Below are 110,364 nucleotides of genomic sequence, written 5' to 3'. Positions count from 1 at the left end.
GGTCCGGCAGCTCGTGCAGCTCGCCGCCACCGACCCCGATGGCGGTGGAGGCGATCTGGCCGATCAGCGCCAGCACCGGCGCGCGCACCGCATAGGCGGTGGCAAGCGCGGCGGCGGTGTTGAGGAAGCCGGGGCCGGGCACGCAGACATAGACGCCGGGCTCCCCGGTCGACTGCGCATGGCCGAGCGCCATATAGGCGACGCCCTGCTCGTGGCGGGCATTGACGATGGTCAGCCAGTTCTGCGCGCCGTACAGCGCGTTGAACAAATGGTCGAGCTGGATGCCGGGAATGGCGTAGAGCGTCTCGACGCCGTTCGCCTTCAGCGCGTCGACGACCGCCTCGCCGCCGGTCATGTGCCTCATCGCCCCGCCTCCGGTGCTCACGAACGATAGTCCGGCTGCTCGCGGTCGAGCTTCCGGCGGAAGGCCTGCCAGGGCAGCCAGCCCTTGTTGGCCTCGCCGCCGAACTGCTTGGCGGTGCGCGCCACCACCTGCGAGGGCGGGATCGACAGCGGTACGCCGGTCGACTGCGCCGCCACTTGGATGCGGCAGGACTGCTCCAGATAGTACATCCAGTAGAACGCCTCGGCGACGGTGGCGCCGACGGTCAGCAGGCCGTGATTGCGCAGGATCAGCGCGTGCCCCGTGCCGAGGTCGCGCACCAGCCGCTCGCGCTCGGTGAGGTTGTCGTCGGCGGCGATGCCCTCATAGTCGTGGATGCCGACCTCGTCATAGAACTCGATGCTCATCTGGTTGAGCGGCAGCAGCCCGCCTTCCTGCGCCGCCACCGTCATGCCGGCCAGCGTGTGGGTGTGCATCACGCAGGCGGCGTCGTGCCGCTCGCGATGCACCGCCGAATGGATGACGAAGCCGGCCGGGTTCACCGGCCAGGAGGTCTCCTGCGCCGGCTCGCCCTCGGCGTCGACCACCACCAGCGACGAGGCGGTGATCTCCTCGAACAGCAGGCCGTAGGGATTGACCAGGAAGCGATGCCCCTCGCCCGGCAGCCGCACCGAGAGATGGGTGAACACCGTGTCGGACATGCCGAAATGGGCGATCAGCCGGTAGGCGGCGGCGAGGTCCTCGCGCAGTTCCTGCTCGGTGGGCTGGTAGCCCGGGGCGGGCGGGGCGGGCGGCACGGCGGGGATCGGCATGGGCGGCTCCGGGGCAGGCGACGGGGGCGGTCAGCGAAGGGTGAAGGCGGCGAGCGGGTCGTCGCGCTCGGTACGGATGAAATTCTCCGGGCGGGCCGGATCGGCATGGCCGATGGCGATGCCGCAGATGAGCATGAGGTCGGGCGGCGCGTCCAGGAAGGTCGCCACCGTCGGCGCGTACATCGCCCAGTCGGCCTGCGGGCAGGCATCGAGCCCGGCCTCGCGCAGGAGCAGCAGCACGGTCTGCAGGTAGATGCCGAGGTCGAGCCACTGATAGGGCGTGGCCTCCCGGCCGATGAAGAGGAGCACGCCGGCCGGGGCGCCGAAGAACTGGAAGTTCTCGTCGATCCACGCCTTGCGGGCCACCGCATCGTGGCGGTCGATGCCAAGAGCGCCGTAGAGGATCTCGCCGTTGCGCCGGCGGCGGGCGAGCGCGGCCGGGGTCAGCACCGGCGGGTAGAAGGGATGCGCCATCGGCTCGCCGTCCGGCAGCTCGGCAATGCGGACACACATCAGCGCCTTCAGCGCGGCGATCTCCTCGCCGTCGACGAGCCGCGCCGTCCAGGGCTGGAGGTTGCCGCCGGAAGGCGCCCGCGCCGCCCGGCGCAGCACGTCTTCGAGGAGGGCGCGCGGCACTGGGCGGTCGAGAAAGGCGCGCGTCGAGACGCGGCCGTCCACCGCCTGCGACACGCTCATCCCGCCCGGCGCCGCGCCGATCACGGCACGCTCCATTCCCGCCCGCGCGGGGTGTCGACATATTCCGGCCAGCGATAACCGATCGGGGCCGCAAAATCCTTAGGCAGCAGCGGCGCCACCCATTTGCTGCCGCCGACTCCGCCGCCGGTGCGTTCCTCGAACTCGGCGCGGATCGCCGCCAGCGCCGCCGGATCGGTCATCAGCTCGATCACCGTGGTGGCGATCACCGAAGCCGCCTTGCTCCACATCGGGTCGATGCAGGCCGGCACCCCACCCATGGCGTTGCGGGTCCATTCCGGGTAGCGGTAGCCGGGCTGGGGTGGCTGCAAGGTCGGGCGGGCCACATAGAGTCGCACCGTCGGCGCGTGCCAGGTGTAGTCGACATAATCGTCGGCGGCGTAGTTCAGCTGCCAGGCCGGCAACTGCGCCCGGAACGCCGCCTCCGCCTCCCAGGGCGGGGTCAGCTTTTCCATGCCGGCGAGGAACGGCTCGTCCATCGGCTCCAGCCCGAGTCCGTTCTGGAGTTGGCGGGCGAAGTCCTTCGCCTCCTCGCTCCACACCGGCGCGCCGAGTTTTTCGAAGTTGCCGAAGGTCAGCTTCGACATCGCGGTGTTGGGCAGGCCGGCGCGGGTCTTGGTGATCCACGCCTTGGTGACGGTGCAATGCGTCATCGCCGCGATGTGGTCGGCGTTGCGGTCGAGCACCGCGAAGGCCGCCTCGCACATGGCGAGGTTGGGCGCGCGCATGGAATACTGGATCTGTCCGATGCCGGGGGCGATGTTGTCGGCGGTGGCCTGCCCGGCGATCGGGATGAACTCGTTGAGCGTCCACGAGCCGGAATGCGGCAGCATGGATTCCTTCATCATCTTCGAGTTGGTGTACATCAGGCACACCGCGTCGATGGCGCCGGGCGCCCGCGCCATGGCGTGCACATGGCTCACCGTGCCGCCGGCGGCCTCGTTCTGCCACGTCTCCGGATTCTCGCACTCGAAGGTGTAGATGCGGCTCCAATAGGGAGCGCTGGTGGTCTCCCAGAAGCAGCCATTGGTCAGCGCCGGGAAGGAGTGCGGGTGGAAGCTGAAGGCGGCGTCCAACCCGTCATAAAAGCCATGCGCCGCATGCACCGGCTTGGCGCCGCACATCTTCTCGGCCGGCTCGCCGAAATAGACCAGCGTGCCGCCGATGCCGTGTTCCTCCATCGCCCGCTTGGCGGCAAGGAAGCCGGCAAAGGATCCCATGCCGAGCGCCGAATGCGGATCGGTATGGCCGGCCGCGCGCGGGCTCTCGCCGGGGCGCGGGGCGCGATAGGGCACCGGCGCCTGCGTCTGGCCGGGCACCGCGTCATATTCGGCGTAGCCGGCGATCACCGGGCCGGGACCGTTCGACCAGCGGGCGCGGAAGGCGGTCGGCATGCCCGCCGTGCCGCGCTCCACCGTGAAGCCTTCCGTCTCCAGCCGGTCCATGTACCAGGCGGAGGATTTGTACTCCCGCCAGGACGGCTCGTGCAGGTTCCAGATGGTCATGTGGTCGGCGGAGAAATCCGCCTGCCGGTCGCCGAGATAGGCGAGCGCGCTCGCCTGCGCCGGGCTCCAATCCCCTGTGGAGGTGTCAGGATCGACCATGCTCACACCTCGTCGCGGATCAGCGGCGCGGTGGAGCAGTGCAGGCCGCCGCCGCCGGAGATCACCTTGTCATAGGGCACGGTGATCACCTCGACCCCGTGCAAGGCGAGCCGATCCATCGTGTAGCCGGAGACGCCCTCCGGCATCAGCATGCGGTAGGGGGCGATGGCGAGCGAGTTGATGATGGCGCCGTCATCCTCGTGATGCAGCTCGATCAGCCGGATCCCGAGCGCGTTCAGCCGCTCGATGAACCAGTAGGGCAGCAAGGTGAAGTTGGCGATGGCGAGGTCGGGGCCGATCATCACGAACAGCCCGTCAATGTGCAGCCGGTAGCCGGTGAGCGGCACCTTGATCAGCTCGACGCCCTGCGAGCGCATCACCTCCTCGATCTGCCGCGCGCCCTCGTCATTGGTGCGCGAGGAGACGCCGGTGGCGGCGACCTTGGAGTTGAGCCAGCAGAAGCTGCCGCCCTCGGCGACGCCGGTGCCGGAGATGGTGCGCAGGATCGGGCAGCCGATCTTCGCCAGGGTGCGGGTCGCCGGCAGTTCCTCGCCGCGGCGGATGCGCGGGCCGAGCCGCATCACCATGGCGCCGCCGCCAATGCCGACCACCGCGTCGCGGGTGTAGCAGGTCTTCATGCGGCCGGGCGCGGGCGCGTCGATGAACACCACCTCGACGCCTTCCGCGCGGAGCGCCGCGACATAGGCGTCGTGCTGCGCCTGCATGGCGGTGAGGTCCGGCGGCTCGTCGCCGCGCCAGTACCAGCCGGCCTGGGTGTCGCCGAAGGCATTGTTGTCGAGCCGCTTGGCGGTGTCGACGACGTTCACCTCGTCGCCGGGCCGGTGCATCAGCACCACGCGCAGCCGGCCGACATCATTGGTGCAGCCCCATTTGCGCCCCCACCAGCGGGTCAGCTGCTCCTCATCCTCGAAGGCCGGCTCCGGCTCGGAGGGGAACTGCTTGATCAGCTGGTTGTAGCGCCATTCGTTCTCGGTGATCGCGCCCAATTCAGGCTCCCGGCAAGGACATCATCACGTGCACCAGAGCGGTGCGTCGCAAGAAAGCCTAGGAGCGGCCCGAGGGCGTTGCAACATAAATTTGGAGTGAACTCCAAATTTATAGATGCCTCACGCAGCCCCGGCGCCCGCCGGTTCGCGCAGGATCTGGCTGAGGATGAAGCGGATATTGCGCGCGCCCTGTCCCAGCATCTCCTCCACCGTGCCGTCGGTGCGGGCGACGAAATTGCCGAACTGGAAGGTGGTGATGCCGACGATCAGCTCCGACAGCACGATGGGATCCACCGTGGCGTCGAGCCGCCCGCGCTGCTGGTAGGTGCGGATCAGGCGGATGTAGTGGCGCTTGATCAGCGTGTTGAGCCGGGCACCGGTGCGGCTGGCCCGCCCGTCCGGCTCCAGATACTGGGCGGACATGATCACCCGCCAGCACTCGCGCGACAAATGCCGCATCGCCTGCTCGGCCAGCAGCCGCTCGAAGGAGAGGATGCCCTCCACCGGGTCGTCCGGCAGGTTGCGGATGAAGCTGCGGCGCTCGGGCAGCGCGGCGTGCACGTGGCGCAGCGCCAGCTCCATCAAGAGGTTCGGCTTGGTGGCGAAGTAGTTGTAGACGGTCGCCGGCGCCACCGAGGCCTTCTCGGCGATGGTCTCGATCCGCGTCGCCTCATAGCCCTTCTGGCTGAACAGATGCTCGGCGGCGTCCAAAACTTGTTCAGCCCTGAGCCGCTTGTGCTTTTCCCTTAGGCTGCCGCCGGCCATTCCCCAAACCCTTTCCGCGCCCGGATCCGTTTCCCGAAGCGTCGCTGTTCTAGCCGAGCCGCGCCGGCAAGGCGATCTATATTCTGCTCTAAAAATAGAGTTGACGATAAAAATTCCAACCCGAATTATATCCCGTACCTGCCGGGCGGCCATGGCCTCTTCCACGATGGCTCATTCCGCCGCGTCCGGCACCCTTGCGGACGCGGCCGGCCGCTGGCGGGCGACAGCTCGATCCTCCCTGCCGGGCGCAGCCGCGCCGGATCTCGATGGTGGTGCATGCTTCAGTTGATCGACAATCCTCCCCCCTGGCCGAACGGCGCGCGCTGCGCGGTGTGCTTCTCGTTCGACTTCGACGCCGAGAGCCTGCTGCACCTCTATTATCCGCAGGATTCCACCCGCCGGATCAACCTGTCCTCGTCGCTGCGCTACGGCGCCCGGGTGGCGGTGCCGCGCATCGCCCGCATCTGGAAGCATTTCGGCCTCCGCCAGACGGTGTTCGTGCCCGGCTGGTGCGTCGAGACCTATCCCGCCGCCATCGAGGCGTTGCTGGAAGACGGCCACGAGCTCGGCCATCACGGCTGGCTGCACGAGCGGCCGAACCAGCTCGCCCCCGGCGACGAGCGCCGGGTGCTGGAGCTCGGCATCGCCGCCATCGAGAAGGCCACCGGCAAGCCGCCGGTCGGCTACCGCGCCCCCTCCGGCGCCTTCTCCGAGCACACGCTCGACCTCTTGATCGAGCACGGCTTCACCTATGACGCCTCGTTGGCCGGCGACGACGTGCCCTATCTGCTCGAAGGCACGCGCGGGCGCCTCGTCGAATTACCCTCCGACCATCCGCTCGACGACTGGCCGCAATATGTGAACCTCAAGGAATTCAACATGGGGATGACCATCCAGTCGCCGGCGCGGGCGATGGAGGTCTTCCGCGCCGAGTTCGACGCCGCCTGGAACCATGGCGGCGTGTGGGCGGCGATCTGGCACCCCTTCGTGTCCGGCCGGCTCGCCCGCGCCGAGGCGATGGTCGAGCTCATCGAGCACATGCAGGGCAAGGGCGGGGTGTGGTTCGCCACCCTCGCCGAGATGGCCGAGCATATCAACGGCGTGATCGCCCGCGGCGAGTGGACGCCGTCCGTCGAGCGCCTGCCCTTCTGGCCCGAGCCGGTGCCGCAGCCGGTGCGGCCGAGCCGTTAGGCGCCAAGTTACTGAAAGCCTTGCTACCGAGAGCCCGGCCACCAAGAGCCAGGCCGTCAAGTGCCGAACCCTTCCTTCCAGACAAGGCCAAAGGCCACTTCCAGATCACAGGGAACTTCGATGCTTCACAGGACGATCCTGACTGCCGTCGCGACGCTCGGCCTCGTCGGCCAGTTCGCGATGACCCATCCCGTCTCGGCGCAGGCGCTGCCGCCGGAAGTCGCCAAGAGCAAGGTGGTGCGCGTCGCCATCGAGGCGGCCTACCCGCCGCTCGAAGTGCGCAACACCGCTGGCGAGCTTGAAGGCTTCGACATCGACCTCATCCGCGCGATGGGCAAGGTGCTCGGCGTCACCATCGAGCACCAGGACGGTGCCTTCGAGCAGATGACGCCGTCGCTGCAGTCGGGCCGCGTCGACATGATCATGAGCGGCTTCTACGACACGCCCAAGCGCCGCGCGATGTTCGACTTCATCGACTATCTCAAGGCCGGCGCGCAGTTCTATTCGCTCGCCGCCAACAAGGAGGTGCAGAAGCTGGAGGATCTGTGCGGCAAGACCGTCTCCAGCGTTCGCGGCACTTCCTATCCCGACACCATCAAGGCGTTCTCGGACAAGATCTGCGCCGGCAAGGAGCCGATCACGGTGATCCTGGACACCAATCTCGGCCAGCAGATCACCAATCTGAAGACCGGGCGCATCGTCGCCGGCGTGCAGGGGCTGGAAGCGGTGCCGACCATCGTGCAGACCGATCCGGGCACCTTCACCATCCTCGGCGAGCCGATCTCCATGGCGCTGATGGGCATGGCCTTCAACAAGGACGCCGACAGCACCACGCTGCGCGACGCCTACGCCTATGCGCTGAAGCAGGTGATCGCCGACGGCACCTATGACCAGCTGATCAAGAAGTGGAAGCTGGACATCTCCGCCTATAAGGACGTCAGCATCAACGCCGGGCCGCAGCCGTGAGCGCCGCCCCCCACGCCGATCTCGCGCGCGGGGGGCCGTCCATGGCGGAGGAGCTTGACATAGCGCGCCTCCGCCATGTCAGGCGCCCGCATTTCGGACGGATCGCGGCCATCGTCGCGATCCTCATCGTCGCCTTCCTGCTGGTGCGGGCCTTCGCCCATGGCAAGATCGACTGGGCGACGACCTGGGAATTCCTGTTCTGGCCCACCATCCTGTGGGGGCTGTTCAACACGGTGTGGATGTCCTTCGTCTGCATGGCGGTCGGCATCGCCATCGGGCTGGCCTGCGCGGTGGCGCACGCCTCCACGAACCCGGTGCTGAAGGGCGCGGCGATCTTCTATGCCTGGTTCTTCCGCGGCGCGCCGGTGATCCTGCAATTGCTCATCTGGTTCAACCTGGCGCTGGTGTTTCCCACCCTCGGCATTCCCGGCCTGTTCGAGTTCAAGACCGTGGTCGTCATCACCCCGGCGGTGGCGACCATATTGAGCCTCGGCCTCAACGAGGGCGCCTATGTGTCGGAGATCATCCGCTCCGGCATGCTCGGCGTCGATCGTGGGCAGTATGAGGCGGCCAAGGCGATGGGCATGACCAATGGCACGGCGCTCCGGCGCATCATCCTGCCGCAGGCGATGCGCATCGTGGTGCCGCCGCTCGGCAACGAGTTCATCGGCCTCGTCAAGATGACCGCGCTCGCCTCGATCATCGGCTTCGGCGACGTCGTGCGCAGCGCCCAGGACATCTACTATTCCAATGCCAAGGTCATCGAATTGCTGATGGTGCCAACTTTCTGGTTCCTGGTGGTCGTCACCGTGCTCACCCTCGGCCAGCGCGTGCTGGAGCGCCGCTTCGGGCGTGGCTTCGGCACCGGGGGCGCCCGATGACGCGAGCGGACGGTAATTCGAGCGTTACGCCGGTCGTCTCGGCGGTGAAGGTCGGCAAGAAGTTCGGCGGCCATCAGGCGCTGGCCGACGTCACCATGGACGTCATGCCCGGCGAGGTGGTGTGCATCATCGGCCCCTCCGGCTCGGGCAAGACCACCTTCCTGCGCTGCATCAACCAGCTGGAGAGCTTCGACAGCGGCGGGCTGTGGCTCGATGGCGAATTGCTCGGCTATCGCCGGGTCGGCGAGGCGTTGCATCCGTTGAGCGACAAGGAGATCGCCGGCCAGCGCCGCAAGACCGGCATGGTGTTCCAGCGCTTCAACCTGTTCCCGCACATGACGGCGCTGGAGAACGTCACCGAGGCGCCGGTGCAGGTGCTCAGGCGCCGGCGGGACGAGGTGCACGACGCCGCCATGCTGCTGCTCGACCGGGTCGGCCTCGCCCACAAGGCGGGCGCCTATCCCTCCGAGCTGTCGGGCGGCCAGCAGCAGCGCATCGCCATAGCCCGCGCGCTCGCCATGCAGCCGAAGCTGATGCTGTTCGACGAGCCGACCTCGGCGCTCGACCCCGAACTGGTCGGCGAGGTGCTGGCGGTGATGCGCGACCTCGCGTCGAGCGGCATGACCATGATCGTCGTCACCCATGAGCTCGGCTTCGCCCGCGAGGTCGGCGACCGGGTGGTGTTCATGGACCAGGGGCGGGTGGTCGAGACCGGCACCGCCGCCGAACTGATGAGCGACCCGAAGGAAGTGCGCACCCGCAACTTCCTCAAGACCGCTTTCACGCGCGGCTGACGCCGTCCGCCGCTATGCTGGCGGGATTCGCCGCCCGCCGCCCGCGTTTTCCAGGGAGCCTTGCCGTGTCGAACCTGACGATCGATTCCGACCGCCTGTGGTCGAGTCTGATGGAAACCGCCCGCTTCGGCGGCACGCCGGACGGCGGTATCCGCCGCCTCACCCTCACGGCGGAGGACCGGCAGGTGCGCGACTGGCTGCGCGCCGAGTGCGAGGCGCTCGGCTGCACCGTCGCCATCGACGCGCTCGGCAACATGTTCGCCACCCGGCCGGGGACAGATCCCGACGCGCTGCCCATCGCCATGGGCAGCCATCTCGACACCCAGCCCACCGGCGGCAAGTTCGACGGCGTGCTGGGCGTGCTCGCCGGCCTCGAAGTGCTGCGCGCCCTCGATGCCGCCGGCTACGTCACCCGCCGGCCGCTGATGCTGGTGAACTGGACCAATGAGGAGGGCTCCCGCTTCTCCCCGGCGATGATCTCGTCCGGAGCCTATGCCGGCGTCTTCACCGTCGACGACGTGCTGGCGCGCACCGATGCGCAGGGCGTCACCTTCGGCGACGCGCTGGAGGGCATCGGCTATGCCGGCGAGGCGCCGGTCGGCTCGGTGGCGTTCGGCGAGATGTTCGAGCTGCACATCGAGCAGGGGCCGGTGCTGGAGCACGAGGGCAAGACCATCGGCATCGTCACCGGCGTGCAGGGTATTCGTTGGTATGATCTTACTGTAGAGGGCTGCGCCGCACATGCCGGCACCACGCCGATGCCGCTGCGCCGCGACGCACTGGTCGGAGCGGCCGAAATCGTCCTCATCGTCCACCGCATCGCACTCGAACATGACGGCGTCGCCACCATCGGCGAGATCGGCGTGGTGAACGCCTCGCGCAACGTGGTGCCGGGCGAGGTGCGCCTCACCCTCGACCTCCGCCACCCCGAGACGGCCGCCCTGGAGGCGATGGAGAAGGCGGTCGAGGCCGCGCTGGCCGGCCCGGCCTTCGCCAAGACCCCGGCCCGGCTGGTCCGGATGTGGGACAGCCCGCCGGTGGCGTTCGACGCGAACTGCATCGCCGCCGTGCGGGAGGGTGCCGCCGCCGCGGGCTATCCGGCGCGGGAGATCGTCTCCGGTGCCGGGCACGATTCCGTCTACACCGCCCGGGTGGTGCCGACCTCGATGATCTTCGTGCCCTGCAAGGACGGGCTCAGCCACAATCCGGCCGAGAGCGCCACGCAGGCCGACTGCGCCGCCGGCGCCCAGACCTTGCTCAACGCCATGCTCGCCCGCGCCGACGGCACGAATTAGCAGGTCGGCCGCGCTGGATCAGCCTCTCGTCGAACAGGAGCGAGGGGAGGCGGATCGCGGTCGGGTGTGCCCCGGACTATGAACGGCGGCGCCTCCGGCGTCGGTGTCAATTGACATAGTCCGGCTCGTGCCGGTCGAGGACCCGCCGCACCTCGGCGAGGTGGGTGAAGGACGAGTCCGTGAAGCTCTCCCAGTCGCGGGCCGTCTGCTCGGCCACCGCGTCGGAGAGCACCGCGAGTTCGCGCCCGCTGGCATAGGCCAGCATCAGCGTGCGGCAGGCGCGCTCCAGATGGTAGAGCGTGTCATAAGCCTCGGCGATGCTCTTGCCGGTGACCAGCACGCCGTGATTGCCCATCATCATCACCTCGTTGCCGCCCAGCACATGGGCGAGGCGCATGCCCTCGTCCACCTCGTCGGCCATGCCGGTATAGCCGGTGTCGATGCTCACGCGGTTGAAGAAGCGGGCCGTCGTCTGGTCGATGGGAAGGATGCGCGGGTCGCTCAGGCAGGACAGTGCGGTGGCGTAGGGCGAGTGGACATGCAGGATGCAGCGGGCGTTGGGCAGCTCGCGATGCATGGTGCCGTGAATCGCCCACGCGGTCGGGTCCGGCGCTTCCGAGCCTGACATCACGCTCGCATCGTCGGCATCGAGCAGCAGCAGGTCGGAGGCGCTCATCAGCGAGAAGTGGCGCCATTTGCGGTTCATCAGGAAGCGGCGCCCGGGGCCGGGCAGCGCGACGCTGAAGTGATTGGCGATGCCTTCATGCCAATCCAGGCGGGCCACCATGCGGAAGACCGCCGCGAGGTCGGTCCGCAGCTTCTGTTCGCTGGAATCCATGTTGCGGAGCAGGGTGAGGGTGTTCATGCGGGCCTCTCAGGACGAAATCTTGGCTTTGCTCGGCTTGCTGGTGAAGCCGGGCGGGATCGGTGCGGCGACATAGCCTTCGGGGGGCGCGATATGCGCGGGGATCTCGATGTGGCTCTGGCAATGGTGCAGGAAGGCGCGGGTCAGGCGGGTCAGCGCGGTGGAACCGTGCCAGGCCATGACGGTACGCGAGGGGATCATGCGGTCGGTGAGCGGTATCGTGACCACCTCCTGTCCGTCGAAGGTCATGGCGTGCGGCGGCTCGGTGACCAGTACGGAAAATCCGAGGCCTTGGCCGACGAGGCCGCGGACGAGTTCGATCGAAGGCACCCGGTAGGCCACGCGCGGAGTCACGCCCGCCGCGTCGAACAGGGTGAGGAAATATTCGCTGCTCGGCCAGATATCGAGCAGGATCAGGTCGTCGTCGGCCAGCATGGAGAGCGAAAGGCTGGCGCGCGAGGCAAGACGGTGGCGCTTGGGCAGCACCGCGCGCGGGTAGAGATCCGGCAGCAGCGCGACGTGTTCGATGCTGGCGCTCAGCCCCTGGACGTAGCAGATGGCAAGGTCGTAGGCGCCGGAGCGCAGGCCTTCAATGATCTTTTCCTGCGCGCCGATATGCAGGCGGATGGTCACGTCGGGAAAACGCTCCTTGAACGAGGCGATCAGTCCCGGTGCGTAGAGCGGCGCCAGCGTCTCGAAGCAGGCCAGCGAGATCTCGCCGGCGACGATGTCGTTCTCCCCGAGGGCGCGCTGCTCGAACTCCCGGGCATGTTTCAGAAGTTGCAGCGCGTGCAGGTAGACCCGCTGGCCCACCGGCGTCAGCGTCATGCCCGAGGAGCGCTGCCGCACGAACATCTGCATGCCGAAGCTCATCTCCAGTTCCTTCACGGCAACGGATACCGAGGGCTGCGAGATGTTGAGGTGCCGGGAGGCCTGGGCGATGCCGCCGCTCTCGACCACGGCGACGAAGTAGCGGAGCTGTCGCAACGAATAGTTGGTGGCCAAGATACGCCTCAGGGCTTATGCGCAGAAATAGGGCAGGTCTAAAAACCGATCATCGACGATGGAATGTCATGGGGCAAACAATAAAAAATCTATGCCGCGCTGCGGAAAATCCGTTGAGCCGAAAGCGTCGCGTCGTCTGGTCAACCCCCTTTGGTTCTGTAAGGATTTTTACGCAATCGATGGCCTCGCAGCGCTCGCTTCTCGTCGCTGAGCTGTAGCGGCACATCCAAAAATCCAGAAGGGACACACCATGACTCAGTCCGTTTTGCGGAAGTCCGTTTCCGTTCTCGCCGTGGCCGCGCTTGGCCTCGTGTCCGCGCTGGCCGGACCGGCCACCGCGGCCGACAAGGAAATCACTGTCCAGGCCTGGGGCACCACCTGGGAGCAGGGCCTGCAGGAAGTGGCTGACGGCTTCGAGAAGGAAACCGGCATCCACGTCGTGCCGGTGACGCAGTCCGGCTCGAGCGATGGCCTCGCCCGGCTGCAGTCGATGGCCGATGCCCCGAAGATCGATGTGTGGTTTTCCACCTCCTCGCTCGCCGCGCGCGCCACTGCCGACCGCAAGCTGTTCGCGCCGATCCCGGCCGCCAAGCTGTCGAATGCCAAGGACCTGATCGACGGCGCCGAGATGGAGGCCTATGTCGCGGCCTATTACTACCCGCTGTCGATCATCTACCGCCCCAGCCTGGTGAAGAAGCCGATCACTGGCTGGAAGGACCTCTGGGACCCGACGTTCAAGGACTCGCTGGCGACCCCCGATGTCGAGACCTATGCCGGCCGCATGCTGCTGGTCGCCGCGCTGCTGAACGGCGGCGGCATCGACAATGTCGAGCCCGGCTTCAAGGCGTGGCAGGACCTGCGCCCCAATATCGCGATGTTCTACGGCTCGGATTCGGACTCGCGCCGCGCGCTCGCCCAGGGCGAGGTGACGGTTCTCGTCGGCCCGCCGTCGCAGGCCGCGCCGCTGCGCGCCGACGGCGTCGATGTCGCGGTGCTCAGCCCCAAGCCGTCGCCGGTGATGTTCGACGTGATGACGCTGGTGAACACGCCCAAGCAGGACATGGCACTGAAGTTCATCGACTACGTGCTGTCACCCAAGGCGCAGGAGATCATCTCCACCAAGATCGACATGGGCCCGGTGAACAAGTCGGTGAAGCCCTCCCCGGCGCTTGCCGCCGTGCTGCCCGCCGTCGCGGATCAGGTCAGCTTCGACGAAGCCAAGGTCAACGCCGCGATCGGTGGCTGGAACGAGCGCTTCAAGGCCGAGATCGCCCGCTGATGCCTGCTGACGTCGCCGCTCTCGAACTCGCCGGCCTGCGCAAGAACTATGGCGGCCAGACTGCCGTGCGGGAGGTCGACCTGCGGCTCCCGCGCGGGGCGCTGCTGACCCTGCTCGGCCCCTCCGGCTGCGGCAAGAGCACGCTCCTGCGCATGATCGCCGGCTTCGTCGAGCCGAGTGCGGGCGACATCCGGATCAACGGCCGCAGCGTGCTGTCGCTGCGGCCGGAGCGCCGGCCTACCGCCATGGTGTTCCAGAGCTACGCCCTGTTTCCCCATATGACGGTGTTCGACAACGTGGCCTTCGGGCTGCACCTGCGTGCGACGCCGCGCGCGGAGATCGCCGACAAGGTGCGGCGCGCCCTTGCGCTCGTGCGCATGGATGCCTTCGAGGCGCGCTTTCCCTCCGAATTGTCCGGCGGCCAGCAGCAGCGCGTGGCGCTGGCGCGCTGTCTGGTGGTCGAGCCGGAGATCCTGCTGCTCGACGAGCCGTTCGGCGCCCTGGATCGCCACCTGCGCGAGGAAATGCAGGTGGAGATGCGCAAGCTTCAGCGCCAGCTCGGCGTCACCATGGTGGTCGTCACCCACGACCAGGAAGAGGCGCTGGTCCTCTCCGACTACATCGCGGTGATGCGGGCGGGCGCCATCGAGCAGTTCGCCGAGCCGATCGAGCTGTACGACCGGCCGGCGAACCGTTTCGTCGCCAGCTTCATGGGGGTCTCCAATCTCGTCGACGGCATGATCGAACGCACGGGCCGGACCTCCTTCCGCTTTCCGGGCGGCGCGGCGCTGCCGGTCGACAGCGACCTGCCGACCGGTCCGGCCACGCTGGCATTGCGGCCGGAATCCCTGCGGTTCTGCCTGCCGGACGACGACGGCTGCCATCTCGCGGGCACCGTGGCTTTCACGTCGCTGGTTGGCAGCCGGCTGAGCTGCGAGATCGATGTCGGCGGTGCCGTTCTCACCGCGTTGGTGCCGCGTCATGGCAGCGGCCCGGCCATCGGCGAGCGGGTCGGGCTGGCGATCGCCGCCGAACAGCTGCAGCTGTTCGCGCGATGAGGGCGGGCGCGATGAAGGGAGGCGCGTTGCTGCTGGTGCCGATGGCGGTGCTGATGGCGCTGTTCTTCGGCGCCTTCGCGGTGTTCGGCTTCGTCAGCTTCCTGCAGCCGGCCTCGGGCACGCCGGGATATCAGGGGCCGCCCGGCCTGGCGAACTATGTGCGCTTCGTCACCGATCCGGCGGCGCTGGCGATTCTCGGGGAGACCATCGTCTTCGCCGTCGTCGTGACCCTGGCCTCGATCCTGCTCGGCTATCCGCTCGCCTACATCATGGCCCGCTCGCCCTATCGGGTGGTGCGCAGCCTGCTGCTCGGCGCACTGGTGCTCACCTTTCTGTCCGGCAGCATCAACCGCGCCTATGGCTGGCTGATCCTGCTCGGGCGGCGCGGGGTGGTGAACGACGCGCTGCTGGCGCTCGGCCTCGTCGATCGCCCGGTGGCGCTGGTCTATAACTGGACCGGCGTGTTCATCGCACTGCTGCACTTCACGCTGCCCTATTTCGCATTGACGGTATTCGGCAGCATCCGCTCGGTGCCGATGCAGGTGGAGGAGGCAGCCCGCGACCTCGGTGCCGGGGCGTTCACCACCTTTTTCCGCATCACCGTGCCGATCACCGTGCCGGCGATCATCAGCGGCGGCGCGCTGGTGTTCTCGCTCGCCATCAGCGCTTTCGCCTTTCCGCTGCTGCTCGGCGGCGGACGGGTACGGCTGATTTCCAATTACATCTACGACCAGCTCTTCGTGGCCTTCAATCTGCCCTTCGCGGCGGCGAGCTCGGTCATCTTCCTCGTCGTCGCCATCGCCACGCTGTGCCTCTTCTTCTGGCTGGAAAGGTTCGCCACGCGGCGGCGCATCCCGAGGGGAGGCGCGGCATGAACCGTCTTGTCTCCCGTCTGCTGTGGACCGTGTTCGGTGCGGCGATGCTGCTCTTCCTGCTGGCGCCGACGCTGTTCACCTTGCTCTATTCCTTCAGCGAGGCCCGCTATTTCAGTTTCCCGGTGCAGTCCTATTCGCTGCGCTGGTACGTCACCTTCTTCAACGCCACCAAGTTTCAGAAGGCGGCGATGGAGACTGGGCTGCTCGCCCTCATCGTCGTGCCCTGCTGCCTCGCGGCGGCACTGTGCACCGCGCATGCGGTGGCGCGGTGGGAATTCCCTGGCCGGCGCTTGGTCGATTCGCTGATCCTGTCGCCGCTGATCGTGCCGGGCGTGGTCACCGGCGTTGCCTTTCTCAGCCTGTTCCGCATTCTCAACCAGGACATCGGCCTGGTCCGCATGTCCATCGCCATGATGGTGGTGTGCCTGCCCTATGCCGTGCGGGCGCTGTCGGCCAATTACGGCGGCGTCGATCGGGCGACGGAAGAGGCGGCCCGCGACCTCGGCGCCGGCCCACTGCTCGCCTATCTGAAGGTGACGCTGCCGCAGCTGAAGCCCGGGCTGCTGGCCGGCGGCGTCTTCGTGCTGGTGGAGGTCATCGACAATTTCGCGGTGAACGTCTTCCTCGTCGATCTCGACAGCAACACGCTCCCCATCGTCGCCTACCAGCACATACGTGATTTCGACGACCCGGTCGTGGCGGTGATGTCGACGCTGCTGTCCGCGCTCGCGCTGACCCTGGTCGTCGTCTTCAACCGCGTGGTCGGCCTCGAGAAGCTGTCGCAGACCCGCTGACGAGGAGCATCGGAAATTCCTAAGCCGGGCTTCATCAAGAACGAATTGCCGAGATGAAGCTGGCGCCGCAGATTTCCCGTCCAGCCCGACGGAACCGCTGGTGACGTCAGCGATGCGGGCCATGCCCCCGTCATCCCCATGAACCCCGCGGCGCCTTCCTCTGCCCCGCTCTGGCCCGTGGCTGGACTTTCCCGGCTGCTGCCTGTCGCACGTAAAGATTGGATATCGGATATGCTTCGTACCGGCGCACAATATCGCGACTCCATCCGCGACGGACGTCGCGTGTGGATCAATGGCGAGCGCGTGAGCGACGTCACCGCGCATCCCGCCTTCCGCCCGCTCGTCGATATCCGCGCGCGCATCTACGACATGCAGCACGACCCCGCGACCCGCGACGTCATGGTGACGCGCGATGCACGCGGGCGCGACGTCGCCACCGGCCTCGCGCTGCCCTATGCCAAGGCTGACTGGCACGCCAAGCGGCGGGCGGTCGACACCATGATGGACGAATTCGGCGGCGTGGTGTCGCGGCTCGGTGACGAGACCATCGGCGAGATGTGGTCGCTGCACGACGGCGCCAAGGTGCTCACCTCCATCGACACCCACTTCGCCGGCAACATCCAGCCGCATATCGACCGAATCCTCGATCAGGACCTGTTCCACGTCTCCGCCAACACCGATCCCAAGGGCGATCGCTCCAAGCGCCCGCAGGAGCAGGACCCCGACATGCTGCTGCATGTGGTCAGGGAGACCGACGCCGGCATCATCGTGCGCGGCGCCAAATATGAGACCGCCGCCGCCTATGCCAACCAGGCCTTCGTCAAGCCGACCATCGCCAATTGGGGCGATGCCAAGCTGTCGGAATACGCCGTGGGGTTCATCTCGAACTTCTCGGCACCGAACATGAAGTTCATCTGCCGTGGCGGCTTCGCCGGCAAGGGATCGCCGGAGGACTACCCGCTGTCGAACCGCTTCGACGAGATCGACACGCTGGTGATCTACGACGATGTGCTGGTGCCGTGGGAGAACGTGCTGTTCAATCGCCACACCGCGGCAGCGGCGTTCATCCGCTCGACGCTGCACCGCTACGCGGCCTTCCCCTTCCTGCAGCGCATCCTGCGCTTCGCCGATCTCCTGATTGGCACGGCACTGCTCAATGTGCGCCAGACTGGCCTCGACAAGCAGCCGGCGGTGCAGGAGAAGCTGGTCCAGCTCGCCCGCTACCGCGAGGGGATCGAGGCGCATCTCATCGCCTCGGTCGAAGCGGCGCAGGAGAGCCCCGGCGGCCTGTGCATGCCGAACCAGTCGCTGCTCTATACCGGACGTCTGCTCGGCTGCGGCGAGATGCACAACGCCGTTCACATCGCCCGCGAGCTGTGCGGCGGGCAGATCTGCGTCACCCCAGGCGCCGCCGACTTCGCCAACCCGGAAACCGCGGACTGGCTCAACAAGTTCTACTCGGTCAACGAGAACTGGCAGGCCGAGGACCGGCGCAAGCTGCTCGCCTATGCCCGTGACCTGATGAACTCGGACTATGCCGGCCACCGGCTGACCTTCCATTTGTTCGCGCAGAGCCCGCCCTATGCGCAGGCCGGCGCGGTGTACCGTAACTTCGACTGGGACCGTTCGGCCGGCATCGTCGCCAGGGCAGCCGGCCTCTCGGAGGCGACCGGCGAGCGCAAGGAGGTGGCGGCGTGACCTTCACCCTCGTCGCCCGCTGTCGCGACACCGGCATGCTCGGGCTCGCGGTCTCCTCCTCCTCGCCGGCGGTCTCCTCGCGCTGCATCCATGCGCGGGCCGGCATCGGCGCCTTCGCGACGCAGAACTTCACCGACCCGGCGCTCGGCCGGCGCGGCCTCGACCTGATGGAGAAGGGCGCCAGTGCGGCGCAGGCGGTCGACATCGTGTCGGCCACCGCCTCCGACGCGCCGTTCCGCCAGTTGGCCGCCATCGGGCCGCAGGGGGTGCCGGCCGGCTTCACCGGCGCGAGCTGCCTCGACAAGACCGCTGAATGCATCGGTGCCGACTGCGTGGCGGTCGGCAACCTGCTCGCCTCCGAAGGCGTGCCGGCCGCCATGGTCGCCACCTTCGAGGCGTCGAGGGGCCATCTCGCCGGCCGGCTGATCGCCGGTCTCGCCGCCGGCCTCGCGGCGGGCGGCGAGGTGGAGATGGTGCGCTCGGCCGGCGTGGTCGTGGTCGCCGACCTGCCGTGGCCGGTAGCGGACCTGCGGGTCGACTGGCACGAGGACGACCCTATCGCCGAGCTCGGCCGCCACTGGGCGGTGTGGGAGCCGCGCATGCCGCTCTATCTCGCCCGCGCCCTGCGTCCCGCCGAGGCTCCGGCCTCCGACGACGTGTGAGGGAGCGCCGCCGATGGACGCCATTCCCGACAGCATTGAGCTTCTCGCCGATCTCGTCGCCTTCCCGACGATCAGCGCCGACAGCAACCTGCCGCTGATCGACTATGTGGAGGCGTTCCTCGCCGGCCACGGCATCGCGGCCACGCGCATCCCCACCGAGGACGGGCAGAAGGCCAATCTCTTCGCCATGGTCGGCCCGGCCGACCGCCCAGGCGTGATCCTGTCCGGCCATACCGACGTGGTGCCGGTCGCCGGCCAGCCTTGGCTCGACGATCCGTTCCGCCTGCGCGTGACGGAAGACCGCGCCATCGGTCGCGGCGCGGCGGATATGAAGGGCTTCGTCGCCTGCGCGCTGCGCATCATGGCGCGGGCGGCGCGGCGTCCGCTCAAGCGTCCGCTCATCCTCGCTCTGTCGCATGACGAGGAGATCGGCTGCGTCGGGGTGCGCCGCATGTTGCCAGCGCTTGCCGAGCTGGAGCCGAGGCCGGAGCTGTGCATCGTCGGCGAGAACACCGGCATGCGGGTGCTCATCGCCCATAAAGGCAAGGTGATGGGCACGATCGAGATCACGGGCGTTGCCGGCCATTCCAGCGAACCGGACAAGGGCGTCAACGCCATCCTGCTCGCCAGCGACATGATTCAGGTCGCCCGCGGCATCCAGGAACGACTGAAGGTGGCGGCGGTGCCGGACCCGGAACTGTCGGTGCCCTATACGACGCTGCATGTCGGGGTGATCGCCGGCGGCACCAAGGTCAACATCATCCCGCAGCACTGCTCGGTCGGCTTCGAGATCCGCAACCGGCCCGAGGATGATCCCGACCTCATCCTCACTGAGCTCGCCGAGGCGGGCCGGACGCTGGCCGCCCGCCATCCCGGCAGCGCCGTCGAGGTGAACGTGACCAACCGCTATCCCGGCCTGTCCACGCCCGCCGACGAGCCGGGCGTCGCCTTCGTGCAGCGGCTTGCCGGCGCGAATGGCACCGGCAAGGCCGCCTACGGCACCGAAGCCGGTCTGTTCCGCGAGACGCTCGGCATCGCCACCGTGGTGTGCGGGCCGGGCGACGTCGCGCAATGCCATACGCCGGAAGAATATCTCCTTCTCTCCCAGATCGCTGCCTGCGACGGGTTTCTCGACCGTCTGGTCGACAGCCTGTCGGCATAGGACGGCAAGGAACGCATGCCGATGACCGTCACCGACACCCAAGCCGTCGCCCTCGCTCTCGTCACTCGCGACGATCTCGTCCGCCTTACCGGCGAACTCGTCGCCATTCCCAGCTTCAAGGGCGAGGAAACCCCGCTGGCCCACCATGTCGCCGAATGGTGCGGCAACCGCGGCTACGAGGTGGAACTCGACGAGGTGGAGCCGGGCCGCCTGCAGGTGGTCGCGACGCTGAAGGGCAGCGGCGGCGGAAAGAGCCTGATGTTCAACGGCCATCTCGACACCAACTCGCTCACGCGCGGCTGGCAGCGCGATCCCTTCGCCAGCTGGGTGGACGGCGACAAAGTCTACGGCCACGGCGCGCAGAACATGAAGGGCGGCCTCGCCACCTTCATGGTCGCCGCCGAGGCGGTGCGGCGCTCGGGCGCCACGCTCGCCGGCGACCTCGTGCTCGCCTTCGTGGTCGGCGAGACGCAGGGCGGGGAGGGGATGAACCACCTGATGAATCGCGGCTTCCGCACCGACATGGCAGTGATCACCGAGCCGTTCGGCGCCGACAACATCGCCACCATCCACAGCGGCATCATGCACTTCGCGATCCATGTGATCGGGCGCTCGGGACACCTCAGCCAGCTGGAGGGCACGGTGCACGCCGTCAACAAGATGGCCAAGGTGCTCGCCGCGCTCGACGCCATGACGTTCGACTGCGAACCCTATCCGCCGCTGCCGGCCCTGCCGCGGCTGAACGTCGGCAGTATCATCGGCGGGCGCGGCGAGACCTACCGCTCCGAGCCGCCCTACATCCCGGACATGTGCACCATCGTCGTCGACGTGCATTTCGTGCCGACCCAGACGGTGGACGACGTGCTGCGCGACGTCCGCGCTGTGCTCGACGGGCTGAAGGCTGACGACCCGGATCTCGAGTACCGCATCGAGATGCCGGTTCCCGACTCTATCGAGGGTCGCCGCCGTCTGGTGATGGAGCCGGTCGATCTTCCTGTCGATGCCCCCATCGTGCAGGCGCTGGCGCGCTCTTACGAGGCGCTGGAAGGGCACCCTCCGAAGCAGATCGGCGCCATCCTGCCGACCGCCTATTCCGCCTGCGACACCTCATGGCTGTGCAAGGCCGGCATTCCCGCGGTGAACTACGGGCCGATCGCCGCCTTCGCGGCAGGCGGGCCGGAGGGCGCCTATGTTCTGCTCAGCGAAATGGAAAAGGTCGCGAAGGTTCTGACCCTCACGGCATTGGATGTCTGCCGCTGACATCGAGCGCCGGCTGAAACCGGGAACGGCGGTGCCGCCGTTGGCGATCGGGCCACCGGTTCATGAGGCCGGGTACAGCAGCGGGCGCAGCGCCGCCTGGACCCGGCGCAGGGCGGGGAGATAGAGCGAGGGCATGTCGGCGGCGGCCGTCTGTGCTGCCGAGGCGCCGATATTGAGTGCGGCGACGACGCGGTCGCGCGCATCGACAAGCGGTACGGCGATCGAACACAATCCGAGCTCGAGCTCCTGGTCGACGACGGCATAGCCCTGCTCGCGCACGCGCCTGCATTCGGCCATCACCGCGTCCGGGGTGCTGTGGGTGAAGGGCGTGAAGGCGCGCAGATTCGAGCGCTCCAGTATCGCGCGCGCCTCGGCCTCCGGCAGTGCCGCCAGCAGCACCCGTCCCATGGAGGCACACCAGGCGGGAAGCCGCGAGCCGGGTACCAGGTTGATCGACATCACCCGCTTCTGCGCAGCACGGGCGATGTAGACGATCTCCGTTCCTTCCAGCACGCTTGTGGATGCACTCTGGCCCACCTCTTCCGAGAGGGCGTCGAGATGTGGCTGGATCAACCGTGGCAGTGGGGTGGCGGCGAGATAAGCGTGACCGAGCCGCAGCACCTTCGGCGTCAGCTCGAAGTGCTTGCCGTCATGGCGTGCATAACCCAGCTCTACCAGCGTGAGCAGGCAGCGTCGCGCCGTCGCCCGGTCGAGCCCCGTCGTCTCGGAGATATTGGTGATGGTCAATCTGGGGCTGGTGGCGTCAAAGGCCTCGATGACCTTCAACCCTTTCGCAAAGCCGCCGATGAAGTCCGTTTGTTTCACCATAGTTCCTAGTATATGTTCAATATGTGAACAAGTGTCAATTAAAGAACAAAATTCTTGCCGCCGATGGGGAGCGACCCTTATTCCTTGATGCAAGCGTTCGGGAGCAATGAGGCATAGCCGATCGGGGATGACGTCGTGGACAGGCGAGGCGGGTGTCTCCTACGGGCGGTCGCCGGGCAGCATGGCCTCGAACCGTTCGCCCGTATCCTCGGCCGAGTGATCATGTGCGCCCATCCGCCTGGCATGTCCTGCACCGGCATCACCGGCGCGGCGGCATTGGAACCGGTCCTCACTGGGGAGGCGCCTCGCCACCATGTGTTTCGGGGTCGGACAGGATATCGCCGTCGCGATGTAACGCGCGTGGATCACCACGTATAGGCAGGGGAAACGGGTATGGGACGGCGCATCCATGTGTTGAACGGGCCGAATCTCAACCTGCTCGGCCAGCGCGAACCGGCGATCTACGGCTCCACGACGCTGGCGGAGATCGCGGAACGCTGCGCCGCGAAGGCCGGGGCGCTGGGTTTCGGGGTCGAGTTCCGGCAGACCAATTTCGAGGGCGAACTGGTCGAGAGCGTGCAGCAGGCGCGCGGCGAGGCCTGCGGCATCGTCATCAATCCCGCCGGCTACACCTTCACCTCGGTGGCGCTGATGGACGCGCTGAAGATGTTCGACGGGCCGAAGATCGAGCTGCACATCTCCAACGTCCATGCGCGCGAGAGCATCTATCATAAATCGCTGATCTCGCCGGTCGTCACCGGTGTGATGATCGGTTTCGGCGCCGCCGGCTACGAACTGGCGATCGAGGCGATGGCGGCCCTGGCGGGTAAGGCCTGAGCCTCCTATCCGCCGGTAAGCGACACGGTCAGGCCCGTAGCATCCGCATTACCGTGTCGATTGCCGTCTGCCGGCGTTGCGGCAGGATGTCCGGCGCACCCATGTCGTGGCCGAACACCTGCCGGATGCTGGCGCGGTTCGACACGTTGTAGAAGCTGAGCGCGCTGATGGTCAGGTGGATGTCCAGCGCCTCGATGCCCGGCCGGAACAGGCCCTCGGCGACGCCCCGTTTATAGATCTCCCGGATCACGTCGATGATCGACAGGTTGAGCGTGGCGATCTTGGTCGAGGTGGCGAGATGGCGGGCATGGTGGATGTTCTCGATCATCACCATGCGCACGAAATCGGGATTGTCGGCGTGGTAGTCGAAGGTGAAGCCAGCCAGCTTCGCCATTGCCTCATCCGGCGGCAAGGCGCCGAGATCGAGGCCGCGCTCGAAGCGGCGGATACGGTCGTACATCTCCTCGATGACGGCGCGGTAGAGCCCCTCCTTGTCGCCGAAGTAATAGTAGATCATCCGCTTGCTGGTTGCGGTCTTGGCGGCGATTTCGTCGACGCGCGCGCCGCTCAGCCCATGCTCGACGAACTCGATGCGTGCGGCGTCGAGGATGCTGCGCCGGACGCCTTCGGGGTCCTGGGTCCACGACTGGGTCTTTCTGTCGGTGCGGGGTGGCGTGACTGTCTTTTCCATCGAGGCACCGAAGAGGGCGCGCGCGAGCGCGGGAGCGGCATGATGCGGAATGTACCATCCGGTCCATTCCGCTTGACCAAATGAACCATCTGGTACAATTTATCATTCGCCAAAAGCATCGCGCAAGCCGCGCGTCCGTGCCTGCCGAGCCGCCCGCAGAGGCGCCGGGACGATGAAGCGGACCGACCCGCAGAAGGTCGGCTGTCGAGGAAACGCCATGAACTATGCGCTGGATTTCACGCCCGTCCTCGACGGGTTGCCGGACCTGCTTGCCGGCTGCCTCGGCACCCTGCTGCTCGCGCTGGGCGGGATGGCGATCGCCATCGTCATCGGCATTGGCGGGGTGGTGCTGCGCGATTCCCGCTACAAGGCGATCCGCTGGGCGGTGAAGAGCTTCGTCGAGCTGATCCGCAACACGCCCTTCCTGGTGCAGATCTACTTCATCTATTTCGCGCTGCCGCTGGCCGGCCTGCGCCTCGACCCGACGCCGACCGCCATCCTCGCCCTCGGCATCAATGGCGGCGCCTACGCCATCGAAATCATCCGCGGCGGCGTGCAATCGATCAGTCGTGGCCAGGTCGAGGCCGGGCTGGCGCTGGGGCTGCACAAGGGGCTGGTGTTCCGGCTCATCGTGCTGAAGCCGGCGCTGCGGGCGGTTTTCCCCTCGCTGACCAGCCAGTTCATCCTGCTCACCCTGACCACCAGCGTGGCCTCGGCGATCTCCGCCTATGAGCTGACCTCGGTGGCGCAGCGCATCGAATCCGAGAGCTTCCGCAGCTTCGAGGTCTTCGGCGTCATCACACTGCTCTATCTCGGCCTGTCCTGGCTGATGATGACGTTCTTCTCGACCATCTCGACCCGCTATTTCAGCTATCCGGTGAAGTGAGGGCATCATGGGTCTCGGCGAGTTCCTGTTCCTCCTCACCGGCCTGAAATGGACGGTCGCGCTATCGGCGATCGGCTTCGTGTGCGGCGCGATCGGCGGGCTCGCCATCGCGCTGATGCGCACCTCCGGCATGCGACCGCTGGAGCGGCTGGCGGCGGGCTACATCGCGCTGTTCCAGGGCACGCCGCTGCTGATGCAACTGTTCGTCGTCTATTACGGGCTGGCGCTGGTCGGCCTGCGGCTCAGCGCGTGGGTGGCGGTGTCGATCGGCTTCACCCTGCACGCCAGCGCCTATCTCGGCGAGATCTGGCGCGGCTCCATCGAGGCGGTACCGCGCGGCCAGACCGAGGCCGCCAGCGCGCTGAACCTGAAATACGTCTCGCGGATGAAGGACGTGGTGCTGCCGCAGGCGATCCGCATCTCGCTACCGGCGACCGTCGGCTTCCTCGTGCAGCTGATCAAGGGCACCTCGCTCGCCTCCATCGTCGGCTTCACCGAGCTGGCGCGGGCCGGGAACATCGTCTCGAACCAGATCTTCCAGCCGCTCCTCGTCTTCGGGATCGTCGGCATCCTCTACTTCCTGATGTGCTGGCCGCTGTCGCTCTACGGCTCGCATCTGGAGCGCCGCTTCGCCGTCGCCTCGCGGTGACGGTGTCGTCCAAGCAAGAAACGAAAAACGCCAATGCAAAGGGAGAGAAACATGACCCGCTTTACGCCGACCCGCCGCCTGGTGCTGGCCGCCGCCGTCGCGGCGCTGGCCCTGCCGGCGCTCGCCACCCGTCCCGCCTCCGCCGTCACCCCCGAGGAGATCAAGGCGCGGGGCAAGATCATCGTCGGCATCCAGGGCGACAACCCGCCCTGGGGCTTCGTCACCAGCGACGGCAAGCAGGACGGCATCGATGCCGACATGTCCCGGCTCTACGCCAAGGAGCTCGGCGTCGAGGTGGAGTTCGTGCCGCTCGAGGTCAGCAACCGCATCCCGGCGCTGACCTCGGGCCGCGTCGACGTGCTGTTCGCCACCATGGCGATGCTGCCCGAGCGCGCCAAGGCGGTGCAGTTCAGCAAGCCCTATGTCGCCAACGCCATCGTGCTGATCGCCCCCAAATCGGTGGAGATCAAGACCAATGCCGACATGGCCAAGGTCTCGATCGGCGTCGCCAAGGGCGCCGCGCAGGATACCCAGGTGACCAAGAACGCCCCGGCCGGCACTACCATCCGACGCTATGACGGCGACGCACCGAGCATCCAGGCGCTGGCCTCCGGCCAGGTGCAGGCGGTCGGCGGCAACATCTTCTACCTGCAGCGCGTCGAGCAGGCCCGCCCCGGCGAGTTCGAGAACAAGCTCGAATTCCAGAAGCTCTACAACGGCGCCTGCACCCGCCTGGGCGAGAAGGAAATCAACGCCTCGCTCAACGCCTTCATCGACAAGATCAAGGCCAATGGCGAGCTGAAGAAGATCTACGACAAGTGGATGAAGGTGCCGGTGCACCAGTTCCCCGACAGCCTCGAAGGCATCCCCTTCTCGGCCAGCTGAGCGCGGCATAGCGGGAGACCCGGCCATGACGAGACATGTTCCCATCCGTGACACTGCTACGGCGGATCCCATGATCGTCATGGCCGATGTCGAGAAGTGGTATGGCGGCTTCAAGGCGCTGTCCGCCATCAACCTGTCGGTCCGCCGGGGCGAGAGGATTGTCCTGTGCGGGCCGTCGGGCTCCGGCAAGTCGACGCTGATCCGCTGCATCAACCGGCTGGAGGTCTGCCAGAAGGGCGAGATCCGCGTCGGCGGCACCCGGCTCGACGACGACGGCCACAGCATCGACGCCGTGCGCCGCGAGGTCGGCATGGTGTTCCAGCACTTCAACCTGTTCCCGCACATGACCGTGCTGCAGAACTGCATGCTCGCGCCGATGCGGGCATTGAAGGTGAGCCGCCGCGAGGCGGAGGAGACCGCGCGGCGGCTGCTCGACCGCGTCCGCATATCGGAACAGGCCGACAAATATCCGGCGCAGCTCTCCGGCGGTCAGCAGCAGCGCGTCGCCATCGCCCGCGCGCTGTGCATGCGGCCGAGCGTCATGCTGTTCGACGAGCCGACCTCCGCCCTCGACCCGGAAATGGTCAAGGAGGTGCTCGACACCATGATCGGCCTCGCCGAGGAGGGGATGACGATGATCTGCGTCACCCACGAGATGGGCTTCGCGCGGCAGGTCGCCGACCGGGTGATCTTCATGGCCGAGGGCAGCATCGTCGAGGAGGCCCCGCCCGACACCTTCTTCACCCAACCGCGCCACGAGCGCACCCGCAAATTCCTCGGTGAGATCCTGCGCCCGTACTGAAGCGGCGGAAGGGAGAGAGCCATGCAGCCGTTGCGCATCGCCGTGATGGGGGCCGGACTGATCGGGCAGCGCCACATCGCGCATGTCCGTGCCGAGCCTCACGTGCAGCTGTCGGCCGTCATCGATCCGGCGCCGGCGGCCCGCGAGGTCGCGGCGCGGGCCGGCGTGCCCCTGTATCCGCGCTTCGCGGCGGTGCCGGCGGCGGAGCGGCCGGACGGGGTGGTCGTCGCCACGCCGAACCAGCTGCATGTCGAGCACGCACTGGAACTGGTCGCCGCCGGCATTCCGGTGCTGGTCGAGAAGCCGATCGCCGACAGCCTCGCCGGGGCGCAGCTGCTGGTCGAGGCGGCGGAGGCCGCACGCGTGCCGCTGCTGGTCGGGCATCACCGGCGCCACAACCCGCTGATCCGCAAGGCGCGGGAGGTGATCGACGCCGGTCGTCTCGGCCGGCTGGTGCTGCTGTCCGGCCATGCCTGGATGATGAAGCCGGACGACTATTTCGACGTGGCGTGGCGGCGCCAGCCGGGTGCCGGCCCGGTGCTGATCAACCTCATCCACGATGTCGACCTGTTCCGTCATCTCGGCGGCGAGATCGTCGACGTGCAGGCGCAGACCTCCAGCGCGGTGCGCGGCCATGCGGTGGAGGACACCGCGACGGTGCTGCTGCGCTTCGCCAGCGGTGCTCTGGGCACGCTGAGCGTCTCCGACACGACGGTCGCGCCGTGGAGCTGGGAGACCACCAGCGGCGAGAACCCGGCCTATCCGCGCGAGGACGAGGCCTGCTGCCAGATCGCTGGCACGCAGGGCGCTCTCAGCGTGCCGCAGCTGGATGTCTGGCGCTATCCGGGGCCGCGCAGTTGGTGGGAGCCGCTCGCGCGCGAGCGCCTCGCCGTCGCGCCCGAGGACCCGCTGCGGCGGCAGATCCGGCATTTCGCCGCCGTCATACGCGGCAGCGAGGCGCCATTGGTTTCCGGCCGCGAGGGGCTGGCGACGCTCAGGGTGGTGGACGCCATCGGGCGGGCGGCACGGCAGGGCGGCGCGATCGCGCTGGCCGCCTGACAGCAATCGGGACGAGAGATGATCACCGGAACCACACAGCTGATCGGCCATCTCGGCTTTCCCACCGAGAGCTTCAAGTCGCCGATGATCTACAACCCCTATTTCGAGCGCGAGGGCATCGATGCGCTCGTCGTGCCGATGGGGTGCCGCAGCGCCGACTACCCGGCCTTTCTCAAGCTGTTCTTCCGGCTCTCCAACGCGCTCGGCACGCTGATCACCATGCCGCACAAGGTCGCGACCCTCGCCATCGTCGACGAGGTGCGCCCGACGGCCGCCATCGCCGGCGCCTGCAACGCGGTGCGGCGGGAGGCGGACGGCCGGCTGGTCGGCGAGATGTTCGACGGCGAGGGCTTCGTGCGCGGCCTGTTGCGCAAGGGGCGCGAGGTGGCCGGCCGGCGCGGGCTGGTCGTCGGCGCCGGCGGCGTCGGCTCGGCCATCGCCGCCTCGCTCGCCCGCGCCGGCATCGCCGAGCTCGCCTTGTTCGACAGCCACGCGGCGGCGGCCGACGAGCTCGGTAGGCGGCTGATGCGTCACTATCCCGACCTGCGGGTCGCGACCGGCTCGAACGACCCGTCCGGCTTCGACATCGTGGTCAACGCCACCCCGCTCGGCATGCGGCCCGGTGATCCTCTGCCGGTCGACGTCGACAGGCTTTCTCCCTCCGCCTTCGTCGGCGAGGTGGTGCTGACGCACGAGATCACGCCGTTCCTCGCGGCGGCGCGGACACGCGGCTGCGCGTTTCAGATCGGCACCGACATGCTGTTCGAGCAGATCCCCGCCTATCTCGAATTCTTCGGACTGCCCTCCACCACGCCGGACGACCTGCGCGCCATTGCGCGGCTTCGCTGAAAGGAGCACGCCATGATCCCGTCCATTGCCACCGTCTGCGTCTCGGGTACGCTGGTGGAGAAGCTGGAGGCCATCGCGGCGGCGGGCTTCCCGGCGGTCGAGATCTTCGAGAACGACCTGATCGCCTTCCCCGGCTCGCCGGCCGAGGTGCGCCGGATCTGCGGCGACCTCGGCCTGTCCATTGTCACCTGCCAGCCCTTCCGCGACTTCGAGGGCATGCCGGAGGCACGCCGGCAGCGCACCTTCGACCGTGCCGAGCGCAAGTTCGATCTGTTGCAGGAGCTCGGCAGCGGACTGCTGTTCGTCTGCTCCAACGTCTCGCCGGAGGCGCAGAGCGGCATCGACCGGCTGGCGGCCGACTTCGTCGAGCTCGGCGAGCGGGCCGGTCGGCGCGGCCTGCGCGTCGGCTATGAGGCGCTGGCCTGGGGCCGCCACATCTACGATTATCGCGATGCCTGGGAGATCGTGCGGCGGGCCGGACGGCCGGAAGTCGGCGTCGTGCTCGACAGCTTCCACATCCTCGCCCGCAAGCTCGACCTTTCCGCTATCGCCACCATCCCGCGCGACAAGATCGCCATGGTGCAGATGGCCGATGCGCCGCTGCTGCAGCTCGACCCGCTGTCCTGGAGCCGGCACTGGCGCTGCCTGCCGGGCCAGGGCGACCTCGACCTCGCCGGCTTCATGGATGCACTGGTCGCGACCGGCTATGACGGCGTGCTGTCGCTGGAGATCTTCAACGACCGCTTCCGGGCCGGCTCGGCGCGCTCGGTGGCGCTGGACGGCCACCGGTCGCTGATCTGGGTGCTGGACGAGACCGCCCGCCGGCTCGGGCGGTCGGTGCCCGGCGCGGTGCCGATGCCGGTGCCGCGTCCGGTCGAGGCGGTGGAGTTCATCGAGTTCGCCGTCGCCGAGGCGGAGCGGCCCGGCCTCGAAAAGCTGCTGCGCGCCTTCGGCTTCGGCCGCACCGGCCGGCACCGCTCGAAGGATGTCGACCTTTGGAGCCAGGGCGACATCCGCCTCGTGCTGAACAGCGACGCGGAAGGCTTCGCGCACAGCTACCAGATCACCCATGGCACCTCGGTCTGCGCGCTGGCACTACGGGTGCCGGACGCCCGGGAGGCGATCGAACGCGCACGGGCGCTGCTCGACGTGCCGCATGCCGGCGCGGTCGGTCCCGGCGAGCTCGACATTCCCGCGGTGCGCGGCGTCGGCGGTAGCCTCGTCTATTTCCTCGACCGCGCCTCGGCGCTCGGCCGCTGGGCCGAGGTGGATTTCGAGCCGACCGGGGAGGTGGTTCCGGGCGCCGGGCTGCTCGGCGTCGACCATGTCTCGCAGAGCATGCAGTACGAGGAGATGCTGACCTGGCTGTTGTTCTACTCCTCGCTGTTCGAGACGCGGAAGTCGCCGACCCAGGCGGTGATCGATCCCGGCGGGGTGGTGCAGAGCCAGGTCGTCGAGAGCGGACCGGTCGACGGCGCCGGCCACGGGCTGCGGCTGATCCTCAACGGCTCGCAGAGCCACCGCACCCTGTCCGCCCGCTTCGTCAACGAGCTGTTCGGCTCCGGCGTGCAGCACATCGCCTTCGTCACCCACGACATCGCCGCCACCGTCGGCCGGCTGGTGACTGATGGCGTCGCCATGCTGCCGATCCCGGAGAACTACTATGACGACCTCGAGGCGCGCTCCGACCTCTCCGCCGCCGACATCGACGCGCTTAAGGCGCTGAACATCCTCTACGACCGCGATGCCGGCGGCGAGTTTCGCCACGCCTACACCGCGACGCTGAATGGCGGCTTCTTCTTCGAGATCGTGCAGCGCGACAACTATGCCGGCTACGGCGCGGCCAATGCCGCCATCCGCCTGACCGCGCAGGCCAATCTGCAGATGCCCGCCGCGTCGGCCTTCGCCGGCCAGTGAGCCTGCAACGCCTGTCCCTTCCCGTGGCCGCTTGATGGAGGTGGTGCCATGAGCCAAGTGAGCAGCCGACCGATCAGCCGAATGATCCTTCCCTATCGCCGCGAGGATGCGGGCGCGCCGCCCTCGCTGCATGCCGACTACCGTTCCACCGTGCTGCGCGCGCCCCGCCTCGCGCCGCTCGCCATTCCGGCGACGCTCACGGAAGTCACCGGCCCCGACCATGCCTGGGCGCGGCTGATGGGCCCCACCATGGCGGACCTCACGGTGCAGCATCGCGGCGAACCGCAGGGCCAGCGCATCGTCGTCGCCGGCCTGGTACTCGACGAGCAGGCGCGCCCGGTGCCGGATACGGTGATCGAGATCTGGCAGGCCAACGCCGCCGGGCGCTACATCCATTCCCGCGACGACTGGCCGGCGCCGCTCGACCCGAATTTCACCGGCGTCGGCCGCGTGATCACCGATGCCGAGGGGCGCTACCGCTTCGTCAGCATCCGGCCCGGCGCCTATCCGTGGGGCAACCACAAGAATGCGTGGCGCCCGGCGCATATCCATCTCTCGCTGCTCGGCCCCGCCTTCGCCACCCGGCTGGTCACGCAGATGTATTTCCCGGACGATCCGCTGATCGAGATCGACCCGATCGCCAATGCCGTGCCGATGCCCTATCGCCAGCGCCTCGTCGCCCGCTTCGACATCGGCACCACCGTGCCGAATTGGGCGCTCGGCTATCGCTTCGACATCGTGCTCAAAGGCCGCGACCAGACCCCGTTCGAGGAGGAGCATGATGACCACTGACCTCGACGCCCTGAATACCGCGCCGCGCCTCGATAATCAGGACCCGACGCTGTTTGGGCAGACGCCGTCGCAGACGGTGGGGCCGTTCTTTCACTACGGCCTGCCGTGGAAGGGCGGCGCCGACCTCGTCGGCCGCTCCGATCTCGGCGCGCGGCCCGACCTGATGCCGCCGGAGCATTTCCTGCTCGCCACTTCCGGCGTCTCCGGGGCGCCGCAGGGTGAGGTGATCGAGATCGCCGGCGGCGTCTATGATGGCCAGGGTACGCCGTTGAACGATGTCATGGTCGAGATCTGGCACGCCAATGCCGCCGGCCGCTATGCCAGCGACGAGGACGGGCGCGAGGAGGTGCCGCTCGATCCGCATTTCGTCGGCTTCGGCCGTGGGGCGACCGACGCGAACGGCATATGGCGCTTCCGCACCATTCGCCCCGGCCGGGTGCCTGGGCCGGGCAATACCCTGCAGGCGCCGCACATCGCGCTGTCCGTGCTCGGGCGCGGCCTGCTCAAGCGGCTGGCCACCCGGCTCTATTTCGCCGATGGCGAGGGCAATGGCGACGACCCGATCCTCGCGCTAGTGCCGGCGGAGCGGCGGGATACGCTGATCGCCCGGCGCCGGCCCGATGGCGTCTGGTGGCTCGACATCGTGCTGCAGGGGGAGAACGAAACGGTGTTCTTCGACCTATGAGCCAGTTGCTCCGCACCCGGCCCTCGACCACCGACGCCATGCTGGCGGTCTTCGACGACGCCACGACGCTGCGCCATGCGCTCGCCTTCGAGGCGGCGCTCGCCAGCGCGGAGGCCGCCGAGGGGCTGGTGGCGCCGGAGGCGGCGCTCGCCATCGCCGAGCTTTGCCGTACCCTCGTCGTCGATCCGGCGGAACTCGCCGCCGAGGCCGCCCATGCTGGCACGCTGGCGATCCCGCTGGTCATCCGATTGCGTGCGGCGCTGCCGCCCGCCATCGCCCCGGCCCTGCACAAGGGCACCACCAGCCAGGACCTCGCCGATACCGTGCTGGCCCTCCAGATCCGCGAGGCCACGACCCTGCTCGCGCAGGACATCGATCCGCTGACGGCGGCGCTCGCCCTGGAGGCGCAGCGGCACGCGACGCGGCCGGCGCTTGGCCGCACGCTGTTGCAGGATGCGCGGCCGATCGGCTTCGGCCTGCGCCTCGCGCAGTGGCGCGCCGGCATCTGCGAGGCATCCCGCCGGCTGGAGGCCGAAGTCGCCGATCACGCGGTGCTGCAGTTCGGCGGCGCGGCGGGTACGCGGGAGGGACTGGACGGCAAGGGCGCGGCGGTCGCCGCCCGGCTGGGTCCGGCGCTCGGCCTGCCCGCCGCGCCGCCCTGGCACGTCCGTCGCGGTGGGCTCGCCGGCATCGCGGCCGCCCTCGCCATTCTCATCGGCGCGCTTGGCAAGATGGCGCGCGACCTCTCGCTGCTGGCGCAGAACGCCATCGGCGAGGCGCGCGAACCGGCGGTTGCCGGCCGCGGCGGTTCCTCGGCCATGGCGCATAAGCGCAATCCGACCGGATGCCAGGTCGCGCTGGCCGCCGCTCATCGCGCCCCCGGCCTCGCCGCCGGCGTGCTGTTTGGCCTGCCGGCAGAGGGCGAGCGCGGCCTCGGCGGCTGGCAGGCGGAAGGGCCGGTGCTGGCCGAGCTGTTCCTGCTCGCGGCCGGCAGCGCGGCGGCGATGGCGGAGGTGGCGCAGGGGCTGGAGATCGACACGGCCGCGATCGCCCGCAACCTCGCGGCGGCCGAACTCGGCGGCGATATCGGCGAGAGCGCGGCGCTGGTCGCGCAGCTGCTTTCCGACCCGCACGAGGGATAGGGCCATGCCGTTCGTCACCAGCGCCGGGGCGCGCATCTTCTGGAGGCTGGACGGAGCCGAGGCCAACCCGCCGCTTGTCCTGCTCAATTCGATCGGCACCGACCTGACGCTGTGGGACGCGGCGATGCCGCATCTGCTGCCGGCCTTCCGCCTGCTGCGGATCGATATGCGCGGCCACGGCGCCTCCGATGCCCCGGCTGGCGCCTACACGCTGGCGATGCTGGCCGACGATGTCTCCGCCGCGATGGACGCCGCCGGAATTGGCGCGGCGGCGGTGGCCGGCGTGTCGCTCGGCGGCATGGTGGCGATGCAGCTCGCTCTCGACCGGCCCGAGCGAGTGACGGCGCTGGCGCTGATCTGCACCTCGCCGGCCATGGACAGGGGCGCGTGGGAGGACCGCATCGCCCGCGTGGCGGCGGAGGGCATGGCTGGTATCGCCGATCTCGCCATGGGACGATTCCTGTCGCCGGCCTTTGCCGCGCAGCGCCCCTTCGTCGCCGAGAGCCTGCGTCGTGGCCTGCTGTCGACGCCGGCGCAGGGCTATGCCGGTGCCGGCGCGGCGATCCGCGACATGGAACTGATCGGCCACCTGCGGGAAATCGCCGTGCCGACGCTGGTCGTCACCGGCACGCGCGATGTCTCGACGCCCTATGCCGGCCATGGCGAGCGGCTCGTCGCCGGCATTCCCGGCGCCGCTCACCTCGTTCTCGACTGCGCCCATCTCGCCCCCGTCGAGGTGCCGGCCGCACTGGCGAGCGCACTCCGGAGCTTCCTCGCGCCGGCGCAGGAGGTCGAGCAGGCGGCGCAGACACTGTACGAGGCGGGTCTCGCCCATCGGCGCCGGGTGCTCGGCGACGACTGGGTCGACCGCTCGCTGGCGGCGCGCACCCCCTTCAACGCTGAGTTCCAGGCGATGATCACTCGCATCGCCTGGCAGGAGATCTGGAGCCGGCCGGGGCTCGACGAGCGCACCCGCCGGCTGCTGGTGGTGGCGATCACCGCCGGCCTCGGTCGCTGGGAGGAGTTTCGCCTGCATGTCCGCGCCGGGCTCGCGCGCGACGGCTTCACCCGCGACGAGCTGAAGGAGGTGCTCATGCAGACCGCGATCTATGCCGGCGTCCCGGCCGCCAATACCGCCTTTGCCGAGGCCGGCCGGATCATCGCCGAGATCGATGCCGGGCCGTGAGTGGCGACACGTCCAGCATGAACGCCTTCGCGCTGTTTGCCCGGATATCCAATCTTTCCGTGCGTCTCGGCGCCATTGCTACTTTTTTGTGACAGTCTCAGCCCCTATCGCTGTGTGCAGGCACTATCGATGGCTTCCCCTCTGGCGACGACCGACGACCGACGGCCGGGGGAGGCAGGCGTGAAGAAGGACGACGACATGCCGGAAGGCAGCACCACGATGCAGCGGGAAGCGGGCGACGACGCGAAGGCGTCGGGCGCTCACGAGATCGAACTCAAGCTGTTGACGGATCCGGCCACTCTTGCGCGGCTCGTCGATGCCCCGATCGTATTGCGCAATGCCACATCCAGGGGCGTCGTCCGGCGGCTGGAGGCCACCTATTACGATACGCCCGATGCGGTCATCGCCCGGCACGGCGGCTCGCTTCGCGTTCGGCGCAGCGGCAAGCAGCATGTGCAGACCCTGAAACTGGCGGCGCAGGCGAACCCCTTGCAGCGGCCGGAGCTGGAGACACAGGTGCCGGATATGGCGCTGCAGCTCGACGCCCTGCCGCTGGGTGACCTCGGCGCGCCGTTCGAGACGTTGCAGGCGGCCGATCTCGGGACGGTCTTCACCACCCGCATCCGCCGCCACACCAAGACGGTGCCCTTCGGCGGCTCGGTCGTCGAGCTGGCGTTCGACGAGGGCGAACTGATCGCCGGCGAGCGGACGGAGCCGGTCTGCGAAATCGAGCTGGAGCTGAAGTCGGGCGAGGTCGGCGCCCTCTACGAGCTCGCCTTGTCGCTGCTGGAGCAGGGCTCCCTTCGCATCGGCACCCAGAGCAAGGCGGAGCGCGGCTACGCGCTCGCTTTCGGCGGTCATCCGCGTGCCGGAAAGGCGCCCGCCTCCGGCATCGAGCCCGACGACATCGCCGACGAGGTGATCGCCAAGACCCTGACCACCTGTCAGCGGCACGTCATGGCCAATCTGATGGCGGCGCAGCACGGAAGGGACCTGGAAGGCGTACATCAGCTGCGGGTCGCCCTCCGGCGCCTGCGGACGGCGATCTCGGTATTCGGGCGGGAAATCCCCGCCTCGACGCTTCAGGCTCTGGTGGTCGATGCCCGCAGGCTGGCCTCCGCGTTGGGGCCGGCCCGCAACTGGGACGTCTTCCAGTCCACCACGATCGCCGAGATCGAGGCCACCAACCTGCCCGGCATCGATTTTACCGACCTCAAGGCCGCGACCGCACCGCTGCGGGAGCGCGGCTACGAGGCGGCGCGCGCGGTTCTGCTCGGTCCCGATTGCACGGGCTTCCTGCTGTCTCTCGGCAGGGTGATCGAGCGCCGCAGCTGGCGCAACGACATCGGGATCGAGGCGCTGGCGGTGCTGACCCAGCCCGGTCGAGACGTCGCCGACCGGGCGCTGACCCGCCTCAGCCGGAAGGCGCTGAAGCAGGGCCAGCATTTGCGCCGGCTCGCGCCGGAGGCCCGGCATGAACTGCGCCTCACCCTGAAGAAGCTCCGCTACGCCGCGGAATTCTTCCAGCCGCTTTTCGGCGAGACCGAGGTCGCCCAGAAATATCTGAAGCGGATGTCGCGGCTGCAGAACGTCCTCGGGGCGGACAACGATGCCACCACGACGCAATCGCTTCTGCGCGAGGTCGAGGCGAGCACGTCGAGCCCGCAGGTCCATCGGGCGATCGGGGCGATCACCGGCTGGCAGGGACGGGATTGCGTCGAAACCGCCAAGGAGCTGAAGCAGACCTGGGAACTGTTTACCGAGGCCAGGCCCTTCTGGTCCTGACCCTCGCGGTCTCCGCGGCTGGCTTGCCGGATTTTGCGTGCCGCGGGGGCCGGCGGCCCGTCACGATCTTGTCACGGGGTGAGTGGGACATCTCGCGCTAATGTCGGATCGGAGCCGGGAGCCCGCATGGACTATTTCAAGCGCTTCAACTTCCTGTTCGCGACGCCCGCCTTCGACGCGGACGATATCGAGGGCGCCCGCTACAACCAGATCGTCGCCGAGATCGAGCGCTCCGGCTTCGAGGTGGTGCGGGCACGCAATCTGGAAGAGGCCGAGGTCGCGGTGCAGACCGATGCCGCCATCGGCTGCATGATGGTGGACTGGGGCAAGAAGGGCCTGGAGGGCAAGACCGCCGCCCTCATCAACCTGATGCGTCGGCGCGGGCTGGATTTCCCGATCATCCTGCTGATTCGCCGCAAGCGCTTCGAGGACGTGCCGGTCGAGGTGCTGGACTTCATCGACGGCTACGTCTTCCTCGCCGAGGAAACCCCCGCCTTCATCGCCAAGAACCTGATCAGCCGGCTCAAGCAATATGCCGAGACGCTGAAGACGCCGTTCTTCGGCGCGCTGGTCGACTATGCCGAGGAAGGCAACCAGCTCTGGACCTGTCCCGGCCACAATGGCGGCGTGTTCTATTCGCGCAGCCCCATCGGCCGGGTATTCATGGAGCATCTGGGCGAGGCGGTGTTCCGCGACGACCTCGACAATTCGGTGCTCGACCTCGGCGATCTCCTGACCCATGAGGGCCCGGCGCTGGCGGCGCAGAAGGAGGCGGCGAAGATCTTCGGCGCCGAGAAGACCTATTTCGTGCTCAACGGCACCTCCACCTCGAACAAGGTGGCGCTTGCCGCGCTCGTCACCGATGGCGACCTGGTGCTGTTCGACCGCAACAACCACAAGGCCGCCCATCACGGCGCGCTGATGATCTCCGGCGGCATTCCGGTCTACGTGCCCACCGCCCGCAACGCCTACGGCCTGATCGGCCCGATGGACTATGCCGTGCTGGAGGAGGCGGCGCTGCGCGAGCAGATCCGCAGCCACCCGCTGGTGAAGGATCCCGAGCTCTGGCGCAAGCCGCGCCCGTTCCGCGTCGCCGTGGTGGAGCAGTGCACCTATGACGGCACCATCCACAATGCGGAGATGATCCTCGCGCGGATCGGCCATCTCTGCGACTATATCCTGTTCGACGAGGCCTGGGCGGGCTTCATGAAGTTCCACCCGCTCTATGCCGGGCGCTTCGCCATGGGGCTCTCCGGGCTCGGGCCGGAGGCGCCGGGCATCATCGCCACCCAGTCCACCCACAAGCAGCTGGCCAGCTTCTCGCAGGCCTCGCAGATCCACATGAAGGACCGCCATATCAGCGGCCAGAAGCGGCGGGTGGAGCACCGGCGCTTCAACGAAAGCTTCATGCAGCACGCCTCCACCTCGCCCTTCTACCCGTTGTTCGCCTCGCTCGACGTCGGCGCGCAGATGATGAAGGGCCGCTCCGGCGAAGTGCTGTGGGACGACACGATCCGGTTGGGCATCGAGCTGCGCAAGAAGATCCGCGCCGTGCGGCGCGAATTCGAGGAAAAGGAGCAGCGCCCCGAGCGGCGGTGGTTCTTCGAGCCCTTCGTGCCCAACCGCGTCGCCATCCCGGATGCATCCAGCCCCGGTGCCGCGCATGAGGTGCCGTGGGAGAGCGTCGCCACCGACCTGCTCGCCACCGACCCGGCCTTCTGGCAGCTGGCCCCCGGCGCGGCCTGGCATGGCTTTCCCGGCATGGAACCGGGCTTCGCCATGACCGATCCCAACAAGCTGACCCTGCTCACTCCCGGCTTCGACCGCGCCACCGGCACCTATGCCGAGCATGGCATCCCGGCCCCGGTGGTGGCGCAATATCTGCGGGAGAACCGCATCGTCGCCGAGAAGAACGACCTGAACTCGCTGCTGTTCCTGCTGACCCCCGGCGTCGAGGCCAGCAAGGCCAGCACGCTGATCAGCGGGCTGGTCGCCTTCAAAAAGCTGCACGACGATAATGTGCTGCTGGAAGAGGCGATCCCGGAATTCTTCCGCCGCCGGCCGGCCCGCTATACCGGGGTGCGGCTGCGCGACCTCTGCGGCGAGATGCACCGCTTCTTCCGCGCCGCCAATGCCAGCGCCTTGCAGGCGAAGCAGTTCTCGGCGGAGCACCTGCCGCAGATCGCGCTCTCTCCGCATGAGGCCATGCGCCGTCTCGTGCGCAACGATGTGGACTATCTGCCTATCGACACCCTCTTCGGCCGCATCGCCACGACGCCCTTCGTGGTCTACCCGCCCGGCATCGCCACCATCGTGCCGGGCGAGCGCCTGACCGAGCGCGCCCAGCCGATGATCGACTATCTCCGGATGTTCGAGGCCTGCTTCAACACGTTTCCCGGCTTCGAGGTGGAGATCCAGGGCGTGTATCGCGAGACGGATGCATCCGGCCGCGTCCGCCTCCATACTTATGTGGTCGCCGAATAGGCTCAGAGGATTCGGAATCGTTCATGGAGCAGGAGACCGCCGTCCTCGTCCGCCCGACCCGGGACGCGGATGTCGACGCCATGTTGGCCATCTATCGCCGCCACATCCGACGCGGTGTCGAGGAAGGGGTGGACGAGGGCGACACGCCGCAGCCGGACGATCTGCGCGAGCGGCGCAAGAACCTGAAGAACCGCCGCTTTCCTCACCTCGCCGCGGTGCGGGGGGATGAGGTGGTGGGCTATGCCTATGTGGTGCTGTTCCGCAAGCGGCCGGCCTATCGCTATACGGTCAAGCACTCGATCTACGTGCATCACCAACATGTCGGCAAGGGCGTGGGCAGCCAGTTGTTGCGGGCACTGATCGATGCCTGCGCGGCGGCGGGCTTCCGGCAGATGATCGGCTATATCGATGCCGACAACGCCGCCTCGCTGAAGCTGCATGACCGGTTCGGTTTCGTGCGCGTCGGCCTGCTGCCCGGTGTCGCCTATCGCTATGACCGCTGGGCCGACAGCGTGATGGTGCAGCGTTCGCTCGGCGCGGGCGCGACCGTTCCGCCTCCGCCACTGCCGCTGTCCACCCGCTGAGCCCGCCGGGACACGACGGCCGTTTGGGCCGGGTGGCCGCAATCGAGGGGCGCGCAGCGAAGGACTTGTGCAATGAAAAAGGCCCCGGACGGTGCCGGGGCCTCGATCGACGACCTGAGTACGCGGTCAGTTGTTGCGGTTGCCGAACAGCTGCAGCAGCATCACGAACAGGTTGATGAAGTCGAGATACAGGGTCAGCGCGCCCATGATCGCCTTGCGGCCGGCCACCACGTCGTCGTCGCCGGCGAAGTACATCTCCTTGATGCGCTGGGTGTCGTAGGCGGTGAGGCCGGCGAACACCAGCACGCCCACCACCGAGATGATGAACTGCAGCATCGACGAGCCGAGGAAGATGTTCACCAGGCTCGCGATGATGATGCCGAACAGGCCCATGATCAGGAACGAGCCCATCGCCGACAGGCTGCGCGGCGTGGTGTAGCCGTAGAGGCTCAGCGCGCCGAAGGTGGCGGCGGTGATGAAGAACACCCGCACGATGCTGTCATGGGTGTAGACGAGGAAGATCGTCGACAGCGAGACGCCGACGAGGCCCGCATAGACCCAGAACACCGTCTGCGCCGCCGCCACGCTCATGCGGTCGACGCGGAAGGAGAGGAAGAACACCGCGGCCAGCGGGGCGAACACCACCACCCACTTCAGCGGGCTGACGAACAGCGCGTAGCCGAACTGGGTGAGGTAGACATTGGCGCCGAGCGCATACTGGGTCGGCTCGGCCGAGACGGCGAGCATGTAGATGCCCAGCGCCGCCGCGCCGGTGATGGCGAGGCCAAGCGTCATGTAGTTGTAGACGCGCAGCATGTAGGAGCGCAGGCCCTGATCGATCGCGGCCTGCGTCCGCGTCGCCGTCGAGCCGTAGCGCGGGGCGGTAATGTTGCGATCGTAGTCGGACATGATGAAGGGTCCCTTTCAGACGCCTGCTGCCGCGATCCCTGAACGGACCATGGCTAAGCTCATGCGAAATATGAGCAAGGCTGCCCTCTCCCGCAAGTGAAGTTTCGGCAAGAAATGCCGCAGCGGTACATATCGTTAAGGCCCTTTCTCACAGGCTGCGCAGGATCCGCGCCGGTTTCTGGCCGAGCGCCCACCAGGTGCCGATCAGCCCGAAGGCGACGGTAAGGACCAGCGCCACCGCTACCGCGCCGAGCGCCGAGGCGAGCGAGAAGGCGAAGCCGATCTTCATCACCCCGACCACCACGGCATAGGCGGCGACCGAGCCGGCCAGCACCGCCACCAGCGCGGTGGCGAGGCCCAGCGCGGCGTATTCCAGCGCATAGGCGGCGAGCAGCCGCCCCCGGGTGGCGCCGAGCGTCTTCAGGATGACCGCATCGTACACCCGATGATGCTGACCGGCGGCCAGCGCGCCGGCCAGCACCAGCACGCTCGCCACCAGCGTCACCAGGCTGGCGCCGCGTATGGCGAGCAGCAGATTGCCGACGAGGGCGCCGATTTCCGCCAGCGCCTCCTTCACCCGCACCGCGGTGATACCGGGATAAGAGCTTGCTACCGCTCGCGAAATACTGCGCTCGGTCGCCTCGTCGGCCTTGTCCGGGAAGGCGAGGGTGGCGAGCGAGGTATGCGGCGCGCCACGGAAGCTGTTGGGCGAGAACACCATGACGAAGTTGATCGCCAGCCGCTCCCATTCCACCTTGCGCAGATTGGCGATCTCGGCGGTGATCGGCCGCCCCAGCACATTCACCGTGACGCTGTCGCCGACCTTGAGGCCGAAGGCGTCGGCGATCTCTTTTTCTAGCGATACCAATGGCTTGCCGGAATAGTCCGCCGGCCACCAGGAACCCTCGACCAGCGTGGAGCCCTCCGGCACCTCGGCGGAATAGGTGACTCCGCGATCGGAGGACAGCACCCAGGCGAATTCCGGCGGCGGAGTGATCTGCTCCACCGGCCGGTCGCCGAGGCGGATCAGCCGGCCGCGCAGCATCGGCACCACCTCGACCTTGCCGCCCGGCGCCTCCTTGGCGAGGAAGTCGGAAAACTTTTGTGTCTCAGTGCTTTGGATGTCGAGGAAGAAGAAGCTCGGCGCCTGGTCCGGCAGGCGGGCGGTGAGCTCGCGGGTGAGGGAGCGGTCGATCAGCGACAGCGTCACCAAGAGGGTGAGCCCCAGCCCGAGCGACAGCACCACCGTCGGGGTGAGCGCCGCCGGACGGTGGATGTTGGCGAGCGCCAGCCGGGCGCCGGTGGAGCGCGGGCGCGGCAGGCGGCGGGCGATCGCCATGATGCCGGTCGCCACCAGCCGCAGCGTGACCAGCACGGCGGCGGAGGCGAGCAGGTAATAAAGCGCGATGCGCCGCTCCTCGCTGGCGGCGACGGCGAGAGCGCACAGCGACAGAATCGCGAGCGCGGTCAACAGGATATAGGTCCTGCGCGGGCGGGTCGGCGCACCCTCATCCCATTCGCGGAACAGAGCGGAGACCGGCACGTCATGCGCGAGGCCGAGCGGCCACAGCGCGAAGGCCAGCGCGATCAGGATGCCGTAGCCGAAGGCGAGGGCGAGCGCCGCCGGCTGCACGCTCGGCTCGATGGCGATCGGCAGCAGATGGCCGAAGGCGGCGTCGAGCGCGAAGGGCAGGGCGGTGCCGGCGATCAGGCCGATGAGGAGACCGATGAGAGCGATCAGCACGACTTCCAGCACATAGATCGCGAAGATCATCCGGCCGGGCGCGCCGAGCGCCTTGAAGGTGGCGATCACCCCGCGCTTGGCGTCGAGATGGCTCTTCACCGCATTGGCGACCCCGACCCCGCCGACCAGCAGGGCGGTCAGCCCGACCAGAGTGAGGTACTGGGTGAAGCGGCGGACATTGTCCTCGAGGCGCGGGGCAGCGGCCTCGCGGGTGCGCACCTCGAAGCCGGCCTGCGGCGCCTTGGCCTTCACCTCGTCGGTGAAGGCGGCGAGGTGGCCGGGATCGTTCAACTGCACCCGGTAGTGCCAGCGGGCGAGGCTACCGGGCTGGATCAGCCCGGAGGCGTTCAGGGCGTCCAGCGAGACCAGGAGGCGCGGCCCGAAGCCGAGCCCGGTCGCCAGCAGGTCGGGCTCGTTGGCGATCAGGCCGGCGACCCGCAGGCGGGCGGCGCCGAGCTGGAGATCGTCGCCGAGCTTCAGCCCCAGCCGCTCGGCCAGCACCGGGTCGAGCACCGCGCCGAAGCGGCCATCCGTCTCGGCGAGCGCCTGCGCCGGCGGCAGCGGCGGGTCGAGGGCCAGCGTGCCGGTGAGCGGGTAGGCGCCGTCGACCGCCTTCACCTCGGCGAGGGTGGAATTGAGGCCGGCTCCCTCGCCGGCACGGGCCATGGCGCGCAGCGTCGCGATGGTGGAGACCCGCCCGGCGCCGGTGAAGAGCTGCATTTCTTCCGGTGTCGCCTGGCGCTGCACCAGCGTGAAGGCGGCGTCGCCGCCGAGCAGCGTGGTGCCCTGCTGCTCCAGCCCGTCGGTGAGCGCGCGCGAGAACGAGCCGACGCCGGCGATGGCGGCGACGCCGAGGGCGAGGCAGGCGAGGAACACGCCGAAGCCGCGCAGGCCGCCGCGCAATTCCCGCAGCGCGAAGCGCAGGGCGAGGGCGAGCGAGAAGCCGCCCTGGCCGGCATGGGTGGGCCGGGCGGCGACGGGGACGTCGTCGCTGGTCGTCACGCTCATGCTGCGTCTCCGCCGATCAGCGCGCTTTCCTCGATCTGGCCGGAGCGCAGCCGCACCGTGCGGTCGCAACGGCGGGCGAGGTTGAGATCATGGGTGACGATGACCAGTGTCGCGCCGCGCCGCGCCTGGGCGGCGAAGATCAGCTCCATGATCTGGTGACCGGTGGTCTCGTCGAGATTGCCGGTCGGCTCGTCGGCGACGAGGATCGCCGGCTCCGGCGCCAAAGCGCGGGCGACGGCGACGCGCTGCTGCTCGCCGCCAGACAATTGCGAGGGGTAGTGGCCCTGCCGATGGCCGAGGCCGACCAGCTCCAACTCGGCGCGGGCGCGCTCGAAAGCATCGGCGCGGCCGGCGAGCTCCAGCGGCACGGCGACGTTTTCCAGCGCCGTCATGGTGGGGATGAGGTGGAAGGCCTGGAAGACGATGCCGACATGCCGGCCGCGGAAACGGGCGAGCGAATCCTCGTCGAGCCCGGTCAATTGCTGGTCGGCGACGACGACGCTGCCGGAATCCGCCCGCTCCAGCCCGGCCAGCACCATGAGCAGGCTCGACTTGCCCGAGCCCGAGGGGCCGACGAGGCCGACCGCCTCGCCTTGCCCTATATTCAGCGAAATGCCCTTGAGGATATGGACACGCGCCGCGCCCGACCCCAGAGACAGCTCGACCTTGTCGAGCGCGATGGCGGGAGTGGCGGCACTGAAACGGGAGTCCGGCTGCATGTTTTCCTGTCGTTTTCGCGGTGCTGTTCGAAAGTCGGCTCAGCTTTCGCCAGCATATGGGCCGGTGTGCACCGCGGAAAAGAGCCGGATGGAACACCTTGTCGTCAAATGGCTGGCGCCGGTGCTGCTGGCGGTCGCGGTGCTGGCGGCGCTGCCGCCCGCCGTCGCGCGGGCCGAGCCTGTGCGCCTCGTCGCGCTCGGCGACAGCCTGACCGCCGGATACGGCCTACCGGCCGCCGACGCCTTTCCGGTCAAGTTGCAGGCGGCGCTGAAGGCGCGAGGTCACGATGTCGTGATCGACAATGCCGGGGTTTCCGGCGACACGGCGAGCGCCGGGGCCGCCCGGCTCGACTGGTCGGTGCCGGACGGCACGCAGGGGGTGATCCTCGAACTCGGCGCCAATGACGCGCTGCGCGGTATCGACCCGGCAGTGACCGAGAAGGCGCTCGACGCCGCGCTGGCGGGGCTGAAGCAGCGCGGCATCCCGGTGCTGGTCGCCGGCATGCTGGCGCCGCCGAACATGGGCGCCGACTACAAGGCGCGCTTCGACGCCCTCTATCCGACGCTGGCCGCCAAATATGGCGCGCCGCTCTACCCGTTCTTCCTCGACGGTGTGGCCGGGCAGGGGGCGACGCTCAACCAGGCCGACGGCATGCACCCCACCGCCGCGGGGGTGGACGTGATGGTCGCGAAGATCCTGCCGACGATGGAGGCCTGGCTCGGCAGCCTCGCCAAGGCTCCCTAGCGCGGCACGGCTCCCTAGCTCGCGAATGCATCCTCGGCGGTTTCGCCGCGCGAACGCGGGTCCGCTCGCGCAGATGGCGAGTAACGCGGCATTTTCCCGCGCAGCGTGGCCGCGCGTCACTAGTCGCTGGTGGTATTTTCCCGTCAGAAACGGGGATGAAGTACCGACCCGAAATCGATGGGCTGCGCGCGCTCGCCGTCACCCCGGTGATCCTGTTTCACGCCGGGATCGGGGCGTTTTCCGGCGGCTTCGTCGGCGTCGACATCTTCTTCGTCATCAGCGGCTACCTCATCACCAGCATCCTGCTCACGGAGGTCCGGCGCGGCGAGTTCTCGCTGCTCGGCTTCTACGAGCGGCGGGCGCGGCGGATCCTGCCGGCGCTGTTCTTCGTGCTCCTCTGCTGCCTGCCCTTCGCCTGGGCGTGGATGGTGCCCGACCAGCTGCGCCATTTCGGTCGCAGCGTCGTCGCGGTGGTGTTCTCGGTCTCCAACTTCCTGTTCTGGCGCGAGGATGGCGGCTATTTCGCCGCCGCCTCCGAGCTAAAGCCGTTGCTGCACACCTGGAGCCTCGCCGTCGAGGAGCAATATTACCTCGTCGCGCCGCTGGCCTTCGTGCTGCTCTGGCGGCAGGGGCGCCGCGTCGCGTTCTGGGCGACCGCCGCCCTGGCGCTCGCCAGCCTGATGCTGGCGGAATGGGGATCGCGTTTCGCGCCGGTGGCGAATTTCTACCTGACGCCGTTCCGCGCCTGGGAGCTGCTCGCCGGCGCGCTCTGCGCCTTCCTCATGCTGGACGGGCCGATGCGGCGCAGCGAGCCGCTCGGCCTCGCCGGCCTCGGGCTCATTCTCGGCGCGGTGTTCCTGTTCGATGGCGGCACGCCGTTCCCCGGCCTCTACGCGCTGGTGCCGGTCGGCGGGGCGGTGCTGGTCATCCTGTTCGCCCAGCCGGGCACCGCCGCCGCCCGGCTGCTGTCGCTGCCGCCGCTGGTCGGGCTCGGGGTGATCAGCTACAGCACCTATCTCTGGCACCAGCCGCTGTTCGCCTTCGCGCGCATCCGCAGCCTTTCGGCGCCGTCGGAAGGCCTGCTGCTGCTGCTCGCTGTAGCGGCGGTGGGGCTGGGCGCGCTGAGCTGGCGCTTCGTCGAGCGGCCGTTCCGCCGCCGCGCCGCGCCGGGGGTGGCGCGCCGACGCTTCGCCGCCGCCTGTGCCGCCTGCGGCGTGCTGTTCGTCGCCGGCGGCCTCTATGCCAGCGTCTCGAAGGGCATTCCCGGCCGCGTGCCGGTGCCGGCGCCCGGCAGCCGCGAGGCCGGGCTGCTGGCCAGCCTCGCCGACGCGCCGCTGGCCAAGCCGTGCTGGCTGGGCACCGGGGCGACGGAGATCGGCGATTTCAACCTGCTGTGCCCGATCTTCACCCCGCCGGAGCCGGCGCACCGTATCCTGGTGATCGGCGATAGCCATTCCGCCGCCATCCTGCCGGCGTTCCATCTTCTCGGCGCGCGCAACGCCGTCTCCTGGCTGGGAGCGGGGGATTGCCCGCCGGTGCTCGATGCCGAAGTGAGGGGCAGCACGCTGGCGCGCGGCCTGTGCGAGGAGGTCAACCGCCGCGAATATGAGGCGGTGCGCGACGGCGGCTTCGACGTCGTGGTGCTGGCGGCGCGCTGGTCGCACTATTTCAACGGCGAACGGCCGGGCGCCCGGGGCCGGTTTTCCTTCATTCCGGCGGCGGCGGCCGCACCGTCCATCCATCCCTCCGCCGGCCCGGACGGCGTGTTCGCCGACCTGCTGGCGCATACGGTGCAGCGCTATGCCGGGCTCGGCGTCGCCGTGGTGCTGCTGGACCAGGTGCCCGAGCAGCCGGCCTCGCCCGACAAGCTGATGGAGCAGGTGGTGTTCCTCGGGGCCGGCGAGGGCGTGGGTGGCGCCGAGCTGCTGGAGACCATCGCCGGGAGTTCGCAATCCCTCGCCGCCGACGCCGTCCTGCAGGGCCCGGCCGAGCGGGCGATGGCGCGGCTCGCCGGTGGCGAGGTGTGGTACGTCTCGGTCGATCGCGGCTTCCGCCAGGGCGAGCTCTATCTCTGGGGCGACGCCAATGGCAGTTTCTATTTCGACAGGAACCATCTGTCGGTCTATGGTACCGCCTTCATCGCCGAGGAACTCACGCGCGCCTTCCAGCCGGTTCTCGACAGCCGGTAGGACGGCCCGCGCGGCCGGAGTTGCTCCGTCGGTTTCCTCGCCCCGACCTTCCCCACCAGCAAGTCGTTGATCCCATCATGCAGTATCGTCCGCTCGGCCGCACCGGCCTCGAGGTGAGCGCGCTTTGCCTCGGCACCATGACCTATGGGCAGCAGAACACCGAAGCCGAAGGCCATGCCCAGCTCGACTACGCCCTCGCCGAGGGCATCAACTTCATCGACACCGCCGAGCTCTATTCGATCCCGCCCAAGCCGGAGACCACCGGCTCCACCGAGCGCATCATCGGCACCTGGCTCAAGGCGCGCGGCAACCGCGACAAGGTGATCCTCGCCACCAAGGTGGTCGGCCTCTCCGAGATGACCTGGTTCCGCGATGACGGCTCGCCCGGCAAGCCCAACCGCGTGCAGATCCGCGAGGCGGTGGAGAAGAGCCTGAACCGGCTGCAGACCGACTATATCGACCTCTACCAGCTGCATTGGCCGGGCCGCGAGATGGCCTGGGGCTCCAACCCGACCCGCTGGCCCGAGGGCGCCGACGGCCGGCCGACGCCGGACGAGACGCCGATCCTCGAGACGTTGCAGGCGTTCGGTGAGCTGGTGAGCGAAGGCAAGGTGCGCCATATCGGTCTCTCCAACGAGAGCGCCTGGGGCACGATGCGCTTCCTCGCGGAAGCCGATAAGCACGGCCTGCCGCGCGTCGCCTCGGTGCAGAACGCCTACAACCTCATCAACCGCACCTACGAGACCGCGCTCGCCGAGGTGAGCCTGCGCGAGGACGTGGCGCTGCTCGCCTATTCGGCGCTGGGGCAGGGCTTCCTGACCGGCAAGTACCAGAAGGGCGCCCGGCCGGCCGGGGCGCGCACCACGCTGTTCGATCGTGGCCAGCGCTACCAGAAGCCGGGTACGGAAGCGGCGATCGACGCCTATCTCGCCATCGCCGCCGAGCATGGGCTCGACCCGGCGCAGATGGCGCTCTCCTTTGCGCTGTCGCGCGGCTTCATGACCTCGGTGATCCTCGGCGCCACCACCTTGGAGCAGCTGAAGACCGACATCGCGGCGCAGGACGTGGTGCTGGCGCCGGAGGTGATCGAGAAGATCGATGCCGTGCACCAGCTGACCGGCAACCCGGCGCCGTAACGGGCCTTCTTCTCCCGCACCGGGCCCGGCTGGTGCCGCACTCGGTCTCCACGAAGGTCAAACGCGGCACCGGCCGGGTTTGACGGAGAGGGATGGGGCGAGGGGGCTCCACGCCTCCCAATGGCGTCGCCGCTCACCGCTGACGCGGGCCATCTCCGTCGAAACCGGATAAATCCGGTTTCGACCTTCCCGGAACCGAACTCGGTAACAGCCGAGTTCGGTGCGGGGAGAGGGCAAGAAGGGGACAGGATCGGAAGGTGCGGCCGCGAGGCGGCTCCTCAAGGCCCCGGTGCTTCGGTAGTGGCCGCTACTCGCCGGCCTCGGGCGCGCCGGTCTTGGGAATGCCGGTCTTGGCGGTGCTGCCGGCCGGGGCGCCGTGGCGGGTCATCAGCGGCACCTGCGCCATGGCGAAGACCAAAGTGAGCGGCAGGTAGCCGAAGGTCTTGAAGGCGACCCATGAGTCGGTCGACACCGAGCGCCAGACGATCTCGTTCAGCACCGCCATGACGATGAAGAACACGCCCCAGCGGATGGTGAGCACCCGCCAGCCTTCCGGCGTCAGCTCGAACACGTCGCCGAGCACATAGGGCAGCAGCGGCTTCCTGAACGCCAGCCCGCCGAGCAGCGCCACGCCGAACAGCGCGTTGACCAGAGTCGGCTTCATCTTGATGAAGTGGTCGTCCTGCAGGACGATGGTGAGCGTGCCGAACACCAGCACCACGGCGGCGGAGATCAGCGGCATCACCGCGATCTTGCGGGCGATCAGCCACATCAGCGCCAGCGCCACGAAGGTGGCGATCATGAAGGCGCCGGTGGCGGCATAGATGCCGGCGCGGCCATTGGCGATGAAGAAGATCACCAGCGGCCCGAGTTCCAGCGCGATCTTGACGAGCGGGCTCATGCTGCGGGATGCGTCCGGGGGACGGTTATCGTTCATCGCGGTGGAAATCCTCACTTTCCAGCGTTGTCGCCCGGCAATGCGGCGCGATCAAGGGCCGCGCGATCACGGTCCGGTTTTCCCGCCTGCGTTTTCGCGACGCAGACGCACCCGCGTGACGCGAGGAGTCCCTCAGTCGTCGAGGCCGACCACGGCGCGGGCGAAATCGCGCGCGGCGAAAGGCTGCAGATCGTCAATGCCCTCGCCGACGCCGATCAGATGCACCGGCAGGCCGTATTTGGCGGCCAGCGCCACCAGGATGCCACCGCGCGCGGTGCCGTCGAGCTTGGTCATCACGAGGCCGGTGACGCCGGCGACGCGCTGGAACGCGTCCACCTGCGACAGCGCGTTCTGGCCGACCGTGGCGTCGAGGGTGAGCACCACCGCATGCGGCGCGGCGGGGTCCTGCTTCTTGATGACGCGGACGATCTTCTCCAGCTCCGCCATCAGCTCGGCGCGGTTCTGCAGCCGGCCGGCAGTGTCGATGATCAGCACGTCGGCGCCCTCGGCCTTGGCCTGGGCCAGCGCGTCGAAGGCGACGCCGGCGGCGTCGGCGCCCGGCGGGCGGGAGACCAGGGCGGCGCCGGTGCGGTCGGCCCACACCTTCAGCTGCTCGGTGGCGGCGGCGCGGAACGTGTCGCCGGCGGCGAGCACCACGCGTTTGCCCTCGCTCCGCAGCACCGAGGCGAGCTTGCCGATGGTGGTGGTCTTGCCCGACCCGTTGACCCCGACCATCAAGAGCACGAAGGGCTTGCCGTCGGCGCCGAAGGTGAGCGGCCTGGCGACGGGGGCCAGCACCTTCTCGATCTCGGCGGCGACGAGGCCGCGCACCTCCTCCGGCTCGATCTGCTTGTCGTAGCGGCCCTTGCCGACCACCTCGGCGATGCGGGCGGAGGTCTCCACCCCGAGATCGGCGCGGATCAGCACGTCCTCGAGGTCCTCCAGCGTGTCGGCGTCGAGCTTGCGCTTGGTGAACAGGTCGGTGATGCCGGTCGACAGGTTCGACGCGGTGCGCGTCAGGCCCTGTGTCAGGCGCTTCCAGAAGCCGGGGCGGGGAGTGTCGTCGCTCATGTCGCTTCCGAAAGGTTCAGGCGGCGATCAGCCGGGTGCCGAGGAGATGCGTGCCGTCATGCCCGGCGATACGCACCTCGCCGATGCTGCCGCGCGGCATGGGGGTGCCGAGCCGCACCGGGGTGAAGGCGCGGGTGCGGGCGAGGCCGCCGGCCTCGGCGAGCACCTCGGCCCGGGTGCCGATCGCGGAGGCGAGGTGGCGCAGCAGCGCGCTGGCGCCCTTCTCGCGCAGGCGGCGCGCGCGCTCCTTGACCGCGTCGCCCGGCAGCTGCGGCATGCGCGCTGCCGGCGTGCCGCGCCGCGCCGAGAACGGGAAGACGTGCAGATGCGTCAGCCCGCAGTCGTCGACGAGGGCCAGCGAGTTGCGGAAATGCGCCTCGGTCTCGGTCGGGAAGCCGGCGATGATGTCGGCGCCGAATACCATGTCCGGCCGGGCGCGGCGGATGCTGGCGCAGAAACGAATAGCGTCGCTCCGCGAATGCCGGCGCTTCATCCGCTTGAGGATGAGATCGTCGCCGGCCTGCAGCGAGAGATGCAGATGCGGCATCAGCCGCTCTTCCTCGGCGATGGCGCGGATGAGTTCGTCATCGGCTTCGACGGAATCGATGGAGGAGAGCCTGAGGCGCCGCAGCTCCGGCACGTGACGCAGGATCGCGCGCACCAGCGTGCCGAGCTTCGGCGCACCCGGCAGGCCGGCGCCCCAGGAGGTGAGGTCGACGCCGGTGAGCACCACTTCCGCGTAGCCGTTCTCGACCAGCCGGCGCACCTGCGCCACCACCTCGCCGGCCGGCACCGAGCGGGAATTGCCGCGTCCATAGGGAATGATGCAGAAGGTGCAGCGATGGTCGCAGCCGTTCTGCACCTGCACGAAGGCGCGGGTATGGCCCTCGATACCGTCGACCTGTAGCCCGTCGATCAGGTGCAGCGCGGTCTCGCGCACGCTCATGATGTCGCCGACGACGGCCTTTTCCTCGTTGCCGACGCCGAAATCGAGCGCCTGGCGGGTGGCGGCCCAGGTCTCCGGCTTCGCCTTCTCGGCATTGCCGATCACGCGCTCGACCTCTTCCATGCCGGCGAAGGTCGCCGGCTCGGTCTGGGCGGCGCAGCCGGTGACGACGATCCGCTTGTCCGGCTGCTCGCGCTTCAGCCGGCGGATCGCCTGCCGGGCCTGCCGCACCGCCTCCGCCGTGACGGCGCAAGTGTTGACCACCACGAGGTCGTCAAGCCCCGCCGCGCCGGCGGCGTGCTTCACCGCCTCGGATTCGAGCGTGTTGAGGCGGCAGCCGAAGGTGACGACGTCGATGGACATGAGGCGGTCCTTCAGGCCGTCACGCCGAGCATGTCGGGGGTGAGGCGACCGGAAAATTCCAGTTCCGCCGGGCCGGTCATCAGGATGTGGTCGTCGGCCTCGCGCCACTCGATGGTGAGGTCGCCGCCGGGCAGGGTGACGGTGACGCGGCGCCCGGTGAGGCCGAGGCGGACGGCGCAGACAGCGGTGGCGCAGGCGGCGGAGCCGCAGGCGCGGGTGAGCCCGGCGCCGCGCTCCCATACCTTCAGGAGGATGCGGTCGGGCGCCAGCACCTGCGCCACCGAGATGTTGGCGCGATCCGGGAAGGCGGGATGGCGCTCAAGCTCCGGCCCGTAGCGGCCGAGGTCGATGGCGGCGGCGTCCGGCACGAAGAAGACCGCGTGCGGGTTGCCGACATTGGCCACCGCCGGGCCGACGAGCACCGGGGCTTCCGCCGGGCCGGCCTGGATGTCGATGGCGCGGGTATCGGCCACCGGGCCGGCGAGCGGGATATCGGCCCAGCCGAAGCGTGGCGGCCCCATGTCGACGGTGATGCCGCCGGAGGCGACATTGCAATCGAGCAGGCCGGCGACGGATTCGAAGCGGATATGGCTGCGGCCGGTGCGGCCATGTTCGTAGAGCGCGATGCAGCGCGTGCCGTTGCCGCAGGCGCCGGCCTCCGAGCCATCGGCGTTGATGATGCGCACATAGGCGTCGATGCCCGGCACGGCGGCGGGATAGAGCGCCATGATCTGGTCGAAGGGCAGCACCTCCGGCCGGGCGAGGGCGCGCGCCTCCGCCGGCGGCACCGGCACCGGCTCGTCGCGCAGATCGAGCACGACGATCTCGTTGCCGAGGCCGTTCATCTTCACGAAGGGGCGGTCTGCCAGCGAAGCCATGGTGTTCCGAGAAATGCGCAGCCGGGCGCTCAAGCGGCGGAATTCCGCCCTTATATGGCGAAGCCGGGCGCGAAGGCCAGTGCGTTTGCCGCAGGACGCCCGTTCCGGCGGCGCAGGCGTGCCCAAGGGATCGGGGATGGAGGCGTGGCGCCGCTGCCGCGCGGGCGGGGAAAGGTGGTGGCGGCTGCTTTGCGCCATCGTCGCGCCACCGGCGGGATGCTAAGGATGGGACGGCGTCATGCCGTGCCCGGGTGAACCATGCAGCTTGTCCTTCGGCTCCTGAATCCTCTCATGAAATCCGTGCTCGCGCTGGCGCTGCTGGCGATGGTGGCGCTGCCGGTCCGGGCGCAGTCGCCCGCGCCGGCCGCCGAGGCGCCGGCCGCAGGAACTCCGTCCCCCGCCGCGCCGGCGACGCCGGATCCGAAGACGCCGGAAGCTCCTGCCGTCGGGGAGGGTGACATGGTGGCGCCGCCGGTGGTCGATCCCAAGGGCGTCGGCACCACGGCGGTGGCGCCGGGCGGCGACCCGCTGCAGCGTCCGGACGGCTTCGGCGATCCCGCCGAGATGGTGCCGGTGCCGGTGCTGCAGAAGAGCGCCAAGAGCAACTGGGACGACGGCTTCTCCACGCTGGTGGCGACGCTCAAGGAGGTCTATGCCGAGCTCGACCGGCTGAAGCTGAAGCGGGTCGGCGCGCCGTTCATCGTGTACACCATGACCGACGACGCCGGCTTCGAGTTCGAGGCGGCGGTGCCGTTCTCCGGCGCCACCACCGAGAAGCCGGGAGCGGGCTTCGAATTCTCCGCCTCGCCGGCCGGCAAGGCGCTGCGCTTCACCCATCGCGGCCCCTATGACGCGATGGACCCGACCTATGAGCAGATCGCCAACCTACTCGACGCCAAGGACTTGGAGGCGCAGGACCTCTATGTCGAGGAATACCGCGCCGATCCGGTGACGACGCCGGAGGACGACCTCGTCATCGACATCTGGGTGCCGCTGAAGTAGCGGCCGACGCCGAAGCGGATCCGGCGCCGGCGGGAACCGCGCGGGGCCGCCGGCGGTTGAAAAGGGTTGGGCATTACCGGGAGGCCGTCATGGCATCCGCGCTGCGCTCGCCGGCCCTCATCGCGCTCTCGCTGCTGGCGACGCTCGCCTATCTCGGCCTCGCCGTGCTCGGCTGGGGCGGCATCGACGCCTTCTTCGCCGATCCGGCGCGCATCGCCGCCGCGCTGGTGCTGTTCGCGCTGGCGGTAGCGGCGCTGTTCACGCAGGGCAATCTCAGCGCCGGCGAGCGCGAGGATCGCGGCAATCGCTGGGTGCTCGCGGTGTTCGGCGTTCTCGGCCTGCTCTCGGCCTGGCTGCCGGCCTATACCGACCGGCTCGATGTGTGGACCTTCGGCGGCGCGGGCGTGCGCTGGCTCGGCGTGCTCCTGTTCGCCGGCGGTGGCGCGCTGCGGCTGTGGCCGGTCTTCGTGCTCGGCAACCGGTTCAGCGGGCTGGTGGCGATCCAGCCCGGCCACACGCTGGTGACCGACGGCATCTATGGCGTCATCCGCCATCCCAGCTATGCCGGCCTGCTGATCTGCTCGCTCGGCTGGGCGCTGGTGTTCCGCTCGATGGCCGGGGTGCTGCTGGCGCTGCTGCTCATCCCGCCGCTCGTCGCCCGCATCCGGGCCGAGGAGGCGCTGCTGAGCGCGGCGTTCGGCGAAGAATATGACGCCTATCGCGCCCGCACCTCGCGGCTGGTTCCCGGCCTCTGATGACCGCACGGCTGCGTTATTCGCGCCGGCGCCACTTCTGTGCTATGAGGCGCGAAAGCAGTCATTTGCGCACCCGTTGCGGGGCTTATCCGACCGACATGAACACACTGATCGAAACCGCGCCGCGTCCGGCGGCCGGTACTTTTCCTCCCGTCGCTGCCGCGCCGGCCAAGCGCTCGCTCGCCGGCCTCGACCGCGAGGGCCTTTCCGCCGCGCTCGCCGAAATCGGCCTGCCCGAGCGCGAGCGGCGCATGCGCGTCGCCCAGCTCTGGCACTGGATCTATCTGCGCGGCGTCACCTCCTTCGACGGCATGACCAATGTCGGCAAGGGGCTGCGCGAGAAGCTCGCCGCCGCCTTCACCCTCGACCGACCCGAGGTGGTGGTCGAGCAGGTCTCCGCCGACGGCACCCGCAAATGGCTGCTGCGCCTGCCGCCGGACATCGCCGGCGACAAGCCGCACGACGTCGAGATGGTCTATATCCCCGAGAGCGACCGCGGCACGCTTTGCGTCTCCTCGCAGGTGGGCTGCACGCTGAACTGCTCGTTCTGCCACACCGGCACCCAGCGGCTGGTGCGCAACCTGACCGCCGCCGAGATCGTCGCGCAGGTGATGGTCGCGCGCGACCGGCTGGGCGATTACCCCGGGCAGGAGCGCGCCGTCGGGCCGGGCCTGCCGACCGAGGGCGACCGCCTCGTCACCAATATCGTGTTCATGGGCATGGGCGAGCCGCTCTATGCCTATGACTCGGTGGCGAAATCCATCGAGGTGCTGTCGGATGGCGAGGGGCTGGGTATCGGCAAGCGCCGCATCACCGTCTCCACCTCCGGCGTGGTGCCGGAGATCGAGAAGCTCGGCACCGAGGTGGGGCCGATGCTTGCCATCTCGCTGCACGCGGTGCGCGACGAACTGCGCGACGTGCTGGTGCCGATCAACAAGAAGTACCCGTTGAAGCAGCTGCTCGACGCCTGCCGCAACTATCCGCCGGCCTCGAATGCCAAGCGCATCACCTTCGAATACGTCATGCTCAAGGGCGTGAACGACAGTCCGTCCGACGCCAAGGCGCTGGTGAAGCTGCTGGCCGGCATCCCGGCCAAGATCAATCTGATCCCGTTCAACCCATGGCCGGGCACCAAATATGAGTGCTCGGACTGGGAGACCATCGAGCAGTTCTCCGACATCGTGTTCCGCGCCGGCTATTCGAGCCCGGTGCGCACGCCGCGCGGGCGCGACATCCTCGCCGCCTGCGGCCAGCTGAAGAGCGAGACCGAAAAGCTCTCCGCCCGCGAGCGGCTGGCGCTGCGGGCGATGGCGGCCTCGGCGGAATAGCGGCGTGGACAGCCTGCTGCGCCTGTTGCTGCGCTTCGTGCTGGTGCCGTTCGGGCTGGTCTGCGCCCTGATCGTCTCGGTGCTGGTGATGATCGCCGGCTCCTGGCGGGTCGGCGACATCCTCGCCGGTACCGGCGACATCGACGCGATCCGGCTGTTCGACGCGGCGATGATCTCCGGGCTCGCTCTCTCCGGCGCGGCGCTGATGATGTGGGCGGTGGCGCTGATCGGCGTTTTGTTCGCCGAGATGTTCGGCGTGCGCTCCTGGCTGTTCCACGTGGCGAACGGGGCGATTTCCGCCTGGCTCGGGGCGCAGCTGTTCCCGCCCTTCCCGGAAGGCGCGGCGCTGGCCAGCTTCGACGTCGACCTCTACATCCTCGGCGCCGGGCTTGCCGGCGGGCTCGCCTACTGGCTGGTGGCGGGGTGGAGCGCCGGCTTCTGGAAGCCGGTCTTCGCCGAGCGCACCCCGGCGCCGCCGGCGGCGCCTCTCCCTCCGGCGCAGCCTGTTCCCCCGCCGCAGCCCTTGCCGCAGCCCTTGCCCGTGCCGGAGGCGACCAAATCGCCGCCTCCCGCGCCGCCCACTCCCTGAGCGTCGCATTTGCGCGTCGCACTTGCGCCTGCGCGCGCCATGCCTATAGTCCGCGCGCTTTCAAATCCCTTGCCTCTCTTCCTGATCTTCTCGCGGAATCCTTCGACATGGCTGACGTCAAGCGCGTGGTCCTCGCCTATTCGGGCGGTCTCGACACCTCGGTGATCCTCAAATGGCTGCAGACCACCTATGGCTGCGAGGTGGTGACCTTCACCGCCGATCTCGGCCAGGGCGAGGAGCTGGAGCCGGCGCGCAAGAAGGCCGAGCTGCTCGGCATCAAGCCGGAGCACATCTTCATCGAGGACGTGCGCGAGGAATTCGTGCGCGACTACGTGTTCCCGATGTTCCGCGCCAACGCGCTCTATGAGGGCCAGTACCTGCTCGGTACCTCGATCGCCCGGCCGCTGATCGCCAAGAAGCAGATCGAGATCGCCCGCAAGGTCGGCGGCGATGCCGTCTCGCACGGCGCCACCGGCAAGGGCAACGACCAGGTGCGCTTCGAGCTGAGCTATTACGCGCTGGAGCCGGAGATCAAGATCATCGCGCCGTGGCGCGAATGGGACCTGCGCTCGCGCGAGCAGCTGATCGCCTTCGCCGAAAGCCACCAGATTCCGATCGCCAAGGACAAGCGCGGCGAGGCGCCGTTCTCCGTCGACGCCAACCTGCTGCACTCCTCCTCCGAGGGCAAGGTGCTGGAGGACCCGTCGGTCGAGGCGCCGGAGATGGTGTATATGCGCACTATCGCCCCCGAGGACGCGCCGGACAAGGCGACCTACATCACCGTCGATTTCGAGCAGGGCGACGCGGTCGCCATCGACGGCGAGACGCTGTCGCCGGCCGCGCTGCTGACGCGCCTCAACGCGCTCGGCAAGGAGAACGGCATCGGCCGGCTCGACCTCGTCGAGAACCGTTTCGTCGGCATGAAGTCGCGCGGCGTCTACGAGACCCCCGGCGGCACCATCCTGATCGCGGCGCATCGCGGCATCGAGAGCATCACGCTCGACCGCGGCGCGGCGCATCTCAAGGACGAACTGATGCCGCGCTATGCCGAGCTGATCTATAACGGCTTCTGGTTCTCTCCCGAGCGCGAGATGCTGCAGGTGCTGATCGACAAGAGCCAGGAATTCGTCACCGGCCAGGTGCGGCTGAAGCTCTACAAGGGCAACGTCACCGTGGTCGGCCGCTCCTCGCCCTATTCGCTGTACAATCAGGACCTCGTCACCTTCGAGGAAGGCGCGGTCGCCTATGACCACCGCGACGCCGCCGGCTTCATCAAGCTGAACGCGCTGCGCCTGCGCACGCTCGCCAATCGCGACCGCAAGGTCGGCGGCTGAGCGGCGCTTTCGGCGAGATGAGGACGAAGGCCCGGCCTCGCGCCGGGCCTTTTCTTTTCTGGGGGCTCGTTCAGCCCAGCGGCACCTTGCGGTTCTCGCCGAGATCGGGCCTTTCGCCGGCCAGGCGGGCGGTGGCCAGCTTGAGCGCGATCACCACCGAACTCGACGGGCCGTCCCAATATTCCGCATCCTCGGGCAGGAAGCGCAGCACGCAGATATCAGGATCGTCCTTGCCGGCCGGCCAGAAGGCGCGGGCGGCATCGTTCCACAATTCGTCGATGCGCAGCCGGTCATGGCTGATCTCGGTCTCGCCGGAGACCGACAGATAGTCGTTGCGGCCGGGATGGGCGAAGATCAGCGCGCCCTGCGGATCGCGCTCCAACTCCTCGTCCATGTGGCCGCGCCGGTCGGACAGGAACCAGACGCAGCCTTCCCCGCGCGAGGGCATGGCATGCATCGGCCGGCCGCGCAGGGCGATGCCCTGCTTGGTCACCAGCATGCAGGTGCGGATGTCCTCCATCATCTTCCACACATGGTCGATGGCTTCGGTCGTGGTGCGGACGGTGCGTTCCATGGCGAAGGCTCCCTTGCTGGCCGGGTGAGGGGCGACTGTCCTGCCAACCCGCAAATGCCGGTGCCGGTTCCGTCACATGCTGTCGCGGCCGGGCATGGCGAGGCCGGCCGTCGGCGGGCTTTCGTGAAGCGGGTGCTGGAGCCTGTTCCACGAAGGCGTTCGCGACGAGAACAGGCTCCTGCTTGTTGAATCGAGCGCATTTTCTTGTCGATCAGGTGATTCCGCCTGATCGGAAAAGGCTCTAGCGTTGAAGCGCGCGGTGCGGCATGGCTGTACCGGGCCGGGCGAGAAACCGCCCTTCCGGGGACCGCCGCCGCGGAGAACTCGCATGGGAGACCTCGCATGCCCTGGTCGCTGACCGTCGGTCACATCTACGGCACCGCCGTGCGCATCCACGTCACCTTCCTGTTGTTCCTGGTGTGGATCTGGGTGGCCTACTACCAGCGCGGCGGCAGCGGCGCCGCTTGGGAAGGCGTCGCCTTCGTGGCGCTGCTGTTCCTGTGCGTGCTGCTGCACGAGTTCGGCCACATCTTCGCGGCACGCCGCTACGGGGTGAAGACGCCGGAGGTGACGCTGTGGCCGTTCGGCGGCATCGCCCGGCTGGAGCGCATCCCCGAGAAGCCCTCCGAGGAGCTGGTGGTGGCGCTGGCCGGCCCGGCGGTGAACGTGGTGATCGCGCTGGTGCTGATCCTGGTGCTGGGCGGCACCACCGGCGTCGAGCATCTGGAGAGCATCGACAACCCGCAGATCGGCCTGCTCGCCAAGCTGGCGGGAGCGAACGTCTTCCTCGTGGTGTTCAACCTCATCCCGGCCTTTCCGATGGATGGCGGGCGGGTGCTGCGGGCGCTGCTCGCCATGCGGATGGGCCATGCGCAGGCGACGCAGACCGCCGCCTCGATCGGGCAGGCGCTGGCCATCGTCCTCGGCTTTCTCGGCATTTTCGGCAATCCGATGCTGATCATCATCGCCGTCTTCGTGTTCCTCGCCGCCTCCGGCGAGGCCGGCACGGTGCAGATGCGGCAGGCCGCGCGGGGCGTGCTGGTGCAGGACGCGATGATCACCCATTTCGAGACGCTGGGGACGCAGGCGAGCGTCGGCGACGCCGCCGAGGCGCTGATCCGCACCACCCAGAAGGAATTCCCCGTCGTCGACGGCGGCGGCCACCTGCGCGGCGTGCTCACCCGCGACGCCATGATCCGGGCGCTGCAGGCCGGCGGCCCGCAGGCGCCGGTGATCGAGGCCATGCAGGCCGATATCCCGACGCTGCCGGTGCGCGCGCCGCTCGACCAGGGGCTGAAGCTGCTCACCGAGAGCCGGGCGCCGGTGCTGGGCGCGCTCGACGCCGAGGGGCGGCTCGTCGGCCTGCTGTCGCCGGAGAATGTCGGCGAGATGATGATGCTGCGCGCCGCCCAGCCGGAAGCCCGCTTCGGGCCCTGGGCGCGGCGTGGCGCCGGGCCGAACGGTCCCACCGGGCCGGGCATCGGCGCGGGATGAGGGACGCCCGGCGGTCGGGGAAGAGTCCGCCCGCGCCGCTTTCGCCGCGTGCCACCTTGGACGGTGTCCGCCGATTGACGATCCACCCGGCCCCGCTTTCCCGCCCGCCGCCCGCACAGGACGAGACATGACCTATCAAGGCCCGCCGTCGCCCTTGCCCATGACCCTTCAGGACAGGCTGGAAGGGCCGGCGGTGCTGTCGGTCTGCCTGATCGTGTCGGTGCTGCTGGGATTTTTCGGGGGCGGAAGACTGTATCCGGCCCCGCTGGCCGTCATTGCCGCCGTGTTCTGGCACGCCCGGGTCAAGCAGCGCAACCGAGCCCGCGGTGAGGGCAGCCCGATGCTGCCCGGCTATCTCATCCTGTTCGTGCTGCTGGCTTATTTCGCCTACGGCCTGGGAAGCTTCGCCGCCGACCAGATGTATTAGCGCGACGGACTGCCTTGCTTGACGCCGGTGATGCCGGTGAAGGCCGGCGGATCACTGGCGGGGAAGCTCTCATCGAGCGCCTCGTCGATGTCTTCCTCGCTCGGCGGCGTCGGCGGGGTCTCGGGAATCGGCACGGCGCCGGTGATGCCGGTAAAGGCGGGCGGGTCGCTGGCCGGAAAGCTTTCCTTCAGCGCCTCGTCGACCTCGGCCTCGACCGGCCGGTCGGCATCGGGACGTCCATTCATCGCAGATCCCTCCATCTTGCCCGCATCTCGTCCTGCAATGACAACTGGGACGATCGCGTCGCGGTTCAAGGGGCGGAGGAGCCGGCTGGGCCGGACCGCGCGATTTTGTCGGGGAACCGTGCGCCGCATCGGGCGTTTTGCATATTCGTCGTGGCCGACCAACCCACGGCGTCGCCGGCGTGCCGGCTTGCGCGGCGCGCCACCTGACGACAAGGAGGATCGCCTCATGGAGAAACGACCCGACCCGACTTCCATCGATCATGCCGTCGCCGGCCGTTCCGGCGCCGACCCTGCCGGCTCCGGCTCCGCAGGTACGAATCATGGTCCGGCCCGGCTGCAATACTGGCCGGCCTCGCATGACGTGCACGCGCCGGACCACTGGCCGGACAGCTATGAGTTCGAAACGGTGGAGGACGCCGTCGCCTTCGCCATGACCCAGTCGCCCGCCGGACGCGACGTCGCCTGGCTGCGTACCCCGGAGGGCGAGATCCTCAAGGCCGGGCAGATTCGGCGGCTCTGGGAACTGCGTCAGGCCCACTGATCGCGCATCGAAGCGGCCGGCTGGCGCTCTTGCCGAGCCGGAAGGGCGCTTTTACGCCGTGGCGGCGTTGCCTTTGCGGGCTTTGTGAGTATAGTGCGCCGCAAAATTTCCCATGCGGGTCCGAACTGCCTTCGGGCCCGCTTTTTGGTGTTTGACCTTATGAAGCTGCGCAACATCGCCATCATCGCCCACGTCGACCACGGCAAGACCACGCTGGTGGACGAACTGCTCAAGCAGTCCGGTTCCTACCGCGAGAACCAGCGCGTCGCCGAGCGTGTGATGGATTCGAACGATCTCGAAAAGGAGCGCGGCATCACCATCCTCGCCAAGGCCACCTCGGTGGTCTGGAAGGATACCCGCATCAACATCGTCGACACCCCCGGCCACGCCGATTTCGGCGGCGAGGTGGAGCGCATCCTCAACATGGTGGACGGCGCCATCGTGCTGGTCGACGCCGCCGAGGGCCCGATGCCGCAGACCAAGTTCGTGGTCGGCAAGGCGTTGAAGGTCGGGCTGCGTCCCATCGTCGCCATCAACAAGGTCGACCGCTCCGACGCCCGCTCGCAGGAAGTCATCAACGAGGTGTTCGACCTGTTCGCGGCGCTCGACGCCAATGACGACCAGCTCGACTTCCCGATCCTCTACGGGTCCGGCCGCAATGGCTGGATGGCGCATTCGCCGGAAGGCCCGAGCGACGAGGGCATGGCCCCGCTGTTCGACCTAGTGCTCAAGCACGTGCCGGAGCCCACCGTCGATGACGGCCCGTTCCGCATGATCGGCACGCTGCTGGAAGCCAACCCCTTCCTCGGCCGCATGATCACCGGGCGCATCACCTCCGGCTCGATCAAGCCGAACCAGTCGGTGAAGGTGCTGGCGCAGGACGGCTCGGTGGTCGAGCAGGGTCGCGTGTCCAAGATCCTCGCCTTCCGCGGCATCGAGCGCCAGCCGATCGAAGAGGGCGTGCAGGGCGACATCATCGCCATCGCCGGCCTCTCCAAGGGCACCGTCGCCGACACGTTCTGCGACCTTTCGGTCGATGCCCCGCTGAAGGCGCAGCCGATCGACCCGCCGACCGTCACCATGTCCTTCATCGTCAACGATTCGCCGCTGGCCGGCACCGAGGGCGACAAGGTCACCAGCCGCGTCATCCGCGACCGCCTGCTGCGCGAGGCGGAAGGCAATGTGGCGCTGAAGATCGAGGAATCCAGCGACAAGGACTCGTTCTTCGTGTCCGGCCGCGGTGAACTCCAGCTCGCCGTGCTGATCGAGACCATGCGCCGCGAGGGCTTCGAGATCGCCGTCTCGCGTCCGCGCGTGGTGTTCACCAAGGACGCCGACAGCGGCGAGATCCTCGAGCCGATCGAGGAAGTGCTGATCGACGTGGACGAGGAATATTCCGGCGTGGTCGTTCAGAAGATGAGCGAGCGCCGGGCCGAGATGGTGGAAATGAAGCCCTCGGGCGGCAGCCGCCAGCGTCTGGTGTTCTACGCGCCCACCCGTGGCCTCATCGGCTATCAGGGCGAACTGATGACCGACACGCGCGGCACCGCGATCATGAACCGGCTGTTCCACGCCTATCAGCCGCATCGCGGCGAAATCCCCGGCCGCCGTAATGGCGTGCTGATCTCGAACGAGGCGGGCGAGGCGGTGGCCTATGCGCTGTGGAACCTCGAGGATCGCGGCCCGATGATGATCGAGCCGGGCTGGAAGGTCTATCAGGGCATGATCGTCGGCGAGCACAACCGCGAGAACGATCTCGAGGTGAACGTGCTCAAGGGCAAGAAGCTCACCAATATCCGCACCACCTCCAAGGACGAGGCCGTGCGCCTCACCCCGCCGATCCGCATGACGCTGGAGCGTTCGCTGGCCTGGATTCAGGACGACGAGCTGGTCGAGGTGACGCCGAAGTCGATCCGCATCCGCAAGCGCTGGCTCGACCCGAACGAGCGCAAGCGCGAGGAGCGCCGCAAGGAAGCCGAGGGCGTCTGAGCCCATCCGGCTGCCGAACAGGCCCGAAACAATCACGGCCGCTCCCCCGGGGGCGGCCGTTTTCTTTTACGGCGGGTGGCGGCCGCTATCCACCGTCACGGGAGCTTTGGTGGATCGTCACGCGATTTCGCCACAAAGCTACTTGATCCCGCGCCCGGCTTTTGCTCCCATCAGGACATGGGCACGCTTCTCATCGAAACGCGCCGGGCCCGCCCGGCTGATGCGGCCGACGTCGCCGAGATCCACGACTCGGCGTGGCGAGCGGCCTATCGCGGTCTCATTCCCGGCGTCGAGCTCGAGAAGATGATCGAGCGACGTGGGCCGGGCTGGTGGGAGACCGCCCTGCGGCGCGGCTCGCGCGTGCTGGTGCTCACCCATGCCGACCGCATCGCCGGCTATGCCAATCTCGGTCGCAACCGCGCCCGTGGCCTGCCCTATGAGGGCGAGATCTATGAGCTCTACCTCCGGCCGGAATATCAGGGCCTCGGCTTCGGCCGGCGGCTGTTCGCCGATTCCCGCAAGGAACTCGCCAGCGTCGGCTTCGACGGCGTGACGGTGTGGGCGCTGGCGGCCAACGAGCCGGCGCTCGCCTTCTACCGCGCGCTCGGCGGCGCCAATATCGCCCGCTCGTCCGAGTCCTTCGGTGGGCGCACGCTGGAAAAGCTCGCCTTCGGCTGGGCCGGCTGAGGCTGGAGATACGCCGCTCTTCCTGTCGATCGGCGCGGATTCGCGCGGCGTCAGAGCGCCGCGAGCTTACCGGCGATCGCGGCGGTATCGCCCCGGATGCGGAAGGTCTTCAGGCGGGCGGTGGCGCCGGCGACCAGTTCCACCTGCGCCGCCGGCACGTTCAGCAGCTTGGCCAGCAGGCGGGTGACGGCGGCGTTGGCCTTGCCGTCCTCCGGCGCGACGCTGACCCGCGCCTTCAGCGCCCGCCTTCCGTCCGCCAGATCGACATAGCCTTCGACGGCGTCGCGCCCGCCGCGCGGGGTGAGGCGCACGCTGAGCATCACCCCGTCCGCGGTGAGCGTCCAGGCGGTCGGCGTCGTCACAGGGACCTCGTGGTCAGGCCAGCAGCTCGAACACCAGGTTGCGAATGAAATAGAGGCCGATGATCAGGATGATGGGCGAGACGTCGATGCCGCCGAGATTGGGCAGCAGCCGGCGAATCGGCGCCAGCACCGGCTCGGTGACACGCCACAGGAACTCGCCGACGCTGCGTACGACCTGATTCTGCGGATTGACCACGTTGAACGCCACCAGCCAGGACAGAATGGCCGAGGCGATGAGGATCCAGACATAGAGCGAGACGATGGTGTCGAACAGCCAGAGCAGCGAATACATCGCGAACCTCAAGGAGGGCGGGCGGCGCGGGGCCGAAGCTGAGGAATGCTTAAAGGCGCGGCCGCATTGCGGCAACCCCGATCGAGCCGGCCGGCGCGCTTCCCGCCTTCGCGAAGCAGCCGGCCGGCGACGACAGGCAGGCATCCGGTATTTTTACCATGAGAAGCGGCGCCGCTGCCGGGAAAACGTGTCCGCCTGTGCGTGACCCCACGAGGCTGCTTGACAGGGCGGCGGGGGCGAACGTACAAGGCGCGGCCTGATGGTGAGGGGCCGTAGCTCAGTTGGGAGAGCGCTGCAATCGCACTGCAGAGGTCAGGGGTTCAAATCCCCTCGGCTCCACCATCGGAATGACGCAGCGCTTTGATTTCGTTCGGTTAGTTCCAACGCTCCGGCGCTCCACCCCGATAGTCGTCCCGACAGGCTGACGACGACAGGCTCGGTGCCATCGCGTTCGATGCGGCGCGACCCGCCAATGTGAAGCTTCCACCTCATTCGACCGTGCCCGATCGGCCGGCTTGCGCTCGTCCCGTGTCAGGCGGCGAGGGGGCCTGCGCGTGATCGAAGATGGGGGCGGCGGAGAGACGCTCAGCGGATGCGGTACGCCGAGGAAATGGCGTCCCGAGCGTTGCAGCCACGGGTCATCGAACGTCGGGAGGCGGCGTTGGTGGTCGGAGAGCTGCGGTGGCGGAGGCGGTATCGAACATGCGTTCCCTGCGTCCGTGCGCGAGCTTCCAGCCGAGCCCGCCGGTGCTGATGAGCGCGACCGGCATTCCCCATGCTTCCCACAGGGACATGCCGCCCGGCGCCGACGCATCCATCGTCACAGCCGCTGTTCGGAACCTGTTGCGGCGCGGATTGCATGTCGCCATTGCCGACCGACCCGTCCCCCGAGGCGACGTCGACCGGGCCGATGCAGATGTCTTCCCGCCTCGGTCCGGTTCGCTCATGGAGAGCGGCGACATTTCGAAGAAGCATGAAGCATACGGGAGCGCCGGAGCGGGGAACCGTTGCGATTTCCCTTGATGATGTTCAAATCCGGCTGGCGGGTGGCGGTCCCCGTCGTGGTCGGGCGCTTGCCTCGCGAGCCGAACTGGCATTTGCTCCCTGTTCATGACCTTCCCCGCAAGCCTCATCGACCTGGCCGGTTTCATCGCGCTGCTGCTGTGGGGCACCCACATGGTGCAGACCGGCGTGCAGCGCGCGTTCGGCCCACGCCTGAAATCGATCCTCGGCGCGGCGCTGGGAGACCGTTTTCGCGCCTTCGTCGCCGGGCTCGGGGTGACGACCCTCCTGCAAAGCAGCACGGCGACAGGCCTGATGGTGACCGGCTTCGCGGCGGGCGGGCTTGTCGAGCTGGTGCCGGCGCTTGCCGTGATGCTCGGCGCCAATGTCGGCACGACGTTGATCGTGCAATTGCTGTCCTTCGATATCGCGGTGGTGGCGCCCGCCTTCATCCTGGTCGGCGTGCTGATGTTCCGACGGGATTCCTCGTCGCAGACGCATGATCTCGGCCGCGTGCTGATCGGCCTCGGCCTGATGCTGATGGCGCTCGACAACCTTCTCGACCTCATGCGCGACTATGAGGACGCGCCGGGCCTGCGCCTGCTGCTCGGCGCCATTTCCACCGTACCCATCCTCGATGTGCTGCTGGCGGCCGGCTTGACCTGGGCGGCGCATTCGAGCGTCGCCGTGGTCCTCCTGGTGATGTCGCTTGCCGCGAATGGCGCGGTTCCGCCCAACGCGGCCTTTGCGCTCGTCCTCGGCGCCAATATCGGCACCGCGATCAATCCGCTTCTGGAGGGGGCCGCCGGCGACGACCCCGCCGCCAAGCGCGTGCCGCTCGGCAACCTGCTGACCCGCGTCATCGGCGTCGCCATCTGCCTGGTGGCCCTGCAGCCGATCGGGCGCTTCATGGTCACGCTGCAACCGGTCGACGCCCGGGCGGTCGCCGACTTCCACACCCTCTTCAATGTCGTGGTGGCGGTGGTCTTCCTGCCGATTCTCGGGCCGTTCGGGCGACTGCTGACGACCATGCTGCCGAGCCGCGTCGCCAAGGCGGATCCTTCGCTCCCGCTCTATCTCGACCCCGCGGCGAGAGAGACGCCCATCGTGGCCCTTGGCGGGGCCGCGCGCGAAGCGCTCCGGCTGGCGGATGTGCTGGAGACCATGCTGGCCGGAGCGCGCGACGGATTGCGCAGCGGCGACCGCCGGCTCATCGCCGAGACACGGCGGCAGGACGATGTCATCGATCAGCTCAACATTGCCATTAAGCGATACCTCACCTCGATCGATCCCGATGAGCTCGGGCCGCACGACCATCGACGCCTGCAGGAGGTGCTCGGCTTCACGATGAACCTCGAGCAGGCAGGCGACGTCGTCGATCGCTATCTGCTGCCGCACACCTCGAAGGGACTGAAGCGCGGCCTCGCCTTGCCCAAGGAGCGGCAGGCGGAGTTGCTGGCGCTGATGGATCGCTTGATTACCAATCTGCGGACGGCCGCCTCGCTCTTCATGACCGAAGATCCTCGCGCCGCCCGACTTCTGGCCGACGAAAAGATGGCATTCCGCGACGCGGAATCCCGGGCCACGCTCCAGCATTTCGAGGGGCTGCGCGACAGCGAATTGCCCACGGCGCAGGCGAGCGCCCTCTATCTCGATCTGCTGCGGGATATGAAGCTGATCAACAGCCACATCGTGGCGGCCGCCGCCTACCCGATCCTGGAGCGCAGCGGCGAATTGCTGCCGAGCCGGATCGCGAGCAACTGAACGAGCCGGCACCGTTCCTCTCGGCCCGGCTGAGCTACGAGGCGGAGGTCGCGGAGCTGACCTTGATCCAGGCTCGCTCCTTCGCCGCCGCCGGCGCCACCGGCAATGAGCGGGCGCTCGGGGCCGTGCTGGACACGCTGGCGCCGGGGGGGCGCCGCAGAACGCGCTGCTGCTGCCCTCCGACGCGGCGGCCTCGGCGGCGCACGCGGGGGCCGCTGGGCGACCGGCGTGTCGGCGTGCTGGGCGGCTACAGCGAGACTTCGTTCAGCAACGCGGCGGACGCGGCCAATGGCGACAACACCATCGTGCATCTCGGCGCCTATGCCGGGCGCTCGTGGGAAGCTTGGCGGCTGCGGCTCGGCGCCGCCTGTGGCTGGAATTCCATCGAGACCGGCCGGTCGACGGCGATGCCGCAGGCGCAGCGCCTGACCGCCGACTATGACGGCGGCACGGCCCAAGCCTTCGGCGAACTCGCCTACGGGCTCGGGGCCGGGGCCGTCGAGCTCGAGCCCTTTGCTAGGCTTGCCTATGTGAACCTGCGCGCCGACGGCTACGCCGACCAGCCTCTACCGGTTTACGGCCGGCAGCGCCTTGTTCGACATTGCCGGGGTGCCGGTGGCACAGGACGCGCTGGTGCTGGATGCCGGGCTGGATGTGCGGCTCGCCGACCGGCTGACCCTGGATGTGGCCTATGGCGGGCAGTTCGGCGACGGCGCCACCGACCAGTCCCTCAGTGGCAACCTCAGCTGGAAGTTCTGAAACCAGATCTCCCAAAGCACGCGCCGCGGGAAGGCAGCCTTCGAGGGCGACGCGACATCGCTCCCGTCTCGGCGTTACTCGACCGAGGCGAGGCAGGGGTCGAGCATCACGTGATGGGCGTCCACCCGGCTATACCCCCCGCCGAACACGACGCTATCTCCGGGGGCCAGTCCGTTGGTGCCGTAGGTGACGCACATGACCTGCACCGCCGCCGGCTCGCACATCAACAGATAGGCCATCACGCCGTCGGAATGCACGCCGGTCAGTTTTCCCTTCAGGCCGAGCGTGATCCGATCGTCCGTCGCCGGCGCCCGATCCGCCCAGTGAGGCAGGGTCTCGCAGGTCGCGAGCGTCTCGGGATAGGCCTCGCCGGGCCGGAAGGGGCTTGCCGGATCGCAACAGCCCCCTTCCGCGGACAAGGGAAGAGCGGCGGCCGCGAAGAACATGGCCGTCAGCAGCGGGCGAGCCACCATTGCAGAACCTCCTCGTCGACTGCGGGTCTGTGGGCTACCTTCTGCGCGTGGCGATCCGATGGCATCGATCTGTCGTGAAAGCCCCCGAGGCGTCCGGAACCATGGCGGCTTGGGTACTTGCCCGAATTCATGCGCTACCACTTGATACCGTGATACGCGACCACCCCTCGGAGCCGTGCGGGCGCCCGAGGCGGCGAATAGTTCATCGGGGGATGCATGCTGTATTTTCTTGCCTCGTCGATTGGTATCGTTGCCGGCTTGCGGGCGATGACCGCACCGGCAGCGATCGCCTGGGCGGCCCATCTCGGCTGGATCGACCTTTCCGCCTCGCCGCTCGCCTTCATGGGCTATGCGTGGTCACCCTGGATCTTCAGCGCGCTGGCGCTGGTGGAATTCGTCACCGACCAGCTGCCGACGACGCCCAGCCGGACGGTGCCGCCGCAATTCGCTGCGCGGCTGATCAGCGGCGCGCTCTGCGGCGCCTGTCTCGGCGTGGCCGGGGGCAGCCTGGCGGGCGGCGCGGTAGCGGGTGCGATCGGCGCCGTGATCGGCACGCTGGGCGGGCGGTGGGCGCGCGGGCGCCTTGCCGGGGTGTTCGGCCAGGACCGCCCGGCCGCCCTGATCGAGGACGCCGTGGCGATCATCGGCGCCGTCATCATCGTCATGGTGGCGTGATGGCGGATGCGGCGCGCGGTTTCGACGCGATCATCATCGGTGCCGGTCAGGCCGGCCCGTCGCTAGCCGGCCGGCTGACGGCGGCCGGCCAGCGCGTGGCGCTGATCGAACGCCGGCATTTCGGCGGCACCTGCGTCAATACCGGCTGCAAGCCGACCAAGACGCTGGTGGCGAGCGCCTATGCCGCCCGCATGGCGCAGCGGGCGGCGGAATTCGGCGTGGTGCTGAACGGGGCGCCGGCTATCGACATGACGAGGGTCCAGGCCCGCGCGGAAAAGATCATCCAGGACGGACGTGCCGGGATCGAGAGCTGGCTGGACGGCATGGATGGCTGCACCGTGTTTCATGGCCATGCCCGCTTCACCGGTCCGCACGACGTCGAGGTGGCCGGTACGGTGCTTACCGCGCCGCAGATCTTCATCAATGTCGGCGGACGGGCGGCGGTGCCGGACCTGCCCGGCATCGGGGACGTGCCCTATCTCACCAATAGCGACATGGTCGAACTCGCCACCGTGCCGGCGCATCTGGTGGTGATCGGCGGCTCCTATATCGGCCTCGAATTCGCGCAGATGTTCCGCCGCTTCGGTTCGCGCGTGACCGTCGTCGAGAAGAGCGGCCGTTTGGTCGCCCGCGAGGACGAGGACGTTTCGGCCGCCATCCGCGAAATATTGCAGGCGGAGGGCATCGAGGTGCGGACCGGTGCCGAATGCCTGAGCTTCGCACGGCACGCGGACGGCGTGGTGGTGCGGGTCGGCTGCACTGAGGGCGCGCCGGAGATCGTCGGCACGCATGTGCTGCTCGCCCTCGGCCGGCGGCCGAACACCGACGATCTCGGGCTGGAGGCCGCCGGCATCCGGCTCGACGCGCGCGGCTATGTGACGGTCGACGATTTCCTCGAGACCAGCGTGCCCGGTGTCTATGCGCTGGGCGACTGCAACGGGCGGGGAGCGTTCACCCATACCGCGTATAACGACTTCGAGATCGTCGCGGCCAACCTGCTGGATGGCCGGGAATGGAAGGTGAGCGAGCGGCTCCCCGGTTATGCGCTCTATACCGACCCTCCGTTGGGACGTGTCGGCATGACGGAGGCGCAGGCCCGCCAGACCGGCCGACCGCTGCTGATCGGCACCCGGCCGATGAGCAAAGTGGGCCGTGCGGTCGAGAAAGCCGAGACGCAGGGCTTCATGAAGGTGGTCGTCGACGCCCAGACGCAGCGGATCCTCGGAGCCGCGATTCTCGGTACCGGCGGTGACGAAGCCATTCACGGACTGCTCGACGTCATGAAGGCCGACGTTCCCTACACGGTCTTCCAGCGCGCGGTACCGATCCATCCCACGGTGTCGGAACTGATCCCGACGCTGCTGGCGGAGATGAAGCCGGCCATGTAGGCCGCAAAATGCGCGATGCCGGCCTGCCGCCGAGCGGGCGTGACGATCACGCGGGTTATTCCTGGGGCGGCATGGAAGCGCTCTCCGCACGACAGCCGTCGACATGCGGGTGCGTCGAGCGCTCGATCGCGGTCATTCGAGGGGGGCAGGGCTCCACCCCCGCTCTGTGATCGGGAGCGGCGTCGCCGCGGTCGAGGGTAGGGGGGATCGCGGTGATCCGTTCCTCTCGCGCTCGGCCCGGCAAGCCACCGACGGGCATCGGGGCGACCGCAGATAGGCAGGCGCTTCCTTACAGGGTGGTTCCTTGCAGGGCGCCTCGCGACGACGCGGCCGCCCTGCATCGTGCGACGTGAATATTCGGATCGACAAGGCGGCACGACGGCTGGCCGTCGTGCCGATGAAGGATCACAGCGGGCCGAGAAAGTCCGATTTTCCAACCGGTACGCCGGCCTGGCGCAGGATGTCGTACCCCGTCGTGACGTGAAAGAAGAAGTTGGGCAGCGCAAAAGTGAGGAGATAGCCGCGGCCATCGAGCGTGACCTCGCCCTGACGGCGCTTCAGCACGATCTGGCGCTGCTCGCTGCCGTCGAATGCCGACGCGTCGACGCCCTTCAGATAGCTCACGGTCTTGGCGATCCGCGCCTGCAGGTCGGCGAAGCTGGCTTCATTGTCGTCGAAGCCCGGGCTCTCGGTCGCGGTGAGACGCGCGGCGCAGAACTTCGCCGTATCGCTCGCCCGCTGAACCTGTCCGGCCAGCGACAGCATGTCCGGCGCGAGGCGCGCTTCCACCAATGTGCGGGGATCGACGCCCTTCACCTGGGCGAATGTCTCTCCCTTGTCGAGGATCGCCGAGAAATTGTCGAAAGCCCGCAGAAAGACAGGGATCGACGCGTCATAGATCGAAACGGACATGCACATCTCCAGCGAGCGAGCGTGTTTCAAGGATAGCCGTCTTGGCCGCTCTCATATGGGCTGACGATGGCGTCGCGCCAACCTTCGGCGGATGCCTCCGCCGCTCTTCGGGGCCGATCGTCATCCGGCGAGGACGAAAGACCCGCGCCGGCGTTAGTGGGATGACGGCCATGTCCACAGGAGCAGGAGCGATCATGTCCAAGGTCTGGTTCGTGACCGGCAGCACGCGGGGATTGGGACGGGCCATCGTCGAGGCCGCCTTGCAGGCCGGCCATCGCGTCGTCGCCACCGCCCGCAACCCCGAAGGGCTGGCCGATCTCGCCGATACCCATGGGAACGCCATTCTGGCTGTTCCGCTCGACGTCACCGACGCCGAGGCGGCCGAGGCCGCGGTGGCGTCGGCCCTGAAGGCCTTCGGTCGAATCGACGTCGTGGTGAACAATGCCGGCTACGGCAATATCGGATCTGTCGAGGACACCGACCTAGCCGATTTTCGTCGGGAGATCGAAACCAACCTGTTCGGCACCATCATCGTCACCAAGGCGGTCATACCGGTCCTTCGTGCTCAAGGCTCCGGCCACATCATCCAGCTCTCCTCGGTGGGAGGGCGGATCGGCGCCCCCGGACGTGCGGGCTACTCGGCGGCGAAATGGGGCGTGGAGGGGTTCTCGGAGGTCCTGGCGCGCGAAATGGCGCTGGTTGGTGTCGCCGTCACCGTTCTGGAACCCGGCGGTTTCCGCACCGATTTCGCAGGGGCATCCACCACGATCCGGGAAGGGCGGCCCGAATATGATGCGGTGGTAGGCGCCGCGGCCCGCATGCAGCGCGATTTCGACGGCCGCCAACCGGGCGATCCCGTGCGCGCGGCCAGCGTCGTCGTGCAGATCGCCGCCATGGAGAAGCCGCCGCTGCGACTGGCGCTCGGCAGCGATGCCTTCCGGGCGCTTGTCGAGGCGGATCGTGGGCGACTGGAGGAATTGCAGCGCTGGCAGGAGCTCAGCGTGTCCACCGACTTCGCCTCGGCTTGAGCCGCGGTGGCGCCGATGGCGCGATTGCCGGTCTGAACACGCCCGGCTTCGCGCGCCAATCCGGCTTTGTGATCGATGTCGCCGCAGCCCGGTGTGGGACTGGCGGGCCTGCCGGGCTATCCAGGCATGTCCAACCGCTCGCGTTCGCACGTCAGGATGCAGCCATGAGCTTCTTCAGCCTCTCGCCGCTTGCTACCGTGTCCGCCATGTATGTGCTCGGCGCCGCCGGGATCGCCATCGTCGCGTTCGACGCGGCCAAGGGTAAGCGGAAGAAGTAGCGCCGGCCAGTTGCCGGTCAGTTGCAACCAGCCTCGGTCCTTACAGGAACGTCTCGGGGATCGGCTGCCACTCGCCCGCCGTCGCGGCGAATTGTGGAATATGTCCGAGGCTGCGGATCAGCGCGGCGTCCTCGCCGAGCACTTCCTGCCAGGCGCGTGCCTCGGTAAGGATCACGCCCACGCCGACCACCTGCCCCCCGGCGCGACGCACGAGGTCGATCGAGCCCTTCAGGCTGGAGCCCGACGCCACGACGTCGTCGACCACCACCACCCGGCGGCCGGCCAGCAGCGGGATCATGCGGCGGTCCAGAAGCAGCTTCTGCTCGCCCTTGGAGGTGATGGAGGAGATCGTCTGCACCAGCGCGTCGCCGAGATGCACCTTGGGCGACTTCTGCAGGATCACATACTGGTCGAGGCCGAGCGCGCGGCTGACCTCGATGGCGATGGGAATGCCGAGCGTGGCGGCGCCGACCACCACATCCGGCTTCAGCGGGCGCAGCCGGTCGGCAAGGCGGGTGCCGACAAAGGTGCCGAACGTCACCCCGAGATCGATGACCATCATCAGCGAGATGGCGAAATCCGGCCCCAGCGGCACGATCGGCAGCTCGACGTCGAGGCCGTCGACATCGACATGCCAGCTCTGGGCGGCGATCGGCGGGCCGCCGATCGGGGTGGCAGCAATCGGCGAGGTCGCGTCTGCGGTCATGGTGTCATCCGTGTCGCGTCATCCGGGTCGTCCTGCGCGGCTGGAGCCTTTCCGGTGAACTCGGGCTCACCGGAAAGACTCCAGGGTCTTGTTCGGACGCGTTTTCTTCACGCGAACCGGATTCCACTTCGCTCGAAAACGCTCTAGTTGCTGCCATAGCGCGCGGCGATGTCGCGCGACAGCCGGGCGCCGGCCTCGAGATAACGCTGCGCCGCCAGCTCGGCGGAGGGCGTGCAACTGCGATAGCCCTGCCGGTAGCTTTCATAGCCGCGGTTGAAGGCGGCGATCAGCAGGCCGCGCCGCTCGTCGGAGGGCTGCTCGGTGTCGATGATCCCCTGCATCTCGTCGCGCCAGCGTCCGGCATCCGGGGCGCCGCAGAGCGGGCGGATGTAGTGCAGCGCGCCCAGTATCTCCGCCAGCTGCAGCATGTCGGCTTCATAGGGCGGGGCCGAACCCTGATTGGGGGCGGCTGCGGTCTGCGCGCCGGCCGATGCCGACAGGGCCAGCGCGAGGCAGATGAAAGCCGCGCCAATCCCGAGGCGCCGGCGGACCGGTCGTGCGGTGGCAGGATGTTCCGGGCAGCGTGTCATCCCGCCTGTGGTGGGCCGGAGCGGCGGCGGCGTCAAGAGCCGGCGACCAGCGCGTGCGCCGCCATGACGATGCCGGCGAGGCCGTCAGTGGCGTCGGCGGGCAGTTGGCGCGGGTCGAACCAGCCGACCTCCGCCGCCTCGGGGCCGGTCGACGGTTCGCCGTCGAGCCATAGCCCGGCATGGCTGATCACCACGAAATGCGTGCTGACCTCGCCGGCCCCGTCGCGGCGGATGATGTCGAGCGCGCCGGCGACGCCCAGCACGCGGCAGGCGACGCCGACCTCCTCCATGACCTCGCGGGCCGCGCCTTCCGCCAGCGTCTCGCCCGGCTCCAGCCGCCCGCCGGGCAGCGACCACAATCCGCGCAAGGGGGCGGCCCCGCGCCGGGCGAGCAGCACCTGCCCGTTCCGAAACACGGCGGTGGATACCGCCAGGACCGGGCGGATCGGCGACTGCGACATCGGCAAGCTCTCCACGATTCGCCGCCATCCTAGGGGCGGCGGGACGGTGCGCCAATGACCGGCGGGTCCTGTTTCCGGATATCGTCGCCGACCGCGTGATAGGCTTCTCGAATCGTCAGGTTCGATGTGAAGTCCATCGCCAAGATCGGGCCGCAATCCGGGCCGAGCTTGGCAGCATCCGGATGGGGTAACATCCCGGTGGGCAGGGAGGTCGTCGATGCGTGCATTTGCCGGAAGCCATGGCGCCCTGCGCCGGTTCGCTGCGCCCGCGCTGCTGGTGGCGGCCGGGCTTGTCGCGGCCTCGTCGCCCGGCGTCGCGGGAAGCACGAAACAGCCGGCGGCTCAGGCTCAGACGTCCCCGTCTCCTGCGTCGCAATCCGCGGCGGAGGATCGTCCGGACCCGGTCTGCGCGAGCTTCGGCAAGGGGTTCACCCGCATCGCCGGCACCTCGACATGCGTGAAGATCAGCGGCAACGTCCAGGTCGACGGCTATCAGCAATCGATGTCGGCCGGCTCGGCGCTGGCGCCGGCGCTCAGCAGCAAATAGGTCGCGCTGGAAATCGCCGTCCTAGTGGCCGAAGGCCGCGAAGTAGCGTGCCGCGATGTCCTTGTAGACGCGGGTGAGCGCACGGATCTCGTCGACCGGTGTCGCCTCGTCCACCGCATGCATCGAGGTGCCGACCAGCCCGAACTCGACCACCGGGCAATAATCCTTGATGAAGCGGGCATCCGAGGTGCCGCCGGTGGTGGAGAGTTCCGGCGTCTGGCCGGTGGTCTCGCGGATCGCCGCCGTCACCAGGTCGACGAAGTCGCCGGGCGCGGTGAGGAAGCTGTCGGAGGAGCGCTCCTCGAACGCCACCGAGAACCGCACCGCGTTGCCGGCGGCGGCGGTGAGCCGGCGCTCGATCTCCGCCTTCAGCGTGCCGGGCATCCACAAATCGTTGAAGCGAATGTTGAAGCGGGCTTTCGCCTCGGCCGGTATGACGTTGAAGGCCGGGTTGCCGACATCCACCGAGACGACTTCGAGGTTCGAGGCCTGGAAATGCGCGTTGCCACGGTCCAGCGGCTCGGCGGTGAGCGCGCCGATCAGCTTCGCGATGCCGGGGATCGGATTCTCGGCGAGATGGGGGTAGCCGACATGGCCCTGCTTGCCGTGCACAATGAGGGTGCCGGAGAGCGAGCCGCGCCGGCCGATCTTCACCATGTCGCCGAGCACGGCGCGCGAGGAGGGCTCGCCGAGCACGCAATGGTCGAGCCGCTCGTCGCGGTCGGCGAGCCAGCGCAGCAGTTTCTCGGTGCCGTTGATCGCCGGGCCTTCCTCGTCGCCGGTCAGCAGCAGCGAGATCGAGCCGGGCAGCCGGTCGCCATGCTCCGCCGCCAGATCGAGCGCGGCAGCGACGAAGGCGGCGACGCCGCCCTTCATGTCCACCGCGCCGCGCCCATAGAGCAGGCCGCCATGGATCGCCGCCTCGAAGGGCGGGAAGCGCCAATGCGCGGGATCGCCGGGCGGCACCACGTCGGTATGCCCCGCGAAGCAGAGATTGGGGCCCCGCGTGCCGAAGCGGGCATAGAGGTTCTCGATGTCCGGCGTGTCCGGCCCGGTGAGCGTCACCCGGTGCACGCGGAAGCCGGCGGCGCCGAGCCGCTTCTCCAGACAGGCGAGGGCGCCGCCCTCTTCGGGCGTCACCGAGGGGCAGCGGATGAGCGCGCGGGCGATCTCGACGGGATCGGCGGCGGAGGGGGCCTCAAGCGCGCTCATCGCGGTCAGTCCCTGAGCAGGTCGTTGATCGAGGTCTTGGAACGGGTCTGCTCGTCCACCCGCTTGACGATCACCGCACAATAGAGCGACGGGCCGGGCGCGCCATTGGGGAGCGGCTTGCCGGGCAGCGAGCCGGGCACCACCACCGAATAGGCCGGCACCTCGCCGACGAACACCTCGCCGGTGGCGCGGTCGACGATCTTGGTGGTCGCCGAGATGAACACGCCCATGGACAGCACCGAGCCCTTGCGCACGATCACGCCCTCGACGACCTCGGAGCGGGCGCCGATGAAGCAGTCGTCCTCGATGATCACCGGACCGGCCTGCAGCGGCTCCAGCACGCCGCCGATGCCGACGCCGCCGGAGAGGTGCACATGCTTGCCGATCTGGGCGCAGGAGCCCACCGTCGCCCAGGTGTCGACCATCGAGCCCTCGCCGACCGAGGCGCCGAGATTGACGAAGGACGGCATCAGCACCACGTTCGGCGCGATATAGGCCGAGCGGCGCACGATGCAGCCGGGCACGGCGCGGAAGCCGGCGGCGCGGTATTCCGCCTCGCCCCAGCCGTCGAACTTCGAGGGCACCTTGTCCCACCAGCTGGCGCCGCCGGGAGCGCCGGAGATCGGCGCCATGTCGTTGAGGCGGAAGGACAGCAGCACCGCCTTCTTGAGCCACTGGTTGACGCTCCAGTTGCCGTCGGCGCCCTGCTCGGCGACGCGCGCCTTGCCGGCATCGAGCAGGCCGAGCGCTTCGTTCACGGCGTCGCGAACCGGACCCTTGGCGTCGAAGCCGATCTCCGCGCGCTTCTCGAAGGCGTCCTCGATGATGGTCTTCAGTTCGCTCGACATGCTCTGTTACTCCGCTAGATGGCGGGGGACTTGTTGCGGCGCGGACGGCCGGGTGTCAACGGGGCCGTGTCAACGGAAGGCGCGTCACCGCCCGCCGCGCCCGATCACGCCGTGAACCGCGCGCAGGAAGGCGGGCAGGTCGTCGGTGACGTGCTGAATGTGCTGGCCGTCGCGCCCGTCATGCTCCCAGGCCTCGCGGTCGGCGGGGCTGACGGCGAGGCCGGGCGGCACCACCAGCACGGTGCGCATGCCGAGCGCATGCGGCACTTCGAGATTGCGGGCGAGATCCTCGAACATCGCGGCGCGGGTGGGCTCGACGCCGTAGAGGCCGAGGAAATGGCGATAGGCCGTCTCCTGCGGCTTGGGATGGAACTCCGACGCGACGATATCGTGCACGTCGGCGAAATGGTCGGAGATGCCCAGCTTGTCGAGGATCGCGGCGGCATGGGCGCGCGAGCCGTTGGTGTAGACGAGCTTGCGGCCGGGCAGCACGCCGAGCGCCGCGCCCAGTTCCGGCGCCGGCGAGAGCTCGGACAGGTCGATATTGTGCGCATTGGCCAGGAACGGGTCCGGGTCCATGCCGTGCTCGATCATCAGCCCGCGCAGCGAGGTGCCGTATTTGCGGTAATAGCCCTTCTGCAGCGCGAAGGCGTCGTCGAGCGACAGGCCGAGATAGTCGGCGATGTAGCTGCGCATGCGCATGTCGATCTGCCGCCACAGGTCGAGCCCGGGCGGATAGAGCGTGTTGTCGAGGTCGAACACCCAGGTGTCGACGTCGGCGAAGCGGGCGGGGGCGGTGTCGATGGCGTGCGGCATGACGCCATCCATAGCGAAGAGCCGGGCCGCAGGCGAGGCGCGATTTCGCGCCCCGCACCGGCTTTCGGGATCAGCGGCGGATCAGCGTGCCGGCGCCGTGGTCGGTCAGCAGTTCGAGCAGCACGGCGTGCGACACCTTGCCATCGAGGATCACCACTCCCTCGACGCCCTGCTCCAGCGCGTAGATGCAGGTCTCGACCTTGGGGATCATGCCGCCGGAGATGGTGCCGTCGGCGATCAGCGCCCGCGCCTGGCTGATGGTGAGCTCCTTGATGAGCTCCTTGTTGCGGTCGAGCACGCCCGGCACGTCGGTGAGCAGCAGCAGGCGCTTGGCGCCGAGCGCGCCGGCGATGGCGCCGGCGAAGGTGTCGGCGTTGACGTTGAAGGTGCCGCCCTCCTCGCCGGTGGCGACCGGGGCCAACACCGGGATCAGCTCGCGGCCGAGGATCTGGTCGAGCACGGTGGTGTCGACGCTCGACGGTTCGCCGACGAAGCCGAGGTCGATCACCTGCTCGATGTTGGAATCCGGATCGAGGACGCTGCGGGTGACCTTGGAGGCGATCACCATGTTGCCGTCCTTGCCGGACAGGCCGAGCGCCTTGCCGCCGGCTTCGTTGATGAAGCCCACCAGCGACTTGTTGATCGAGCCGGCCAGCACCATCTCGACGATCTCGACGGTGGCCTTGTCGGTGATGCGCAGCCCGGCGGCGAATTCCGACTTGATGCCGAGCTTGGCCAGCATGGCGCCGATCTGCGGCCCGCCGCCATGCACCACCACCGGGTTCACGCCGGACTGCTCGAGCAGCACGATGTCCTGCGCGAAATCGCGCGCCACCTGCTCGTCGCCCATGGCGTGGCCGCCATACTTCACCACGATGATGGCGTCGTCATAGCGCTGCATATGCGGCAGCGCCTGCACGAGAACACGGGCCTTGGCGTGGTCGTCGAGCGGGCTGGTATCGGCGGCAGTGGTTTCGGACATCGGAGCGGCATCTCTCGGCGGGGGATCGGCAGCCGGCCCTTCTAGCCGATTTTCATGACGCTTCTCAATCGCCGCTTCGCGATCGGTTTGCCCGGCCGCTGGCGGCCGATCCCCCGGCCCGGGGGATCGGTCGAACGGGAGGAGGCGTTCAGCGGCCGTCCTTGCGGGTGAAGCGGTCGAAGATGTCGTTCAGGGGCTGCATCGAGGGATCCTGCGCCTGTCCGCCGTCCGGGGCGGTACGGGTGCCGCCGCCGCCGAACAGGCCGCCCAATATGCTGCCGAGGAGGTCGCCGGTCGGATCGCCGCCCGCCGGGGCGCCGCTTTCGCGCTGTTGCGGGGCATCACCCGCATCCGGCTGGGCACCGGCGCCTGGCTGGCCGCCGCGCAGCAGGCCGCCGAGCAGATCGTCGAGCGGATTGCCGGTGGAGGTCGGGCTACGCGGGTCGGTCGGCGTCGCCCCTCCGGACGGAGAGCCGCCGAGGCCGCCCTTCGCCAGGCCTTCCAGCAGGTCCTGCAGCGGGTTGCCGGAGGGCGCCGCCGAACCGGAACGACCCGCCGCGGTGCCGCCCCCCAGCATGCCGCCGAGGAGGTCGCCCAGCCCGCCACCAAGTCCCCCGCCGCCGAGGCCCCCACCGAGTCCGCCACCCGTCGAGGCGCCGGTGGAGGAGCCCTCCGGCGGCCGGCCACCCAACAGGCCGCCCAGCAGGTCGCCGAGGCCGCCGCCGCTCCCGCTCCCGCTCCCGCTGCCGCCCTTCATCAGCCCGCCGAGCACCAGCGCGGCGATCGCCGGCAGCATCTGCTGCAGCAGCGAGGGGCTGAGTCCGGTCTCGGAGGAGGCATGGGCGGCGACCGCGCGGCTGACATCGGGCGAGCCGAACATGGCGGCGAGCGCGTCGGTGCCCTGCGCCTTCAGCTCCGGGGCCGGCGTCGCCTCCGAGTCGTCGAAGGCCTGGGAATAGGGATTGCGGGCCATGGTGCCGAGGAGGCCGGCGAGGCCTTCCGGGGTGCGGGTGCTGCGGTCGAGGCCGACCGAGAAGGCCGGCAGCAACGCATCCACCGCCTGCTGCGCCTGCTCCGGCGAAATGCCGTAGCTGCGCGCCAGATTGTCGATCACCTGGCCCTGCTGCGCCTGGGCCAGAAGATCCTGCAATTGGTTCATGGCATCCTCCCAAAACACCGTCTTGATGCGGGTATTCACCGGGTCTTTCACGGCAACCATACGACAATCGGCCGGGCCGGCCTATGCACGGCGGAGCGACGGCAATTCCCCATCGCCGGCGACCGCCATCGCGGCATCGCGCATTCGCCGTATTGCGCATTCGCTCTGAGCGGGCGCTATCGTCCGCCGCCGTCTCCGTGCGATAAGCCGCCCCATGCAGAGCTCCCCCGCTTCCCCGGCACGTTTCGTCACCGGCTCGACCATGACCCATGTCGCGGTGATGACGGCGGCCGGCTCGGTCGGGCTGGTGGCGGTGTTCGTCGTCGACCTGCTCAACCTGTTCTACATCTCGCTGCTCGGCGAGGAGGAGCTTGCCGCCGCCATCGGCTATGCCGGCACGGTGATGTTCTTCGTCACCTCGGTGTCGATCGGGGTGATGATCGCCGTCTCGGCGCTGATCTCCCGCGCCATCGGCGCCGGGCGGCGCGAGGAAGTGGCGCGCATCTCCACCTCCGGCTTCCTCTACATGACGCTGGCCAGCCTGATCACCGCCGGGGCGATGATGCCGCTGCTCAGCCCGCTGCTCTCCGCCCTCGGCGCGAACGGGCGCACGCTGGAGATCGCCCGCGACTTCCTCATGGTTGTGCTGCCGTCGACGCCGCTGCTCGGTATCGGCATGGCGGCGTCCGGCACGCTGCGCGGCCTCGGCGATGCCCGGCGCTCCATGCTGGTGACGCTGATCGGCGGCCTGGTGACGGCGGCCCTCGATCCGCTGCTGATCCTGGCGCTCGACTGGCGCGTCGAGGGCGCGGCGGCGGTGTCGGTGATCTCCCGCGCGGCGATGGCGGCCTACGGGCTCCATGCGGTGGTGCGCATCCACGGCTGTGGCAGCCCGCTGCGCTGGCGCGACTTCCGGCGCGATGTCGGCCCGCTCTCCGGCATCGCCGTGCCGGCCATCCTCACCAATCTCGCCACCCCGGTCGGCAATGCCTATGTCACCTATGCGCTGGCCGCCCATGGCGACGCGGCAGTGGCCGCCTTCGCGGTGGTGGGGCGGCTGATCCCGGTCGCGTTCGGGCCGCTCTTCGCGCTGACCGGCGCCATCGGCCCGGTGATCGGCCAGAATGTCGGCGCCGGGCGCTATGATCGGGTACGGCGGGCCATCCTCGACAGCCTCGTGCTGATTCTCGCCTATGTGCTCGGCGTCTGGGTGCTGATGGCGCTGGGGCGCCACGCCCTCGCCGGGGCGTTCGGCCTGTCGGCGGAGGGCGAGGGGCTGGTGGTGTTCTACTGCCTGTGGCTCGCCGGCAGCTTCCTGTTCCTCGGCATGCTGTTCGTCGCCAATGCCGCCTTCAACAATCTCGGCGCGCCGCTACGCTCCACCGTGTTCAACTGGAGCCGGGCGACGCTGGGCGTCATTCCCTTCGTCATGGTGGGCGGACATTATTGGGGCGCGCAGGGCGTGCTCGCCGGCCAGGCGCTGGGCTCGGTCGCCTTCGGCGTGGCGGCGCTGATCAGCGCGCTGGCGCTGGTCCGTCGTCTCGCCTCTGGGATGAGCCGGCCGGAGCCGGCCGAGGCGCCGCTGGCGGGACCGGAACTGCCGCCCTTCGCGCGCGGCGAGGGGGCGGCAGCCCTCGAACCCTGAGCGCGGCGGCTTCCGGCGCCCTCAGATCAGGCGCAGCAGCCCCAGCAGGCCGCCGCCGAACAGCATCCATAGCGGGCTGACACGGGTGAACAGCAGCACCAGCGTGGTGAGCACGATGTAGAGCGCAGTGGGCAGCGAGCGCGCCGCTCCTTGCGCGAGCAGGAAGCCGGAAGCCGCGATCAGCCCGATGGTGAGCGGCACCAGCCCGCCCTGGATGGCGCGGCGCCATTTGGCGTAGCGGAAGCGGTGCCAGATGCCGCCGACCACATAGGCGAGCACGCAGGTCGGCCCGCACATCGCCAGCGTGGCGACCAGCGCCCCGGCTGGGCCGGCGACATGCCAGCCGATCAGCGTCACCACCAGCACGTTCGGCCCCGGCACCGCCTGGGCGATGGCGTAGGTCTGGGCAAACTGCTCGTTGGTCATCCAGCCGGCGATGTCGACCACCTGCCGGTGCATTTCCGGCAGCACCGCATTGGCGCCGCCGACCGCCAGCAGCGAGATGAGCAGGAAATGCGTGGCGAGTTGGCCGAGGACGCTGTCGTCGTTCATCGCAGCGACCACCAGGCGAGCGCGACCGATACCGGGGCGAGGCCGAGCATCACCCAGAGCAGCGGCAGGCCGAGCACGGCGATGCCGATGAAGGCGGCGGCCACGACGCCGAGCCCCTGCACGCTGGGGCGCCGCCACAGCCGCTCGCCCATGCGCCCGGCCATGGCGATGACCAGCCCGGCGGCGCCGGCGGCGAGGCCGGAGAGGAGATCGGCCACCGCCGGCTCGCCGCTGTAGCGGGCGAATATCGTGCCGGCGATGATGACGAACACCGCCGGCGCCAGAGTGAGGCCGCAGAAGGCGGCGATGGCGCCCGGCACGCCGCGGAAGCGTGAGCCGAGAACGATGGACAAATTGATGATGTTCGGTCCGGGCAGGAACTGGGCGAGGCCGACCAGCTCGGTGAACTCGTCGGAATCCACCCATTTGTAGCGCTCGACCACCGCGCGCCGGGCGATGGGTAGCACGCCGCCGAATGCCACCACCGCCACCGAGAGGAAGCCGACGAACAGCTCGCGCAGGCTCGGCACGGGGCGTTCGGCTTCGGGGGCGGCAGGAGCGGTTTCGGGCGACATGGCCGGCGGAGCGGTGAGCGGGGAAGATGCCCGCTTATAGACGAGTCGATCCGGTCGGTAAGCCGCTTTTGCGTGGAGGGCTTTTCATTCTCCGATGAGAACGTATAGGGTACAGCCATGCATGGCACCCTCACCGATCTTGTCCTGCCGCCGGACGGCCGCCAGTCTGAGGCGGCGCTTGCCATTCGTCGCGGCGCGCTGCGCTATGTGGCGGCGTGCGGCCTCGTCGGCGTGCCGGAATTCGTGCTCGCCACCGGCCGGCGTGCTGACATCGCCGCCGTGTGCGCCAAGGGCGAGGTCTGGGTGATCGAGGTGAAATCCTCGGTCGCCGATTTCCGCGCCGACCACAAGTGGTTCGAATATCGTGACTTTTGCGACCGGCTGTTCTTCGCCGTCGCCCCGGATTTCCCACGCGAGCTGCTGCCGGAGGGCACTGGCATCCTGGTCGCTGACGGCTTCGGCGCCGCGCTGATCCGCGAGGCGCCGCGCCACCCGCTCGCCGCGCCGCAGCGCAAGGCGCTCACCCTGCGGCTCGCGCGCTGCGCCGCCGGGCGGCTGATGAACCTGATGGATCCCGACGCGATGCGCGGCATCGAGCTGTAAGGCGGGGAAAACCCCGGTGAATACTTGAAGTCGGCGCCGGCCCCCTGCAAGCCTTCGAGCATGGATGCGACCCAGACCCCCAGCCTAAAGCCGGCCGGCGACGCCGAGCGCGTCACCCCGATGATGGCGCAGTACATCGAGATAAAAACCGCCAATCCGGACAGTCTGCTGTTCTACCGGATGGGCGATTTTTATGAATTGTTCTTCGCCGATGCCGAGATCGCCTCGCGGACGTTGGGCATCGTGCTGACCAAGCGCGGCAAGCACCAGGGCGACGACATTCCGATGTGCGGCGTGCCGGTGGAGCGCGCCGAGGAATATCTGCACAAGCTGATCGCCGCCGGCCATCGCGTCGCGGTGTGCGAGCAGATCGAGGATCCCGCCGAGGCGAAGAAGCGCGGGCCGAAAAGCGTTGTAAAACGGGACGTTACCCGTCTTGTTACCCCCGGCACCCTCACCGAGGACGCGCTGCTCGACGCGCGGCGCGAGAACGTGCTGGCGAGCCTCGCCCGCCAGCGCGGCGGCGAGGCGGCGGGCGAGGACGGCCAACGGGACGGCTATGTCTACGCGCTCGCCTTCGCCGACATCTCCACCGGTTCCTTCCGGGTGATCGAGACCCATTCCGGGCGCCTCGCCGCCGACCTCGCGCGCGTCGAGCCGGCCGAGCTGCTGGTGGCTGATCAGGTGTATGATGAGGCCGATTTCCGCGAGATCTGGCGCACCCTGCCCGCCGTGACGCCGCTGCCGAAGGAGAGCTTCGACGGCGCCACCGCCGAGCGGCGGCTCGCCGGCTTCTTCGGCGTCGCCACCCTCGACGCCTTCGGTGCCTTCTCCCGCGTCGAGCTCACCGCCGCCAGCGCCGTCGTCGCCTATATCGAGCGCACCCAACTCGGCCAGCGCCCGCCGCTCGCCGCCCCCCAGCGCGAGGCGGCCGCCGACATCATGGTGATCGACCCGGCGACGCGGGCCAATCTCGAAATCCTGCGCACCACCACCGGCGACCGCGCCGGCTCGCTCAACGCGGCCGTCGACCGCACCGTGACCTCCGCCGGGGCGCGGCTGCTCGCCCGTCGCCTCGCCGAGCCGCTGACCGACCCTTCGAGGATCGCCGCCCGGCTCGACGCGGTGGAGGCGCTGGTCGAGGATTCCGCGCTGCGGGTCGCGTTGCAGCAGCGCCTCGCCGGGGCGCCGGACCTCGCCCGCGCGCTCGCCCGCATCGTGCTCGGCCGCTCCGGGCCGCGCGACCTCGCCGCCATCGGGCGGGGGCTGGCGGAAGGCGCCGCCATCGCCGGACTGTTGCGGGCCGGTGATCCGGCGGCGGAACTCGTGCAGAACGCCGCGCTGCTCGGCGCTGTCGATCCGGCGCTGCCGGCGCTGCTCGCGCAGGCGCTGGCCGACGAATTGCCGCCCTATCGCCGCGACGGCGGCTTCACACGCGCTGGCTTCGACGCCGATCTCGACGCCGCCCGCGCCCTGCGCGACGAGAGCCGGCGGGTGGTGGCGGCGCTGGAGCGGCGCTATGCCGAGGAAACCGGCGTCAAGTCGCTGAAGATCCGGCACAATGCGGTACTCGGCTATTATGTCGAGGTCTCCCAGCAGAACGCCGACAAGCTGCGTGAGCCGCCCTTCGGCGCCGTGTTCGTGCACCGCCAGACCATGGCGGGGGCGATGCGCTTCACCTCCACCGAGCTCGGCGAGCTGGAGGCGAAGATCGCCAGCGCCGGCGAGCGGGCGCTGGCGCTGGAACAGGCGATCTTCGAGCGGCTGGCGAGCGCGGTGATGGCAGAGGCCGAGGCGATCCGCGCCGCCGCCGGGGCGCTCGCCGTGATCGACGTCACCGCCGGCCTCGCGCGCCTCGCGGTGGAGGAGAGCTATGTGCGGCCCGAGGTGGATGGCGGGCTCGATTTCCGGCTGGAAGGCGCCCGCCATCCGGTGGTGGAGCAGGCGCTGCGGCGGGATCACGCATCTTCCGGTGGGCCGTTCGTCGCCAATGATTGCGAATTGTCGCCGCCGGGCGAGGCGCATTCCGGCCGCATCTGGCTGGTGACCGGCCCCAACATGGCCGGTAAGTCCACCTTCCTGCGGCAGAACGCGCTGATCGCCATCCTCGCCCAGGCCGGCAGCTTCGTGCCCGCGCGGGCGGCGCATATCGGCGCCGTCGACCGGCTGTTCTCGCGCGTCGGCGCGGCGGATGACCTCGCGCGCGGCCGCTCGACCTTCATGGTCGAGATGGTGGAGACCGCCGCCATCCTCAACCAGGCGAGCGAGCGCTCCCTCGTCATCCTCGACGAGATCGGGCGGGGCACCGCCACCTTCGACGGCCTGTCCATCGCCTGGGCGAGCCTCGAGCACCTGCATGAGGCCAATCGCTGCCGGGGGCTGTTCGCCACCCATTTCCACGAGCTGACCGCGCTGTCGCAGCGCCTCGCCCGCCTCGTCAACGCGACGGTGAAGGTGAAGGAGTGGGAGGGCGAGGTGATCTTCCTGCACGAGGTGGTGCCGGGGGCGGCGGACCGTTCCTATGGCATCCAGGTGGCGCGGCTCGCCGGGCTGCCGGCGAGCGTGGTGGCGCGGGCCAAGGCGGTGCTGACCGAGCTGGAGAATGCCGACCGTGCCGCGCCGGCGCAGCGCATCCTCGACGATTTGCCGCTGTTCGCCGCGATCAACCGGGCGCCTGCGCCCGCCGCCCCGGCGGCGAAGGCGGACCCGGTGGCGGAGGCGGTGAAGACGGCGCTGGCCGGCATCGATCCGGACGAGATGACGCCGCGCGAGGCGCTCGACGCGCTGTACCGGCTGAAGGCGGCCGCGCGGGGTTAGGGGCGAGGTATCGGGGCCGGGGCCTGAGCCGGGGCCATGAAGAGGCCGGTCCTCGGGGGGGGGGGCGTCGCCGCTCCACCCTCGTCGGGAGGCGATGGTCGTGATGTCGGCATGCCGGCCGGGCGATGCGAGGTGCGGGCGGCTTCGACCGCTTCCGGCCGCGTGCACGGCGGAGCGAACCCCGATGGCCGGCGGGTGCCCCCTCGGTTTTGTGCATGGGGCGCTCCGTGGCGCAGGCCGGTTGCCTTGACCGTGATTCCCGGCCAGTGCGGCGCGACGACGCTGGCACCCGAGCCGCTCGACGGTGCCCTCTCTCGCGCCGGCGTACGATCAAACCCGTGAGTGCGCTGGGCCCGGACCCGTTCTGCCGGCCCGGGAACCCGAGCGGCGATCCTCGACGCCGGCCGTCACAAGCCCCTGGCATTGCCTCGAGCCGGCGCCCGGCATGCGCGGGACGTTCATCCCGTGTACCTGTGGGCGTTTGCAGATTTCCGGCGGGTTGCCACCGATGCAACGAGCGGGTTGTCGCCGCGCGCGCCTGTCAGTTGCCGCGCCCGAATCCATGCCCCGCCCGCGCCGCGGCGCACCTGCCGCGAGCGCGATTCCGCTTGACGGCGGCCGCGCCGGAGGCGAAGCGGGCGCGTGCAGGACGGCCCGCCCCGACGCGGTGGGCGTTCGTCGGGAGGCTGGCGTGATCATTTCCTTCGGCTCGCTCAACGCCGATCTCATCTTCGACCTGCCACGCGCGCCGGGACCGGGCGAGACCCTGCTGGCGCGCGACTTCATTCTGCAGCCCGGCGGCAAGGGCGCCAATCAGGCGGTGGCGGCGGGCCGCGCCGGCGGCCCGGTCGCCATGATCGGCGCGGTCGGCCAGGACGGGCTCGCCGATCTCGCACTGTCCGGCATGGCCGGGGCGGGGGTGGACATTGCCGGCGTCGCGCGGGTGCCGGCGCCGACCGGTTGCGCCTCGATCGTCGTCGATGACGAAGGCGGCAACCGCATCGTCGTCGCCCCCGGCGCCAATGCGCAGGCGCGGGCCTCGCAGATCGAGCCGGCGCTGCTGCGCCCCGGCACGCTTCTGCTGCTGCAGATGGAGATTCCGCCGCGCGAGGTGGCGACTGCCGTGGCGCAGGCGCGGGCGGGCGGGGCCTTCCCGATCCTCAACCTCGCCCCGGCCGATCCCGCGCAGCTGGATGTCGAGGTGCTGCGGGCCTGCGGGCTGCTGGTGGTGAACGAACATGAGGCCGCGGTCGCCGCCAGCCGGCTCGGCTGCAGCGCGGATGCCCGCTCGCTCGCCGCCGCGCTGGGCATCGGCGTGCTGCGCTCGCTCGGCGGCGAAGGCTCGGAGGCGATGACGGCGGAAGGCTATTGCCGGGTGCCGGCGCGTCCCATCACCCCGGTAGACACCACCGCCGCAGGCGATTGCCTGATCGGCGTACTGGCTGTCGGCCTCGCCGAAGGGCGGCCCTTCGAGGCGGCGCTGAGCCGTGCAACGATTGCCGCCGCCCTCTGCTGCCAGCGCCACGGCAGCCAATCCAGCCTGCCGTGGCGCGAGGAGATCGCCGCCGCCGGCTGACGGGGGACGGCGTGCGGCGCGCGGGGCTCTCTCCGGTTTTCCGGGGTGGCCGGTCGGAAGGAAGCCGACGGGCGAGGCGTCATCCGAGCATGGAGGTTTCCGGCGGCGGACCGCCGATCGCGGCAGGAGGGGTGACCCCGCAGGTGCCACCGGCGCGCCGCGTCGAAGGCGGCGGATCGACGGCTCCCGAAGGAACGCGTGGGGTGAGGTCGAGGCGGGCGCGAGAAGAGCGGCCTGTTGCGCGCCCGTTCACCGATCGTCGATGGAAGGCGACTGCTTGGCGTCGGGTGCTGTCCTCTGGGCAGATCTTCGATCGCGTGCCCTTGCCGGCCTGTTCACCAGCGTGCGGTCGGCGAGGGGAGCTCGCTAGCGGCAGGATGCGCGGGTCATTCAGCCTTTGCCGCCCGCTAGGGCTGCCTTGCAATCCGGAGGCGAGGGGAGCCGGCCGGCGATCGGCCGGCGTGCGATCTCCGGCCGAATCGGCCGACGGATTTTTTGCAGATTCGGGCGTCTATGGTTCGTTGTCGCGCATTCGGCGGGTCGGCCGAACCTCGCTGAAAACGGGAGCGCCGGCGCGATGGGCCCGCGGCCTATGGTCCGCGGCCGCCAGGGTACATCGCGACCATCATCGGGCGCGGCGGCGTGTCCGGCGACGCCTTCTGGCGCTGGTGGGAGCGGCGATGGGCGTGTGTCGATGGAATTTGCCAATGACAGCGCCCCTGTCGAGGCATACCGCCCGGCTCGGGCCTCGCATGGCGAGGCGCAGGCCGTCGCTGTGTCGCGGGGCTTAGGCACCGGGAAGATCCATTGCCGGGTCGATGATCGCAGCGAGCCGGGGGCTTTGCGCTGTCACCGGGAAACAGGACCAGCATCATCATTGCGATGCCGTTGCCGGAGGCGAGAGCCTTCTGAAGGGGGGGTGAACGCCTTGTCCCTCGACCGGAAAGCCGGTCGCCGATGCATCCTCATCGAGCGGACATGCAGCAGGTTGAAGAGCCGGCGTAGTCTCGCGACCGGTCGGAACCCGTCTCGCCCGGAGCGATCTCGCGGGCCGGACATGCTGCCAGGGGGTCTCCCGCGGCCGAGGTGTCGGTTCGAACTTAGTCGCCCTGGCGTCGGCGGCTCTTCGCTGCGGGCTTTGCCGGCGGGGCGGCGTCTTCCTGTGCCAGGCGCGCGGCCCGGAGGCGCGCCGTCTTGGCGTCCCGCTTGGCGGTCTCCTGCTCGATCATCGACATGGCGATGCGCGAGACCGATTCCGCCTTGCTTTCGGTCTTTGTGAGGTTGGGTTTGAAGAGGGGGGCCCGGGTCGGGTTCGTCATCGCCGCTCTCCTTAAAATGAAAAAGGCCGGGTTATCCCCGGCCCTCCCATATGCTCAACGATGCATGCCAGTACATCCGTGGTCACGCACCCTCGGCACAATCACGCCGCCTGCAGGCTGCCCGCGGTCTGCTTGCCGGTGCGGCGATCGGACTCGACCTCGTAGGAGATCTTCTGCCCGTCGCGCAGCTCGGTCATGCCGGCGCGCTGCACAGCGGAGATGTGGACGAAAATGTCCGACCCGCCGTTATCAGGCTGGATGAAGCCATAGCCCTTCTGGCTGTTGAACCACTTCACGGTACCCGTCGCCATGACGATATTCCTTTCATTCGACATAGAAATTCGTCCATTCACCCAGAGGGCAAACGGACATGGTCATCGATTTGAGAGGAAGTTCGCCACAGCGCACGAAGCGCAAAACAAAGTTCAACGTCCAAGATCGATGTGGATAACTTATACTAAGGGATGCCCTATCGCAACCCTGCCTAGACTAATTTCGCCGTCTCCGGCGAAGCCGCCTCGGGACGGGCGCGCGGGGGCAGGGGCTTCTTCTTCGGAGCGGCGATCAGGCCTTCGCGGATCGCCTGCTTGCGGGCCGCCTTGCGGGCGCGTCGCACCGCTTCGGCCTCTTCGCGGTTGCGCCGCTCGGACGGCTTCTCATAAGACCGCCGGGCCTTCATCTCGCGGAAGATGCCTTCGCGCTGCATCTTCTTCTTGAGGACTCTGAGGGCCTGGTCGACATTGTTGTCGCGAACGAGAACTTGCAATTCTTATCCAATCTGAGCGGCCGGTCGCGGCCGCGGTTCTGGCACTCCGAATTGAGCGATGCCGGGAATATGGGGTTTTGCGCGCAAAAGGAAACCCCTTTGCACGCAGGACACCCCTGCCGAGCTGCCCGGCGGGCCGGAATCGGCCGTCGGAATCGACCGGAGGGGCCACAAAAGCAGACGGCCGGGCAGGAGCCCGGCCATCGCCTCGTCGGTTCGGCGCCTGTCGGAGCCGGTTCGCCTCACGCCTGGCTGGCGGCCTGCGTCTTCAGCGCCGCCTGCGCCGCCGCGAGGCGGGCGATCGGCACGCGGAAGGGCGAGCAGGACACGTAGTCGAGCCCGACCTCCTCGCAGAACGCCACCGAAGCCGGATCGCCGCCATGCTCGCCGCAAATGCCGAGCTTCAGCTTCGGGCGCACCGCCCGGCCGCGCTCGGTGGCGATCTTCACCAGTTCGCCGACGCCCTCGGTGTCGATCGACACGAAGGGATCCACCTCGAAGATGCCCTTCTGGATGTAGGTGCCGAGGAAGGTGCCGGCGTCGTCGCGCGAGATGCCGTAGGTGGTCTGGGTGAGGTCGTTGGTGCCGTAGGAGAAGAACTCCGCCGTCTCGGCGATCTCACCCGCCTTCAGCGCCGCGCGCGGCAGCTCGATCATGGTGCCGACCTGGTAGTCGAGCTTGGCGCCGGTCTCTTCCTCGACCTTCTTCGCCACCGAATCGATGTCGTTCTTCACGAGGTCGAATTCGCGCTTGCCGGTGATCAGCGGCACCATGATCTCCGGCACCACCGGCTTGCCGGTGGACTTCTCGGCCGCCACGGCGGCTTCGAAGATGGCGCGGGCCTGCATCTCGGCGATCTCCGGGAAGGCGATGGCGAGACGGCAGCCACGGAAGCCGAGCATCGGGTTGAACTCGTCGAACTCCTTCTTGCGCGCGGCGAGCTTGGCGGCGCTCACCCCCAGCGCTTCCGCCACCTCGGCGATCTCGGCGTCGGTGTGCGGCAGGAACTCGTGCAGCGGCGGGTCGAGCAGGCGGATGGTGACCGGCAGCCCGTCCATGATCTCGAACAGTTCCTGGAAGTCCGAGCGCTGGGCGGCGAGCAGCTTGGCGAGCGCGGCGCGGCGGCCCTTCTCGTCGTCGGCGAGGATCATCTCGCGCACGGCGCGGATGCGGCCGGCCTCGAAGAACATGTGCTCGGTGCGCGACAGGCCGATGCCCTCGGCGCCGAAGTTCTTCGCGGTGCGGGCATCGAGCGGGGTTTCCGCGTTGGCACGCACCTTGAGGCGGCGCACGCCGTCGGCCCAGCCCATCAGCGTGCCGAACTCGCCCGACATTTCCGGCTGCAGCATCGGCACCGAACCGGCGATCACCTGTCCGGTGCCGCCGTCGATGGTGAGGATGTCGCCCTTCTTCAGCGTCACGCCGCCCGAGGTGATGGTGCCGGCGGCATAGTCGACGCGGATGGTGCCGGCGCCGCAGACGCAGGGCTTGCCCATGCCGCGCGCCACCACGGCGGCGTGCGAGGTCATGCCGCCGCGCGTCGTCAGGATGCCTTCCGAGGCGTGCATGCCGTGAATGTCTTCCGGCGAGGTCTCGATGCGCACCAGGATGACCTTGCGGCCCTGGCTCTTCAGCAACTCGGCGTCATCGGCGGAGAACACGATCTCGCCGGAGGCGGCGCCCGGCGAGGCCGGCAGGCCGGAGCCGATCACCGCCTTGTCGGCCTTGGGGTCGAGCATCGGATGCAGCAGCTGGTCGAGCGCGGCGGGGTCGACGCGGGCGATGGCTTCCTCGCGGGTGATGACGCCGTCATTGGCCATCTCCACCGCGATGCGCAGCGCGGCCTTGGCGGTGCGCTTGCCCGAGCGGGTCTGCAGCATCCACAGCTTGCTGTTCTCGACGGTGAATTCGAGGTCCTGCATGTCGCGGTAGTGCCCTTCGAGCACGCCGGCGATGCGGTTGAACTCGGTGAACACCTCCGGCAGCGCCTTTTCCATCGACGGCTTGTTCGAGCCGGCCTCGATGCGGGCGGTCTCGGTGATGTTCTGCGGGGTGCGGATGCCCGCCACCACGTCCTCGCCCTGGGCGTTGATCAGGAACTCGCCATAGAGCGCGTTCTCGCCGGTGGACGGGTTGCGGGTGAAGGCGACGCCGGTGGCCGAGCTGTCGCCCATATTGCCGAACACCATCGCCTGCACGTTGACCGCCGTGCCCCAGCTCTCGGGAATCGAGTGCAGGCGGCGATAGACGATGGCGCGCTGGTTCATCCAGGAACCGAACACCGCGCCGATGGCGCCCCACAGCTGGTCCTGCGGATCCTGCGGGAAGGGCTTGCCGAGTTCGTGCTCGACCAGCGCCTTGTAGCGCTTGACGATTTCCTTCCAGTCGTCGGCACCGAGGTCGGTGTCGAGAGTGTAGCCGTTATCGGCCTTGAAGCCGTCCAGCACTTCCTCGAAGTGGTGGTGCGGGAAATCGAGCACCACGTTCGAATACATCTGGATGAAGCGGCGGTAGCTGTCATAGGCGAAACGGGGATTGCCCGACGCCTGCGCCACCGCCTCGACCGTCACATCGTTGAGGCCGAGATTGAGTACCGTGTCCATCATGCCCGGCATGGACGCGCGCGCGCCCGAACGGACCGAGACGAGAAGCGGATTGGCGGGATCGCCGAAGGTCTTGCCGACCAGCTTGCCGACATAGGCGAGCGCACTCTCGACATCGCCCGTCAGCTCGGCCGGATAGACGTTGCCGTTGGCGTAATACCAGGTGCAGACCTCGGTGGAGATCGTGAAGCCAGGAGGAACCGGCAACCCCAGATTGGACATTTCGGCAAGGTTCGCGCCTTTGCCGCCCAGGAGGTTGCGCATGTCCGCCGCACCTTCTGCCGCGCCGTCGCCGAAGGTGTAGACCCATTTCGTCATTTCGGTAGTCCCGCTGGTTGAACGTGCCTGGACCGCACGATCATAGCCTCTATGGAAATGCTGGCGAGTTCGAAAAGGGAGCTCCATCAAGGAGTTCATCTTGTTGGGAAGGCCATCCCGGATGGCTTTTCCATCCCTTGGTCTAGCCGTTTGAGGTGTTTGGTTCAATCCATCATTCGCAATGCGGCGAATTATATCGCACTGCAACGTGATGCCTAGAGCGATTGCGTCCTGCCCGCCGTTGCGGCAGCCTCGCCCCGCCGGGAAAAAAACCGAGCGTATTCAGGGATACTGGGGAAATGACAAAAATCGTCGACACGCTCACGCCGCATGTGCTGAGCCTTCTGCGGATCATGACCGCCCTGCTGTTGATGCAGCACGGAACGACCAAGATACTGGGATTTCCCGTGACCCAGATGACCGGGGTCAGCCTGGCGACCATGCCCGGCCTCGCCGGCCTGTTCGAGCTGATCGGCGGCGCGCTGCTGCTGATCGGGCTGTTCTCGCGGCCGGTCGCCTTCGTGCTCTCCGGCATGACCGCGGTGGCCTATTTCCTGGTGCACGCGCCGAAGGACTTCTATCCGATCATCAATGGCGGCGAGACGGCGGCGCTGTATTGCTTCGTGCTGTTCTACCTCGCCTTCGCCGGCCCCGGCCCCTGGAGCGTCGACCGGCTGATCCGCAAGACGGTCTGAGCCGACGGGATCGAGGCAGTGACCGTCGGCGATTGCTGACGCACCGCGTCGGGGCGACCACATTTCCACGACATCATGGCCGGGCATCGCCCGGCCTTTTTTTGCCGGCGACGCCGGGCGCGTCACAGATTGATGGTGCCGTTGCCGATCAGGCCCATGACGCCGACGAAGATCAGGTACAGCGCCACGATGTAGTTGAGCAGGCGCGGCATCGCCAGGATGAGGATGCCGGCGACCAGCGCCACGATGGGCTGCACAGCGACGATGCTAACGGACATGAAGGGATCTCCGGTGGGGTCCCTCATGAACGGCCGGAGGTAGGGGAAGGTTCCCGAGGCGCCGGGACGTGGCGTGGGGAGCCACGTGCAAGGGCTGGGCGCCAAGCGCTACGGGCCGCACGCGAGGCGGCTATTCCGCCGGGCCGGTGTGATGGGTATCCGCGCGGGTCGCTAGGAAGAGGACATAGCACGCCGCGACCAGAAGCAGCGGAGCAACGTACCATGCGAGGGTCGCGGTCGTCATGGCTTTAGTCCCTTCAGAAGCAGTCTCGCCATGTAATGTATGGCCGAACCGCCCAGAATCCAAATGGTGGTAATGCCGAGGGCGGACCATCCGCCGGTCGGACCGGGGAGTCCGTAGGAGAGCGAGACGGTCGGGCCGATACCGCCGGTAATGAACATGGCGACGGCCACGTTGTTGAGCAACGTGGCCGTCAGCTTGGTGCGCTCGTTGTGGACGAGGCTCATCGTGCGATCCCCGTCCCCCGATCCGTGCCGTCCTCAGCCTTCGATGCGCTCGAAATCGGCGACCTGGCGAGTGATGGCGCGGATATCGGCCAGCAAGGCGAGGCGATTGGCCCGCAGTGCCTTGTCCTCGGCATTCACCGTCACCTTCTCGAAGAAGGCGTCGACCGGCGCGCGCAGCGAGGCCATGACGCCCATGGCGCCCTCGAAATCCTCGGCGCTGAGCGCGGTGGCGATCAGCGGACCGGCCTTGGCGATGGCATCGGCGAGCGCGCGCTCCTCCGGCTCATGCAGCAGCGTGATGTCGACGCCGCCACCATAGGAGACGCCGTCCTTCTTCTCCTCGATGCGGAGGATGTTGGCGGCGCGCTTGGTGCCGGCCAGGAGGTTCTTGCCGTCTTCCGTGCGCAGGAAGCGGCCGAGCGCCTCGACGCGCTTCACCACCAGCAAGAGGTCGTCCTGGCCTTCGAGCGCGAACACGGCGTCGACGAGATCGTGACGAGCGCCGCTCTCGCGGAGATGGACCTTCAGACGGTCGGCAAAGAAGGCGAGGAGGTCGGGCTCGACGAACTCCGACAGCTTCAGCCGCAGCCCGTTGTCGAGCACGATGCGCACCAAGCCGAGCGCGGCACGACGCAGGGCGTAGGGGTCCTTCGAGCCGGTCGGCTTCTCGTCGATGGCCCAGAAGCCCACCAGCGTGTCGAGCTTGTCGGCGAGCGCCACCGCCACCGAGACCGGGGCGACCGGCACGCGGTCGGCCGGGCCCTGCGGCTTGTAGTGTTCCTCGGCGGCGAGCGCGATCTCCTCCGGCAGGCCCTCGAGGCGGGCGTAATATTTGCCCATCAGGCCCTGAACCTCGGGGAACTCGCCGACCACCTCGGTGCGCAGGTCGGCCTTGGCATAGAGCGCGGCCTGTTCGGCGAGCGCGGGATCGGCGCCGACCAGCGGAGCCAGCGTCTTCGCCAGCGCGGCGATGCGCTCGATGCGCGCGAACTGCGAGCCGAGCTTCTCGTGGAAGGTAACGTTCTGGAACTTGGCCAGCCGATCTGCCAGCGGCACCGTCGCGTTGGTCTTCTTGTCGGTGTCCCAGAAGAACTTGGCGTCCGACAGGCGGGCGCGGATGACGCGGCCATTGCCGGCGACGATGGCGTCGCCGCCGTCCTTCGCCGCGAGGTTCGATACCAGGATGAAGCGGTTGGCGAGGCGCCCGGTCTTCGGGTCGTTCAGCACGAAGCACTTCTGGTTGGCGCGGATGGTGGCGCGGATCACCTCGTCGGGCACGTCGAGGAAGCCCTCGTCGAAAGCGCCGATCAGCACCACCGGCCATTCGACCAGGCCGGAAATCTCGTCGAGCAGGCCGGCGTCCTCCACCAGCTCCAGCCCGTGGGCGAGGGCGAGGTCGCGGGCATCGGCGAGGATGATGTCCTTGCGGCGCTCGCGGTCGACGACGACGAAGGCGGCTTCCAGCTTGGTCATCCAGTCGTCGAGCCGGCGCACGCGGATGGCGCCGGAAGACAGGAAGCGGTGGCCACGCGTGACGTCGCCCGAGCGGAGGCCGTCAATCTCGAAAGGCACCACCTCCGGCTCCTCGGTCTCCGGACCGAAGGTGCAGACGATGGATTGCAGCGGCCGCACCCAGCGCAGCGAGCCGGTTCCCCAGCGCATCGACTTCGGCCAAGGGAAGGCGCGGATGATGGCGGGGACGATCTCGGCGATCACCTCCGGCGTCGGGCGGCCGTGGCGGTGGAGATGCGCGACGTAGAACTCGCCCTTCTTCGGGTCGCTCTCGATCTTCGCCTGATCGATCGAGGCCAGCCCCGAGGCTTTCAGGAAGCCGTCGATGGCGGCCTGCGGCGCGCCGACGCGCGGACCCTTGCGCTCCTCATGGGTGTCCGGCTGGCTGGCTGGCAGGCCGTGCACGGCGAGGGCGAGGCGGCGCGGGGTCACGAAGGCCTTGGCACCCTCATAGAGGAGGCCGCGCTCGACGAGGGCGTCGGTGACCAGCTTCTTCAGGCTGTCGGCGGCGCCGGCCTGCATGCGGGCGGGGATTTCCTCGCAGAAGAGTTCGAGCAGGAGATCAGGCATAGCGGCCGCCAGTCAGGTTGGCTCTTCCGGAACCGGCTGCCCGGAAGGTGCGGCGGAAATCGCCCAGCTTGGCAGCCGCGTCAAGGCCGGCCGGCAAGCGGCGGGCCGATTCCTTCCAGTTTGAGTGGACGGCGGGCCGGGATCAGGGCGATAGTTTACCGCTCGCAACCTGGGGAGGCGGAGATGGGCGGGGCGGGGGACGACAACATTGCGCGCGTGAAGAAGGCCTACAAGGCCTGGGACGCCTGCAAGGGCGGCGATTGCAGCATGTGGCACGCGCTGGCGGACGACAACATCCGCCTCAATACCATCGGTGCCGAGGCGGCCGGGCTGGAATTCACCCGCCCGGGCGCGGGGCGCGAGCAGCTCGCCGCCTATCTCGACAGCCTGCGTGATGGCTGGGCGATGCGGTACTTCGAGCCCGAGATCTTCGTCGCCGACGACGATTCAGTGGTGATGTTCGGTCGCACGAGCTGGACCTACAAGGCCACTGGCAAGACCGCGACCACCGCCATCGCGCATCTCTGGCGCTTCGAGAACGGTGTGGCGGTGGAGTTCACCGAGGTCTTCGATGGCTCGGCGGCGGCCGCCGCCGCGCAGCCCTGACCCGGGACACACATCCGACCACGCAGCCGGGCCGCGACGGGCGCTAGGCGGGGGTGCCGCCGGCTTCCGTCGCCAGCCAGGCGGCGCCGCAGGCCTTCGCCAGCTCGCGCACGCGCAGGATGTAGCTCTGCCGTTCCGTGACGGAGATCACGCCGCGCGCGTCGAGCAGGTTGAACACGTGGCTCGCCTTGATGCACTGGTCATAGGCGGGCTGCGCCATCAGGTGGCGGGACCGGTCGTCGCTCCAGCCGGCTTCGAGGTATTTCGCCGCCGCGCTCTCGGCCATGCGGAACTGCTCCAGCAGCATGGCGGTATCAGCGTGCTCGAAATTGTGCCGGGAATATTCTTTCTCGGCTTGCAGGAACACGTCGCCATAGGTGACCTTCTCGTCCCCCTCGCGGCCGTTGAAGTTGAGGTCGTAGACGTTCTCGACCCCCTGCACGTACATGGCGAGGCGCTCGAGCCCATAGGTGAGCTCGCCGGAAACCGGGGCGCACTCAATGCCGGCCACCTGCTGGAAATAGGTGAACTGCGACACTTCCATGCCGTCGCACCAGCACTCCCAGCCGAGGCCCCAGGCGCCGAGCGTCGGGCTCTCCCAGTCGTCCTCGACGAAGCGCACATCGTGCAGCCGAAGGTCGATGCCGATGGCCTCCAGCGAGGCGAGGTAGAGCTCCTGAAGATTGGCCGGCGAAGGCTTCAGGATCACCTGGTACTGGTAATAGTGCTGCAGCCGGTTGGGGTTCTCGCCATAGCGCCCGTCCTTGGGGCGGCGGGAGGGCTGCACATAGGCGGCCTTCCACGGCTTCGGCCCCAGCGCCCGCAAGGTGGTGGCGGGGTGGAAGGTGCCGGCGCCGACCTCCATGTCGTAGGGCTGCAGCACGACGCAGCCCTTGTCCGCCCAGAAGGCGTGCAAGGCGAGGATAAGCCCCTGGAACGACTTGTCGGGTCGCATGTGAGGCGGCAGGGCAGGATCGATCATGACGGGTGCCGGCGGTTGGCGGAAAATCGCGCGCAACCTAGTGGCTGAGGGGACGGCGATCAAGGCGGGGGGCGGTCGGCCGGGAAGGTTTCCGCCGGTCGGTGAAACCGGCTATGACAGGCCCATGTCCGACCTCCTCACCGAATCGCCCGTCGGCAACGCGCCGGACTGGACGGTCTCCGAGCTCTCCGGCGCGCTGAAGCGCACGGTGGAGGACGCCTTCGGCCATGTCCGGGTGCGCGGCGAGATCTCCGGCTATCGCGGTCAGCATTCCTCCGGCCATGCCTATTTCAGCCTGAAGGACACCAACGCCCGCATCGACGCCGTGGTGTGGAAGCCGACCTTCAATCGGCTGCGGCTGAAGCCCGAGGAAGGGCTGGAAGTGGTCGCCATCGGCCGCATCACCACCTTCCCCGGCAAGTCGTCCTACCAGATCGTCATCGAGCAGCTGGAATATGCCGGCGCCGGCGCCATCATGGCGATGCTCGACGAGAGGAAGCGCCGCCTCGCCGCCGAAGGGCTGTTCGCGCCCGAGCGCAAGCGCCGCCCGCCCTTCCTGCCGCGCGTCATCGGCGTCGTCACCTCGCCCACGGGCGCGGTGATCCGCGACATCCTGCACCGGCTGTCCGACCGCTTCCCGCGCCGGGTGCTGGTGTGGCCGGTACGGGTTCAGGGCGACACGTGCGGGCCGGAGGTGGCCGCCGCCATTCGCGGCTTCAACGCACTGGAGCCCGGCGGGCCGATCCCGCGCCCGGACGTGCTGATCGTGGCGCGCGGCGGCGGCTCGCTGGAGGATTTGCTCGGCTTTTCCGACGAGGCGGTGGTGCGGGCGGCGGCGGAAAGCGCCATCCCGCTGATTTCCGCCGTCGGCCACGAGACCGACGTCACGCTGATCGACTTCGCCGCCGATGTCCGCGCGCCCACCCCGACCGCCGCCGCCGAGATGGCGGTGCCGGTGCGCGGCGAACTGGTTGCGGCGATCCAGGCCGGCGGCGCCCGCCTGATCGGGGCGATGGCGCGGGCCGCCGAGCGGCGGCGCGCCGATCTGCGCGGCCTCGCCCGGCTGCTGCCGAGCGCCGAGACGCTGCTCGCGGTGCCGCGCCAGCGGCTCGACCTCGCCTCGGGGCGGCTGCCGCGGGCGCTGAAGGCCAATGCGGCGGCGCATCGTCTGCAGCTTACCCGCGCCGAGGGGCGGCTGTCGCCGCACCGGCTGGTGCAGCTGGTGGCGGGCCGGCGCGAGCGCTTCACTCTGGTGGCCGGCCGGCTCGACGCCGCGCTGCGCGCGAATGCCAATGCGCATCGCGAGCGCATCCACCGCGCCCGCGAACGCTTCGAGGGCCAGCATGCCCGGCTGGGGCCGGCATGGCGGCGCGCGCTCGCCGAGCGGGGGCGCCGGCTCGACGCCATCGGCAAGCTGATGGGTGCGCTGTCCTATCGCGGGGTGCTCGCGCGGGGATTCGCTCTTGTGCGCGACGCCGACGGCCAGCCGCTGCGCAGCGCGGCGGCGATCGCCAGCGGGCAGCGGCTCGACATCGAGTTCGCCGACGGGCATGTCGGCGCCGTGGCCGGCGAAGGAAACCCCGGTATCCCGCCGGTCGGGTCTCCGCTCGCCGATCCGCCGCCGACGCGTGCACGCGGGCCGAGGGCCAGGGCGGAGCCGAAGGGCAAGGCGAAGGACTTGCCGGCCGCGCGGGCGCAACCCACCTTGTTCGACGACTAGCGCCGTTCCGCCCAATGAGGCCGCCGGCGGGTGGACGCGCGGGCGAACATGCGCCACTAAGCGGGAAACCTCGCCGGGTCCGACGGTCGGCTTGTCGGCGCGGGGCGGTATTGGCTATTGTCGTCCGAAAGGGCGGCCAGACAGGATCGATGACGACGATGAACCGCTTCGAACGGTTTTCCGCCTCCGGCGAGGCCGAGCTGCGCTATCTCGACGGCGATTTCCGCGTGGTGCGGCCCGGCACCTTCGTGCGCTGCGCCGTGACCGGCGAGCCCATCCCGCTCGACGAGCTGCGCTACTGGAGCGTCGATCTCCAGGAAGCCTATTCCAGCCCGCAGGCGGTGCTGACCCGGCTGCATCCCGGCCGCATGCGCACCCCGTCCGAGGGCTGATCGCCTTTACGCCGGGTGGGGTGGCCCGTCGCGGTGCTTAGAGCAATGCCGGTGAATTCCAGTTCATCGGCATTGCTCTAAGTCTTTGTCGATACGCATTTTCTTCACGCGAACCGGTACCCACTTCGCTTGAAAATGCTCTAGCCGTGGGCGAACAGCCCGGCCACCAGCCGGTCGAGCGCCGCGACGCTCTCCTTCTCCAGCACCAGCTGCACCGGCAGCACGACGCTGTGACGCAGCAGTTCCCGGCCTTCCGGCGTCGCGGTGAGGCGCACCGCGTCCTTCTCGGTGGTCACCGGCACCAGATCGTCCGCCGCCGCCCGCTCGCCGAGCGTGGCGATGTCCCGGGCGCTGAAGGGATGGTGATCGGGGAAGGCGAGGGTCGCCACCGAGGCGACGCCGAGGCCGCGCAGCGTGGCGAAGAACTTCTCCGGCCGGCCGATGCCGGCGAAGGCGAGCACCCGCCGGCCGATCAACCGCGACATCACCGCCGCGTTGGGCGCCAGCCGCCCGGTGAGCACGGCGAGGCCGGCCTCCTCCGCCAGCCGCGCCACGCCGTCGGCGGCCTGACCCTCGCCGATGATCAGCACCGCCTGTGCGCGGGCGAGCTGCGGGGCAAGCGGGGCGCGCAACGGCCCGGCCGGTACGCACAGGCTGTTGCCGACGCCGACGCCGGCATCGATGACCAGGATGGAGAGGGTCTTCGCCACCGAGGGGTTCTGGAAGCCGTCATCCATCAGCACCACGTCGGCGCCGTCGGCGACGGCCAAAGCGAGGCCGCGCGGCCGCTCGCGGGCGACATAGGTTGGTGCCACGCCGGCGAGCAGCAGCGGCTCGTCGCCGACCTCGAGGGCGCGGTGCCGTACCGGGTCGACCTGGATCGGCCCTTCGACGCGCCCGCCATAGCCGCGGGTCAGGATCGACGGGCGATGCCCCCGGCGGGCGAGGCGGCGGGCGAGATAGAGCGCGGTCGGGGTCTTGCCGGCGCCGCCGACGGTGGGGTTGCCGATGCAGATCACCGGCACGCCGAGGCTGACCCCCGGCTCGCGCATGCGGCGGGCGGCGACGCGGCCGACCACGGCGCCGAGAGGCGAGAGAAGATGCGCCGCCAGGCTCCGTTCGGGTCGCCACCAGAAGGAGGGTGCGCGCATCGTCTCAGATCTCGCGCCGGGCGGGGAGGGAGAGGGGACGGGTCATGAGGGATGCCGCTCCAGCCGGATCTGCACCAGATAGGGATCGAGGGCGGTCAGTGTCCGCTCCAGTGCCCCGCCCAGCGTGGCGATGGTGGCCTGCGCGGCCGCTGACACACGCCGGCGTGCTTCGCCGTCGGTGAGCAGCGCGGCGGCACCGGCCGCCAGCGAACGGGCGTCGGCGACCGCCAGGGCACCGCCCGCCGCGTCGAGCTGCTCATACAGCGCGGCGAAATTGGCGACATGCGGGCCGTGCAGGATGGCGGCGCCGAGCTTCACCGGCTCGATCGGGTTCTGTCCGCCGTGGCGGATCAGCGAGCCGCCGAGCAGGGCGACCGGCGCCAGCCGGTAGAACAGGCCGAGCTCGCCGATGGTGTCGGCGACATAGATCTGCGTGCCGCGATCCGGCAGATAGCCGTCCGAGCGCAGCACCGCCGGGCAGCCCGCCTCGGTGGCGACGCCGATCACCTCGCGGCCGCGCTCGGGATGGCGCGGGGCGATGATGGTGAGCAACTGCGGCAGCTCGCGCACCAGCTCGCCATGCGCGGCCACCACCACGGCGTCCTCGCCGGCATGGGTGGACGCGGCGACCAGGACGGTGCGGCCGATGGTGGCGGCGCGCAGCGCGTCGAAGGCGGCGAGGTCGACCGGCGGCGGCGGCGCGTCGAATTTCAGATTGCCGATGGCGCTGACCCGGGTAGCGCCGAGCGCGGTGAGCCGCTCGGCATCCTGCGGGCCCTGCGGCAGGCAGAGCGCGACATGGGCGAGCAGCGCGGCGACGCTCTTCGGCAGCCGGCTCCATTGCGCGAAGGAGCGCTCGGACATGCGGGCATTGACCAGCACCAGCGGCACCCGCCGCCGGCCGACCTCGACCAGCAGGTTCGGCCACAATTCGGATTCGACCAGCAGCACCAGGTCCGGCCGCCAGTGCTTGAGGAAGCGGCGCATGAACAGCGGCGAATCCAGCGGCAGGAACTGGTGCACGATGTCCGGCGGCAGCCGCGACCCGGCCAGCTTCGCCGAGGTGACGGTGCCGGAGGTGAGCAGCACCTTGAAGCCGAGGGCGCGCAGCCGGTCCATCAGCGGCATGATGGCGATGATCTCGCCGACGCTGGCGCCGTGCAGCCAGACCAGCGGCCCCTTGGGACGCGGGCGCGAGGCGCGGCCGAAACGCTCGCCGAGGCGGGCGGGGTCTTCCTTGCCGCGCCGGATCCGTCCGGCGAGCAAAAGCCGCGCGAAAGGCGAGGCCAGCCAGGTAAGGAGGCGATAGAGATGGATGAGCAGCGTTGCCCGGGCTCTAGGCATTGAGCTTGCCGGTGTGGGCGCCACCGGCCTTGCTACCATCGGCCTTGGCACCATCGGCCTTGCCGGGCTTGACGTCGCCGGGCTTGGCCGTGGCGATCGGCGCCCCGGCGGTGGAGGGGCGGCCGACCAGCGTCTCGGCGCGGGCGGTGATCTCCTCCAGCTGGCGCTGCAATTCGCGGCGGGCGGCTTCCAGCGTCTCGGCATCGGCATCGGCCGGCACCCACACGCCGTCGCCGGCGACCACGGCGGCGCGGCCGAAGGGCAGGTGGATGGCGGCCTTGTCCCAGCTCTTCGCCAGGATGCGGCGGGAGGTGGCGATCGCCACCGGAAAGATCGGCCGGCCGGCATGCTTGGCGATGGTGACGACGCCGAGGCCGGCGACGCGCGAGATCTTCGGCACGTCGGCGGTCATGGCGACGTTGCAGCCTTCCCGGAGGTTGCGGATCATCTCCATGGTGGCGTTGAGGCCGCCCTTTTCGTGGAAGTTGCGGCCCTGCGCGCCGGAGCCGCGCACCGTGCCGATGCCGAGCGCCTCGGCGGCGATGGCGTTGACGTCGGCATCGCGCGAGCGCGAGATCATCACCTTGGCCTTGTGGTGCGGCTTCACCAGGAACGGGGTGAGGAAGTGCTGCCCGTGCCAGAAGGTGAGGATCATCGGCAATTGCTGGTCGGCGAGCTCGTGCAGGTTCGCCGGCTCCATCACCACCCGGGAGGAGCGCCAGACAAAGCGCAGATAAGAGGCCATTCCGCGCCCGAGCAGGGTGCGGACCGCCTGCGAGCGTCGCAGCTTACGCCACATGGACCGAGGTTGTCCGTCAGTTCTTCGCGCCGCCGCCGACCGGATCGAGCAGGCGGTGCAGGTGGACGATGAAATAGCGCATCTGGGCGTTGTCGACGGTCTGCTGCGCCTTGGCCTTCCACGCCACATGGGCGGCGGCATAGTTCGGGTAGATGCCGACGATGTCGAGGCTGTCGAGATCCTTGAAGGTCACGCCCTCGATGCTGTCGAGCTCGCCGCCGAAGACGAGGTGGAGAAGCTGGGGACCCGTCGCACTGTCAGCCATTGCCATCGAATTCCTATGTCAGTCCTCGTCCCGGCGCGCCGCATCCGTCACCGACGGGTGCAGTCCGGTGCCCGTGGACACCAGAGCGCCGTGCCGGGGCACGGGGGCGTTGTAGATCAGCTGGAGGCCGTCGAGATCGGTCAGCCGGCCACCTGCTTCGTGCACCAAAAGGTCGGCGGCGGCAAGGTCCCAGTCGTTGCCGTTCGGCCCGGCGATGGCGATGTCGAGCTCGCCGGTCGCCACCCGGGCGATGCGCAGCGCGAGCGAGCGGATGCGCGGCACCCGGGCGAGCGTGCCGAGCCGGTCGACCCGCGACAGCCACTGCGCCGGCCCGTCAGCCCGGGCGCCGGCGACGGCGCGCGCATTGGAGGCGCGGATCGGCGCGCCGTTGCGGGTGGCGCCGCGTCCCGCCGCCGCCAGGAATAGCTCCTGCGTCACCGGGGCGAACAGCGCGCCGGCGATCGGCCGGCCATCCTCCACCAGCGCCGCCGCCACCGCCCAGTCCGGGCCGCCGGCCATGAAGGCGCGGGTACCGTCGATCGGGTCGACGATCCACACCCGACGGCGCTCCAGCCGCTCCGGGACGTCGGCCGTCTCCTCCGACAGCCAGCCATAGTCCGGGGCGAGGGCGCCGAGCTTCTCCTTGAGCAGCGTGTCGACGGCGATGTCGGCGTCGGTGACCGGGGAATCGTTGTGCTTCGACCAGGAGGTGATGCCGCGGGCGAACATGGCGCGCGCCACCCCGCCCGCTTCCACCACCACGGCGGCGAGCTGTTCGGCGACCGCGCCGGCGTCGGCGGGCGGCACGGCGGCGTTCGGGGAGCGGGGCGGGGACAGGTCCATCAGAGCGAATTAGGCGCAGCCCGCTCCCGACGCAAGCGCGACGATGCATGGCAGGCGCGCGGGCCATGCGGGCAGCCAGGCAAAAGGCCGGGATTGCGGGCTTTCCGGCAAGATTTCGTCAAGCATGCAACGCGAAGCCAGCGGCAAAGAAACGGTCAACCATGTCCCTTAAGCCGGATGCGACCGGGGCGTCGCTAAGGTTCAGCCCACGACCGGGACAGCAAAGTCGAAAAACCGGCGGGGAGAACCATGAGGCGTCAAAGCGCAACGGAGGTCTGGCCTCCGGTTTCATCTTACGACTATGTGTCGCTGGTGCGGCCGACCGGCGATGCCGGCTGGCCGGTGGTCTTCGACACGCCGGATGTGGGCGCCGAGGGCGGCCGCCGGCAGGTCGAATTGCATCCGGGCCATGTGCTGCTGCGCCGCCGGCTCGGCGACCTGCCGCTCCGGGCCGCGGTCGACTATGCCCGCTATCGCGGGCTCGCCATCGCGCTGCTCGATCCCGACGGCGAGGACGAGGGCGTCGCCGTGGTGCTGGTGCATGACGACGTGGAGCTGTCGGTGACGCTCTACAGCGCGCCGCATGCCGACGACGTGGTGGCGGAATGGCGGTTCTGGAGCGCGCTGCTCGGCCTGCCCATGCTCATCAGCGACGCCGCCGGCACGCTTTCCGCCGCCTATCCGACCCTCGGGCGGCTGGTGGTCGGCGAGGTGCAGTTGCGCCGCCGCCGGCGCAGCGTGCTGCGGCACCGTCGGCCGGCCATGTTCAAGCGCCGCGCCGCCGGCCGTCCCGCCGCGCCGCTGCCGGTGCATCGCGGCGAGCGGGAACTGATCGCCCGCGACTGAGCGGGCGGGCGAGCCGGGCGATGCGTCTCTCGAAACCTCGCCTCTCGAAACCTAACCGCGGACTTTGCTAGAATGCGCTCCGCGGCGGGCCGATTCTCTTCGCGGCCGTGCCGAGGGAAATCTGTCATGCGCCTGAAAGCCGTCGCCCCGTTCGCCGTCGCCCTGCTGCTGGTATCGGCCCCGGCCGCATGGGCCGGCCCCTGCACCCAGGACATCGTCGCGGCGCAGGAGGCGCTCGATCGGCTGATCGCCGACCTCGCCGCTTCCGGCCCAACCGCGCCGGAGAGCGAGGACGCGACGCTGAGCCACGATCCCTCGCCCGGCGGCATGGCCCAGGCGGAGGCCGAGCTTGGCGACGGCATCGCCCCCGAACTGGCGCAGACCGAGCTCGACAAGGCCCGCAAGGCCGATGAGCGCGAGGATTCCGACGCCTGCCATCAGGCGCTGGCCAAGGCCCGCGACGCGCTCGGGCTGGAATAGCGCGACGTACTAGTCGCCGCCAAATTCCGCCACTGCCGGCCCCAGATGCCGGTTGAAGACGAAGGCGAGCGCCGCCAGGCCCGCCAGCAGCAGGCCGGCGGTCACCAGCGCCGCCGTCATCCCGGTCCCGACCAGCATCAGCGTGCCGACCAGCGCGCCGACGACGAAGGCTGCCCAGGACAGGCCGTAGCTCGCCGCCTCGGTCAGCGCGCCGCGTCCGTTGAGCCGCCGCGCCAGCGCCTGGCCGACGCCGAACAGCGCGCCGGTGACGAAGCTCTTGCCGACATCGGCGCCGGCGATGATCTGGTGCACCGCGTTCTGCAGGCCCATGGCGACGGCGACCGGCAGCAGCGCGACGAAGCCGGCGTCGCGCTCCGCCAGCACGGCGGCCAGTGCGAACAGCAGCACCTCGACGGCGAGGATCCGCACCAGCTTCCAGCGGGCACTGGCATCGGCGATCAGCGTGCCGACCAGCGCGCCGATCACGAAGCAGCCGATGACGATGGCGGCATGCAGCGCCGCGGTCAGCTGGCCGGAGGCGAGGCTGATGCCGAGCCGCGTCGAGTTGCCGCTCATGAAGGAGAGGAACAGCCCGCCGAGATAGGCGTAGCCGACCGCGTCGACGAAGCCGGCGATGAGCGTGGCGAGGGTGGCGAAGATCAGCGGGCGCAGCGGGGTGCCGGTCGGCGGGGCAGGGGGCATGAGGTCCGGGGGGCGGAAGGATGGAGAAGTCAGCGGAATGGGGCGGGCGGGACGCGCCGGCCGCGTGACGACGGGGTGTTGCCGCACGGCGCCGGGCCGTGCGGCTTGCCGTCATCCGAAGCGGGGAACGGGCCTCACGGGCAGGTATGCACCCAGCCGCCGCCCCAGCCGCGATGCCAGTAGCAGGCCGGGCGAACCGGCGGGCCCCAGCCACGGGCATAGGGCGGCACATACCAGCCGGCGGGGTAGTTCGGGCGCCAGACGCAGCGCCAGGGTCCGCAGGCCCAGCGCACCGGCTCGATGCCGGGGAGCGTGGCGGCGGCGGGTGCGGCGGCGAGCGCCGGGGTAGCGACGCCGGCCTGCGCGGGGGCGGCGAGGCCGAGCGCGGCGGCGAGCGCGAAACTGCCGAGCAGCGGGGCGAACAGGCGGCGAGCGGAGGAGGAAGGGCCGAAGGCAGGCAGACCGGGCATGATAAGTCTCCCCAAGGGTTCGACGAGCCCGGCGATGATAGCACGCGCCCACGCGGCGGCATGCGCAAACGCATGGGGTAAACCCGTGTCGGAACTAAAAATTCGCCGCCCGTCGCCGCCGGCGGGCGGCTCGGCTAGTGTCGATCGGCGAGGGCCGGGTACGGCCCGCCTCCCGGGAGTTGACGCCATGCGTTCGAAGATCATCGGAACCACCTTGCCGGTGCTGGAGATCGGCCTCGATCCCGGCGAGAGCGTCGTCGGCGCGCCGGACCAGCTGTCCTGGATGTCGGGCGACATCTCCATGACCACCTCCACCGGGCTCAGTGGCGGGGGCGGCCTGTTCGGGCTGGTGAGCCGGGCGGTGTCCGGCGCCGGGATCTTCATGACCGAGTTCCGCGCCCAGCGCGGCCCGGGCAATGTCGCCTTCGCCGCCAAGCTGCCGGGCAACATCGTCGAGGTCGGGGTGGCGCCGGGGCGCGGCTATCTGGTGCATCGCCACGGCTTCGTCTGCGGCACCGCCGGCATCGAGGTGGCCGCCGGCTTCCAGCAGTCGCTCGGCGGGGCAGTGTTCGGCGGCGAGGGCTTCGTGCTGCAGAAGCTGTCGGGCGAGGCGACCGCCTGGGTGGAGCTCGGCGGCGAGCTGGTGAAATACGAGCTGCAGCCGGGCCAGGAACTGCTGGTGCATCCCGGCCATGTCGGCCTATTCGACGAAAGCGTCTCCTTCGAGATCACCACCATGCGCGGCGTCGCCAACGCGCTGTTCGGCGGCGACGGGCTGTTTTTGGTGCGGCTGTCCGGCCCGGGCAAGGTGTGGCTGCAGACGCTGACCCTGCCCGGCCTCGCCCATGCGCTGGCGCATTACCTGCCGCAGCGCGGCGGCTGAGCGAGTGGGCGGTCGCCTTGCCGGATCAGCGCAGCGCGATCAGTCCGACCACCCCGCCGCCCAGCACCAGGATCGCCGGGTTGATCCGTTTGACGAAATAGACGCCGAGAAACACCGCGATGGCGATGGCGATCGTCATCGCCCCTTCTATGGCGGTGCGGGCGATGGCGATGGCGCCGGCCGCCATCAGCCCCACCACCAGCGGCGCCATGCCCCGTTGCAGCGAGGCGCGCCAGGGCGAGCCCTCGAAATGGTCCCACAGCCGGGAAGCGCCGAGCGAGATCGCCCCCGCCGGCACGAAGAAGCCGAGATAGGCGAGCAGCGCGCCGAGGAAGCCGGTGACGTGATAGCCGATCACCATCACCATCAGCATGTTCGGGCCGGGTACCACCTGGCCGAGGCCATAGATGTCGCGGAACTGGTCGTCGGTGAGCCAGTGATGGGTGTCGATCACCAGCGCCTTGGTCTCGGGCAGCACCGCCGCGCCGCCGCCGACCGCCAGCACCGACAAGAGCGAGAATACGCCGAGGACGGAAAGGTTCTCGTTCATGCCGGGTCGCTCTCCGTCGCGTCGACGCCCTTGCGCGGGCGATAGATCAGTACCGCCGCCGGGCCGACGGTGAGGATCACCCACAGCAGCGAGACATGCAGGAAGCTCACCAGCCCGACGGTGACGAGGATGATCGCGACATCGATCAGCGATCCCAGCTGCTTGCGGCCGATCTGCAGCGTCACCGCCGCCAGCATGCCGACCGCCGCCGCGCCCACCCCGATCAGCGCGGCATTGACGTAAGGGTTATTGGCGTTCGAGGCGTAGGCGACGCCCAGCACCATGATCAGCGCCGCGCCGGGCAGGGTGATGCCGAGAAAGGCGACGATGGCACCGAGGATGCCGCGCAGCCGGTCGCCGACGATGATCGCCATGTTGGTGGCGTTGAGGCCGGGCAGCGCCTGGGCGATTTCCAGCGCCGAGAGGAAGCGCTCCTCGTCCAGCCAGCCCTTCTGCAGCACCAGCGCGTTGCGCAGATAGGCGACCACGCCGCCGCCGAAGCTGGTCGCCCCGATGACGAGGAAGGTGGCGAAGATCTCGCCAAGCCCCACGGATCCACGCCGAACGGGGCCGGCGGGCGGGGCAGGGGCGCCAGCGTTGGCGTCGAGGTCGGCCGGGGAGGGCGGGCTCATTCGCGACCGACCGCGGCGAGCTTGCCGAAATTATACACCAGCGCCGTCTTGGTGGCGCCGAGATACACCCATTCCGGCACCTTCTCCTGCACGTCGAGGAAGAAGGCTTCCGAGCGCGCCTTGGCCTTGGCGTGCAACGCGTCGTAGCGCTCGAACTTGGCCTGGAAGGCGAATTCGCCGACGATGGAGCTCTCGGTCGACCGGTCCCGCCACACCGCGATGGTCGCCTTGGCGACGAGGCCGTGGCCGAAATCGAAGCCGCCGACATTCACCTGCACTTCCTCGACCGGCAGGTTGTTGACCAGCGACACCGGCGTGCCGGCGCTGACCGGGCAGAGCTCCGACAGCACCGGGAATACCGAGGCGATGCGCTCCAGCCCGCTGTCCAGCACCAGTCCGGGGGAGAGCAGCACGCAATTATGCGAATAGAGGCTGCGCATGCCGCCGAGCTTGTCCTTCAGCGGCAGCAGCTCTTCCTTGAACTTGATGTCGGCGGCGCCCTGAAGATGCGGGGTGACGTCGATCCCCGCCGCCTCGGCGAGTTCGGGATGGCGGAACTTGAAGGTGAGCTCGTGGTCGTGTTCCGGCCAGCCATCGGTGTAGAAGGTGCGCTTGCGCAGGATGAAGGCGTTCCGGTACAGGTCGTAGTCGGGCGTGTCGTAAAACAGCACCTCGCGGACCTGGCGCTTGAAGCCGTCCTTATTGGTGTGGGCCAGCACCTTGTGCGCCTCGGCCACCTGACAGACCTTCTGCCAGAACACCTCGAACTGGCGCGGATCGAAGAACCGCTCGGGACGCAGCAGGATCTTGTATTCGCGGTAGTGAATGTCGTCCATGGCGACCTCGGGGAGCCGCGGCGGGCGGCCGCGCGATTCCAACGATTTACGCCCTGCCCGCGCCACTCACAAGACCGTGCCGACGCTGACGTCGCATGACTGAAACAAACGGCGGAGCATCTTGAAGCGGCAGGGCAAATTGTGGTCCAAGGGTCGTAACCTTGTGATCGCAGTCCCATATGACGTTTGACCCGACGCGGCGCGCTGCCGCACCAGGAAGAGAGATCGACAATGCCCTCCAAGCTTGAACAGCTGCGTGCCATGACCGTCGTCGTCGCCGATACCGGCGATATCGAGGCTGTGCGGCGCCTCAAGCCGCAGGACTGCACCACCAATCCGACGCTGCTGCTGAAGGCGGCGGAGACCCCGGCCTATGCCTCGCTGGTCGACGAGGCGATCGCCTGGGGCGCCAAGCAGGCCGGCGACCACGACACGGTGGTGAAGGCGACCTGCGACCGGCTGGCGCTCAATTTCGGCGCCGAGCTCGCCGGCATCGTGCCGGGCCGGGTGTCCACCGAGGTGGATGCCGACCTGTCCTTCGACACCGAGGCGACGCTCGCCAAGGCGCGGGCCTTCATCAAGGCCTATGAGGAACGCGGCATCGGCCGCGAGCGCATCCTGATCAAGATCGCCTCCACCTGGGAGGGCATCCGCGCCGCGGAAGTGCTGCAGAAGGAAGGCATCGACTGCAATTTGACGCTGCTCTTCGCGATGCCGCAGGCGGTGGCCTGCGCCGATGCCGGCGTGTTCCTGATCTCGCCCTTCGTCGGGCGCATCCTCGATTGGCATGTGAAGGCCGGCGAGGGGCCGTTCACCGCCGACACCGATCCCGGCGTCGTCTCGGTCCGGCAGATCTACGCCTACTACAAGACCCACGGCATCAAGACCGTGGTGATGGGCGCCTCCTTCCGCAATACCGCCGAGATCGAGGCGCTGGCCGGCTGCGACCGGCTGACCATCGGCCCTGCGCTGCTCGACCAGCTCGAGGCCGACCAGGGCACGCTGGTGCGCCAGCTCGACCCGGCGAAGATCGAGGGCACCCCGGCGCGGATCGTGCTCGACGAGAAGGCGTTCCGCTTCGCCATGAACCAGGACGCCATGGCGACCGAGAAGCTCTCCGAGGGCATCCGCCAGTTCGTCAAGGACCTGAACAGCCTGCGCGCCAAGGTCAGCGCGCGGCTGAAGGCAGCCTGAGGCGCGTCCCACCGCTTACGTCGCGATCCATCCGGGCGGGTGACGGCTGGCAGGCCGTCGCCCGCTGCCGTTTTTGAAGGCGAATTCCCTCATGTTCGATCCGTCGCAGCTCGGCTTCGCGCTGGCCGCCGGCATTGCCGCGGCGACGGTCGGCCTGTCCAAGGGCGGGCTGCCGATGATCGGCCTGCTCGCCGTGCCGATCATGTCGCTGGTGATGTCGCCACTCACTGCCGCCGGCCTGCTGCTGCCGGTCTACGTCGTCAGCGACCTGTTCGGCGTGTGGAGCTACCGGCGGGAATATTCCGGCCGCAACCTCGCCATCCTGATGCCGGCGGGGGCGCTGGGGGTGGGCATCGGCTGGGCCACCGCCACGGTGATCAGCGAGGAGGCGGTGATGCTGCTGATCGGGCTGATCGG

The 110,364-nt window shown here is 68.9% G+C and carries 112 protein-coding genes, 1 tRNA gene and 1 pseudogene (2 of these 114 only partly in view); 63 read left to right on the top strand and 51 right to left on the bottom strand.

Annotated features, from left to right (window positions below):
* The 6 genes from LGR54_RS15380 to LGR54_RS15355 all read right to left on the bottom strand — a co-directional run.
* On the bottom strand, positions 1-364 hold the beginning of the coding sequence (locus LGR54_RS15380) for a thiamine pyrophosphate-dependent enzyme (protein WP_230362867.1). The gene continues 1,244 nt to the left of window position 1, outside the view; 364 of the gene's 1,608 nt are visible here — the first part of the coding sequence; it begins with the start codon at positions 362-364; the stop codon falls past the left edge of the window.
* Between the two features lie 17 nt (positions 365-381).
* The gene (locus tag LGR54_RS15375) at positions 382-1,155 is read right to left on the bottom strand and encodes a class II aldolase/adducin family protein (RefSeq protein ID WP_230362866.1); all 774 of its coding nucleotides are present in this window, start codon (positions 1,153-1,155) and stop codon (positions 382-384) included.
* A 30-nt stretch (positions 1,156-1,185) separates the two neighbouring features.
* Positions 1,186-1,887 (bottom strand): nitroreductase, encoded by a 702-nt coding sequence (locus LGR54_RS15370; RefSeq protein WP_230362865.1) that lies wholly within the window; start codon positions 1,885-1,887, stop codon positions 1,186-1,188.
* Entirely contained in the window at positions 1,872-3,473 is a 1,602-nt protein-coding gene (locus LGR54_RS15365; protein ID WP_230362864.1) for an amidohydrolase, read from the bottom strand. The genes LGR54_RS15370 and LGR54_RS15365 overlap by 16 nt, the downstream gene beginning before the upstream one ends.
* Positions 3,474-3,475: 2 nt before the next feature.
* On the bottom strand, positions 3,476-4,480 hold the full coding sequence (locus tag LGR54_RS15360) for a dimethylarginine dimethylaminohydrolase family protein (RefSeq protein ID WP_230362863.1): 1,005 nt from the start codon (positions 4,478-4,480) through the stop codon (positions 3,476-3,478).
* A 120-nt stretch (positions 4,481-4,600) separates the two neighbouring features.
* Positions 4,601-5,191 carry a TetR/AcrR family transcriptional regulator gene (locus LGR54_RS15355; RefSeq protein WP_230362862.1) on the bottom strand — a complete coding sequence of 197 codons (591 nt, stop codon included), beginning with the start codon at positions 5,189-5,191 and terminating at the stop codon, positions 4,601-4,603.
* Between the two features lie 330 nt (positions 5,192-5,521).
* Between LGR54_RS15355 and LGR54_RS15350 the strand changes: the two genes are divergently transcribed.
* The 5 genes from LGR54_RS15350 (at position 5,522) to LGR54_RS15330 (ending at position 10,372) form a co-directional block, all read left to right on the top strand.
* A complete protein-coding gene (locus LGR54_RS15350; protein WP_230362861.1) occupies positions 5,522-6,436 on the top strand; it encodes a polysaccharide deacetylase in 915 nt (304 codons plus the stop codon).
* Positions 6,437-6,556: 120 nt separating this feature from the next.
* Entirely contained in the window at positions 6,557-7,402 is an 846-nt protein-coding gene (locus LGR54_RS15345) for an ABC transporter substrate-binding protein (RefSeq protein ID WP_230362860.1), read from the top strand.
* Between the two features lie 41 nt (positions 7,403-7,443).
* A complete protein-coding gene (locus LGR54_RS15340; protein WP_230362859.1) occupies positions 7,444-8,283 on the top strand; it encodes an amino acid ABC transporter permease in 840 nt (279 codons plus the stop codon).
* Positions 8,280-9,077: an amino acid ABC transporter ATP-binding protein gene (locus LGR54_RS15335; protein WP_230362858.1), complete on the top strand. Its 798-nt coding sequence runs from the start codon at positions 8,280-8,282 to the stop codon at positions 9,075-9,077. The genes LGR54_RS15340 and LGR54_RS15335 overlap by 4 nt, the downstream gene beginning before the upstream one ends.
* 65 nt (positions 9,078-9,142) lie before the next feature.
* Complete coding sequence (locus tag LGR54_RS15330) at positions 9,143-10,372, top strand: Zn-dependent hydrolase (protein ID WP_230362857.1); 1,230 nt, start codon at positions 9,143-9,145, stop codon at positions 10,370-10,372.
* Between the two features lie 106 nt (positions 10,373-10,478).
* Here LGR54_RS15330 and LGR54_RS15325 read toward each other — a convergent pair whose 3' ends face one another.
* Both LGR54_RS15325 and LGR54_RS15320 read right to left on the bottom strand, forming a co-directional pair.
* Positions 10,479-11,237, bottom strand: coding sequence for a class II aldolase/adducin family protein (locus LGR54_RS15325; protein ID WP_230362856.1), 759 nt, complete (start codon positions 11,235-11,237; stop codon positions 10,479-10,481).
* A 9-nt stretch (positions 11,238-11,246) separates the two neighbouring features.
* Positions 11,247-12,242 carry a LysR substrate-binding domain-containing protein gene (locus LGR54_RS15320; protein WP_230362855.1) on the bottom strand — a complete coding sequence of 332 codons (996 nt, stop codon included), beginning with the start codon at positions 12,240-12,242 and terminating at the stop codon, positions 11,247-11,249.
* A 250-nt stretch (positions 12,243-12,492) separates the two neighbouring features.
* On the opposite strand from LGR54_RS15320, the gene LGR54_RS15315 reads away from it, so the two are divergent.
* From LGR54_RS15315 to LGR54_RS15280, 8 genes are all read left to right on the top strand, one after another.
* A complete protein-coding gene (locus tag LGR54_RS15315) occupies positions 12,493-13,521 on the top strand; it encodes a PotD/PotF family extracellular solute-binding protein (RefSeq protein ID WP_230362854.1) in 1,029 nt (342 codons plus the stop codon).
* On the top strand, positions 13,521-14,579 hold the full coding sequence (locus LGR54_RS15310) for an ABC transporter ATP-binding protein (protein ID WP_230362853.1): 1,059 nt from the start codon (positions 13,521-13,523) through the stop codon (positions 14,577-14,579). The genes LGR54_RS15315 and LGR54_RS15310 overlap by 1 nt, the downstream gene beginning before the upstream one ends.
* 11 nt (positions 14,580-14,590) lie before the next feature.
* Positions 14,591-15,454 carry an ABC transporter permease gene (locus LGR54_RS15305; RefSeq protein ID WP_230362852.1) on the top strand — a complete coding sequence of 288 codons (864 nt, stop codon included), beginning with the start codon at positions 14,591-14,593 and terminating at the stop codon, positions 15,452-15,454.
* Entirely contained in the window at positions 15,451-16,248 is a 798-nt protein-coding gene (locus LGR54_RS15300; protein ID WP_230362851.1) for an ABC transporter permease, read from the top strand. Before LGR54_RS15305 ends, LGR54_RS15300 begins: the two co-directional genes overlap by 4 nt.
* A gap of 231 nt (positions 16,249-16,479) precedes the next feature.
* Positions 16,480-17,946: a 4-hydroxyphenylacetate 3-hydroxylase family protein gene (locus LGR54_RS15295; RefSeq protein ID WP_230362850.1), complete on the top strand. Its 1,467-nt coding sequence runs from the start codon at positions 16,480-16,482 to the stop codon at positions 17,944-17,946.
* Positions 17,943-18,608, top strand: a complete 666-nt coding sequence (locus LGR54_RS15290; RefSeq protein ID WP_230362849.1) for a DUF1028 domain-containing protein — start codon at positions 17,943-17,945, stop codon at positions 18,606-18,608. The genes LGR54_RS15295 and LGR54_RS15290 overlap by 4 nt, the downstream gene beginning before the upstream one ends.
* A gap of 13 nt (positions 18,609-18,621) precedes the next feature.
* A complete protein-coding gene (gene argE, locus LGR54_RS15285) occupies positions 18,622-19,770 on the top strand; it encodes an acetylornithine deacetylase (protein WP_230362848.1) in 1,149 nt (382 codons plus the stop codon).
* 21 nt (positions 19,771-19,791) lie between these two features.
* On the top strand, positions 19,792-21,030 hold the full coding sequence (locus tag LGR54_RS15280; protein WP_230362847.1) for a M20 family metallopeptidase: 1,239 nt from the start codon (positions 19,792-19,794) through the stop codon (positions 21,028-21,030).
* Positions 21,031-21,090: 60 nt separating this feature from the next.
* On the opposite strand, the gene LGR54_RS15275 is transcribed toward LGR54_RS15280, so the two are convergent.
* Positions 21,091-21,855 carry an IclR family transcriptional regulator C-terminal domain-containing protein gene (locus LGR54_RS15275; protein WP_230362889.1) on the bottom strand — a complete coding sequence of 255 codons (765 nt, stop codon included), beginning with the start codon at positions 21,853-21,855 and terminating at the stop codon, positions 21,091-21,093.
* Positions 21,856-22,251: 396 nt separating this feature from the next.
* Between LGR54_RS15275 and aroQ the strand changes: the two genes are divergently transcribed.
* A complete protein-coding gene (gene aroQ / locus LGR54_RS15270; RefSeq protein ID WP_230362846.1) occupies positions 22,252-22,695 on the top strand; it encodes a type II 3-dehydroquinate dehydratase in 444 nt (147 codons plus the stop codon).
* Between the two features lie 28 nt (positions 22,696-22,723).
* Here the strand turns inward: aroQ and LGR54_RS15265 are convergent, their stop codons facing one another.
* Complete coding sequence (locus LGR54_RS15265; protein WP_230362845.1) at positions 22,724-23,386, bottom strand: TetR/AcrR family transcriptional regulator; 663 nt, start codon at positions 23,384-23,386, stop codon at positions 22,724-22,726.
* Between the two features lie 217 nt (positions 23,387-23,603).
* On the opposite strand from LGR54_RS15265, the gene LGR54_RS15260 reads away from it, so the two are divergent.
* The 14 genes from LGR54_RS15260 (at position 23,604) to LGR54_RS15190 (ending at position 39,091) form a co-directional block, all read left to right on the top strand.
* Entirely contained in the window at positions 23,604-24,272 is a 669-nt protein-coding gene (locus LGR54_RS15260; RefSeq protein WP_230362844.1) for an amino acid ABC transporter permease, read from the top strand.
* A gap of 7 nt (positions 24,273-24,279) precedes the next feature.
* Positions 24,280-24,921, top strand: coding sequence for an amino acid ABC transporter permease (locus tag LGR54_RS15255; protein ID WP_230362843.1), 642 nt, complete (start codon positions 24,280-24,282; stop codon positions 24,919-24,921).
* 51 nt (positions 24,922-24,972) lie between these two features.
* Complete coding sequence (locus LGR54_RS15250) at positions 24,973-25,806, top strand: transporter substrate-binding domain-containing protein (protein ID WP_230362842.1); 834 nt, start codon at positions 24,973-24,975, stop codon at positions 25,804-25,806.
* 70 nt (positions 25,807-25,876) lie between these two features.
* Positions 25,877-26,608: an amino acid ABC transporter ATP-binding protein gene (locus tag LGR54_RS15245; protein ID WP_230362888.1), complete on the top strand. Its 732-nt coding sequence runs from the start codon at positions 25,877-25,879 to the stop codon at positions 26,606-26,608.
* A 21-nt stretch (positions 26,609-26,629) separates the two neighbouring features.
* Entirely contained in the window at positions 26,630-27,667 is a 1,038-nt protein-coding gene (locus LGR54_RS15240) for a Gfo/Idh/MocA family protein (RefSeq protein WP_230362841.1), read from the top strand.
* Between the two features lie 18 nt (positions 27,668-27,685).
* A complete protein-coding gene (locus tag LGR54_RS15235) occupies positions 27,686-28,516 on the top strand; it encodes a shikimate dehydrogenase (RefSeq protein ID WP_230362840.1) in 831 nt (276 codons plus the stop codon).
* Between the two features lie 12 nt (positions 28,517-28,528).
* Positions 28,529-30,433, top strand: coding sequence for a bifunctional sugar phosphate isomerase/epimerase/4-hydroxyphenylpyruvate dioxygenase family protein (locus tag LGR54_RS15230; protein WP_230362839.1), 1,905 nt, complete (start codon positions 28,529-28,531; stop codon positions 30,431-30,433).
* Positions 30,434-30,514: 81 nt separating this feature from the next.
* Positions 30,515-31,225, top strand: a complete 711-nt coding sequence (gene pcaH / locus LGR54_RS15225) for a protocatechuate 3,4-dioxygenase subunit beta (RefSeq protein WP_230362838.1) — start codon at positions 30,515-30,517, stop codon at positions 31,223-31,225.
* Entirely contained in the window at positions 31,212-31,910 is a 699-nt protein-coding gene (gene pcaG, locus LGR54_RS15220) for a protocatechuate 3,4-dioxygenase subunit alpha (protein ID WP_370638208.1), read from the top strand. The genes pcaH and pcaG overlap by 14 nt, the downstream gene beginning before the upstream one ends.
* Complete coding sequence (locus tag LGR54_RS15215; protein WP_230362837.1) at positions 31,907-33,052, top strand: lyase family protein; 1,146 nt, start codon at positions 31,907-31,909, stop codon at positions 33,050-33,052. Before pcaG ends, LGR54_RS15215 begins: the two co-directional genes overlap by 4 nt.
* Before the next feature lie 4 nt (positions 33,053-33,056).
* Complete coding sequence (pcaD, locus tag LGR54_RS26050; RefSeq protein ID WP_370638207.1) at positions 33,057-34,238, top strand: 3-oxoadipate enol-lactonase; 1,182 nt, start codon at positions 33,057-33,059, stop codon at positions 34,236-34,238.
* A 180-nt stretch (positions 34,239-34,418) separates the two neighbouring features.
* Entirely contained in the window at positions 34,419-36,023 is a 1,605-nt protein-coding gene (locus LGR54_RS15200; protein ID WP_230362836.1) for a CYTH and CHAD domain-containing protein, read from the top strand.
* Between the two features lie 126 nt (positions 36,024-36,149).
* Entirely contained in the window at positions 36,150-38,507 is a 2,358-nt protein-coding gene (locus tag LGR54_RS15195; RefSeq protein WP_230362835.1) for an Orn/Lys/Arg decarboxylase N-terminal domain-containing protein, read from the top strand.
* Between the two features lie 23 nt (positions 38,508-38,530).
* Positions 38,531-39,091, top strand: coding sequence for a GNAT family N-acetyltransferase (locus LGR54_RS15190; RefSeq protein ID WP_230362834.1), 561 nt, complete (start codon positions 38,531-38,533; stop codon positions 39,089-39,091).
* A 126-nt stretch (positions 39,092-39,217) separates the two neighbouring features.
* On the opposite strand, the gene LGR54_RS15185 is transcribed toward LGR54_RS15190, so the two are convergent.
* The 3 genes from LGR54_RS15185 to LGR54_RS15175 form a co-directional block, all read right to left on the bottom strand.
* Positions 39,218-40,000 (bottom strand): Bax inhibitor-1/YccA family protein, encoded by a 783-nt coding sequence (locus tag LGR54_RS15185; RefSeq protein ID WP_214008498.1) that lies wholly within the window; start codon positions 39,998-40,000, stop codon positions 39,218-39,220.
* 148 nt (positions 40,001-40,148) lie between these two features.
* Positions 40,149-42,752 (bottom strand): ABC transporter permease, encoded by a 2,604-nt coding sequence (locus LGR54_RS15180; protein ID WP_230362833.1) that lies wholly within the window; start codon positions 42,750-42,752, stop codon positions 40,149-40,151.
* Positions 42,749-43,471 (bottom strand): ABC transporter ATP-binding protein, encoded by a 723-nt coding sequence (locus tag LGR54_RS15175; protein ID WP_230362832.1) that lies wholly within the window; start codon positions 43,469-43,471, stop codon positions 42,749-42,751. The genes LGR54_RS15180 and LGR54_RS15175 overlap by 4 nt, the downstream gene beginning before the upstream one ends.
* An 88-nt stretch (positions 43,472-43,559) precedes the next feature.
* Between LGR54_RS15175 and LGR54_RS15170 the strand changes: the two genes are divergently transcribed.
* From LGR54_RS15170 to LGR54_RS15160, 3 genes are all read left to right on the top strand, one after another.
* A complete protein-coding gene (locus tag LGR54_RS15170; RefSeq protein ID WP_230362831.1) occupies positions 43,560-44,216 on the top strand; it encodes an arylesterase in 657 nt (218 codons plus the stop codon).
* A gap of 155 nt (positions 44,217-44,371) precedes the next feature.
* Positions 44,372-46,405, top strand: coding sequence for an acyltransferase family protein (locus LGR54_RS15165; protein ID WP_230362830.1), 2,034 nt, complete (start codon positions 44,372-44,374; stop codon positions 46,403-46,405).
* 77 nt (positions 46,406-46,482) lie between these two features.
* Positions 46,483-47,541 (top strand): NADP(H)-dependent aldo-keto reductase, encoded by a 1,059-nt coding sequence (locus LGR54_RS15160; RefSeq protein WP_230362829.1) that lies wholly within the window; start codon positions 46,483-46,485, stop codon positions 47,539-47,541.
* Positions 47,542-47,848: 307 nt separating this feature from the next.
* Here LGR54_RS15160 and LGR54_RS15155 read toward each other — a convergent pair whose 3' ends face one another.
* The 4 genes from LGR54_RS15155 to dapF form a co-directional block, all read right to left on the bottom strand.
* Positions 47,849-48,442, bottom strand: a complete 594-nt coding sequence (locus LGR54_RS15155) for a septation protein A (RefSeq protein WP_230362828.1) — start codon at positions 48,440-48,442, stop codon at positions 47,849-47,851.
* Positions 48,443-48,610: 168 nt separating this feature from the next.
* Positions 48,611-49,549: a signal recognition particle-docking protein FtsY gene (gene ftsY / locus LGR54_RS15150; protein WP_230362827.1), complete on the bottom strand. Its 939-nt coding sequence runs from the start codon at positions 49,547-49,549 to the stop codon at positions 48,611-48,613.
* A gap of 16 nt (positions 49,550-49,565) precedes the next feature.
* Positions 49,566-50,858: a tRNA (N(6)-L-threonylcarbamoyladenosine(37)-C(2))-methylthiotransferase MtaB gene (gene mtaB / locus LGR54_RS15145; protein WP_230362826.1), complete on the bottom strand. Its 1,293-nt coding sequence runs from the start codon at positions 50,856-50,858 to the stop codon at positions 49,566-49,568.
* An 11-nt stretch (positions 50,859-50,869) separates the two neighbouring features.
* Positions 50,870-51,736: a diaminopimelate epimerase gene (gene dapF / locus LGR54_RS15140; protein WP_230362825.1), complete on the bottom strand. Its 867-nt coding sequence runs from the start codon at positions 51,734-51,736 to the stop codon at positions 50,870-50,872.
* Between the two features lie 291 nt (positions 51,737-52,027).
* Between dapF and LGR54_RS15135 the strand changes: the two genes are divergently transcribed.
* The 5 genes from LGR54_RS15135 to LGR54_RS15115 all read left to right on the top strand — a co-directional run bounded on the left by LGR54_RS15135 (position 52,028) and on the right by LGR54_RS15115 (position 56,744).
* The gene (locus LGR54_RS15135; protein WP_230362824.1) at positions 52,028-52,738 is read left to right on the top strand and encodes a GyrI-like domain-containing protein; all 711 of its coding nucleotides are present in this window, start codon (positions 52,028-52,030) and stop codon (positions 52,736-52,738) included.
* A gap of 89 nt (positions 52,739-52,827) precedes the next feature.
* Complete coding sequence (locus LGR54_RS15130; RefSeq protein ID WP_230362823.1) at positions 52,828-53,493, top strand: isoprenylcysteine carboxylmethyltransferase family protein; 666 nt, start codon at positions 52,828-52,830, stop codon at positions 53,491-53,493.
* A gap of 98 nt (positions 53,494-53,591) precedes the next feature.
* Positions 53,592-54,821 carry a 23S rRNA (adenine(2503)-C(2))-methyltransferase RlmN gene (rlmN, locus tag LGR54_RS15125; protein WP_230362822.1) on the top strand — a complete coding sequence of 410 codons (1,230 nt, stop codon included), beginning with the start codon at positions 53,592-53,594 and terminating at the stop codon, positions 54,819-54,821.
* A gap of 4 nt (positions 54,822-54,825) precedes the next feature.
* Positions 54,826-55,410, top strand: a complete 585-nt coding sequence (locus LGR54_RS15120; protein ID WP_230362821.1) for a hypothetical protein — start codon at positions 54,826-54,828, stop codon at positions 55,408-55,410.
* A 107-nt stretch (positions 55,411-55,517) separates the two neighbouring features.
* Positions 55,518-56,744, top strand: coding sequence for an argininosuccinate synthase (locus tag LGR54_RS15115; protein ID WP_230362820.1), 1,227 nt, complete (start codon positions 55,518-55,520; stop codon positions 56,742-56,744).
* A gap of 70 nt (positions 56,745-56,814) precedes the next feature.
* Here the strand turns inward: LGR54_RS15115 and LGR54_RS15110 are convergent, their stop codons facing one another.
* Positions 56,815-57,318 (bottom strand): pyridoxamine 5'-phosphate oxidase family protein, encoded by a 504-nt coding sequence (locus tag LGR54_RS15110; protein ID WP_230362819.1) that lies wholly within the window; start codon positions 57,316-57,318, stop codon positions 56,815-56,817.
* 342 nt (positions 57,319-57,660) lie between these two features.
* Here LGR54_RS15110 and LGR54_RS15105 point away from each other — a divergent pair, with 342 nt between their 5' ends.
* Positions 57,661-58,812: a site-2 protease family protein gene (locus LGR54_RS15105; RefSeq protein WP_230362818.1), complete on the top strand. Its 1,152-nt coding sequence runs from the start codon at positions 57,661-57,663 to the stop codon at positions 58,810-58,812.
* A 127-nt stretch (positions 58,813-58,939) separates the two neighbouring features.
* Positions 58,940-59,239 carry a hypothetical protein gene (locus tag LGR54_RS15100; protein ID WP_230362817.1) on the top strand — a complete coding sequence of 100 codons (300 nt, stop codon included), beginning with the start codon at positions 58,940-58,942 and terminating at the stop codon, positions 59,237-59,239.
* Here the strand turns inward: LGR54_RS15100 and LGR54_RS15095 are convergent.
* Positions 59,236-59,484, bottom strand: a complete 249-nt coding sequence (locus LGR54_RS15095) for a hypothetical protein (RefSeq protein ID WP_230362816.1) — start codon at positions 59,482-59,484, stop codon at positions 59,236-59,238. The genes LGR54_RS15100 and LGR54_RS15095 overlap by 4 nt on opposite strands.
* A 226-nt stretch (positions 59,485-59,710) precedes the next feature.
* Between LGR54_RS15095 and LGR54_RS15090 the strand changes: the two genes are divergently transcribed.
* From LGR54_RS15090 to LGR54_RS15080, 3 genes are all read left to right on the top strand, one after another.
* On the top strand, positions 59,711-60,025 hold the full coding sequence (locus tag LGR54_RS15090; RefSeq protein WP_230362815.1) for a hypothetical protein: 315 nt from the start codon (positions 59,711-59,713) through the stop codon (positions 60,023-60,025).
* A 159-nt stretch (positions 60,026-60,184) separates the two neighbouring features.
* Positions 60,185-62,014 (top strand): translational GTPase TypA, encoded by a 1,830-nt coding sequence (gene typA, locus LGR54_RS15085; protein WP_230362814.1) that lies wholly within the window; start codon positions 60,185-60,187, stop codon positions 62,012-62,014.
* A 177-nt stretch (positions 62,015-62,191) separates the two neighbouring features.
* Complete coding sequence (locus LGR54_RS15080; protein ID WP_230362813.1) at positions 62,192-62,701, top strand: GNAT family N-acetyltransferase; 510 nt, start codon at positions 62,192-62,194, stop codon at positions 62,699-62,701.
* Between the two features lie 50 nt (positions 62,702-62,751).
* Here LGR54_RS15080 and LGR54_RS15075 read toward each other — a convergent pair whose 3' ends face one another.
* Positions 62,752-63,063 (bottom strand): DUF167 family protein, encoded by a 312-nt coding sequence (locus LGR54_RS15075; RefSeq protein ID WP_370638206.1) that lies wholly within the window; start codon positions 63,061-63,063, stop codon positions 62,752-62,754.
* Between the two features lie 13 nt (positions 63,064-63,076).
* Entirely contained in the window at positions 63,077-63,355 is a 279-nt protein-coding gene (locus LGR54_RS15070) for a YggT family protein (RefSeq protein WP_230362812.1), read from the bottom strand.
* 266 nt (positions 63,356-63,621) lie between these two features.
* Between LGR54_RS15070 and LGR54_RS15065 the strand changes: the two genes are divergently transcribed.
* From LGR54_RS15065 to LGR54_RS15050, 5 genes and pseudogenes are all read left to right on the top strand, one after another.
* Positions 63,622-63,697, top strand: a tRNA-Ala gene (locus LGR54_RS15065).
* Between the two features lie 339 nt (positions 63,698-64,036).
* Positions 64,037-64,378 (top strand): hypothetical protein, encoded by a 342-nt coding sequence (locus LGR54_RS15060; protein ID WP_230362811.1) that lies wholly within the window; start codon positions 64,037-64,039, stop codon positions 64,376-64,378.
* 87 nt (positions 64,379-64,465) lie between these two features.
* Complete coding sequence (locus tag LGR54_RS15055; RefSeq protein WP_230362810.1) at positions 64,466-66,121, top strand: Na/Pi cotransporter family protein; 1,656 nt, start codon at positions 64,466-64,468, stop codon at positions 66,119-66,121.
* 125 nt (positions 66,122-66,246) lie between these two features.
* A pseudogene (locus LGR54_RS26045) lies at positions 66,247-66,672 on the top strand (autotransporter outer membrane beta-barrel domain-containing protein); the annotation flags it as partial.
* A 40-nt stretch (positions 66,673-66,712) separates the two neighbouring features.
* Complete coding sequence (locus tag LGR54_RS15050) at positions 66,713-66,880, top strand: hypothetical protein (RefSeq protein ID WP_230362809.1); 168 nt, start codon at positions 66,713-66,715, stop codon at positions 66,878-66,880.
* A gap of 74 nt (positions 66,881-66,954) precedes the next feature.
* Here LGR54_RS15050 and LGR54_RS15045 read toward each other — a convergent pair whose 3' ends face one another.
* Positions 66,955-67,353, bottom strand: a complete 399-nt coding sequence (locus tag LGR54_RS15045; RefSeq protein ID WP_230362808.1) for a hypothetical protein — start codon at positions 67,351-67,353, stop codon at positions 66,955-66,957.
* A 216-nt stretch (positions 67,354-67,569) separates the two neighbouring features.
* On the opposite strand from LGR54_RS15045, the gene LGR54_RS15040 reads away from it, so the two are divergent.
* Together LGR54_RS15040 and LGR54_RS15035 are read left to right on the top strand one after the other, a co-directional pair.
* Positions 67,570-68,028, top strand: coding sequence for a DUF4126 domain-containing protein (locus LGR54_RS15040; protein ID WP_230362807.1), 459 nt, complete (start codon positions 67,570-67,572; stop codon positions 68,026-68,028).
* Positions 68,028-69,416 (top strand): FAD-containing oxidoreductase, encoded by a 1,389-nt coding sequence (locus tag LGR54_RS15035; RefSeq protein ID WP_230362806.1) that lies wholly within the window; start codon positions 68,028-68,030, stop codon positions 69,414-69,416. The genes LGR54_RS15040 and LGR54_RS15035 overlap by 1 nt, the downstream gene beginning before the upstream one ends.
* Before the next feature lie 405 nt (positions 69,417-69,821).
* Here LGR54_RS15035 and LGR54_RS15030 read toward each other — a convergent pair whose 3' ends face one another.
* Positions 69,822-70,328, bottom strand: a complete 507-nt coding sequence (locus LGR54_RS15030; protein WP_230362805.1) for a DUF1993 family protein — start codon at positions 70,326-70,328, stop codon at positions 69,822-69,824.
* 194 nt (positions 70,329-70,522) lie between these two features.
* On the opposite strand from LGR54_RS15030, the gene LGR54_RS15025 reads away from it, so the two are divergent.
* Positions 70,523-71,356, top strand: a complete 834-nt coding sequence (locus LGR54_RS15025) for an oxidoreductase (RefSeq protein WP_230362884.1) — start codon at positions 70,523-70,525, stop codon at positions 71,354-71,356.
* 318 nt (positions 71,357-71,674) lie between these two features.
* Here LGR54_RS15025 and LGR54_RS15020 read toward each other — a convergent pair whose 3' ends face one another.
* The 3 genes from LGR54_RS15020 to LGR54_RS15010 form a co-directional block, all read right to left on the bottom strand.
* Complete coding sequence (locus tag LGR54_RS15020) at positions 71,675-72,340, bottom strand: phosphoribosyltransferase family protein (RefSeq protein WP_230362804.1); 666 nt, start codon at positions 72,338-72,340, stop codon at positions 71,675-71,677.
* 143 nt (positions 72,341-72,483) lie between these two features.
* The gene (locus LGR54_RS15015) at positions 72,484-72,930 is read right to left on the bottom strand and encodes a TIGR02301 family protein (protein WP_230362803.1); all 447 of its coding nucleotides are present in this window, start codon (positions 72,928-72,930) and stop codon (positions 72,484-72,486) included.
* A gap of 32 nt (positions 72,931-72,962) precedes the next feature.
* Positions 72,963-73,391: an NUDIX hydrolase gene (locus LGR54_RS15010; protein WP_230362802.1), complete on the bottom strand. Its 429-nt coding sequence runs from the start codon at positions 73,389-73,391 to the stop codon at positions 72,963-72,965.
* 217 nt (positions 73,392-73,608) lie between these two features.
* Between LGR54_RS15010 and LGR54_RS15005 the strand changes: the two genes are divergently transcribed.
* The gene (locus tag LGR54_RS15005; protein WP_230362801.1) at positions 73,609-73,938 is read left to right on the top strand and encodes a porin; all 330 of its coding nucleotides are present in this window, start codon (positions 73,609-73,611) and stop codon (positions 73,936-73,938) included.
* 21 nt (positions 73,939-73,959) lie between these two features.
* On the opposite strand, the gene dapE is transcribed toward LGR54_RS15005, so the two are convergent.
* From dapE to LGR54_RS14980, 5 genes are all read right to left on the bottom strand, one after another.
* On the bottom strand, positions 73,960-75,150 hold the full coding sequence (dapE, locus tag LGR54_RS15000; RefSeq protein WP_230362800.1) for a succinyl-diaminopimelate desuccinylase: 1,191 nt from the start codon (positions 75,148-75,150) through the stop codon (positions 73,960-73,962).
* A gap of 5 nt (positions 75,151-75,155) precedes the next feature.
* Complete coding sequence (gene dapD, locus LGR54_RS14995; RefSeq protein WP_230362799.1) at positions 75,156-75,998, bottom strand: 2,3,4,5-tetrahydropyridine-2,6-dicarboxylate N-succinyltransferase; 843 nt, start codon at positions 75,996-75,998, stop codon at positions 75,156-75,158.
* Between the two features lie 84 nt (positions 75,999-76,082).
* Positions 76,083-76,814 (bottom strand): pyrimidine 5'-nucleotidase, encoded by a 732-nt coding sequence (locus tag LGR54_RS14990; protein WP_230362798.1) that lies wholly within the window; start codon positions 76,812-76,814, stop codon positions 76,083-76,085.
* 70 nt (positions 76,815-76,884) lie between these two features.
* Positions 76,885-77,796, bottom strand: a complete 912-nt coding sequence (gene argB / locus LGR54_RS14985; RefSeq protein ID WP_230362797.1) for an acetylglutamate kinase — start codon at positions 77,794-77,796, stop codon at positions 76,885-76,887.
* A 148-nt stretch (positions 77,797-77,944) separates the two neighbouring features.
* Positions 77,945-78,955 carry a DUF937 domain-containing protein gene (locus tag LGR54_RS14980; RefSeq protein WP_230362796.1) on the bottom strand — a complete coding sequence of 337 codons (1,011 nt, stop codon included), beginning with the start codon at positions 78,953-78,955 and terminating at the stop codon, positions 77,945-77,947.
* Between the two features lie 214 nt (positions 78,956-79,169).
* Here LGR54_RS14980 and LGR54_RS14975 point away from each other — a divergent pair, with 214 nt between their 5' ends.
* Complete coding sequence (locus LGR54_RS14975; RefSeq protein WP_230362795.1) at positions 79,170-80,600, top strand: MATE family efflux transporter; 1,431 nt, start codon at positions 79,170-79,172, stop codon at positions 80,598-80,600.
* A 21-nt stretch (positions 80,601-80,621) separates the two neighbouring features.
* Here the strand turns inward: LGR54_RS14975 and LGR54_RS14970 are convergent, their stop codons facing one another.
* Both LGR54_RS14970 and LGR54_RS14965 read right to left on the bottom strand, forming a co-directional pair.
* A complete protein-coding gene (locus LGR54_RS14970) occupies positions 80,622-81,152 on the bottom strand; it encodes a chromate transporter (protein WP_230362794.1) in 531 nt (176 codons plus the stop codon).
* The gene (locus tag LGR54_RS14965) at positions 81,149-81,682 is read right to left on the bottom strand and encodes a chromate transporter (protein ID WP_230362793.1); all 534 of its coding nucleotides are present in this window, start codon (positions 81,680-81,682) and stop codon (positions 81,149-81,151) included. The genes LGR54_RS14970 and LGR54_RS14965 overlap by 4 nt, the downstream gene beginning before the upstream one ends.
* 162 nt (positions 81,683-81,844) lie before the next feature.
* On the opposite strand from LGR54_RS14965, the gene LGR54_RS14960 reads away from it, so the two are divergent.
* The 3 genes from LGR54_RS14960 to LGR54_RS14950 all read left to right on the top strand — a co-directional run bounded on the left by LGR54_RS14960 (position 81,845) and on the right by LGR54_RS14950 (position 86,723).
* A complete protein-coding gene (locus tag LGR54_RS14960) occupies positions 81,845-82,330 on the top strand; it encodes an MmcB family DNA repair protein (RefSeq protein WP_230362792.1) in 486 nt (161 codons plus the stop codon).
* 60 nt (positions 82,331-82,390) lie between these two features.
* On the top strand, positions 82,391-85,147 hold the full coding sequence (mutS, locus tag LGR54_RS14955) for a DNA mismatch repair protein MutS (protein ID WP_230362791.1): 2,757 nt from the start codon (positions 82,391-82,393) through the stop codon (positions 85,145-85,147).
* A 691-nt stretch (positions 85,148-85,838) separates the two neighbouring features.
* Entirely contained in the window at positions 85,839-86,723 is an 885-nt protein-coding gene (locus LGR54_RS14950) for a ribokinase (protein ID WP_230362790.1), read from the top strand.
* Positions 86,724-87,823: 1,100 nt separating this feature from the next.
* Here LGR54_RS14950 and LGR54_RS14945 read toward each other — a convergent pair.
* From LGR54_RS14945 to ppdK, 4 genes are all read right to left on the bottom strand, one after another.
* Positions 87,824-88,042 carry a hypothetical protein gene (locus LGR54_RS14945; protein ID WP_230362789.1) on the bottom strand — a complete coding sequence of 73 codons (219 nt, stop codon included), beginning with the start codon at positions 88,040-88,042 and terminating at the stop codon, positions 87,824-87,826.
* Positions 88,043-88,143: 101 nt separating this feature from the next.
* The gene (locus LGR54_RS14940; protein ID WP_230362788.1) at positions 88,144-88,353 is read right to left on the bottom strand and encodes a cold-shock protein; all 210 of its coding nucleotides are present in this window, start codon (positions 88,351-88,353) and stop codon (positions 88,144-88,146) included.
* Positions 88,354-88,526: 173 nt separating this feature from the next.
* Positions 88,527-88,808 carry a 30S ribosomal protein S21 gene (gene rpsU / locus LGR54_RS14935; RefSeq protein WP_230362787.1) on the bottom strand — a complete coding sequence of 94 codons (282 nt, stop codon included), beginning with the start codon at positions 88,806-88,808 and terminating at the stop codon, positions 88,527-88,529.
* A gap of 242 nt (positions 88,809-89,050) precedes the next feature.
* Complete coding sequence (gene ppdK, locus LGR54_RS14930; protein WP_230362786.1) at positions 89,051-91,729, bottom strand: pyruvate, phosphate dikinase; 2,679 nt, start codon at positions 91,727-91,729, stop codon at positions 89,051-89,053.
* Positions 91,730-92,028: 299 nt separating this feature from the next.
* Between ppdK and LGR54_RS14925 the strand changes: the two genes are divergently transcribed.
* Complete coding sequence (locus tag LGR54_RS14925) at positions 92,029-92,424, top strand: DoxX family protein (protein WP_230362785.1); 396 nt, start codon at positions 92,029-92,031, stop codon at positions 92,422-92,424.
* Between the two features lie 122 nt (positions 92,425-92,546).
* Here the strand turns inward: LGR54_RS14925 and LGR54_RS14920 are convergent, their stop codons facing one another.
* The 3 genes from LGR54_RS14920 to glyS form a co-directional block, all read right to left on the bottom strand.
* The gene (locus LGR54_RS14920; protein ID WP_230362784.1) at positions 92,547-92,702 is read right to left on the bottom strand and encodes a DUF3096 domain-containing protein; all 156 of its coding nucleotides are present in this window, start codon (positions 92,700-92,702) and stop codon (positions 92,547-92,549) included.
* Positions 92,703-92,942: 240 nt separating this feature from the next.
* Positions 92,943-93,170, bottom strand: a complete 228-nt coding sequence (locus tag LGR54_RS14915; protein WP_230362783.1) for a hypothetical protein — start codon at positions 93,168-93,170, stop codon at positions 92,943-92,945.
* A 33-nt stretch (positions 93,171-93,203) separates the two neighbouring features.
* The gene (gene glyS / locus LGR54_RS14910; protein WP_230362782.1) at positions 93,204-95,252 is read right to left on the bottom strand and encodes a glycine--tRNA ligase subunit beta; all 2,049 of its coding nucleotides are present in this window, start codon (positions 95,250-95,252) and stop codon (positions 93,204-93,206) included.
* Between the two features lie 183 nt (positions 95,253-95,435).
* Here glyS and LGR54_RS14905 point away from each other — a divergent pair, with 183 nt between their 5' ends.
* Positions 95,436-95,858 carry a nuclear transport factor 2 family protein gene (locus tag LGR54_RS14905; RefSeq protein WP_230362781.1) on the top strand — a complete coding sequence of 141 codons (423 nt, stop codon included), beginning with the start codon at positions 95,436-95,438 and terminating at the stop codon, positions 95,856-95,858.
* Positions 95,859-95,901: 43 nt separating this feature from the next.
* Here the strand turns inward: LGR54_RS14905 and LGR54_RS14900 are convergent, their stop codons facing one another.
* Positions 95,902-96,840, bottom strand: coding sequence for a glycine--tRNA ligase subunit alpha (locus tag LGR54_RS14900; protein ID WP_230362780.1), 939 nt, complete (start codon positions 96,838-96,840; stop codon positions 95,902-95,904).
* Between the two features lie 124 nt (positions 96,841-96,964).
* On the opposite strand from LGR54_RS14900, the gene xseA reads away from it, so the two are divergent.
* On the top strand, positions 96,965-98,560 hold the full coding sequence (gene xseA, locus LGR54_RS14895; protein ID WP_230362779.1) for an exodeoxyribonuclease VII large subunit: 1,596 nt from the start codon (positions 96,965-96,967) through the stop codon (positions 98,558-98,560).
* A gap of 158 nt (positions 98,561-98,718) precedes the next feature.
* Positions 98,719-98,952, top strand: a complete 234-nt coding sequence (locus tag LGR54_RS14890; RefSeq protein ID WP_230362778.1) for a DUF2093 domain-containing protein — start codon at positions 98,719-98,721, stop codon at positions 98,950-98,952.
* A gap of 140 nt (positions 98,953-99,092) precedes the next feature.
* On the opposite strand, the gene lpxK is transcribed toward LGR54_RS14890, so the two are convergent.
* From lpxK to LGR54_RS14865, 5 genes are read right to left on the bottom strand one after another with little or no spacing between them, the layout of a single operon-like run.
* Positions 99,093-100,103 (bottom strand): tetraacyldisaccharide 4'-kinase, encoded by a 1,011-nt coding sequence (lpxK, locus tag LGR54_RS14885; protein WP_230362777.1) that lies wholly within the window; start codon positions 100,101-100,103, stop codon positions 99,093-99,095.
* A gap of 42 nt (positions 100,104-100,145) precedes the next feature.
* Complete coding sequence (locus LGR54_RS14880; RefSeq protein WP_230362776.1) at positions 100,146-101,447, bottom strand: 3-deoxy-D-manno-octulosonic acid transferase; 1,302 nt, start codon at positions 101,445-101,447, stop codon at positions 100,146-100,148.
* Complete coding sequence (locus LGR54_RS14875; RefSeq protein ID WP_230362775.1) at positions 101,440-102,246, bottom strand: lysophospholipid acyltransferase family protein; 807 nt, start codon at positions 102,244-102,246, stop codon at positions 101,440-101,442. Before LGR54_RS14875 ends, LGR54_RS14880 begins: the two co-directional genes overlap by 8 nt.
* Positions 102,247-102,262: 16 nt before the next feature.
* Entirely contained in the window at positions 102,263-102,511 is a 249-nt protein-coding gene (locus LGR54_RS14870) for a DUF4170 domain-containing protein (protein ID WP_230362774.1), read from the bottom strand.
* Between the two features lie 18 nt (positions 102,512-102,529).
* The gene (locus LGR54_RS14865) at positions 102,530-103,318 is read right to left on the bottom strand and encodes a 3'(2'),5'-bisphosphate nucleotidase CysQ (protein WP_230362773.1); all 789 of its coding nucleotides are present in this window, start codon (positions 103,316-103,318) and stop codon (positions 102,530-102,532) included.
* A gap of 285 nt (positions 103,319-103,603) precedes the next feature.
* On the opposite strand from LGR54_RS14865, the gene LGR54_RS14860 reads away from it, so the two are divergent.
* Both LGR54_RS14860 and LGR54_RS14855 read left to right on the top strand, forming a co-directional pair.
* On the top strand, positions 103,604-104,200 hold the full coding sequence (locus LGR54_RS14860) for a DUF6101 family protein (protein WP_230362772.1): 597 nt from the start codon (positions 103,604-103,606) through the stop codon (positions 104,198-104,200).
* Positions 104,201-104,326: 126 nt separating this feature from the next.
* Positions 104,327-104,680 carry a hypothetical protein gene (locus tag LGR54_RS14855; protein ID WP_230362771.1) on the top strand — a complete coding sequence of 118 codons (354 nt, stop codon included), beginning with the start codon at positions 104,327-104,329 and terminating at the stop codon, positions 104,678-104,680.
* Positions 104,681-104,689: 9 nt separating this feature from the next.
* On the opposite strand, the gene LGR54_RS14850 is transcribed toward LGR54_RS14855, so the two are convergent.
* Together LGR54_RS14850 and LGR54_RS14845 are read right to left on the bottom strand one after the other, a co-directional pair.
* On the bottom strand, positions 104,690-105,382 hold the full coding sequence (locus LGR54_RS14850) for a YoaK family protein (RefSeq protein ID WP_230362770.1): 693 nt from the start codon (positions 105,380-105,382) through the stop codon (positions 104,690-104,692).
* A gap of 134 nt (positions 105,383-105,516) precedes the next feature.
* Complete coding sequence (locus tag LGR54_RS14845; RefSeq protein ID WP_230362769.1) at positions 105,517-105,852, bottom strand: hypothetical protein; 336 nt, start codon at positions 105,850-105,852, stop codon at positions 105,517-105,519.
* 187 nt (positions 105,853-106,039) lie between these two features.
* Here LGR54_RS14845 and LGR54_RS14840 point away from each other — a divergent pair, with 187 nt between their 5' ends.
* Positions 106,040-106,735 carry an AIM24 family protein gene (locus LGR54_RS14840; RefSeq protein WP_230362768.1) on the top strand — a complete coding sequence of 232 codons (696 nt, stop codon included), beginning with the start codon at positions 106,040-106,042 and terminating at the stop codon, positions 106,733-106,735.
* Between the two features lie 25 nt (positions 106,736-106,760).
* On the opposite strand, the gene LGR54_RS14835 is transcribed toward LGR54_RS14840, so the two are convergent.
* From LGR54_RS14835 to LGR54_RS14825, 3 genes are read right to left on the bottom strand one after another with little or no spacing between them, the layout of a single operon-like run.
* The gene (locus LGR54_RS14835) at positions 106,761-107,285 is read right to left on the bottom strand and encodes a chromate transporter (protein WP_230362767.1); all 525 of its coding nucleotides are present in this window, start codon (positions 107,283-107,285) and stop codon (positions 106,761-106,763) included.
* Positions 107,282-107,917: a chromate transporter gene (locus LGR54_RS14830; protein ID WP_230362766.1), complete on the bottom strand. Its 636-nt coding sequence runs from the start codon at positions 107,915-107,917 to the stop codon at positions 107,282-107,284. Before LGR54_RS14830 ends, LGR54_RS14835 begins: the two co-directional genes overlap by 4 nt.
* On the bottom strand, positions 107,914-108,753 hold the full coding sequence (locus LGR54_RS14825; RefSeq protein ID WP_230362765.1) for a hypothetical protein: 840 nt from the start codon (positions 108,751-108,753) through the stop codon (positions 107,914-107,916). Before LGR54_RS14825 ends, LGR54_RS14830 begins: the two co-directional genes overlap by 4 nt.
* Before the next feature lie 231 nt (positions 108,754-108,984).
* Here LGR54_RS14825 and tal point away from each other — a divergent pair, with 231 nt between their 5' ends.
* The gene (gene tal / locus LGR54_RS14820; protein ID WP_230362764.1) at positions 108,985-109,947 is read left to right on the top strand and encodes a transaldolase; all 963 of its coding nucleotides are present in this window, start codon (positions 108,985-108,987) and stop codon (positions 109,945-109,947) included.
* Between the two features lie 91 nt (positions 109,948-110,038).
* Positions 110,039-110,364, top strand: partial view of a sulfite exporter TauE/SafE family protein gene (locus LGR54_RS14815; protein WP_230362763.1) — the beginning only. The gene runs 454 nt beyond the window's last position; only the first 326 of its 780 coding nucleotides appear in the window; the start codon lies at positions 110,039-110,041; the stop codon falls past the right edge of the window.

Source organism: Ancylobacter sp. Lp-2, assembly GCF_020523795.1.
In the GTDB taxonomy this organism is placed as follows: Bacteria; Pseudomonadota; Alphaproteobacteria; order Rhizobiales; family Xanthobacteraceae; genus Ancylobacter.
This window is presented reverse-complemented; position numbering and strand designations above follow the sequence as displayed.

Excerpts from the sequence above, each read along its gene's own strand:
- LGR54_RS15375 (WP_230362866.1), bottom strand. The coding sequence starts at position 1,155 with ATGCCGATCCCCGCCGTGCCGCCCGCCCCGCCCGCCCCGGGCTACCAG.
- LGR54_RS15370 (WP_230362865.1), bottom strand. The coding sequence starts at position 1,887 with ATGGAGCGTGCCGTGATCGGCGCGGCGCCGGGCGGGATGAGCGTGTCG.
- LGR54_RS15365 (WP_230362864.1), bottom strand. The coding sequence starts at position 3,473 with ATGGTCGATCCTGACACCTCCACAGGGGATTGGAGCCCGGCGCAGGCG.
- LGR54_RS15350 (WP_230362861.1), top strand. The coding sequence starts at position 5,522 with ATGCTTCAGTTGATCGACAATCCTCCCCCCTGGCCGAACGGCGCGCGC.
- LGR54_RS15345 (WP_230362860.1), top strand. The coding sequence starts at position 6,557 with ATGCTTCACAGGACGATCCTGACTGCCGTCGCGACGCTCGGCCTCGTC.
- LGR54_RS15340 (WP_230362859.1), top strand. The coding sequence starts at position 7,444 with ATGGCGGAGGAGCTTGACATAGCGCGCCTCCGCCATGTCAGGCGCCCG.
- LGR54_RS15335 (WP_230362858.1), top strand. The coding sequence starts at position 8,280 with ATGACGCGAGCGGACGGTAATTCGAGCGTTACGCCGGTCGTCTCGGCG.
- LGR54_RS15325 (WP_230362856.1), bottom strand. The coding sequence starts at position 11,237 with ATGAACACCCTCACCCTGCTCCGCAACATGGATTCCAGCGAACAGAAG.
- LGR54_RS15315 (WP_230362854.1), top strand. The coding sequence starts at position 12,493 with ATGACTCAGTCCGTTTTGCGGAAGTCCGTTTCCGTTCTCGCCGTGGCC.
- LGR54_RS15310 (WP_230362853.1), top strand. The coding sequence starts at position 13,521 with ATGCCTGCTGACGTCGCCGCTCTCGAACTCGCCGGCCTGCGCAAGAAC.
- LGR54_RS15305 (WP_230362852.1), top strand. The coding sequence starts at position 14,591 with ATGAAGGGAGGCGCGTTGCTGCTGGTGCCGATGGCGGTGCTGATGGCG.
- LGR54_RS15300 (WP_230362851.1), top strand. The coding sequence starts at position 15,451 with ATGAACCGTCTTGTCTCCCGTCTGCTGTGGACCGTGTTCGGTGCGGCG.
- LGR54_RS15295 (WP_230362850.1), top strand. The coding sequence starts at position 16,480 with ATGCTTCGTACCGGCGCACAATATCGCGACTCCATCCGCGACGGACGT.
- argE (WP_230362848.1), top strand. The coding sequence starts at position 18,622 with ATGGACGCCATTCCCGACAGCATTGAGCTTCTCGCCGATCTCGTCGCC.
- LGR54_RS15280 (WP_230362847.1), top strand. The coding sequence starts at position 19,792 with ATGACCGTCACCGACACCCAAGCCGTCGCCCTCGCTCTCGTCACTCGC.
- aroQ (WP_230362846.1), top strand. The coding sequence starts at position 22,252 with ATGGGACGGCGCATCCATGTGTTGAACGGGCCGAATCTCAACCTGCTC.
- LGR54_RS15265 (WP_230362845.1), bottom strand. The coding sequence starts at position 23,386 with ATGGAAAAGACAGTCACGCCACCCCGCACCGACAGAAAGACCCAGTCG.
- LGR54_RS15260 (WP_230362844.1), top strand. The coding sequence starts at position 23,604 with ATGAACTATGCGCTGGATTTCACGCCCGTCCTCGACGGGTTGCCGGAC.
- LGR54_RS15255 (WP_230362843.1), top strand. The coding sequence starts at position 24,280 with ATGGGTCTCGGCGAGTTCCTGTTCCTCCTCACCGGCCTGAAATGGACG.
- LGR54_RS15250 (WP_230362842.1), top strand. The coding sequence starts at position 24,973 with ATGACCCGCTTTACGCCGACCCGCCGCCTGGTGCTGGCCGCCGCCGTC.
- LGR54_RS15245 (WP_230362888.1), top strand. The coding sequence starts at position 25,877 with ATGATCGTCATGGCCGATGTCGAGAAGTGGTATGGCGGCTTCAAGGCG.
- LGR54_RS15240 (WP_230362841.1), top strand. The coding sequence starts at position 26,630 with ATGCAGCCGTTGCGCATCGCCGTGATGGGGGCCGGACTGATCGGGCAG.
- LGR54_RS15235 (WP_230362840.1), top strand. The coding sequence starts at position 27,686 with ATGATCACCGGAACCACACAGCTGATCGGCCATCTCGGCTTTCCCACC.
- LGR54_RS15230 (WP_230362839.1), top strand. The coding sequence starts at position 28,529 with ATGATCCCGTCCATTGCCACCGTCTGCGTCTCGGGTACGCTGGTGGAG.
- pcaH (WP_230362838.1), top strand. The coding sequence starts at position 30,515 with ATGATCCTTCCCTATCGCCGCGAGGATGCGGGCGCGCCGCCCTCGCTG.
- pcaG (WP_370638208.1), top strand. The coding sequence starts at position 31,212 with ATGATGACCACTGACCTCGACGCCCTGAATACCGCGCCGCGCCTCGAT.
- LGR54_RS15215 (WP_230362837.1), top strand. The coding sequence starts at position 31,907 with ATGAGCCAGTTGCTCCGCACCCGGCCCTCGACCACCGACGCCATGCTG.
- pcaD (WP_370638207.1), top strand. The coding sequence starts at position 33,057 with ATGCCGTTCGTCACCAGCGCCGGGGCGCGCATCTTCTGGAGGCTGGAC.
- LGR54_RS15195 (WP_230362835.1), top strand. The coding sequence starts at position 36,150 with ATGGACTATTTCAAGCGCTTCAACTTCCTGTTCGCGACGCCCGCCTTC.
- LGR54_RS15190 (WP_230362834.1), top strand. The coding sequence starts at position 38,531 with ATGGAGCAGGAGACCGCCGTCCTCGTCCGCCCGACCCGGGACGCGGAT.
- LGR54_RS15185 (WP_214008498.1), bottom strand. The coding sequence starts at position 40,000 with ATGTCCGACTACGATCGCAACATTACCGCCCCGCGCTACGGCTCGACG.
- LGR54_RS15180 (WP_230362833.1), bottom strand. The coding sequence starts at position 42,752 with ATGAGCGTGACGACCAGCGACGACGTCCCCGTCGCCGCCCGGCCCACC.
- LGR54_RS15175 (WP_230362832.1), bottom strand. The coding sequence starts at position 43,471 with ATGCAGCCGGACTCCCGTTTCAGTGCCGCCACTCCCGCCATCGCGCTC.
- LGR54_RS15170 (WP_230362831.1), top strand. The coding sequence starts at position 43,560 with ATGGAACACCTTGTCGTCAAATGGCTGGCGCCGGTGCTGCTGGCGGTC.
- LGR54_RS15165 (WP_230362830.1), top strand. The coding sequence starts at position 44,372 with ATGAAGTACCGACCCGAAATCGATGGGCTGCGCGCGCTCGCCGTCACC.
- LGR54_RS15160 (WP_230362829.1), top strand. The coding sequence starts at position 46,483 with ATGCAGTATCGTCCGCTCGGCCGCACCGGCCTCGAGGTGAGCGCGCTT.
- LGR54_RS15155 (WP_230362828.1), bottom strand. The coding sequence starts at position 48,442 with ATGAGCCCGCTCGTCAAGATCGCGCTGGAACTCGGGCCGCTGGTGATC.
- ftsY (WP_230362827.1), bottom strand. The coding sequence starts at position 49,549 with ATGAGCGACGACACTCCCCGCCCCGGCTTCTGGAAGCGCCTGACACAG.
- mtaB (WP_230362826.1), bottom strand. The coding sequence starts at position 50,858 with ATGTCCATCGACGTCGTCACCTTCGGCTGCCGCCTCAACACGCTCGAA.
- dapF (WP_230362825.1), bottom strand. The coding sequence starts at position 51,736 with ATGGCTTCGCTGGCAGACCGCCCCTTCGTGAAGATGAACGGCCTCGGC.
- LGR54_RS15135 (WP_230362824.1), top strand. The coding sequence starts at position 52,028 with ATGAAATCCGTGCTCGCGCTGGCGCTGCTGGCGATGGTGGCGCTGCCG.
- LGR54_RS15130 (WP_230362823.1), top strand. The coding sequence starts at position 52,828 with ATGGCATCCGCGCTGCGCTCGCCGGCCCTCATCGCGCTCTCGCTGCTG.
- rlmN (WP_230362822.1), top strand. The coding sequence starts at position 53,592 with ATGAACACACTGATCGAAACCGCGCCGCGTCCGGCGGCCGGTACTTTT.
- LGR54_RS15115 (WP_230362820.1), top strand. The coding sequence starts at position 55,518 with ATGGCTGACGTCAAGCGCGTGGTCCTCGCCTATTCGGGCGGTCTCGAC.
- LGR54_RS15110 (WP_230362819.1), bottom strand. The coding sequence starts at position 57,318 with ATGGAACGCACCGTCCGCACCACGACCGAAGCCATCGACCATGTGTGG.
- LGR54_RS15105 (WP_230362818.1), top strand. The coding sequence starts at position 57,661 with ATGCCCTGGTCGCTGACCGTCGGTCACATCTACGGCACCGCCGTGCGC.
- LGR54_RS15100 (WP_230362817.1), top strand. The coding sequence starts at position 58,940 with ATGACCTATCAAGGCCCGCCGTCGCCCTTGCCCATGACCCTTCAGGAC.
- LGR54_RS15095 (WP_230362816.1), bottom strand. The coding sequence starts at position 59,484 with ATGAATGGACGTCCCGATGCCGACCGGCCGGTCGAGGCCGAGGTCGAC.
- LGR54_RS15090 (WP_230362815.1), top strand. The coding sequence starts at position 59,711 with ATGGAGAAACGACCCGACCCGACTTCCATCGATCATGCCGTCGCCGGC.
- typA (WP_230362814.1), top strand. The coding sequence starts at position 60,185 with ATGAAGCTGCGCAACATCGCCATCATCGCCCACGTCGACCACGGCAAG.
- LGR54_RS15080 (WP_230362813.1), top strand. The coding sequence starts at position 62,192 with ATGGGCACGCTTCTCATCGAAACGCGCCGGGCCCGCCCGGCTGATGCG.
- LGR54_RS15070 (WP_230362812.1), bottom strand. The coding sequence starts at position 63,355 with ATGTATTCGCTGCTCTGGCTGTTCGACACCATCGTCTCGCTCTATGTC.
- LGR54_RS15055 (WP_230362810.1), top strand. The coding sequence starts at position 64,466 with ATGACCTTCCCCGCAAGCCTCATCGACCTGGCCGGTTTCATCGCGCTG.
- LGR54_RS15045 (WP_230362808.1), bottom strand. The coding sequence starts at position 67,353 with ATGGTGGCTCGCCCGCTGCTGACGGCCATGTTCTTCGCGGCCGCCGCT.
- LGR54_RS15040 (WP_230362807.1), top strand. The coding sequence starts at position 67,570 with ATGCTGTATTTTCTTGCCTCGTCGATTGGTATCGTTGCCGGCTTGCGG.
- LGR54_RS15035 (WP_230362806.1), top strand. The coding sequence starts at position 68,028 with ATGGCGGATGCGGCGCGCGGTTTCGACGCGATCATCATCGGTGCCGGT.
- LGR54_RS15030 (WP_230362805.1), bottom strand. The coding sequence starts at position 70,328 with ATGTCCGTTTCGATCTATGACGCGTCGATCCCTGTCTTTCTGCGGGCT.
- LGR54_RS15025 (WP_230362884.1), top strand. The coding sequence starts at position 70,523 with ATGTCCAAGGTCTGGTTCGTGACCGGCAGCACGCGGGGATTGGGACGG.
- LGR54_RS15020 (WP_230362804.1), bottom strand. The coding sequence starts at position 72,340 with ATGACCGCAGACGCGACCTCGCCGATTGCTGCCACCCCGATCGGCGGC.
- LGR54_RS15015 (WP_230362803.1), bottom strand. The coding sequence starts at position 72,930 with ATGACACGCTGCCCGGAACATCCTGCCACCGCACGACCGGTCCGCCGG.
- LGR54_RS15010 (WP_230362802.1), bottom strand. The coding sequence starts at position 73,391 with ATGTCGCAGTCGCCGATCCGCCCGGTCCTGGCGGTATCCACCGCCGTG.
- LGR54_RS15005 (WP_230362801.1), top strand. The coding sequence starts at position 73,609 with ATGCGTGCATTTGCCGGAAGCCATGGCGCCCTGCGCCGGTTCGCTGCG.
- dapE (WP_230362800.1), bottom strand. The coding sequence starts at position 75,150 with ATGAGCGCGCTTGAGGCCCCCTCCGCCGCCGATCCCGTCGAGATCGCC.
- dapD (WP_230362799.1), bottom strand. The coding sequence starts at position 75,998 with ATGTCGAGCGAACTGAAGACCATCATCGAGGACGCCTTCGAGAAGCGC.
- LGR54_RS14990 (WP_230362798.1), bottom strand. The coding sequence starts at position 76,814 with ATGCCGCACGCCATCGACACCGCCCCCGCCCGCTTCGCCGACGTCGAC.
- argB (WP_230362797.1), bottom strand. The coding sequence starts at position 77,796 with ATGTCCGAAACCACTGCCGCCGATACCAGCCCGCTCGACGACCACGCC.
- LGR54_RS14980 (WP_230362796.1), bottom strand. The coding sequence starts at position 78,955 with ATGAACCAATTGCAGGATCTTCTGGCCCAGGCGCAGCAGGGCCAGGTG.
- LGR54_RS14975 (WP_230362795.1), top strand. The coding sequence starts at position 79,170 with ATGCAGAGCTCCCCCGCTTCCCCGGCACGTTTCGTCACCGGCTCGACC.
- LGR54_RS14970 (WP_230362794.1), bottom strand. The coding sequence starts at position 81,152 with ATGAACGACGACAGCGTCCTCGGCCAACTCGCCACGCATTTCCTGCTC.
- LGR54_RS14960 (WP_230362792.1), top strand. The coding sequence starts at position 81,845 with ATGCATGGCACCCTCACCGATCTTGTCCTGCCGCCGGACGGCCGCCAG.
- mutS (WP_230362791.1), top strand. The coding sequence starts at position 82,391 with ATGGATGCGACCCAGACCCCCAGCCTAAAGCCGGCCGGCGACGCCGAG.
- LGR54_RS14945 (WP_230362789.1), bottom strand. The coding sequence starts at position 88,042 with ATGACGAACCCGACCCGGGCCCCCCTCTTCAAACCCAACCTCACAAAG.
- LGR54_RS14940 (WP_230362788.1), bottom strand. The coding sequence starts at position 88,353 with ATGGCGACGGGTACCGTGAAGTGGTTCAACAGCCAGAAGGGCTATGGC.
- ppdK (WP_230362786.1), bottom strand. The coding sequence starts at position 91,729 with ATGACGAAATGGGTCTACACCTTCGGCGACGGCGCGGCAGAAGGTGCG.
- LGR54_RS14925 (WP_230362785.1), top strand. The coding sequence starts at position 92,029 with ATGACAAAAATCGTCGACACGCTCACGCCGCATGTGCTGAGCCTTCTG.
- LGR54_RS14920 (WP_230362784.1), bottom strand. The coding sequence starts at position 92,702 with ATGTCCGTTAGCATCGTCGCTGTGCAGCCCATCGTGGCGCTGGTCGCC.
- LGR54_RS14915 (WP_230362783.1), bottom strand. The coding sequence starts at position 93,170 with ATGAGCCTCGTCCACAACGAGCGCACCAAGCTGACGGCCACGTTGCTC.
- glyS (WP_230362782.1), bottom strand. The coding sequence starts at position 95,252 with ATGCCTGATCTCCTGCTCGAACTCTTCTGCGAGGAAATCCCCGCCCGC.
- LGR54_RS14905 (WP_230362781.1), top strand. The coding sequence starts at position 95,436 with ATGGGCGGGGCGGGGGACGACAACATTGCGCGCGTGAAGAAGGCCTAC.
- LGR54_RS14900 (WP_230362780.1), bottom strand. The coding sequence starts at position 96,840 with ATGATCGATCCTGCCCTGCCGCCTCACATGCGACCCGACAAGTCGTTC.
- xseA (WP_230362779.1), top strand. The coding sequence starts at position 96,965 with ATGTCCGACCTCCTCACCGAATCGCCCGTCGGCAACGCGCCGGACTGG.
- LGR54_RS14890 (WP_230362778.1), top strand. The coding sequence starts at position 98,719 with ATGAACCGCTTCGAACGGTTTTCCGCCTCCGGCGAGGCCGAGCTGCGC.
- lpxK (WP_230362777.1), bottom strand. The coding sequence starts at position 100,103 with ATGCGCGCACCCTCCTTCTGGTGGCGACCCGAACGGAGCCTGGCGGCG.
- LGR54_RS14880 (WP_230362776.1), bottom strand. The coding sequence starts at position 101,447 with ATGCCTAGAGCCCGGGCAACGCTGCTCATCCATCTCTATCGCCTCCTT.
- LGR54_RS14875 (WP_230362775.1), bottom strand. The coding sequence starts at position 102,246 with ATGTGGCGTAAGCTGCGACGCTCGCAGGCGGTCCGCACCCTGCTCGGG.
- LGR54_RS14870 (WP_230362774.1), bottom strand. The coding sequence starts at position 102,511 with ATGGCTGACAGTGCGACGGGTCCCCAGCTTCTCCACCTCGTCTTCGGC.
- LGR54_RS14860 (WP_230362772.1), top strand. The coding sequence starts at position 103,604 with ATGAGGCGTCAAAGCGCAACGGAGGTCTGGCCTCCGGTTTCATCTTAC.
- LGR54_RS14855 (WP_230362771.1), top strand. The coding sequence starts at position 104,327 with ATGCGCCTGAAAGCCGTCGCCCCGTTCGCCGTCGCCCTGCTGCTGGTA.
- LGR54_RS14850 (WP_230362770.1), bottom strand. The coding sequence starts at position 105,382 with ATGCCCCCTGCCCCGCCGACCGGCACCCCGCTGCGCCCGCTGATCTTC.
- LGR54_RS14845 (WP_230362769.1), bottom strand. The coding sequence starts at position 105,852 with ATGCCCGGTCTGCCTGCCTTCGGCCCTTCCTCCTCCGCTCGCCGCCTG.
- LGR54_RS14840 (WP_230362768.1), top strand. The coding sequence starts at position 106,040 with ATGCGTTCGAAGATCATCGGAACCACCTTGCCGGTGCTGGAGATCGGC.
- LGR54_RS14835 (WP_230362767.1), bottom strand. The coding sequence starts at position 107,285 with ATGAACGAGAACCTTTCCGTCCTCGGCGTATTCTCGCTCTTGTCGGTG.
- LGR54_RS14830 (WP_230362766.1), bottom strand. The coding sequence starts at position 107,917 with ATGAGCCCGCCCTCCCCGGCCGACCTCGACGCCAACGCTGGCGCCCCT.
- LGR54_RS14825 (WP_230362765.1), bottom strand. The coding sequence starts at position 108,753 with ATGGACGACATTCACTACCGCGAATACAAGATCCTGCTGCGTCCCGAG.
- tal (WP_230362764.1), top strand. The coding sequence starts at position 108,985 with ATGCCCTCCAAGCTTGAACAGCTGCGTGCCATGACCGTCGTCGTCGCC.